General features: G+C 67.9%; 99 protein-coding genes, 1 pseudogene and 2 riboswitches (2 of these 102 cut by a window edge). Of the genes and pseudogenes, 50 read left to right on the plus strand and 50 right to left on the minus strand.

The window, feature by feature from the left end:
* The 17 genes from BM013_RS10940 to BM013_RS11020 all read right to left on the minus strand — a co-directional run.
* A protein-coding gene (locus BM013_RS10940; protein ID WP_093126442.1) for an FAD-dependent oxidoreductase crosses the window boundary here: on the minus strand, positions 1–29 show its 5' end (the start). It extends 1,384 nt beyond the left edge of the window; 29 of the gene's 1,413 nt are visible here — the first part of the coding sequence; its start codon is at positions 27–29; its stop codon lies beyond the left edge, outside the window.
* Positions 26–640: a cysteine hydrolase family protein gene (locus BM013_RS10945; RefSeq protein WP_093126444.1), complete on the minus strand. Its 615-nt coding sequence runs from the start codon at positions 638–640 to the stop codon at positions 26–28. The genes BM013_RS10940 and BM013_RS10945 overlap by 4 nt, the downstream gene beginning before the upstream one ends.
* Positions 637–2,691 (minus strand): hydantoinase/oxoprolinase family protein, encoded by a 2,055-nt coding sequence (locus BM013_RS10950; protein WP_093126447.1) that lies wholly within the window; start codon positions 2,689–2,691, stop codon positions 637–639. The genes BM013_RS10945 and BM013_RS10950 overlap by 4 nt, the downstream gene beginning before the upstream one ends.
* On the minus strand, positions 2,688–4,385 hold the full coding sequence (locus BM013_RS10955; protein WP_093126449.1) for a hydantoinase B/oxoprolinase family protein: 1,698 nt from the start codon (positions 4,383–4,385) through the stop codon (positions 2,688–2,690). Before BM013_RS10955 ends, BM013_RS10950 begins: the two co-directional genes overlap by 4 nt.
* Entirely contained in the window at positions 4,378–4,899 is a 522-nt protein-coding gene (locus BM013_RS10960) for a LeuD/DmdB family oxidoreductase small subunit (protein WP_093126452.1), read from the minus strand. Before BM013_RS10960 ends, BM013_RS10955 begins: the two co-directional genes overlap by 8 nt.
* Positions 4,896–6,194 carry a 3-isopropylmalate dehydratase large subunit gene (locus BM013_RS10965; protein ID WP_177206291.1) on the minus strand — a complete coding sequence of 433 codons (1,299 nt, stop codon included), beginning with the start codon at positions 6,192–6,194 and terminating at the stop codon, positions 4,896–4,898. The genes BM013_RS10960 and BM013_RS10965 overlap by 4 nt, the downstream gene beginning before the upstream one ends.
* Entirely contained in the window at positions 6,191–7,147 is a 957-nt protein-coding gene (locus BM013_RS10970; protein ID WP_093126843.1) for a tripartite tricarboxylate transporter substrate binding protein, read from the minus strand. The genes BM013_RS10965 and BM013_RS10970 overlap by 4 nt, the downstream gene beginning before the upstream one ends.
* Positions 7,148–7,186: 39 nt before the next feature.
* Complete coding sequence (locus BM013_RS10975; RefSeq protein WP_093126455.1) at positions 7,187–7,897, minus strand: ABC transporter ATP-binding protein; 711 nt, start codon at positions 7,895–7,897, stop codon at positions 7,187–7,189.
* Entirely contained in the window at positions 7,894–8,664 is a 771-nt protein-coding gene (locus tag BM013_RS10980; RefSeq protein WP_093126458.1) for an ABC transporter ATP-binding protein, read from the minus strand. The genes BM013_RS10975 and BM013_RS10980 overlap by 4 nt, the downstream gene beginning before the upstream one ends.
* Positions 8,657–9,637 (minus strand): branched-chain amino acid ABC transporter permease, encoded by a 981-nt coding sequence (locus BM013_RS10985; protein ID WP_177225454.1) that lies wholly within the window; start codon positions 9,635–9,637, stop codon positions 8,657–8,659. The genes BM013_RS10980 and BM013_RS10985 overlap by 8 nt, the downstream gene beginning before the upstream one ends.
* Entirely contained in the window at positions 9,634–10,506 is an 873-nt protein-coding gene (locus tag BM013_RS10990; protein ID WP_093126463.1) for a branched-chain amino acid ABC transporter permease, read from the minus strand. Before BM013_RS10990 ends, BM013_RS10985 begins: the two co-directional genes overlap by 4 nt.
* Positions 10,507–10,651: 145 nt before the next feature.
* The gene (locus BM013_RS10995) at positions 10,652–11,854 is read right to left on the minus strand and encodes an ABC transporter substrate-binding protein (RefSeq protein ID WP_093126466.1); all 1,203 of its coding nucleotides are present in this window, start codon (positions 11,852–11,854) and stop codon (positions 10,652–10,654) included.
* A gap of 21 nt (positions 11,855–11,875) precedes the next feature.
* The gene (locus tag BM013_RS11000) at positions 11,876–12,658 is read right to left on the minus strand and encodes a GntR family transcriptional regulator (protein ID WP_093126845.1); all 783 of its coding nucleotides are present in this window, start codon (positions 12,656–12,658) and stop codon (positions 11,876–11,878) included.
* A gap of 53 nt (positions 12,659–12,711) precedes the next feature.
* Positions 12,712–13,566 carry an AraC family transcriptional regulator gene (locus tag BM013_RS11005; protein WP_093126468.1) on the minus strand — a complete coding sequence of 285 codons (855 nt, stop codon included), beginning with the start codon at positions 13,564–13,566 and terminating at the stop codon, positions 12,712–12,714.
* A 21-nt stretch (positions 13,567–13,587) separates the two neighbouring features.
* Entirely contained in the window at positions 13,588–14,436 is an 849-nt protein-coding gene (locus tag BM013_RS11010; protein ID WP_093126471.1) for a fumarylacetoacetate hydrolase family protein, read from the minus strand.
* Positions 14,437–14,463: 27 nt separating this feature from the next.
* Positions 14,464–15,228, minus strand: coding sequence for an SDR family NAD(P)-dependent oxidoreductase (locus BM013_RS11015; protein ID WP_093126473.1), 765 nt, complete (start codon positions 15,226–15,228; stop codon positions 14,464–14,466).
* On the minus strand, positions 15,225–15,959 hold the full coding sequence (locus tag BM013_RS11020; RefSeq protein WP_093126475.1) for an SDR family oxidoreductase: 735 nt from the start codon (positions 15,957–15,959) through the stop codon (positions 15,225–15,227). The genes BM013_RS11015 and BM013_RS11020 overlap by 4 nt, the downstream gene beginning before the upstream one ends.
* Positions 15,960–16,106: 147 nt before the next feature.
* Between BM013_RS11020 and BM013_RS11025 the strand changes: the two genes are divergently transcribed.
* The 4 genes from BM013_RS11025 to BM013_RS11040 all read left to right on the plus strand — a co-directional run bounded on the left by BM013_RS11025 (position 16,107) and on the right by BM013_RS11040 (position 20,488).
* Positions 16,107–16,856 (plus strand): FadR/GntR family transcriptional regulator, encoded by a 750-nt coding sequence (locus BM013_RS11025; RefSeq protein ID WP_093126477.1) that lies wholly within the window; start codon positions 16,107–16,109, stop codon positions 16,854–16,856.
* An 86-nt stretch (positions 16,857–16,942) separates the two neighbouring features.
* Complete coding sequence (locus BM013_RS11030) at positions 16,943–18,469, plus strand: UxaA family hydrolase (RefSeq protein ID WP_093126478.1); 1,527 nt, start codon at positions 16,943–16,945, stop codon at positions 18,467–18,469.
* Positions 18,470–18,490: 21 nt separating this feature from the next.
* Complete coding sequence (locus BM013_RS11035) at positions 18,491–19,423, plus strand: SMP-30/gluconolactonase/LRE family protein (protein ID WP_093126480.1); 933 nt, start codon at positions 18,491–18,493, stop codon at positions 19,421–19,423.
* A gap of 3 nt (positions 19,424–19,426) precedes the next feature.
* A complete protein-coding gene (locus tag BM013_RS11040) occupies positions 19,427–20,488 on the plus strand; it encodes a malate/lactate/ureidoglycolate dehydrogenase (RefSeq protein WP_093126482.1) in 1,062 nt (353 codons plus the stop codon).
* 68 nt (positions 20,489–20,556) lie between these two features.
* Here BM013_RS11040 and BM013_RS11045 read toward each other — a convergent pair whose 3' ends face one another.
* From BM013_RS11045 to BM013_RS11060, 4 genes are all read right to left on the minus strand, one after another.
* On the minus strand, positions 20,557–21,123 hold the full coding sequence (locus BM013_RS11045) for a hypothetical protein (protein WP_093126485.1): 567 nt from the start codon (positions 21,121–21,123) through the stop codon (positions 20,557–20,559).
* A 32-nt stretch (positions 21,124–21,155) separates the two neighbouring features.
* The gene (gene slmA, locus BM013_RS11050) at positions 21,156–21,806 is read right to left on the minus strand and encodes a nucleoid occlusion factor SlmA (protein WP_093126487.1); all 651 of its coding nucleotides are present in this window, start codon (positions 21,804–21,806) and stop codon (positions 21,156–21,158) included.
* A 77-nt stretch (positions 21,807–21,883) separates the two neighbouring features.
* Positions 21,884–22,777: an acetylglutamate kinase gene (gene argB, locus BM013_RS11055; RefSeq protein WP_093126490.1), complete on the minus strand. Its 894-nt coding sequence runs from the start codon at positions 22,775–22,777 to the stop codon at positions 21,884–21,886.
* Positions 22,778–22,835: 58 nt separating this feature from the next.
* Positions 22,836–23,933 (minus strand): glycosyltransferase family 4 protein, encoded by a 1,098-nt coding sequence (locus tag BM013_RS11060; protein ID WP_093126492.1) that lies wholly within the window; start codon positions 23,931–23,933, stop codon positions 22,836–22,838.
* Between the two features lie 45 nt (positions 23,934–23,978).
* Here BM013_RS11060 and BM013_RS11065 point away from each other — a divergent pair, with 45 nt between their 5' ends.
* On the plus strand, positions 23,979–24,743 hold the full coding sequence (locus BM013_RS11065) for a glycosyltransferase family 2 protein (protein WP_093126495.1): 765 nt from the start codon (positions 23,979–23,981) through the stop codon (positions 24,741–24,743).
* Between the two features lie 3 nt (positions 24,744–24,746).
* On the opposite strand, the gene BM013_RS11070 is transcribed toward BM013_RS11065, so the two are convergent.
* Both BM013_RS11070 and BM013_RS11075 read right to left on the minus strand, forming a co-directional pair.
* Positions 24,747–25,733, minus strand: a complete 987-nt coding sequence (locus tag BM013_RS11070; protein ID WP_093126498.1) for a glycosyltransferase family 2 protein — start codon at positions 25,731–25,733, stop codon at positions 24,747–24,749.
* The gene (locus BM013_RS11075) at positions 25,733–27,595 is read right to left on the minus strand and encodes a glycosyltransferase family 2 protein (RefSeq protein ID WP_093126500.1); all 1,863 of its coding nucleotides are present in this window, start codon (positions 27,593–27,595) and stop codon (positions 25,733–25,735) included. Before BM013_RS11075 ends, BM013_RS11070 begins: the two co-directional genes overlap by 1 nt.
* 206 nt (positions 27,596–27,801) lie before the next feature.
* Between BM013_RS11075 and BM013_RS11080 the strand changes: the two genes are divergently transcribed.
* From BM013_RS11080 to BM013_RS11090, 3 genes are read left to right on the plus strand one after another with little or no spacing between them, the layout of a single operon-like run.
* The gene (locus BM013_RS11080) at positions 27,802–29,220 is read left to right on the plus strand and encodes a mannose-1-phosphate guanylyltransferase/mannose-6-phosphate isomerase (protein ID WP_093126503.1); all 1,419 of its coding nucleotides are present in this window, start codon (positions 27,802–27,804) and stop codon (positions 29,218–29,220) included.
* 32 nt (positions 29,221–29,252) lie between these two features.
* Entirely contained in the window at positions 29,253–30,020 is a 768-nt protein-coding gene (locus tag BM013_RS11085; protein WP_256221453.1) for an ABC transporter permease, read from the plus strand.
* Between the two features lie 3 nt (positions 30,021–30,023).
* Entirely contained in the window at positions 30,024–30,728 is a 705-nt protein-coding gene (locus BM013_RS11090; RefSeq protein ID WP_093126508.1) for an ABC transporter ATP-binding protein, read from the plus strand.
* On the opposite strand, the gene BM013_RS11095 is transcribed toward BM013_RS11090, so the two are convergent.
* The 3 genes from BM013_RS11095 to gmd form a co-directional block, all read right to left on the minus strand.
* On the minus strand, positions 30,729–34,700 hold the full coding sequence (locus BM013_RS11095; protein WP_177225455.1) for a glycosyltransferase: 3,972 nt from the start codon (positions 34,698–34,700) through the stop codon (positions 30,729–30,731).
* A 74-nt stretch (positions 34,701–34,774) separates the two neighbouring features.
* Entirely contained in the window at positions 34,775–37,312 is a 2,538-nt protein-coding gene (locus BM013_RS11100) for a glycosyltransferase (RefSeq protein WP_093126513.1), read from the minus strand.
* A 78-nt stretch (positions 37,313–37,390) separates the two neighbouring features.
* Entirely contained in the window at positions 37,391–38,431 is a 1,041-nt protein-coding gene (gene gmd, locus BM013_RS11105; RefSeq protein WP_093126515.1) for a GDP-mannose 4,6-dehydratase, read from the minus strand.
* Positions 38,432–38,815: 384 nt separating this feature from the next.
* Here gmd and BM013_RS11110 point away from each other — a divergent pair, with 384 nt between their 5' ends.
* The 7 genes from BM013_RS11110 to BM013_RS11140 are packed head-to-tail and all read left to right on the plus strand — an operon-like array spanning position 38,816 to position 45,689.
* Positions 38,816–39,814, plus strand: a complete 999-nt coding sequence (locus BM013_RS11110) for an NAD-dependent 4,6-dehydratase LegB (RefSeq protein ID WP_093126517.1) — start codon at positions 38,816–38,818, stop codon at positions 39,812–39,814.
* A gap of 14 nt (positions 39,815–39,828) precedes the next feature.
* The gene (locus BM013_RS11115; protein WP_093126518.1) at positions 39,829–40,542 is read left to right on the plus strand and encodes a nucleotidyltransferase family protein; all 714 of its coding nucleotides are present in this window, start codon (positions 39,829–39,831) and stop codon (positions 40,540–40,542) included.
* A complete protein-coding gene (locus tag BM013_RS11120) occupies positions 40,539–41,393 on the plus strand; it encodes an NAD-dependent epimerase/dehydratase family protein (protein WP_093126520.1) in 855 nt (284 codons plus the stop codon). Before BM013_RS11115 ends, BM013_RS11120 begins: the two co-directional genes overlap by 4 nt.
* Entirely contained in the window at positions 41,390–42,334 is a 945-nt protein-coding gene (locus BM013_RS11125; RefSeq protein ID WP_093126523.1) for a glycosyltransferase family 2 protein, read from the plus strand. The genes BM013_RS11120 and BM013_RS11125 overlap by 4 nt, the downstream gene beginning before the upstream one ends.
* Entirely contained in the window at positions 42,327–43,010 is a 684-nt protein-coding gene (locus BM013_RS11130; RefSeq protein WP_093126525.1) for a class I SAM-dependent methyltransferase, read from the plus strand. The genes BM013_RS11125 and BM013_RS11130 overlap by 8 nt, the downstream gene beginning before the upstream one ends.
* On the plus strand, positions 43,007–43,387 hold the full coding sequence (locus tag BM013_RS11135; RefSeq protein WP_093126527.1) for a GtrA family protein: 381 nt from the start codon (positions 43,007–43,009) through the stop codon (positions 43,385–43,387). Before BM013_RS11130 ends, BM013_RS11135 begins: the two co-directional genes overlap by 4 nt.
* On the plus strand, positions 43,377–45,689 hold the full coding sequence (locus BM013_RS11140) for a glycosyltransferase family protein (RefSeq protein ID WP_093126530.1): 2,313 nt from the start codon (positions 43,377–43,379) through the stop codon (positions 45,687–45,689). Before BM013_RS11135 ends, BM013_RS11140 begins: the two co-directional genes overlap by 11 nt.
* A gap of 15 nt (positions 45,690–45,704) precedes the next feature.
* Here BM013_RS11140 and BM013_RS11145 read toward each other — a convergent pair whose 3' ends face one another.
* On the minus strand, positions 45,705–46,730 hold the full coding sequence (locus BM013_RS11145; protein ID WP_093126533.1) for a class I SAM-dependent methyltransferase: 1,026 nt from the start codon (positions 46,728–46,730) through the stop codon (positions 45,705–45,707).
* 576 nt (positions 46,731–47,306) lie between these two features.
* Here BM013_RS11145 and BM013_RS11150 point away from each other — a divergent pair.
* Positions 47,307–47,918: a class I SAM-dependent methyltransferase gene (locus BM013_RS11150; protein WP_218153649.1), complete on the plus strand. Its 612-nt coding sequence runs from the start codon at positions 47,307–47,309 to the stop codon at positions 47,916–47,918.
* A 50-nt stretch (positions 47,919–47,968) separates the two neighbouring features.
* Here the strand turns inward: BM013_RS11150 and BM013_RS11155 are convergent, their stop codons facing one another.
* From BM013_RS11155 to rfbB, 5 genes are read right to left on the minus strand one after another with little or no spacing between them, the layout of a single operon-like run.
* A complete protein-coding gene (locus BM013_RS11155; protein ID WP_093126535.1) occupies positions 47,969–48,826 on the minus strand; it encodes a class I SAM-dependent methyltransferase in 858 nt (285 codons plus the stop codon).
* 34 nt (positions 48,827–48,860) lie between these two features.
* Positions 48,861–49,409, minus strand: coding sequence for a dTDP-4-dehydrorhamnose 3,5-epimerase (gene rfbC, locus BM013_RS11160; protein WP_093126537.1), 549 nt, complete (start codon positions 49,407–49,409; stop codon positions 48,861–48,863).
* Positions 49,406–50,302: a glucose-1-phosphate thymidylyltransferase RfbA gene (gene rfbA / locus BM013_RS11165; protein WP_093126848.1), complete on the minus strand. Its 897-nt coding sequence runs from the start codon at positions 50,300–50,302 to the stop codon at positions 49,406–49,408. Before rfbA ends, rfbC begins: the two co-directional genes overlap by 4 nt.
* Positions 50,303–50,322: 20 nt before the next feature.
* Complete coding sequence (gene rfbD, locus BM013_RS11170; RefSeq protein ID WP_093126540.1) at positions 50,323–51,213, minus strand: dTDP-4-dehydrorhamnose reductase; 891 nt, start codon at positions 51,211–51,213, stop codon at positions 50,323–50,325.
* Entirely contained in the window at positions 51,210–52,283 is a 1,074-nt protein-coding gene (rfbB, locus tag BM013_RS11175) for a dTDP-glucose 4,6-dehydratase (protein WP_093126542.1), read from the minus strand. The genes rfbD and rfbB overlap by 4 nt, the downstream gene beginning before the upstream one ends.
* A gap of 126 nt (positions 52,284–52,409) precedes the next feature.
* Positions 52,410–52,500, plus strand: a riboswitch (glycine riboswitch).
* Positions 52,501–52,536: 36 nt separating this feature from the next.
* A riboswitch (glycine riboswitch) is annotated at positions 52,537–52,651 on the plus strand.
* Between the two features lie 90 nt (positions 52,652–52,741).
* On the opposite strand from rfbB, the gene BM013_RS11180 reads away from it, so the two are divergent.
* A complete protein-coding gene (locus BM013_RS11180) occupies positions 52,742–54,043 on the plus strand; it encodes a D-amino acid dehydrogenase (RefSeq protein WP_093126545.1) in 1,302 nt (433 codons plus the stop codon).
* A 38-nt stretch (positions 54,044–54,081) separates the two neighbouring features.
* Here BM013_RS11180 and BM013_RS11185 read toward each other — a convergent pair whose 3' ends face one another.
* The 3 genes from BM013_RS11185 to BM013_RS11195 form a co-directional block, all read right to left on the minus strand.
* Positions 54,082–55,362, minus strand: coding sequence for an FIST signal transduction protein (locus tag BM013_RS11185; protein WP_093126851.1), 1,281 nt, complete (start codon positions 55,360–55,362; stop codon positions 54,082–54,084).
* A gap of 45 nt (positions 55,363–55,407) precedes the next feature.
* Entirely contained in the window at positions 55,408–56,175 is a 768-nt protein-coding gene (locus tag BM013_RS11190) for a PhaM family polyhydroxyalkanoate granule multifunctional regulatory protein (RefSeq protein ID WP_093126548.1), read from the minus strand.
* A 70-nt stretch (positions 56,176–56,245) separates the two neighbouring features.
* Entirely contained in the window at positions 56,246–57,691 is a 1,446-nt protein-coding gene (locus BM013_RS11195) for an aminotransferase-like domain-containing protein (RefSeq protein WP_093126551.1), read from the minus strand.
* Between the two features lie 122 nt (positions 57,692–57,813).
* On the opposite strand from BM013_RS11195, the gene BM013_RS11200 reads away from it, so the two are divergent.
* The 11 genes from BM013_RS11200 (at position 57,814) to BM013_RS11250 (ending at position 66,617) form a co-directional block, all read left to right on the plus strand.
* Positions 57,814–58,413 carry a LysE family translocator gene (locus BM013_RS11200; RefSeq protein WP_093126554.1) on the plus strand — a complete coding sequence of 200 codons (600 nt, stop codon included), beginning with the start codon at positions 57,814–57,816 and terminating at the stop codon, positions 58,411–58,413.
* On the plus strand, positions 58,410–59,372 hold the full coding sequence (locus BM013_RS11205; protein ID WP_093126557.1) for a DMT family transporter: 963 nt from the start codon (positions 58,410–58,412) through the stop codon (positions 59,370–59,372). The genes BM013_RS11200 and BM013_RS11205 overlap by 4 nt, the downstream gene beginning before the upstream one ends.
* Positions 59,372–59,854 carry a VOC family protein gene (locus tag BM013_RS11210; RefSeq protein WP_093126559.1) on the plus strand — a complete coding sequence of 161 codons (483 nt, stop codon included), beginning with the start codon at positions 59,372–59,374 and terminating at the stop codon, positions 59,852–59,854. The genes BM013_RS11205 and BM013_RS11210 overlap by 1 nt, the downstream gene beginning before the upstream one ends.
* Before the next feature lie 12 nt (positions 59,855–59,866).
* The gene (locus BM013_RS11215; protein WP_093126562.1) at positions 59,867–61,069 is read left to right on the plus strand and encodes an aminotransferase-like domain-containing protein; all 1,203 of its coding nucleotides are present in this window, start codon (positions 59,867–59,869) and stop codon (positions 61,067–61,069) included.
* 41 nt (positions 61,070–61,110) lie between these two features.
* Entirely contained in the window at positions 61,111–61,758 is a 648-nt protein-coding gene (locus tag BM013_RS11220; protein ID WP_093126565.1) for a LysE family translocator, read from the plus strand.
* A 10-nt stretch (positions 61,759–61,768) separates the two neighbouring features.
* The gene (locus tag BM013_RS11225; protein ID WP_093126568.1) at positions 61,769–62,620 is read left to right on the plus strand and encodes a PhzF family phenazine biosynthesis protein; all 852 of its coding nucleotides are present in this window, start codon (positions 61,769–61,771) and stop codon (positions 62,618–62,620) included.
* 39 nt (positions 62,621–62,659) lie between these two features.
* Positions 62,660–63,301, plus strand: a complete 642-nt coding sequence (locus BM013_RS11230) for a glutathione S-transferase family protein (protein ID WP_093126571.1) — start codon at positions 62,660–62,662, stop codon at positions 63,299–63,301.
* Between the two features lie 5 nt (positions 63,302–63,306).
* Positions 63,307–64,230, plus strand: a complete 924-nt coding sequence (locus BM013_RS11235) for a PhzF family phenazine biosynthesis protein (protein WP_177206287.1) — start codon at positions 63,307–63,309, stop codon at positions 64,228–64,230.
* 61 nt (positions 64,231–64,291) lie between these two features.
* Positions 64,292–64,984, plus strand: coding sequence for a VOC family protein (locus BM013_RS11240; protein WP_093126576.1), 693 nt, complete (start codon positions 64,292–64,294; stop codon positions 64,982–64,984).
* A 2-nt stretch (positions 64,985–64,986) separates the two neighbouring features.
* Positions 64,987–65,619: a LysE family translocator gene (locus BM013_RS11245; protein ID WP_093126579.1), complete on the plus strand. Its 633-nt coding sequence runs from the start codon at positions 64,987–64,989 to the stop codon at positions 65,617–65,619.
* 26 nt (positions 65,620–65,645) lie between these two features.
* The gene (locus BM013_RS11250; RefSeq protein ID WP_093126582.1) at positions 65,646–66,617 is read left to right on the plus strand and encodes a threonine dehydratase; all 972 of its coding nucleotides are present in this window, start codon (positions 65,646–65,648) and stop codon (positions 66,615–66,617) included.
* A 33-nt stretch (positions 66,618–66,650) separates the two neighbouring features.
* Here BM013_RS11250 and BM013_RS11255 read toward each other — a convergent pair whose 3' ends face one another.
* Positions 66,651–67,478, minus strand: coding sequence for a creatininase family protein (locus BM013_RS11255; RefSeq protein ID WP_093126585.1), 828 nt, complete (start codon positions 67,476–67,478; stop codon positions 66,651–66,653).
* A 349-nt stretch (positions 67,479–67,827) separates the two neighbouring features.
* Between BM013_RS11255 and pgaA the strand changes: the two genes are divergently transcribed.
* The 5 genes from pgaA to BM013_RS11280 all read left to right on the plus strand — a co-directional run bounded on the left by pgaA (position 67,828) and on the right by BM013_RS11280 (position 75,307).
* Positions 67,828–70,401, plus strand: coding sequence for a poly-beta-1,6 N-acetyl-D-glucosamine export porin PgaA (gene pgaA, locus BM013_RS11260; protein WP_093126587.1), 2,574 nt, complete (start codon positions 67,828–67,830; stop codon positions 70,399–70,401).
* Positions 70,401–72,557, plus strand: a complete 2,157-nt coding sequence (gene pgaB / locus BM013_RS11265; RefSeq protein WP_093126589.1) for a poly-beta-1,6-N-acetyl-D-glucosamine N-deacetylase PgaB — start codon at positions 70,401–70,403, stop codon at positions 72,555–72,557. The genes pgaA and pgaB overlap by 1 nt, the downstream gene beginning before the upstream one ends.
* Positions 72,554–73,831 (plus strand): poly-beta-1,6-N-acetyl-D-glucosamine synthase, encoded by a 1,278-nt coding sequence (pgaC, locus tag BM013_RS11270; protein WP_093126591.1) that lies wholly within the window; start codon positions 72,554–72,556, stop codon positions 73,829–73,831. Before pgaB ends, pgaC begins: the two co-directional genes overlap by 4 nt.
* Complete coding sequence (gene pgaD / locus BM013_RS11275; protein ID WP_093126593.1) at positions 73,821–74,402, plus strand: poly-beta-1,6-N-acetyl-D-glucosamine biosynthesis protein PgaD; 582 nt, start codon at positions 73,821–73,823, stop codon at positions 74,400–74,402. The genes pgaC and pgaD overlap by 11 nt, the downstream gene beginning before the upstream one ends.
* Positions 74,403–74,509: 107 nt before the next feature.
* A complete protein-coding gene (locus BM013_RS11280; RefSeq protein ID WP_093126596.1) occupies positions 74,510–75,307 on the plus strand; it encodes an SDR family oxidoreductase in 798 nt (265 codons plus the stop codon).
* 436 nt (positions 75,308–75,743) lie between these two features.
* On the opposite strand, the gene BM013_RS11290 is transcribed toward BM013_RS11280, so the two are convergent.
* A complete protein-coding gene (locus tag BM013_RS11290) occupies positions 75,744–76,652 on the minus strand; it encodes a LysR family transcriptional regulator (protein WP_093126599.1) in 909 nt (302 codons plus the stop codon).
* A gap of 108 nt (positions 76,653–76,760) precedes the next feature.
* Here BM013_RS11290 and BM013_RS11295 point away from each other — a divergent pair, with 108 nt between their 5' ends.
* Positions 76,761–77,771 (plus strand): zinc-binding alcohol dehydrogenase family protein, encoded by a 1,011-nt coding sequence (locus tag BM013_RS11295; RefSeq protein WP_093126602.1) that lies wholly within the window; start codon positions 76,761–76,763, stop codon positions 77,769–77,771.
* A gap of 18 nt (positions 77,772–77,789) precedes the next feature.
* Here BM013_RS11295 and BM013_RS11300 read toward each other — a convergent pair whose 3' ends face one another.
* Both BM013_RS11300 and BM013_RS11305 read right to left on the minus strand, forming a co-directional pair.
* Positions 77,790–79,565, minus strand: a complete 1,776-nt coding sequence (locus BM013_RS11300; protein WP_093126605.1) for a chloride channel protein — start codon at positions 79,563–79,565, stop codon at positions 77,790–77,792.
* On the minus strand, positions 79,562–79,987 hold the full coding sequence (locus BM013_RS11305; protein WP_093126608.1) for a MarR family winged helix-turn-helix transcriptional regulator: 426 nt from the start codon (positions 79,985–79,987) through the stop codon (positions 79,562–79,564). The genes BM013_RS11300 and BM013_RS11305 overlap by 4 nt, the downstream gene beginning before the upstream one ends.
* Positions 79,988–80,095: 108 nt before the next feature.
* Between BM013_RS11305 and BM013_RS11310 the strand changes: the two genes are divergently transcribed.
* On the plus strand, positions 80,096–80,650 hold the full coding sequence (locus tag BM013_RS11310; protein ID WP_093126610.1) for a GNAT family N-acetyltransferase: 555 nt from the start codon (positions 80,096–80,098) through the stop codon (positions 80,648–80,650).
* A gap of 15 nt (positions 80,651–80,665) precedes the next feature.
* Here the strand turns inward: BM013_RS11310 and BM013_RS11315 are convergent, their stop codons facing one another.
* Positions 80,666–82,051, minus strand: coding sequence for a PQQ-dependent sugar dehydrogenase (locus tag BM013_RS11315; protein ID WP_218152662.1), 1,386 nt, complete (start codon positions 82,049–82,051; stop codon positions 80,666–80,668).
* Between the two features lie 131 nt (positions 82,052–82,182).
* Between BM013_RS11315 and BM013_RS11320 the strand changes: the two genes are divergently transcribed.
* The 5 genes from BM013_RS11320 (at position 82,183) to BM013_RS11340 (ending at position 88,295) form a co-directional block, all read left to right on the plus strand.
* The gene (locus tag BM013_RS11320) at positions 82,183–82,950 is read left to right on the plus strand and encodes an alanyl-tRNA editing protein (protein WP_093126856.1); all 768 of its coding nucleotides are present in this window, start codon (positions 82,183–82,185) and stop codon (positions 82,948–82,950) included.
* Positions 82,951–83,004: 54 nt separating this feature from the next.
* Positions 83,005–85,245 carry a protein-disulfide reductase DsbD family protein gene (locus BM013_RS11325; RefSeq protein ID WP_177225457.1) on the plus strand — a complete coding sequence of 747 codons (2,241 nt, stop codon included), beginning with the start codon at positions 83,005–83,007 and terminating at the stop codon, positions 85,243–85,245.
* A gap of 94 nt (positions 85,246–85,339) precedes the next feature.
* Complete coding sequence (locus BM013_RS11330; RefSeq protein ID WP_177206283.1) at positions 85,340–86,032, plus strand: thioredoxin family protein; 693 nt, start codon at positions 85,340–85,342, stop codon at positions 86,030–86,032.
* Between the two features lie 175 nt (positions 86,033–86,207).
* Entirely contained in the window at positions 86,208–87,533 is a 1,326-nt protein-coding gene (locus BM013_RS11335; protein WP_093126613.1) for an MFS transporter, read from the plus strand.
* A gap of 207 nt (positions 87,534–87,740) precedes the next feature.
* Complete coding sequence (locus tag BM013_RS11340) at positions 87,741–88,295, plus strand: hypothetical protein (protein ID WP_093126617.1); 555 nt, start codon at positions 87,741–87,743, stop codon at positions 88,293–88,295.
* A gap of 34 nt (positions 88,296–88,329) precedes the next feature.
* On the opposite strand, the gene BM013_RS11345 is transcribed toward BM013_RS11340, so the two are convergent.
* Positions 88,330–89,049, minus strand: a complete 720-nt coding sequence (locus BM013_RS11345) for an SDR family oxidoreductase (RefSeq protein WP_093126620.1) — start codon at positions 89,047–89,049, stop codon at positions 88,330–88,332.
* 74 nt (positions 89,050–89,123) lie between these two features.
* Between BM013_RS11345 and BM013_RS11350 the strand changes: the two genes are divergently transcribed.
* The 4 genes from BM013_RS11350 to BM013_RS11365 all read left to right on the plus strand — a co-directional run bounded on the left by BM013_RS11350 (position 89,124) and on the right by BM013_RS11365 (position 94,845).
* Complete coding sequence (locus BM013_RS11350) at positions 89,124–90,059, plus strand: LysR family transcriptional regulator (RefSeq protein ID WP_093126623.1); 936 nt, start codon at positions 89,124–89,126, stop codon at positions 90,057–90,059.
* A 64-nt stretch (positions 90,060–90,123) separates the two neighbouring features.
* On the plus strand, positions 90,124–91,242 hold the full coding sequence (hemE, locus tag BM013_RS11355) for a uroporphyrinogen decarboxylase (RefSeq protein WP_093126626.1): 1,119 nt from the start codon (positions 90,124–90,126) through the stop codon (positions 91,240–91,242).
* Between the two features lie 473 nt (positions 91,243–91,715).
* Positions 91,716–93,815 (plus strand): replication restart helicase PriA, encoded by a 2,100-nt coding sequence (priA, locus tag BM013_RS11360; RefSeq protein ID WP_256219803.1) that lies wholly within the window; start codon positions 91,716–91,718, stop codon positions 93,813–93,815.
* 49 nt (positions 93,816–93,864) lie between these two features.
* Positions 93,865–94,845 (plus strand): hypothetical protein, encoded by a 981-nt coding sequence (locus BM013_RS11365; protein WP_256221457.1) that lies wholly within the window; start codon positions 93,865–93,867, stop codon positions 94,843–94,845.
* Between the two features lie 41 nt (positions 94,846–94,886).
* Here BM013_RS11365 and BM013_RS11370 read toward each other — a convergent pair whose 3' ends face one another.
* Positions 94,887–95,096 carry a hypothetical protein gene (locus BM013_RS11370; RefSeq protein WP_093126632.1) on the minus strand — a complete coding sequence of 70 codons (210 nt, stop codon included), beginning with the start codon at positions 95,094–95,096 and terminating at the stop codon, positions 94,887–94,889.
* Between the two features lie 284 nt (positions 95,097–95,380).
* On the opposite strand from BM013_RS11370, the gene BM013_RS11380 reads away from it, so the two are divergent.
* Complete coding sequence (locus BM013_RS11380) at positions 95,381–96,127, plus strand: hypothetical protein (RefSeq protein ID WP_256221458.1); 747 nt, start codon at positions 95,381–95,383, stop codon at positions 96,125–96,127.
* On the opposite strand, the gene BM013_RS11385 is transcribed toward BM013_RS11380, so the two are convergent.
* The gene (locus BM013_RS11385) at positions 96,128–97,156 is read right to left on the minus strand and encodes an AEC family transporter (protein ID WP_093126641.1); all 1,029 of its coding nucleotides are present in this window, start codon (positions 97,154–97,156) and stop codon (positions 96,128–96,130) included.
* 165 nt (positions 97,157–97,321) lie between these two features.
* On the opposite strand from BM013_RS11385, the gene BM013_RS11390 reads away from it, so the two are divergent.
* The 5 genes from BM013_RS11390 to BM013_RS11410 are packed head-to-tail and all read left to right on the plus strand — an operon-like array spanning position 97,322 to position 103,413.
* The gene (locus BM013_RS11390; protein ID WP_093126645.1) at positions 97,322–99,427 is read left to right on the plus strand and encodes an ATP-dependent helicase; all 2,106 of its coding nucleotides are present in this window, start codon (positions 97,322–97,324) and stop codon (positions 99,425–99,427) included.
* A complete protein-coding gene (locus BM013_RS11395; protein WP_093126647.1) occupies positions 99,424–99,918 on the plus strand; it encodes a hypothetical protein in 495 nt (164 codons plus the stop codon). Before BM013_RS11390 ends, BM013_RS11395 begins: the two co-directional genes overlap by 4 nt.
* A complete protein-coding gene (locus BM013_RS11400) occupies positions 99,915–101,090 on the plus strand; it encodes a phospholipase A (protein WP_093126649.1) in 1,176 nt (391 codons plus the stop codon). The genes BM013_RS11395 and BM013_RS11400 overlap by 4 nt, the downstream gene beginning before the upstream one ends.
* Positions 101,091–101,122: 32 nt before the next feature.
* The gene (gene nadE / locus BM013_RS11405; RefSeq protein ID WP_093126652.1) at positions 101,123–101,986 is read left to right on the plus strand and encodes an ammonia-dependent NAD(+) synthetase; all 864 of its coding nucleotides are present in this window, start codon (positions 101,123–101,125) and stop codon (positions 101,984–101,986) included.
* A gap of 20 nt (positions 101,987–102,006) precedes the next feature.
* Positions 102,007–103,413: a coniferyl aldehyde dehydrogenase gene (locus tag BM013_RS11410; RefSeq protein ID WP_093126867.1), complete on the plus strand. Its 1,407-nt coding sequence runs from the start codon at positions 102,007–102,009 to the stop codon at positions 103,411–103,413.
* A 34-nt stretch (positions 103,414–103,447) separates the two neighbouring features.
* Here the strand turns inward: BM013_RS11410 and BM013_RS11415 are convergent, their stop codons facing one another.
* From BM013_RS11415 to BM013_RS11445, 7 genes and pseudogenes are all read right to left on the minus strand, one after another.
* Positions 103,448–104,821 carry a sigma-54-dependent transcriptional regulator gene (locus BM013_RS11415; RefSeq protein WP_093126654.1) on the minus strand — a complete coding sequence of 458 codons (1,374 nt, stop codon included), beginning with the start codon at positions 104,819–104,821 and terminating at the stop codon, positions 103,448–103,450.
* 7 nt (positions 104,822–104,828) lie between these two features.
* Positions 104,829–106,721, minus strand: a complete 1,893-nt coding sequence (locus BM013_RS11420; RefSeq protein ID WP_093126657.1) for a sensor histidine kinase — start codon at positions 106,719–106,721, stop codon at positions 104,829–104,831.
* 137 nt (positions 106,722–106,858) lie between these two features.
* Positions 106,859–108,208, minus strand: a complete 1,350-nt coding sequence (locus BM013_RS11425; protein ID WP_093126660.1) for a dicarboxylate/amino acid:cation symporter — start codon at positions 108,206–108,208, stop codon at positions 106,859–106,861.
* A gap of 245 nt (positions 108,209–108,453) precedes the next feature.
* The gene (locus BM013_RS11430) at positions 108,454–109,701 is read right to left on the minus strand and encodes a tetratricopeptide repeat protein (protein WP_093126663.1); all 1,248 of its coding nucleotides are present in this window, start codon (positions 109,699–109,701) and stop codon (positions 108,454–108,456) included.
* A gap of 24 nt (positions 109,702–109,725) precedes the next feature.
* Positions 109,726–110,888 (minus strand): annotated as a pseudogene (locus tag BM013_RS11435) (HlyD family type I secretion periplasmic adaptor subunit).
* Entirely contained in the window at positions 110,875–113,049 is a 2,175-nt protein-coding gene (locus BM013_RS11440; protein WP_256219728.1) for a type I secretion system permease/ATPase, read from the minus strand. The pseudogene BM013_RS11435 and the gene BM013_RS11440 overlap by 14 nt, the downstream one beginning before the upstream one ends.
* Positions 113,046–113,493, minus strand: partial view of a TolC family outer membrane protein gene (locus BM013_RS11445; RefSeq protein WP_256219727.1) — the 3' portion only. 980 nt of this gene lie beyond the right edge of the window; the window shows 448 of its 1,428 coding nt (coding positions 981–1,428); the start codon falls outside the window, past its right edge — the gene reads right to left on this strand; its stop codon occupies positions 113,046–113,048. Before BM013_RS11445 ends, BM013_RS11440 begins: the two co-directional genes overlap by 4 nt.

Below are 113,493 nucleotides of genomic sequence, written 5' to 3' on the forward strand. Positions count from 1 at the left end.
CGCCGGACGGTTCTTGCGGGCGCGCTCATGCCAGCGATGCGATGAAGGGCGCGCAGTCCGTCACCTCGGCCACGTTGCGCATGTCGGCCAGCGAGGTGTTGTGGCGCTCCTCGCCGAAGGCCGCGCAGCCGTCGGCCAGCACCAGCGTGCGGTAGTCGCGCATGTGCGCGTCGCGCACCGTGCTGGCCACGCCGCCGTTGGTGACGATGCCGCACACCGCCACGGTGTCGATGCCCGCGCGGCGCAGCACCCAGTCGAGCTGCGTGTTGAAGAAGGCCGAGTACGCGACCTTGCTGACCGTCACGTCGACCAGGCCCGCGAGCGCATCGACATTCGCCTGGCCCCAGCTGCCGGGCGCGAAGTCGCCCTTGGCCAGGTACGGGCGCAGCGCCTTCAGGTGCGGCGAGACCATCGGCTCGCCCTTCGCGTCGGGCCACAGCGTGAACTGGCTCGCCACCACCAGCCCCCCGCCCGCCTTCAGCGCACGCGCCACGGCGGCCACGCGCCCGGGCAGCAGCAGCGCGGGAGGGTTGGTGTCGCCGCCGCGCGCGTAAGCGCCCTTGGCGTCGAGAAAGTCGTTCTGCAGGTCGATGACGACCAGCGCCGTCTTCGCCGGAACGAGCTTCGTGCCCGCGCTCATGACGGCCTCACCAGCAGGTTGCCATGCGCGTCGACCTCGGCATGGAAGCCGGGTTCGAGCCACACGGTCGTGTCGGCCTGTTCGAGGATGGCCGGCCCGTCGATGCGCGCGGCCACCGGCAGCTCGAGCCGCGCGTAGCGCACCGCGTCGTGCCACCGGCCTTGGTGGAACACGCGCTGCGTGCCCAGCGGCGCGGTGCTGCCCAGGCCTTCGGGCGCCAGCACCTTCAGGTCGAACTTGGGCCGCACGCCGATGCGCGCATAGCGCAGGTTCATCACGCGAATCGCGATGCCGTCGAGCACGCGGCCGAAGGCTGCCGTGTAGGCCGCTTCGAAGGCAGCGCAAATGGAAGCGGCCGTGATCGGCGCCTGGCCCGCATCGGCCAGCACCACCGGCAGCGTGTGCGTCTGGCCGGCGTAGAGCATGTCGAGTGCAACCACTTGACGCACGTCGTCGAAGCGCACGCCCGACGAGTCGAGCCGCTGCTGGCAGCTCGCGGCCAGCGTGTCGATGCGGTGCTGCAGGTCGGCCACATCGAGGTCGGCCAGCGGCCTGTTGATGGTCTGCACCGCGTCGTGGCGCATGTCGGCAATCACGCAGCCCAGCGCCGACGTGACGCCGGGGTAGCGCGGCACGATGCCCGTGGCGACGCCCACCTCGCGCATCATCGCGCACACATGCAGCGCGCCGCCGCCGCCGAAGGGCATGTAGGCGAAGCGGCGCGGGTCGTGCCCGCGCTCGATCGACACCAGGCGGATGGCGCCGGCCATGCGCGCATTGGCCACGGTCAGGATCGCTTCCGCCGCCGCGTGCACCTCGAGGCCCAGCGGGCGCGCGACATGTTCCTCGATGGCCTGGCGCGACTTCTCCGCGTCCAGCGCCGCCAGCAGGCCGCCACCCAGCGGACGGTCCGCCGCGATGCGGCCCAGCAGCACATTGGCATCGGTCACGGTCGGGCGCATGTTGCCGCGGCCGTAGCAGGCCGGCCCGGGCACGCTGCCCGCCGACTCGGGCCCGACCTGCAGCATGCCGCTCGCGTCGACCGACGCGATGGAGCCGCCGCCGGCGCCGATGGTCTCGATCTGGATCATCGGCGAGCGGATCACCATGCCGAACTCGATGGCGGTCTGCGCCGCCAATGCAGCCTCGCCGTTCGCCACCAGCGACACGTCGAAAGACGTGCCGCCCATGTCGCCCGTGATCGCGTTCGGAAAACCCGCCGCGCGCGCAATGGCCGCGCAGGCGATCACGCCGGCCGCCGGGCCCGACAGCGCGGTGCGCACCGGCAGGTCGCTCGCGGTCTGGCGCGACATCACGCCGCCGTTGCTCTGCACCACCAGCAACTCGCCCGCGAAGCCCTGCGCGCGCAGGTCGCTTTCGAGCCGGCCGAGGTAGCTGCCCACCACCGGCTGCAGCGCCGCGTTGAGCGTGGCGGTCGAGCAGCGCTCGAACTCGCGGATCTCGGGCAGCACCTCGCTGGCCGAGGTGACGTGCGGGTTGGGCCACAGCTCGCGCACCGCGGCCACGGCCAGGCGCTCGTTCTCGGGGTTGGCGTAGGTGTTGATGAAGAACACGCACACGGCCTCGCAGCCGGCCTCCAGCAGCGAGCGCGCTTCGGCGCGCACTTGTTCCAGGTCGACCGCCGTGTGCAGCGTGCCGTCGGCCAGCACGCGCTCGTCGACTTCGCGGCGCAGGTCGCGCGGCACCACGGGCTTGAAGCTGCCGCGCAGGCCCCAGGTCTCGGGCCGGTCGCGCCGGCGCATCTCGAGCACGTCGCGAAAACCGCGCGTGGTGATGATGCCGGTGCGCGCCACCTTGCGCTCCAGCAGCGCGTTGGTGCCCACGGTGGTGCCGTGCACGATGGTGGCGATGGCCGCGGCCGAATCGGCCACGCGCGCCACGCCGTTCATGAAGCCGCGCGCTTCCTCGCCGCGCGTGGAAGGCACCTTGACGATGCGCGCGCTGCCGTTGGCTTCGTCGAGCACGAAGAGGTCGGTGAAGGTGCCGCCGACATCGACGCCGACGACAAGGGAGTTACCAGGGGAAGTCATTCGGTTGCTTTCTTCGTCGTATCGGTGCTCACATAGCCCATGGCCGCATCGGCCTCGCGCTTCTCTGGCTGGCGCTCGGCCGCGTTACCCCAGCCGCCGCCGCCGGGCGTTTCCAGGCGCACGCGCTCGCCGCGCGCCAGCGTGATGCCGCGCATCTTGGAGACCATGGGCGGCGTGTGCCACTCGCCCGCGTTCTCGTAGCGGAACACGTTGACCGCGCCCGCGCCGCCGCCCGCGATGCCCTTGGGCGGCGAGGTGCCGCGTTCGCCGAAGACGAACACCTCGGCGTCTTTTTCGAGCAGTTCGATTTCATAGACGGCGCCCAGGCCGCCGCGGTGCTGGCCGTCGCCGCCGGAGTCGGCGCGCAGCGACCATTCGGTGAAGCGCACCGGGTAGGCAGCTTCCAGGATCTCGAGCGGCGGGATCGTCGCGGTCGAGATGGGTGCGTTGCCGTGCGCCAGGCCGTCGCCACCCGAGTGGCCGCCATGGCCGCCGCCGAAGAAGCTGAACATCACCCAGCGCTGGCCTTCGCGGCCCTTGTCGCTGCGGTGGCCCGCGATCGACAACGCGTTGATGGTGCCGTAGGCCTGCGCCACGGCGCGCGTGGGGTCGGCCTGCGCAGCGGCGCTGAAGATCACGTCGATCATGCGCAGGATGGTCTCGGTATAGCCGCCGACCGGTCGCGGACGCTCGCAGCTGATCACCAGCCGGTCGGGAATGACGAAGTCCACCGCGTCGAGCACGCCGGCGTTGGCGGGCACGTCGGGGAACAGGTGCTTGAGCGCAACGTAGCAGGCGGCGATCGCCGTCGAGCGCGAGATGTTGACCGGCCCCGCGCATTGCGGCGAAGTGCGCGAGAAGTCGAGCGTGAGCCGGTCGCCGGCCACCGTCATGTCCAGCGCGATGGTCAGCGGCTCGTTGACGATGCCGTCGTTGTCCAGCACGTCCTCGAAGCTGTAGCGGCCGTCGGGCAGCGAGGCCACGTGCGAGCGCATCAGGCGCAGCGCGCGGCTGCGCAGCTCGCCCAGCGCGGCCAGCACCAGGTCGTCGCCGTATTCGTCGAGCAGGCCGTCGAGCCGCTTCGCGCCGAGCTCCAGCGCCGCGAGCTGGCCGTTCAGGTCGCCCCACAGGCTGTCGGGCAGGCGCGTGTTGGCCTGCAGGATGGCCAGCACGTCGGGGTCGAGCACGCCGCCCTTCACGATGCGCACCGGCGGAATCTGCACCGCCTCCTGCCAGCACTCGGTGGCTGCCGGGTTGTAGTTGCCGGGCACCGCGCCGCCCACGTCGTGCCAGTGCGCGGCCGAGGCCATGTGGCAGTAGAGCTTGCCGTTGCGGAAGAACGGCTTCACCAGCTTGAAGTCGTTGGCGTGCGTGCCGCCGTCGTAGGCGTCGTTGCTGATCCAGATGTCGCCGTCACGCATGCCGCCGCGCGGCGCGGCGGCCTTGGCCGTGGCGCGCACCGCGAAGGCCATGGCGCCCACGAACACCGGCAGGCCCGACTTGCCCTGCACCAGCGTGTCGCCGGTGGTGGCGTCGTACAGGCCGTGGCAGGCGTCGTGCGCCTCGGCAATGATGGGATTGAACGCGCTGCGGTAGAGCGTGGCGTCCATCTCGTCGGCCACCTGCTCGAGGCGGCCGCGCAGCACGGCGAGCGTGACGGGGTCGATGGTTGGGGCGGAAGAAGGGTCAGACATCGGTGGCTTTCTTGGAGGCGGGGCGGCCAGTTCGCTGGCGCAGCTGGTTCAACAGTCCGCCGGCGCGGACCATGTCCATGAGGAATCCGGGCACCGGCTCGCAGGCCAGGCGCCTGCACCCGGGCATGACGATCTCGGGCGCGGTGGTGTCCAGGGCGATCTGGTCGCCTTCGCTCAGTGTTTCGGCCTCGGCGCAGGTCAGCAGCAGCAGGCCCACGTTGAAGGCGTTGCGAAAATACAGGCCGCTGTACGACGGCGCGATCACCGCGCTCACGCCCAGGTGCACCAGCACGGCGGCGGCCTGCTCGCGCGAGGAGCCGATGCCGAAGTTGGGCCCGGCCACGAGCACGTCGCCGCGCGCCACGCCGGCGGCGAAGTCGGGGCGGATGGCCTCGAGGCAGTGCTTGGCGATGATGTCGATGCCGTGCTTCATGGCATGACCCGGCGCGAGCAGGTCGGTGTCGATGTCGGCGCCGAGCCGCCAGACGCGGTGGGTGGCGTGCGTGACGCTCATGCCAGCACCTCGCGCGGATCGGTCACGCGGCCGCGCAATGCCGCGGCCGCCACGGTGTAGGGCGAACCCAGGTACACCTGCGCGCTCGGCGAGCCCATGCGGCCCTTGAAGTTGCGCGCCGTGGTCGAGATGACGGTGATGTCGTCGCCCATCGGGTCGCCGTAGCCGGAGCAGGCGCCGCACGCGGTCGGGAACAGTTCGGCGCCCGCGTCCATCAGCGCCTGCAGCACGCCCTCTTCGCGCGCCTGCTCCTGGTCCTGCAGGCTGGCGGGCGCGACGATCAGGCGGATGCCCGCCGCCACCTTGTGGCCGCGCAGCACCTGCGCCGCGGCGCGCAGGTCGTCGAGCTTGGCGCCGGTGCAGGCGCCGATGTAGGCCACGTCCACCGGCGTGCCGGCGTAGTGGCTCACGCCCAGCGAATTGGCCGGGCTGTGCGGCGCGGCCACGTGCGGCTCGAGCGTGTCGGCGTCGAAGCTGTGGCGCGTGAGCGCGGCGTCCCTGTCGGTGAACCATGCAGAGCTGTCGGCGCGCGGCGCGCCGGCCGCTTCCAGGTAGGCCGCGGTGGTGGCGTCGGGCGCGATGAGCCCGGCCTGCGCGCCGAGTTCGGCGCTCATGTTCGACAGCGTCATGCGCTCCTGCATCGACATCGAGCGCACCGCCGGACCCGCGAACTCCACCGCCTGGTAGCGCCCGCCGTTCATGCCGAAGCGCCCGATCATGTGCAGCATCATGTCCTTGGCGGTCACGCCCGCGGGCAGCTTGCCGTCCCACCACATCTGGATGGTCTCGGGCACGCGCAGCCAGATGTCGCCGGTGACGACCACGCCCAGCATCTCGGTGCTGCCCACGCCGAACATGTAGGCGCCGAACGCGCCGCCGGTGGGCGAATGCGAGTCGCCGCCCACGCACAGCATGCCGGGGCGGATGTGGCCGTGCTGCGGCACCACCACGTGGCAGATGCCCTGGCTGTCGTACACGTGCGGCAGCTGCTGGTCGCGCGCCCAGTCGCGCGCGATGCGCACGATGCGCCGCGAGTCGTCGTCGCGCTCGGGCACGTAGTGGTCCATCACCAGCACGATGCGCGAACGGTCCCAGATCTGCGCGCCCAGTTCCTCGAGCATGGGCTTCAGGCGGCGCGGGCCCGAGGAGTCGTGGAACATGGCGAGGTCGACGCCGCAGGTCACGATCTCGCCCACCGCCACGTGCGCGCGGCCGCTGGCGCGCGCAATGAGCTTCTGCGCCAGCGTCTGTGGCGGCACCCGCGCGGCTGCCGGGTTGGAGGTGTCGGCGGTCATTCGGGCTTGGCTCCGGAGAACTTCACGACCTTGGCCCAGCGCGGGATCTCGCTCTGCACGAACGCGGTGAACTGCTCGGGCGAGTTGCCCACGGGAATCGCGCCTTCGGTGTCCAGGCGCTTCTGCATGTCGGGCTGATGCAGCGCATGGCGCGCCGCTTCGCTGAGCTTGCGCGACACGTCCGCCGGCAGGCGCGCCGGGCCGAACAGGCCGAACCATGCGCTCGACTCGTAGCCGGGCAAGGCCTCGGCGATGGCCGGCACGTCGGGGAACGCGGGCAGCCGCTTGGCCGTGGTGACGCCCAGCGCCTTGAGCTTGCCGGCCTGGATGTGGGCCTTGACGTTGCCCACCGCCGCGAACATCAGCTGCACCTGGCCGGCCAGCAGGTCCTGCACGGCGGGCGAGGTGCCCTTGTAGGGAATGTTCACGATGTCCACGCCCGACTGCATCTTGAAGGCCTCGCCCGCCATGTGCAGCGACGAGCCCACCGCGCCGATGGCGAAGTTGAGCTGGCCCGGTTTGGCCTTGGCGAGCGCGATGAGCTCGCGCACGTCCTTCGCGGGCACCGAGGGATGCGCCACCAGGATCGACGGCGAGGTGGCCACGCAGGTGAGCGCGGTGAAGTCCTTCACCGGGTCGAAGGGCAGCGTGGGGTACAGCGTGGCGTTGATGGCATGGCTGGTGAAGCTCATCAGCAGCGTGTTGCCGTCGGGCGCGGCCTTGGCCACCGCATCGGCGGCGATGTTGCCGCCCGCGCCGGGCTTGTTCTCGACGATGACGGTGCGGCCCAGCGCGGGGCCCATGCTGACGGCCAGCGAGCGCGCCAGCGTGTCGGTCGAGCCGCCGGCCGGCGCGCCGACCAGGATGCGCACGGGGGCGTTGCCGATCTGCGCGCGGGCGGCGGCGGCAAAGGCCAGCGCGGCGGGTGCGATGAGGATGTCGCGGCGATGGATCATGGGGTTTCCTTGTTGTCTCGTTGTTCTTGCGGGGGCTCAGAGCCCCAGGTAGGCGCGCCGCAGTTCGTCGCTGCCCAGCAGCGCGTCGGGCTTGCCCGAGAAGCGCACGCTGCCGTTCTCCAGCACGTAGGCGCGGTCGGCGATCTCCAGAGACTGGCCCACGTTCTGCTCGACCAGCAGCACCGCGAGGCCGCCGTCGCGCAGCTCGCGGATGAGCGTGAACATCTCCTCCACCAGCAGCGGCGAGAGGCCCAGCGACGGCTCGTCGAGGATCAGCAGCACGGGCTCGGCCATGAGCCCGCGCGCGATGGCCAGCATCTGCTGCTCGCCGCCGCTCATGGTGCCGGCGTGCTGCGCCATGCGCTCGCGCAGCCGCGGGAAGATGTGGAACATCTTCTCGACGTTGGCCGCGCGCCGCTCGCGGGCGCGGGTGAAGGAGCCGAGCTCCAGGTTCTCGAGCACGCTCAGGTTGGGGAACACCTTGCGGCCTTCGGGCACCTGGATCAGGCCGGCCTTGACCACGTCGCGGTAGTGCGCGCCGGTCAGGTCCTTGCCGTCGAAGCGCACGCTGCCGCGCCACGTGGGCGTGAGGCCGCAGACCATCTTGTTGAGCGTCGACTTGCCCGCGCCGTTGCTGCCGAGCAGCGCGACCATCTCGCCGGCGTTCACCTGCAGGTCGACGCCGCGCAGCACTTCCACGCGGCCGTAGCCGCCGCGCAGGCCTTGAATGTCCAGCAGTGCGCTCATGCCGAGGCTCCCACGTTGCCGGCCGCGGCCTTGCGCAAGCGCGCCGCCGTGCCGTGGCCCAGGTAGGCCTCGACGACGCGGTCGTCGGAGGTCACCTGCGCCGGGTTGCCCTGTGCAATCAGCTGGCCCTGCGCCAGCACCCACACGTGCTCGGCCAGGTTCATCACGGCCTGCATCACGTGTTCGATCATCAGCACGGTCACGCCGCTGTCGGCGATGCCGCGCACCACCGGCATCATCTCGGCGATCTCCTGCGGGTTGAGGCCTGCGAGCACTTCGTCGAGCAGCAGCAGGCGGGGCCGCGTGGCGAGCGCGCGGGCGAGTTCGAGGCGCTTGCGGCCGGCCACGGTGAGGTCGGAGGCGGGCTTGTCGAGTTGCGGCGCCAGGCCCACGCGCTGCGCCACGGCCTCGGCGCTGGCCAGGGTCTCGGCGCGGTTGCGCACATGCAGGTGCGCGCCCACGGCGATGTTCTCGCGCACGGTCTGCGCGGCGAAGGGCTTCACGATCTGGAAGGTGCGCGTCATGCCAAGCACGGCGTTGCGGTGCGGCTCGCGCCCGGTGATGTCCTGGTCGGCGAAGCGCACCGTGCCGGCATCGGGCTTGAGGAAGCCCGACATCAGCGCGAACAGCGTGGTCTTGCCCGCGCCGTTGGGGCCGATCAGCGCGGTGAGGCTGCCCTCCTTCACGGCCAGGCTCACGTTCTGCACGGCCTTCAGGCCGCCGAAGGAGCGCGAGATGCCGTCGAGTGTCAGAAGAGGCTCAGTCATTCTTGGCTCCCTTCGCGTTCCACAGTTGCCGCACGGAGAGCCCCAGGCCCGCGACGCCGCGCGGCAGGAAGATCACGATGAGCACGAGCACCGTGCCGTAGATGACCATGTTGATGCCCGGCAGCTCGCCGAACAGGTTGCGCGTGAAGTCCGACAGCAGGTGCAGCACCGCCGCGCCCAGCACCGGGCCCCACAGCGTGCCCATGCCGCCCACGATGGCCGCGACCAGCGCCTCCACCGAGGTGACCGAGCCGTAGGCGATGCCCGCGTCGATGTACTGGAACACCTGCACGTAGAACGCACCGGCCGCGCCCATGAAGGCCGCCGACAGGCCGATGGCCGCGAGCTTGACGCGGAACGGGTTCACGCCCACGGCGCGCGCGGCGTCCTCGTTGTCGCGCACGGCCTGCAGGTAGGCGCCGAAGCGGCCGTTGCGCAGCCACCAGGTCACGAGCAGCGCCACCACGACCATCGCCAGCACGACCCACAGGTAGCCGGCGCGCGAGGCGAACTGCATGTTGCCCACCGATTCGCGCAGCGGCACCATCAGGCCCACGCCGCCGCCCGTGAAGGGCACCGAGGTCGCGACGATGCGGAACACCTCCGCGAAGGCCAGCGTGACGAGCGCGAAGTACGAACCCTTGAGGCCGTAGCGGAAGGTGAGCGCGCCGACGAAAAGGCCCACCACCGCGCTGCCGGCGATGGCCAGCGGCAGCGCCACCCAGGCGTTGATGCCGCCCTGCAATTGCGCGATGGCCTGGATGTAGGCGCCGGTGCCGAAGAACAGCGCATGCCCGAAAGAGAACTGCCCGCCGAAGCCGCCGAGGATGTTCCAGGCCTGCGCGATGAGCGTGGCGTACAGCGCCATCATCACGAAGTTGAGCATCACGCCCGACTGGGTCATGAACGGCACGCAGCCGATGGCGACCGCGAAGAGCGCAATGCCCGCAAGTTGCTTCATGCCCGCGTTCATGCTTTCGCTCCGAACATGCCCTGCGGGCGGAACAGCACGACGCCGATGAAGATCGCGAAGATGCCCAACTGGCCGAGCGACTCGCCCAGGTACAGGCCGCCGATCGACTCCACCACCCCGATCAGGAAGCCGCCGATGAGTGCGCCCACGAAGCTGCCCATGCCGCCCAGCACCACGATGGTGAAGGCCACCAGCACGAAGCCGCCGCCCACCTGCGGGTTGACGTAGTACGCGGGCAGCAGGAAGCAGGCCGCCGCGCCCAGGCACGCCAGGCCGATGCCGAAGCTCATGGCGTACACATGGTCCACGTCGATGCCCATGAGCTTGGCGCCCTCCTTCTCCTTGGCCACCGCGCGGATGGCGCGGCCCAGGTCGGTGCGGCCCATGATCCAGAACAGCACGCCCGACACCACCAGCGCACCGGCGAAGGCAACGAGCTTGGGCACCGCGATCATGGCCGGGCCGATGGCCACGGTGCTCAGCGAGTAGGCGGTGTCGATGCTGCGCGTGTCCGACTTGAAGAACAGCAGCGCCAGGTTCTCCATGACGATGGCGATGCCCAGCGTGGCCAGCAGGATGTTCTCGTCCTTGCCGTGGCCGGCCTTGTTGATGACGATGCGCTGCAGCGCGTAGCCGAGCGCGAACATGCCGACGATGGCGATGGGCAGCGCCAGGTACGGGTCGATGCCGAAGCGTTCCTTGAGGAAGTACACGGCGTACAGCGCCAGCATCAGGCTGGCGCCGTGGGCGAAGTTGATGATGTGCAGCACGCCGTAGATCAGCGTGAGGCCCACGGCGATCAGCGCGTACACGGCGCCTGTCGTCAGGCCGTTGAGCACCGACGGAAAGAGGATGTTGATGTCTGGCATGGGCTGGCGGGTGCTGGGCTGCTTGTCTCTTCGTGCATGTTCTTCAGGGGCGTGCGACTCCACCGGACTCCGGGCAGGCTCGGAATCCGTCGAAGCGCTTCATGGGTGTTGCCTTGTTGCGGCCTGGCGGCTTGGTGGCCCGGCTTCAGGCCTTGAGCGGGAAGACCGGGTCGACCTCGCGGTAGTCGCGCGGAATGATCACCTTGATGTCGTTCTTCACCACCTGCGTCATGAGCGGCTGCGCGCCCTCGTTCTGGCCGTTGACGAACCTGGTGGGGCCGTACGGCATGATGTGATTGGAGAAGGTGCTCTTCTCCAGCGCGTCGATGATGGCGGCACGCTCGGTGGACTTGGCGCGCTCGATGGCATCGGCCAGCAGCCACATCGAGGTGTAGGTCATGAAGACCTCGTAGCTGAAGAACTGGCCCTTGGCCTCCACGCGCTTGCGCAGTTCCTGCGAGCGCTTGTCCTTCGGGTTGAACCAGTGGTTGCAGTCGATGATGCCGTTGGCCGCGTCCGGAAATTCCTTCACGAACTTGTAGCTCGACGCGGCGCCGCCCAGCACCGAGAAGATGGCCTTGGGCACCACCTTCTGCTGCTGCATGGTGCGCACCAGCAGCGCGTACTCGTTGTAGTAGTTGGCGGGAATCACGATGTCGGGGTTGACCGACTTCATGCGCAGCACGATGTTGTTGAAGTCACGCGTGGGGTTGGCGTGCTTCACCACCTCTTTCACGTCGAAGCCGTAGCCCGGCAGCTCGCGCGAGAGCAGCTGCGCGGTGCCGGCGCCGAAGAGCGACTCCTCGTGGATGATCATCACGGTCTTGGCGGGGCTGCCCGCGGCCTTGTTGAGCACCAGCAGGTTGGCCATGGCCACCTCGGTCGACTTCTTGTAGCCGGGGCCGAAGCGGAAGGTGTTCTTCAGGCCGCGCTCGACGATCTGGTCGGCCACGCCCACGTCGACCACGTGCGGCAGGTTGTACTTGGCCGCGGCCTGCGTGGTGGCCAGGCAGATGGCCGAGGCGAACGCGCCCACGATGGCCGACACGCCGGCCTCGTTCATCTTCTCGACCTCGGCCGCGCCGGCCTGCGGCTGCGATTGCGCGTCGCCCAGCAGGGCCTCGAGCTTCGCGCCGCCCAGCGACTTGATGCCGCCGGCCGCGTTGATGTCCTCGATGGCCATCAGCGCGCCGAGGCGGCATTGCTGGCCCGAGTAGGCCAGGGCCCCGGTGACCGGGTGCAGCACGCCGACCTTGACGGTCTTGGGCTGTGCGCCGGCCACGAGCGGGAAGGCGACGGCGGTGGCCAGGGCGGCGGACTGCGACACGAAACGGCGGCGGTTCTGCATGGGGCTTTCCTTTTTTTCTCTTCAGTTGAACTGGGCTGACACGTCTTTGCTGACCCACACCTTGGCGTCGATGCTGCCCACGCGGGAGAGCTGCATTTCGTAGGTGTAGCGGTCGGGGCGGTAGAAGCCGTGCAGCCACTGCACGGGCCGCTCGTCTTCGTCGTAGATCAGGCGGCGCACCGCGAGCAGGGCCGAGCCGACGGACACGTCCAGGTGCTGTGCAAGCACGTTGTCGGCCAGCCGCGCGGAGATGGTCTGGTGCGCGCGCCCCACCTTGACGCCCGACTCCTCGAGCAGCACCAGGATGGGCTTCTTCGACAGCTCGCGGCGGCCGAAGCGGCGCGCGATGGTGTCGGGCACGTAGGTGGTGATGTGCGAGAGCGGGCCTTCCTTGGTGGAACGCACGCGCACGGCCTTCTGCACCGCATCGCCGAGCTTGAGCTCCAGCGCCTCGGCCACCTGGGTGGAGGCGGTGATGGTCGCCACCTCGATCACCTTGACCGAGGTGTGCAGGCCCATGGTGACCAGGTTCTCGAGCAGGCCGCGCAGGTTGGCGCGTTCCATGCTTTTGGTGCCGGGGCCCTCGCCGCTCACGGGCGGCGGCAGTGCGCGCGTGCGGCGGCCGGGGTTGCGCTCGATCAGGCCTTCGGACGCCAGCTGTTCCAGCGCGCGCCGCACGGTGACGCGCGCCACGCTGAACTGCGCCATCAGCGCGAGTTCGCCGGGCAGTCCTTCCGCGAAACGGCCTTCGTGCAGTTGCTCACGCAGCACCAGATAGATCTGGTGGTATTTCGGCAAAGGCATTTGCGACATGCCTTCGATGGTTTTGCAGTTTCAATGTTCTGTCAATGGGACATTTAAAACCGCGGGCGCATGCCGCGCTGCCAGGCACCGGGTGTAAACCCGAAGTGGCGCGCGAAGATGCGCGTCATGTGGCTCTGGTCGGCGAAGCCGCTGGCGGCGGCCGCATCGGCGAGGCCGGCGCCGCGGCGGATCAGCGCGCGGGCGCGTTCGGCGCGCTGCAGCAGCAGCCACGCGTGGGGCGGCACGCCGTAGGCTTTCTCGAAGCGGCGCAGCGCCTGGTACTTGCTGAGGCCGGCCATGGCGGCGAGCTCGTCGAGCGTGGGCGCATCGAGCAGGTCGTCGGCCATGCGCTCGCGCAGCCGGCGCACGTCGCCACCGATCTCGCGCACCGGCGCTGCGGTCGAATGGCCTTCGAGCAGCAGGCCGCAGACCTCGGCCAGGGATTCTTCGCAGGCGAGCGCTTCGGCCCTTGCGGCTTCTCGCGAGGTGGCGGACACGGTGGCATGCCATGCGTCGAGGCGGGCGAACAACTCGCGCAGCGCGTGGCACAAGCGCGCGTCCCGCAGCACGGGACGCGTGAACTCGACGCTGTCGCCCGCCGTGCCGCCGCGCATGCTCGCCAGCACGGCCACGTCGAAATACACCATGCGCCAACGCCGCGACGGGCCACCCAGCGGGCGGCCGTCGTGCACTTCTGCAGGGTTGGTGGTGATCAGGTCACCCGCATAGGCATCGACCTTGCCCCGGCCGCTGGCCGAGCTTTGCGCGCCGTGCTCGAGCAGGCCGACGCCGTAGGTCGCATGCCAGTGCCGGCCGTAGTGGCGGGCACTGTCGATCGCGGTGCCGTGCACGCCCTCCCAGGGCGTGCCGAACACGTGCGATCGATGGTCGTCCGGCGGCGCTTTCATCCGCCGGATGATCGCAGAGGATCAGAGCTTGAAGGGAACCACTTCCTGGCGTTGCTCGCCCAGGCCTTCGATGCCCAGCGTCATGACATCGCCCTTCTTCAGGAACAGCGGCGGCTTCATGCCCATGCCCACGCCCGGCGGGGTGCCGGTGGTGATGACGTCACCGGGCATCAGCGTCATGAACTGACTCACGTAGCTCACGATCTTGGCCACGCTGAAGATCATGGTCTTGGTGCTGCCGGTCTGCACGCGCTGGCCGTTCAGGTCGAGCCACATCGCGAGCTTCTGCGGGTTTTCGATCTCGTCGCGCGTCACCAGCCAGGGGCCCAGCGGGCCGAAGGTGTCGCAGCCCTTGCCCTTGTCCCAGGTGCCGCCGCGCTCGATCTGGTACTCGCGCTCGCTGATGTCGTTGATGGTGCAGTAGCCGGCCACGTAGTCGAGCGCGCTCTTTTGCGACACGTAGCGTGCGCGCGTGCCGATGACCACGCCCAGCTCGACCTCCCAGTCGGACTTGACCGAACCCTTGGGCAGCATCACCGGGTCGTTCGGGCCCTGGATGCAGCTGTTGGCCTTCATGAAGACCACGGGTTCCTTGGGCACCGGCAGGCCGGACTCGGCCGCGTGGTCCGCGTAGTTCAGGCCGATGGCGATGAACTTGCCGACGTTGGCCACCGGGCTGCCCAGGCGCGGCTTGCCCTTGACCAGCGGCAGCTTGTCGAGCTTGGTCTTGCGCAGCTTGGCGATGGCGGCGTCGCCCAGCTGGTCGGGACCGATGTCCTTGACGATGGCGCTCAGGTCGCGCAGCTTGCCGTCGTTGTCGATGAGGCCGGGCTTTTCCTTGCCGGGGTTGCCGTAGCGGACGAGTTTCATGCTTTCCTTTCAGTGCATTGAATTGGTTTAGTACGTGGAGCGACCGCCGGAGAGGTCGAAGACCGCACCGGTAGAGAACGAACAATCTTCGGTGCAGAGCCAGCCCACCATGGCGGCCACCTCTTCCACCGTGCCGAAGCGGCCCATGGGAATCTTCGAGAGCATGAAGGCGATGTGATCGGGCGTCATCTGGTCGAAGATGGCCGTCTTCACCGCCGCGGGCGTCACGCAGTTCACGCGGATGCCGGTGTCGGCCAGCTCCTTGCCCAGCGATTTGGTGAGGCCGATGACGGCCGCCTTGCTCGCGCTGTAGGCGCTGGCGTTGGGGTTGCCCTCTTTCCCCGCGACCGAGGCGATGTTGACGATGCGGCCGTACCCGCCATGCCCGCGGTCGCCCTGCTTGCGCATCTGCGCCACCACCTCGCGGCAGCACAGGAACACGCCGTTGATGTTGACGTCCATCACCTGGCGCCAGTCGTCCACCGGGTAGTCCCACAGTTTGGTGTTGGGGCCGGTGATGCCGGCGCTGTTGACCAGCGCGTCGATGCGCGGTGCATGCGCCAGCGTGGCGGCCACCGCCTCGGCAACCGAGGGCTGCTGCGACACATCGACCTTCAGCGCGAAGGCCTTGTCGCCCAGCGACTGCGCGGCCTTGACGGCCGCTTCCTCGTCGCGGTCCCACAGCGTGACGCTGCCGCCCGAGGCCACGAGCCGCTGCGCAATGCCGAAGCCCAGCCCCGTGGCGCCACCGGTGACGACCGCATGGCGCCCACTGAAGTCGAGCTGGTTCATATGGTGATGCCGCCGTCGACCGTGAAGGCCTGGCCGGTGGCGAAGACCGATTCGTCGCTGGCCAGGAACACCACCACCGGCGCGATCTCCTCGGCCTGCGCGAGCCGGCCCATGGGCTGGCGCGCGATGAAGGCCTGGCGCGCGGCGTCGGGGTCGGCGTTGGCGTTGATGCGGTCGCCCAGCGAGGGCGTGTCGACGGTGCCGGGGCACACCGCGTTGCAGCGGATGCCGCGGGCCACGTAGTCGGCCGCCACGCTCTTCGTGAGGCCGAGCACGGCCGCCTTGGTGGTGCCGTAGACGAAGCGGTTGGGCAGGCCCTTCATGCTGGAGCACACGCTCGCCATGTTGATGATGCTGCCGCGCCCGGCCGCCAGCATGCCGGGCAGCACGGCCTGGATGGTCCACATCTGCGCGCGCACGTTGAGGCTGAAGGCGAACAGCAGGTCGTCGTCGCTGGCCTGCTCGATGGTGCCGTTGTGCACCACGCCCGCGCAGTTGAAAAGAATGTCGAGCGCGGGCAGTTGGGCCACCAGCGCGCCGATGGCGGCCTTGTCGAGCACGTCGAGCTTGAGCGCGGTGACGTTGGGCATGCCGTCGTAGCGCGCGAGCAGCTTCTCGTTGACGTCGGTGGCCCACACATGCGCGCCCTCGGCGGCCATGGCGAGCACGCTGGCGTGGCCGATGCCCTGCCCTGCGGCGGTGACCAGTGCGGTCTTTCCCTTCAATCTCATCGGGGGTCTCCTCGGAATTCCTCGGGTTAGGCCCGATGGTGGCGCGGGCGGTGTGTCGTATTCTGAATTGGCCTTACCACTTGTCCAATTCAGGACAACCCTTAAGCCTGCGCACTCCTCGCAACCGCCAGCCGCCCTTTTTCAGCCGTGCCGATCCAGACCCTCGAACCCCAGCGCCTCTACCGCCAGATTGCCGAGCAGCTGCGCGTGCTCATCGGCAAGGGCGAGTTCGCGGTGGGCGCGCGCATTCCCGCCGAGCGCGACCTGGCCAAGCAGCTGGGCGTGAGCCGGCCGTCGGTGCGCGAGGCGCTGATCGCGCTGGAGGTCGAGGGCTGGGTGGAGATCCGCACCGGCTCGGGCGTGTACGTGCTCGACCGCTCGCACCGCACCGCACCGCCCGTAACACCCGCAACATCCGCGACGTCCGCGACATCCGCCAACGGGGCGGGCGCCGAATGGGGTCCGCTGGAGATCATTCGCGCGCGCCGGCTGGTCGAAGGCGAGACCGCCGCCACCGCCGCGCAGCACGGCAAGCGCAAGGACGTGGACGCCATGCGCCGCGCGATCCGCATGATGCGCGAGCACGCCGCGCGCAACGAGGTGCCGCACGAAGGCGACCGCGCCTTCCACCTGGCCGTCGTCAACGCCTGCGACAACGTGGTGCTGACCGAGACGGTGCAGGGCTTCTGGGAATCGCGGCAAGGGCCGATCTTCGCGCGGATGATCGATTACTTCGAGACCATGGACTCGTGGCAGGCCGCCATCGGCGAGCACGAAGCCATCCTCGACGCCATTGCCGCGCGCGACCCGGCGGCGGCGCGCGACGCCATGCACCAGCACATGGACAAGTTCCACCAGAGATTCAGCGCAAGCTGGCGCCGCACCAAGGCGGCTTGAAAAAGCCGCGCGCCCATTCGCTTCACATGCACACAAGTCAGCCTCAAAGCCAGCCTCATAGCCAGCCTCACAGCCAGCCAATCACCATGACGCCCTACATCCGACTCCACCCCGCCGACGACGTCGTCATCGCGCGCTCGCAACTGCTCGGCGGCACCGTCGTCGAGGACGTGGCCGTGCGCGGACTGATCCCGCCAGGCCACAAGATCGCGATGCGCGCCATCGCGCAGGGCGAGCCGGTGCGCCGCTACAACCAGATCATCGGCTTCGCGAGCAAGCCCATCGCCGCGGGCGAGCACGTGCACACGCAGAACCTGAACATGGGCCCGGACAAGGGCGACTTCGAGCGCGACTACGCCTTCGGCGCCGACGTGAAGCCCGCGCCCGCCAAGCGCGAGGCCACCTTCATGGGCATCCGGCGCGCCGACGGCCGCGTGGCCACGCGCAACTACATCGGCGTGCTGACCAGCGTGAACTGCTCGGCCACCGCCGCGCGCGCCATTGCCGACCACTTCTCGCGCAAGACCAACCCGCAGGCGCTGGCCGACTACCCGAACGTCGACGGCATCGTGGCGCTCACGCACGGCACGGGCTGCGGCATGGACACCGAGGGCATGGGCATGCAGATCCTGGAGCGCACGCTCACGGGCTATGCCACGCACCCGAACTTCGCGGGCGTGCTGGTGGTGGGCCTGGGCTGCGAGGCCAACCAGATCAACGCCTGGCTCGCGACCGGCCACCTGGCCGAGGGCGAGAACTTCCGCACCTTCAACATCCAGGACACGGGCGGCACGCGCAAGACGGTGGACAAGGGCGTGGCGCTCATCAACGAGATGCTGCCGCGCGCCAACGCGGTGAAGCGCGAGCCCTGCAGCGCGGCGCACATCACCATCGGGCTGCAGTGCGGCGGCTCCGACGGCTACTCGGGCATCAGCGCCAATCCGGCACTGGGCGCGGCGGTCGACCTGCTGGTGGCGCACGGGGGCACGGCGATCCTGAGCGAAACGCCCGAGGTGTACGGCGCGGAGCACCTGCTGACGCGCCGCGCGGTGAAGCGCGAGGTGGGCCAGAAGCTGGTGGACCGCATCAAGTGGTGGGAGCATTACACCGAGATCAACCAGGGCGAGATGAACAACAACCCCTCGCCGGGCAACAAGGCGGGCGGCCTCACCACCATCCTTGAAAAGTCGTTGGGTGCGGTGGCCAAGGGCGGCACCAGCAACCTGGAGGCGGTGTACGAATACGCGGAGCCCGTCACCGCGCACGGCTTCGTCTACATGGACACGCCGGGCTACGACCCGGTGAGCGCCACGGGCCAGGTGGCCGGCGGCGCCAACCTGATCTGCTTCACCACGGGGCGCGGCTCGGCCTACGGCTGCGCGCCCTCGCCCTCGCTCAAGCTCGCGACCAACTCGGCGCTGTGGCAGCGGCAGGAAGAAGACATGGACATCAACTGCGGCGAGATCGTGGACGGCACGGCGTCGATCCAGGAGATGGGCCAGCGCATCTTCGAGCTGGTGCTGGCCACGGCGTCGGGCGCGCATTCGAAGAGCGAGCAGCACGGCTACGGCCAGAACGAGTTCGTGCCCTGGCAGGTCGGCGCGGTGATGTAACCCCAACCCTCAAGGACCCGCATGAGCTCCCTCCCCTTCGGTTTCCTGGAAGGCACCGGCTTCGAGCACCTGGACCCGCGCTTCAAGCGCTGCATTCCCGGTCCCGAGCGCGTGCAGCGCCTGTGGACCGGCGCGCGCTGGTGCGAGGGCCCGGCGTGGTTCGGCGCGCACCGCACGCTGGTGTGGTCGGACATTCCGAACAACCGCATGCTGCGCTACGACGAGGTGAACGGCACGGTCGGCGTGTTCCGCGAGCCGGCCGACAACACCAACGGCCACACGGTCGACCGCGAGGGCCGGCTCGTGAGCTGCGAGCACCTCACGCGCCGCGTGACGCGCACCGGGCACGACGGCACGGTCACCGTGCTGGCCTCGCACTGGCAGGGCAAGCGGCTGAACTCGCCGAACGACGTGGTGGTGCACTCGAACGGCGACGTGTGGTTCACCGACCCGAGCTACGGCATCCTGTCGGACTACGAAGGCCTGTGCGCCGACAGCGAGATCGGCGCCTGCCATGTCTACCGCGTCGATGCCGAGAGCGGCGAGGTCGTGCGCATGGCCGACGACTTCGTGAAGCCCAACGGGCTGGCGTTCTCGCCCGACGAGTCGCTGCTGTACATCGCCGACACCGGCGCGAGCCATGCGGCGGACGGGCCGCGGCACATCCGCAGGTTCAAGGTGGGCGCCGACGGCCGCAGCCTGAGCGGCGGCGAGGTGTTCGCCGAATGCACCAACGGGTTGTTCGACGGTTTCCGGCTCGACACCGAAGGCCGCATCTGGACCAGCGCCGCCGACGGCGTGCACGCCTACCACCCCGACGGCACGCTGCTGGGCAAGATCCTGGTGCCGGAGCGCGTGGCCAACGTGTGCTTCGGCGGGCCGAAGCGCAACCGTCTTTTCATCTGTGCGACGTCGTCGCTCTATGCCATCACCTTGAACGCGAAGGGAGTCTGATCCATGTCCAGAACACTGCCGGCCGACAGCCTGCAAACCAATGTCGCCCGCATCCTCGAAGCCGCGGGCAGCACGCCCGCCGAGGCGCAGCAGGTCGCGGCCAACCTCGTGCTGGCCAACCTCAGCGGCCACGATTCGCACGGCGTGGGCATGCTGCCGCGCTACATCGACGCCGTGGCCGAAGGCGGCCTGAAACCCAACGCCGCCGTGCGCGTGAACCTCGACATCGGCACGCTGATGGGCCTGGACGGCCAGCACGGCTACGGGCAGATCGTGGGCGTGCAGGCCATGGAGCTCGGCATTGCGCGCGCCAAGCAGCACGGCAGCTGCATCTTCACGCTCTCGCATGCGCACCACCTGGGACGCATCGGCCACTTCGCGGAAATGGCGACGGCGCAGGGGCTGGTGGCGATGCACTTCGTCAACGTGCTGTCGCGGCCGGTGGTCGCGCCCTGGGGCGGCGGCGACGGGCGCTTCGGCACCAACCCGTGCTGCATCGGCATCCCGCTGGCGGGCGCCGAGCCCTTCGTGCTCGACTACGCCACCAGCCGCGTGGCGCAGGGAAAGATGCGCGTGGCGCACAACAAGGGCGAGCGCGTGCCCGACGGCTACCTGATCGACGAGAACGGCGCCCCCACCAACGACCCGGGCGTGGTGGTGGTGCCCCAGGGCAACGGCCTCTTCGGCGCGCTCATGACCTTCGGCGAGCACAAGGGCTACGGCATGGCGGTGGCGTGCGAGCTGCTGGGCGGCGCGCTGACCGGCGGCGGCACCTGGCACCGGCCGGCGGACACGGCGCGCACCGTGCTCAACGGCATGCTGACCGTGCTGATCGACCCCGAGCGGCTGGGCACGCAGAAATCGTTCGACGAAGAAGCCCGGGAGTTCGTCGACTGGCTGCGCCAGAGCCCGCCCGGACAGGGCTTCGACGGCGTGCAGCTGGCGGGCGAGCCGGAGCGCAAGGCGCGCGCGGCACGGCGCATGGACGGGATCTGGGTGGACGACGCGACGTGGGGGGAGATTGTTGCGGCGGGGGGCAAGGTGGGGGTGCAGGTCACCGCCTGACCGGACGGACCCGCCGTACCTCAGCGCACCTCAGCGCACCACTGCGGTGGGCCGAACTGCCGGCCCGCTCAGGGCTGGCAGCGGCCGATGACCTTGCGGATGCCGTCGATGAACCGGTCCGCGTTCGCCCTGCCCGCGGGGTTGGACTTGAGGTAGCTGATGCGCAGCTTCACGAAGTTGTTGCGCACCACCGTCAGGTAGGTGTACGACGCCAGCTGGGCGCCGTCGAGCTCCATGTCGTAGCCCTTCCAGATGAACTGCGGGCCGCAACCGGCGAGGCTCGTGGTCTGGTCGGGCGTCGGCGGGACGCTGACCTTGCTCGCAAGGCCCGGCGCTTCCATCTGCTTCACCTCACCGATCACCTGCGCGAAATGCTTGCGCACGATGGCCGAATCGGTGCCTTCGGGAATGCTGCTCAGGCCACCCGTGTACACATACACGGTGCCCTGAACCGGGCCGGCGTGCAGGTAGCCGGTGGCGGCGCCCAGCGCCTTCTGCGAGAACGTCTCGCGGCGCTTGAACTGGAACCCGCCCACCTCGTCTGGAAAGGTCACGCCGATCGCATCTTCATAGGCAGCGGCCGACGCGAAGGGCGACAGGCACAGCAGTGCCAGGAGCAGGATCAGCGGGCGCACGAAGGTCCGACAGGGGTTTATGAGGAGTCGCCTCAGACGATCAGCGCGATCGTGGCCTCGAGGTGCTCCGACGGCGCGCGCCGGAAGCCCGAGCGCGCAAAGCGCTGCAGCTGTCCCACCACGAAGGCCGTGAGCGCCGCGGCGCGCACCTGGGCGTCGACGCTGGGGGTGGCCGAGCCTTCGGCGGCGGCGGCACCGCGCAGCACCTGGCGCAGGGTGGCTTCGATCTTGTCGAAGAACTGGTTCATGCGCTGTTGGAGACGCTCGTTCTCGTAGACCAGCGCGTCGCCCACCATGACGCGGGTCATGCCGGGATTGCGCTCCGCGAACTGGACCAGCAGCGTGAGGATCCTGGCGGCCTGCTGGGCGCCGGTGGTGCCCTCGCGCTCGAGGATCTGGTTGACCAGCGTGAAGACGCTCTGCTCGATGAAATCGATCAGGCCCTCGAACATCTGGGCCTTGCTGGCGAAGTGGCGGTACAGGGCCGCCTCGCTCACCTCGAGCCGGGCGGCCAGGGCCGCCGTGGTCACCCGCTCGGCGCCGGGCTGTTCGAGCATGGCGGCCAGCGCCTGCAGGATCTGCACGCGCCGCTCACCCGGCTTCGGGCGCTTTCGCACCGGGGGGGTGAGCGTGTCCGCGGGGGTCTCTACGCCGGAAGCACTGGTCGTCTCTTCGTTCTGCATGGGAGCGCGTGCAAAGATGTAATCAATTGATTCTCGCACAGGGCAGTGAGCGCGCGCCTCCTACCTGACCACGCTGGTCAGCGAGCCCGGATCATCGTCCCGTAAGCCTGGTCGGTCAGGATCTCGAGCAGCATCGCGTGCGGCACCCGGCCGTCGATGATGTGCACCGCGTTGACGCCGCTCTTGGCCGCGTCCAGCGCGCCTTCGATCTTGGGCAGCATGCCGCCCGAGATGGTGCCGTCGGCGAACAGCTCGTCGATCTCGCGCGCGCTCAGGTCGGTGAGCAGGTTGCCGTTCTTGTCGAGCACGCCGGGCGTGTTGGTCAGCAGCATGAGCTTCTCGGCCTTGAGCACGGTCGCGAGCTTGCCGGCCACCACGTCGGCGTTGATGTTGTAGCTCTCGTTGTCCTCGCCGAAGCCGATGGGGCTGACCACGGGAATGAAGGCGTCGTCCTGCAGCGCCTTGACCACGCTGGGGTCGATGGACACGATGTCGCCGACCTGGCCTACGTCGTGCTGCAGGTTGGGGTCTGCGCGGTCGGCCAGCTTGAGCTTCTGCGCGCGAATGAGGCCGCCGTCGCGCCCCGTGAGGCCCACGGCCTTGCCGCCGGCCTGGTTGATCAGGCCCACGATGTCCTGCTGCACCTCGCCGGCCAGCACCCATTCGACGACTTCCATGGTCTCGGCGTCGGTCACGCGCATGCCCTGGATGAAGCTGCCCTTCTTGCCCAGGCGGTTCAGCGCGGCCTCGATCTGCGGGCCGCCGCCGTGCACCACCACCGGGTTCATGCCGACCAGCTTCAGCAGCACCACGTCTTCGGCGAAGTCGGCTTGCAGGGCCGGGTCGGTCATGGCGTTGCCGCCGTACTTGATGACGATGGTCTTGCCGTGGAACTTGCGGATGTACGGCAGCGCCTGGGCCAGGATCTCGGCCTTGTCGCGCGGAGGAATGTTGAGGACGGGGTCGGTCATGGGCGGTCAGGCTCCAAAGCGGTGAACGGAAAGGCGAAATTCTCGCAAAGATGCGCGGTCAGGGGCGCAGCCAGCGCGGGACCTTGAAGCGCACGATCATCAGGTAGGCGCCCACGTAGGTCGTGACGAACAGAAGACAGAAGAACATCAGCACGATGGTGTTGTTCCAGAACAGCACGGCCGGCACCACCGACAGCGCCGCGAACATCCACAGGTAGGGCGAGGTGCGGTTGTTGCGCGCCAGCAGCTGGCGGGCCTCGTCGTCGGCCAGCGCCACGCGCACGATGCGCCGGAAGATCAGTTGGTGAAAATGCAGCGCGTCGGCCGTGCCGGGCGACTGCCCGCGCGCCAGCTTGCGGTAGATGGAGAACAGCGTCTCCCACACCGGGTAGATCAGCAGCAGCATCGGGAACCAGGGCGAGACCACGCGGTGGCGCTGCACCAGCGTGACCACGGCCACCGCGATCACCATGCCCCACACGTAGGCGCCGCCGTCGCCGGCGAAGATCTTGCCGCGCGGGTAGTTCCACACCAGGAAACCGAAGGTGGCGCCGACCAGGCAGACCATCATGGCCGCCAGTTGCCGGTCGCCCACCTGCAGCGCCACATGCGAGATGGCCAGGCAGACCAGCACCGCGACCGTGCCCGCCAGGCCGTTGTAGCCGTCGATGATGTTGAAGGCGTGCGGCAGGCCGCCGATGGCCAGCGCAGCGAACAGCACGGTGGCGAAAGGAATCGCCACCAGCCAGCCGTCGACCATCTCGAAGCCGGTGCGCGACACGCCCAGCCCCAGCAGCCAGCACACCAGCAGCGCCGAGCCGATGGTCAGGCCGAGGCGGTAGCGCACCTTCACGCGCTGCGTGACGTCTTCGACGATGCCGCCCAGCACGGCCGGTGCGATGCACAGCAGCGTCAGCATGGAGGTCGTCACGGGCCAGGAGACGTTGAACGGGTCGGTGCCGGTGATGCCGGCGGCCAGCCAGGCCACCCCCATGCCCAGCAGGATGCCCGCACCGCCCAGGCGTGGCACGTGGCCCTTGTGGAAGCGTTGAGGCATGTCTGCGCCGTAGACACGGGCATGCCTGCGCGCGCGGCGCATGAACACCTGGACCGAGAAGGCGGCGACGAAGAAACTGATGACGATCAGAGCAATCATGTGTGGGGGTTCGGGAACCCTAGAATTCCCGAGCGAAATTAGACCATGCCCACGCCTGCCTCCTCCCCCTCCCTTCCGTTTGCCCCGATCACCATTTCAATCGTGAGCCACGGCCAGCTCGCGCTGGTGCTGCCGCTGCTCGAGCAGCTGGACCGGCACAGCCGCGCCGTCACCGCCAAGGTCGTGCTGACGCTGAACATTCCGGAGCCCGACCTGCTCACGGGCCGGACCTGGGGCTTCGAGGTGGAGCGGATCGAGAACGCGAGCCCCAAGGGCTTCGGCGCCAATCACAACCAGGCCTTCGAACGTTGCGGCACGCCGTGGTTCCTGGTGCTGAACCCGGACATCCGCTTCGACAGCGACGTGCTGACGCCGCTGCTCGCGCAGGCCGCCGCCGACGCCGGGCTGCTGACGCCGCGCATCCTGGAGCCCGGCAAGGCCGAGCCGGAGCCGCACCGGGCGCTGCTCACGCCGCTCGAGATCGTCGGACGAAAGAAGCCCGGCTACGTGCGCCCGCGGGTGCCGGCGTGGATTCCGGGGCTGTTCATGCTGTTTCGCAGCGAGGCCTACCGGCAGGTCGGCGGCTTCGACGAGCGCTTCTTCATGTACGGGGAAGATTTCGACATCTGCGCGCGCACCGGGCTCGCGGGCTGGAGGCTGCAGGTCGGCGAGGACCTGGTCGCCCGGCACGACGCGCAGCGCGAGAGCCACCGCAGCAGGAAGTACCTGTACTGGCACGTGACCAGCCTGCTGAAGGTGTGGCTCTCAGGGTCGTTCTGGCGCTATCGGCGCCGCTACCAGCGCCTTTGAACACTAGCCGCGCTCGAGCAGGTCCTGCGCGATGGCGTGCCCGCCGCGGCCGAAGCGCGCATAGCGGCCGCGCGCCGCCTCGAGCAGGATCGGCAGCAACCGCAGCGGACGCGCCGCCGGGAGTTCCGCGCGGAACCTCTGGTGCGCGACCTTGGCGCGCTGCGCCTCGAGGTAACGGCCAGGCACCCGATCGCCGCCGAGTTGCTGCAGGCGCTGCAGCAGCGCCTCGGCCCGGCGCAGCCGCGCCACGTGCTTGTCGCCGCGCTCGGCAAAGGCCTTGGCGACCTTCTCGGACAGGCTGAGCCGCCGCGCGCCGATCTGGTTGCTGGCGTGCTGGCGGTAGTCGATGGTCGGCTCGGGCAGCACGTCCATGCGCCCGATGGCCGCGGCCACCGCGGCCAGCCACTCGTCGTGCACCCACTCGGGCGCGAACGGCAGCGCCGTGTCGAGCAGCGATCTGCGAAACACCGTGGTGGCCCCCGTCACGAGGTTGCGGCGCAGCAGGACGCCGAAGGCCTCGCCCTGCCCGATGGCCGAGAGTTCGGCGGGCTGCACTTCCAGCGCGTGGAAGAGCGTGGAACCCAGGGGCTTCAGGTCACCGTCGACCAGGCGTGCGTCGGTGTGCAGCAGCAGCAACTCGGGGCGCGCCTCGAACTGCGCCACCATGCGCGCGAGCCGGCCGGGGTGCCAGACGTCGTCCTGGTCGCACAGGGCGATGAGCTCATGGCGGCAGGCCCGCACGGCCTGCTCGAAATTGCGCGTGACGCCCAGTGGCGGCAGGTTGCTGAACACTCGCAATTCGATCCGGTCCGCCATGCCGCATTGCGCAAGGGTGTCGCGCACGACGGCCAGGGTGTCGTCGGTGGAGCCGTCGTCGGACAGCACGATCTCGCGCGGCAAGGGCGTCTGCGCGCAGATGCTGCGGACCTGCTCGGGGAGGTAGCGCGCGCCGTTGCGGGTGCACAGGGCGACGGAAACGTCGAGGGTCATCAGACAGGCGGCAGGCGCGGGGGCCAGGCGTAGCTGAAGTCCTCGCGGGCGAGCATGAGGTTGGGGCTGTAGGCGGGGTCGTTCTGGAGGAGGTTGCCCCAGCGCTGGTGCATGTAGGCGGACTCTTCCTGGAACTGCGCCTGCCTTTTCGGCGACATGTTCTTGGAGCGCGTTGCGGACTCGTAGTGAAAGAGCTCCGCGTAGGGCGTCCAGACATTGCGCAAGCCCGCTTCGCGCAGCCGGAGGCAGAAGTCGATGTCGTTGAAGGACTCCTTCAGGTGTACTTCATCGAGCCCCTCCACCGCCAGGTAATGGCGCTTCTGGATCACCAGGCAGGCGGCCGTGACAGCGGAGAACGACTGGATCAATGCGGCGCGGCCGCCGTAGCCCTCTCGCCCGACCGGCATGCCGCGGTGCGCATGCGCCGCGATGCCACCGATGCCCAGGATCACGCCCGCGTGCTGGAGCGTCTTGTTCGGGTACCAGAGCCGCGCGCCCACCGCGCCCACGCCCGGCTGCACGGCCAGGCTCACCATTTCGCTGAGCCAGTCCGGGGTAATGACTTCAATGTCGTTGTTGACCAGTGCCAGGATCTCGCCATTGGCCGAGGGAACCGCACCGTTGTTCAGCGCTGAATAATTGAAATCACGATCGTCGCGCAGCACGCGGACGTTCGGCTTCTGGACTGCAATTTGCTTGAACCACGCCAGCGTCGCCGGATCGTCGGAGCCGTTGTCGACGATGATGATTTCGTAGTTCGAATAAGTGGTCTTGGCCAGGATCGAATCGACGCACTGGCGCGTGAGCTGCAGCGCATTGCGCGTGGGGATGATGATCGATACCAGAGGTAAAACCTCGGGCAGCGCGTAACGCACGCGGTAGCCGAAGTCGAGGTGCTCGGCCGTGGCACGCACACCCGTGCGCTGAAAGTGCTCGTTCAACGCGCGCTCGCCTGCAATGGCCGCGTAGGGCTTGGCATTCATCGAGCGCGCCGTGCTGTCGACATGAACGCGCCAGTGGTACAGCACGCGCGGAATGTGATGTACCTGCGAGGGATCGATGCGTTCAATGCAGCGCAACACAAGATCCCAGTCCTGCGAGCCTTCCATGCCCACCCTAAAGCCGCCGACCGACCGCATCAGCTCGGTCGACAGCACACCCAGGTGGCTGAACATGTTCTGCGAGCGGAAGAGATCGACGTTCCAATCGGGCTTGAAGTACGGTCCGAACCGGAAGCCGGTTTCATCGGCCTTGTCTTCGTCCGAATAGATCAGCTTCGCGTCGGGGTTCTTGGCGATGCAGTCCGCCACCCAGAACAACGCGTCGGCGGGCAGCAGGTCGTCGTGGTCCATGAGTGCGACCCAAGGGCCCGACACCAGTTCCAGCGCACTGTTGGACGCCGCGGAGATGTGCCCGTTCTTCGGGCGGAAGACGACCTTGATGCGGGTGTCGCTCTCGCTGTACGACTTGAGGATCGCGCGCACCTCGGCCGACGGCGACGCATCGTCCGCAATGCAGAGCTCCCAGTTCGGGTATATCTGCGCGCGGACCGACTCGATGGCCTCGCGCAGCCAACCGGGGTTGGGGTTGTACGTGGGCATGACGACCGAGATCAGCGGCACGTCTTTCATGCCGGACACGCGTTGCGCGATCTTTTCGCGAATCTCCGGAGTCAACGTGTCGTAGCGGCGCACCCAGGTCGAATAGTTGTTGTAGCCGCCAATACGGCGCCCCATTTCCCAACGGATGCCCGGCCAGCCCGACTTCTTGAACATCCGCCACGCCCGCTGGACACGCCCGGTCAGTCCGGGACCTCGCGCGAAGGAGGCCAAAGCAAGGAGAAACCGATAGACAGCGTGCATAGATTGCAGACCCGCAAGACGGGCAGAACGAAACTTTTGAGGCGGGGAAACGAACAGACAGCGGCAATGCGTGGACATGGCGCCCGGGCGATTATCTTCGCACCCGTCATGAACCGGCCCGCGGGATGCCGCCAGCCAAAGATGCGGCACCGGTCCGGTGCAGGGGCTGCCCGTAAAATTGCCCGGTTAACAAGCAAAGGAAAACAATGAGGTTGCTCTCAGTGGTGCTCTCGGGAGGCGCCGGCTCCAGGCTGTGGCCTGCTTCGCGCCAGGCTTTTCCCAAGCCATTCATGAAGATCGGCGACTCCACGTTGCTCCAGCAAGCGATCGAACGCGGTCAAGCCTGCGGCACGGGCGACCTGATGGTCGTGACGAACAAGGATCATCTGTTCCTGACCCGCGAGGTTCTCCAGCAGATGTCCGATCCACCGGTCACCTCGCTCCTGCTTGAACCCAAGGGCCGCAATACCGGCCCCGCCATCGCCCTGGCTGCGCTGCAGTGCGCACGTGAGTTCAGCGGCGACACGGTGATGCTGGTTCTTTCGGCGGACCATCTCGTGCCGGACGTGCATGCGTTCGTGGCCAGCGCAAGTGAAGCGTTCCGCCTGGCTCAGAACGGCAACCTCGTGGTATTCGGCGTGAGCCCGACCAGTCCTGACACAGGATTCGGCTACATCGAAGTCGAACATGTCTCGCGCGAGAGCCAGGGCGTCAAGCGCTTCGTCGAGAAGCCCGACCTCGAAACCGCCCAGAGCTATCTTGCAACAGGTCGTTACTACTGGAACAGCGGCATGTTCGCCTTCACCGCGGACGCCATCATTGCGGCGCTCGAAGCGCATGCGCCGGAAGTCATCCGGGCTGCAAGGGCCGCACTGACTACTTCCAAGGCTGCCGGAGACTGCGTCAATTTCGACTTGCATACCTTCGGCCTGCAACCGGACATCAGCATCGACTATGCGGTGATGGAGCGTGCGTCCAACGTCCATGTGGTGCCAGCCAAGTTCAGCTGGAGCGATGTGGGCTCATGGCCCGCCGTGTCCAACGCGCTGATTCCAGACGCCAGCGGCAACACGCTGCCCGAAGATGTGGTGGCGATCGACACGACTGGCACGCACGTGCAGGTCGAGAGTTTCGGTCCCAAAGTGGTCGCCACCGTCGGCGTGCACGACCTGGTCATCGTCGACACACCGGACGCACTGCTGGTGCTTCACAAGGACAGCGCGCAGAAGGTGAAGCAAGTGGTCAACGCGCTCAAGGCTCGAAAGCACGATACGGTTCATCAGCCCACGCTGGTTCACCGCCCCTGGGGCACGTACACTTCGCTGAAGCAGGGAGAAGGCTACAAGGTCAAGCGCATCACGGTCAGGCCCGGCGAAGCGCTCTCCCTGCAGTACCACCACGAACGTGCCGAGCACTGGGTGGTGGTACAGGGCCAAGGCATGGTGCAGATCGGGGAGGTCGAATACGAGACGTTCCCCGGACAGTACCGCTACATTCCTTTGAAAGAAAAGCACCGTCTCACCAATACGGGCGAAGAAGAGCTCGTGCTCATCGAAGTCCAGTGCGGCGGCTATCTCGGCGAGGACGATATCGTTCGCCTCGCGGACACTTACGGGCGTACATGAGCCAAGTCCATTCCAACCTACATCGAAGCGCCTTGTCCGACTGGTGGCAAGGCACGCGCCGCACAGACATCTGGCTGACCCTCGCATGGTTCGACATCGTGCTGCGCTATCGGCGCTCGATGCTCGGGCCCCTGTGGCTCACCCTGAGCATGGGCGTGATGATCGCCGGCATGGGGCCGTTGTACAGCTCGCTGTTCGGCACAGAACTCTCGCGGTTCTTTCCGCACCTGGCGCTTGGCATCATCTTCTGGGCGCTCTTCTCCAGCATCGTGACCGATGCGTGCAACGCGTTCGTGGGATCGTCCAACTACCTGAAGCAGGGCTACTTTCCCATCAGCCTGTTCGTCTGGCGCAGCCTGGCACGCAACCTGATCCAGTTCGCCCACCAGATCGTGCTCTACATCCCGGTCGCGATCTGGGCCGGCATATCGCTGTCGTGGTCCGCGCTGCTCATCCTGCCGGCCCTGGTCGTCCTGGTCATCAACGCGCATGCACTCGGGTTGTTGCTGGGCCTGATCTGCACGCGCTACCGCGACGTCACGCAAATCGTGACCAGCGTGATGCAGATGCTGATGTTCCTGACCCCCGTGTTCTGGCTGCCCGAGAGCCTTCCGGGTCGTGCCAAGTACGTCCTCTGGAACCCGTTCGCGCAGATGCTCGACCTGCTTCGCACGCCGCTGATGGGTGGCGTCGCACACGTGCACAGCTGGATCGGCATCCTGGTCTGGACCGTGTTGTGCCTGGTGATCGCCACCTTCCTGTTCTCGAAGTACCGCCGCCGCGTCGTTTACTGGCTCTGATCCATGGCTTCCATTTCACTCAAAAACGTCGCTGTCAATTTTCCGATCTACGGTGCCGGGGCTTCCTCGCTCAAGAAGACGCTGGCGGCATCCGTCACCGGCGGACGCTTCGGCAAGGAAACCGGCGTGACGGTCGTACAGGCGCTCAGCGGCATCAACCTCGAACTGAAAAGCGGGGACCGTCTCGGGCTGATAGGACACAACGGGGCGGGCAAGTCGACGTTGCTGCGCACGCTCGCGGGCGTCTACGAGCCGTCATCGGGCGAGTTCATGCGACAGGGAACGGTTGCCAGCCTGATCGACCCGTCGCTGGGCATCGAGATGGATGCCACCGGCATCGAAAACATCATGCTGCGCGGACTTGTGATGGGCATGAGCAAGAAAGACCTCGACCGCCTGACGCCGGAGATCTGCGAATTCAGCGGGCTGGGCGAGTACGTCAACATGCCGGTGCGCACTTACTCGACCGGCATGATGATGCGCCTGGCTTTCTCGATTTCGACCAGCGTCGAAGCCGACATCCTGCTCATGGACGAATGGCTGTCGGTGGGCGACGCGGAGTTCACGGAGAAGGCCGAACAACGCATGCGCGATGTGGTCTCCAAATCGGGCATTCTGGTGCTGGCCTCGCACTCCCCCGAGCTGATCGCCAAGGAGTGCAACCGCGTGATCCATCTCGAACACGGACGGATCGTCGAAGTTTCCTGATCAGGCGCGTGCGTCGCGCTTGCTGCGCCGCGTCGCTTGAATCTCGGCGAGCCGCTGCGCAACCCTCGCGCCTGCGGCTTCAAGCGACAGCGCAGCCTCCGCGCTGGCCTTGGCCTTCGCGCCCAGTTCGGCAGCCCAGATCTGGTCGTCGAACACGCGGCGCATCAGTTCGGCCGCATGCGATTCCGAGGGCTGCGCCCATTCGAAATTCGCCTCGTAGGGCGGGATCGCCTTGCCCAGCTTCACGATCTCGTAGCGCACTGGCAGGCTGTTGCTTTCGTCCATGAAGTCGACATTGCCGGAGAAGTCGGTGGCAATGACCGGCTTGCCCATCAGCATGGCTTCCGCCATCGTCAGGCCCAGGCCTTCGCTGCGATGCAGCGATACATAGGCGTCGCAAACATCCATCAACGCCAGCACATCGCCGGGACTGTAGACCTCGTTGATGATCTTCACGTTTCCGGCCTTGGCTGCCGCGTCCTTCAGTGCCTGGAACTGCTCCGGGTGACGTTCCGCGAACGAAGTCTTGAGCACCAATTGCACGGGTTCGCCTGGCTTGAAGGCGCTGGCAAAGGCGCGAATCAAGCCCAGCGGGTTCTTGCGCTCCATCACGCTCATCATGTGGAACGTGAACAAGAAGGTGTACGGCGTTGTCTCGAGCCCGAAATAGGTTCGTGCGCGCCGCTCGAACGGGCCGAGCTTCACGCCCGGGAAGAGCGTGTGCACAGGCTTGGAAATCTTGGCACGAAGGCCGCGTGCCACAAATTCCGTGGCGGCCCAGACCTCGTCGACTTCCTCGGTATGCGCGAGCCAGGAATCCGGAATGACGTCGAACTCCCAATACCAGTACCCGATGCGATAAGTGCGTGGTGAACGCTCGAAAAGATCGCTGCGGCTATAGACCTTGTCGAAGAACGGCTCCGGTTGCACGTGGATCAGCGTGGTTTCGAAATCTTCGAACCCCTGAAAGTCCGCATGCAGCGGGTCGTCCTTGCGATCGGTCTTCAGGTCGCGCAGCGACGTTTGCACGCCCGCGCCCTGCACGCCCTCGACCAGTGCCTCAATCGAGACCCGCAGACCGGAGGGGTAGGCGAAATGGCCGATCACGTTCAATCCTGGCGCAATCAACTCGGCCGTGACCTGCGCCACGTCGAGCGCAGCACACCATTCGACAACATCCGGCGGTTGCGCCGCGGCCGGCGTCGCCAGCCACTCGACCAACGCAGTTGCGTGGCTCTGGTCGTCCAGCGCACGGGGATGAAGCAAGCGCCAGTCTTCGCGCGCCCAATAGGCCGCACGGATCTGGCGCGCAGGAGTGATGTCCACGGGCCAGCAGGCCGGATCGATCCACCCGTCCTTCACGCGGTATGTCGCTGCCAGCCAACTTGCGAACGCGCGGCGGCCGAAGACCGTGAGCCCGTCCGGGTAGAGCGCCTGCCACGCCGGTGAGAAAGCATATGCCCGCACCAGTTCGGCAGCCGGCTGTTCAGACGCTTCATGGAAGAGCCACCAGATCTCTTCGAGCCTCAGGTTCGCAAGGTAGCGCCCCTCGCGCATGAACCACCCGAACAGCGCGTGTTGCCCCATCGGCAGCAGACCGTGCGGCAGCCTGTTCTTGGTGTCCTCATCGAACAGGTACGCCTGCCGCGCTCGCGCTCCCAGACGCTCACCGAGGCATTGAGCCACCCATGCCCTTGCACCGCCAGACAGCCCCAGCGCGGCGCCACCTTCACCTGCGATCCAAAGACCGAAACGCCCTTGCGCACCATCTGACAACGCGGTGGGAAAACGCCGTGCAATGTCCGGACAAGTGCGCAGCAGGTCCAGGCACCAACGCGCCGCGGACCACACATCGGTCACGCCATGTGCCGCTTGCGGCAACCACAGCACATCTTCGCGCGGCAGGCCCGCTGCCTCGAGGCTCGTACGCTCCACCAGGAGATCCAGCGTCGAGGACGGCAACATCATCGAGCCGAGCGCCCGCGTATCGATCAGCAGGCTTTCGCGTGGTGAGCGCGCGTCTCCGACGCGCAGCGAGGGAATCGGCTGGTTCGCATCCAGTTCGGGATGCAGATAGGGATCTTCGTCGATGCCCAGGAGGCGAACGTCGTCGGCAAAGCGTTGAAGGTCTGCGGTCGGGTTGACAGCCCCCCGCGTTGCGCCCTCATGGTGCAGCAGCCGAGCATGCGGGGCATAGGCCGTTCGATATCCCGCACGCCAGACCCGAAGGCACAGCGCAACGTCGCTGAAGGCGACGGCATAAGCCTCGTCAAATCCACCTGCGCGTTCGAAGGCTTCGCGTACCACCATCTGGCATGCGCCCATCACGGCCATCCAGTTGCGCGGATGGTCCGCCGAGCCGAAGATGCCCCAGGCATCGTCGAGATCGGAGTAATACATGAGCCCGCAGAGCGTCACGCCCACGCCGACACCGCCGTGCTGCAGTTCGCCGCCTGGGTAGCGCAGCTGGGTACCGACCACACCCACGCCCGGCCGCTGAGCGAATCGCACCAATTCCTGCAACCAGTCCGCTGCGACGATTTCAACGTCGTTGTTGAGGAACAGCAGCAAGTCGCCGCGCGCGAATCCGGCGCCGAAATTGCAAGCTGCCGAGTAGTTGAATTTCTTGCCGAAGTGAACGATCGACACTTCCGCAACGGCACGAAGCTGCTCGTAATACGCCAGAGTCGCTTCTTCGACGGACCCGGTATCTACAAGAATGATTTCCTTGTTCGCGTAGTCGGTGCCTTGCAGCAGTCCGTCCAGGCACACCTGCAGCAAGTCGGCCTTGTCCTTGGTAGGAATGACGATCGATACCAGCGGTGGTGCCTGCAGCGTCCAGACGGCACGTTGCGTACCGTCGGACTGCGTTTCGACGTTTGCGGCAATGCCAGCTCGCGCCCAGTGGCTCTGCAAGGCCTTCCGATGATCGGCTGCCGCATCAGAGCCAGGTACGGGCCGATCGGACTCGCCGTCGCCGCCCCTGTGGCACAGCACCTTGGGAATGCGTGTGACGATGCCGGCCTGCTCGCTTGCTCGAAGGTTGAGATCCCATTCAACGCCCGCGCCCATGGTGGCATCGATGCCCCCGACCCGGACCACCAACTCACGCCGCAACAGCGTCAGGCGACCGAAATAGTTGAAGGCATAGAGCAGGTCCGGCGACCAGCCGGGCTTGAAATACGGGTTCTCACGCAAGCCCTCCAGAGAAAGCTGGTCTTCATCACCGTAGAGGATGTCGCTGCGCGGCGCCCGCCGAAGCGAGTGAGCCAGTTCGTTCAATGCCCCGGCGGCCAGCATGTCGCCGGCGTCCAACAATGCAATGAGGTCGCCGCTGGCCGACGCGAGGCACGCGGACAAGCCAAGCGGGCGCGAGCCGTTCGGCACGGGCACGCGGGCAATGCGTTCGTCTTTCGACAGGCCGTCAAGCACCGCTTGAATGCCAGTTGGCGCGTCGGCTGGAACAGCCACCAGGACGTTCCAATGCCCGACGGACTGCGAACACAAGGACTTCAGCGTCTGCTGCAATTTCTCCGGACTCGCGCCTGCCGCCAGAAGAAACGAAACGTGCTGCCCGGCGACACGATCGCGCAACGGAGGCGAGCGGACCTCGTTGGTGGCAATCCACAAGCCATAAGCGTCCGAAGTGTCCGTGGTGCCACGCAGCACGACCTCCTTCGGCGGGCGGAATCGCATGGCCCGAAGCCGCGCAGGCATGCGCCATGGCGTCATCGCCCACCATGCAGCCTTGGCAACGCGCCGCAGGTTGGCGCGCACCTGCGGCGACACGGTGGAGGCGGCCTTGCGCAGCGGTGCCGTGACGCGCCAGGACATGGATGCGCGCATCGCGCGCTCGCGGTCCAGTGCAGCTTCCGCGCGCTGGTTGGCCGCTTCGAGCAGGATTTCGAATGCGGATGTATTGCTGTCTTCCGCAACTGCCGGCTTGCCTGTGCCCGGCACTGCATCGGTCATGGAGCGATCCATATCGGACCTGTTGTTATTCATGGAACTCACCGTGGCCGCTCAAGAGGAGAATTTGGAGACGCTCAGAGTGAGGTCTCTCGCTCGAAATCTCCGTTCTCCACCATGATTCGCTCGACGGCTCGGCGACAGTGCAACTCCTGCCGAGCCAGCCAGGTGGTATCGGCCACTTCCATCGCACGCAAACAGATCTTCGAAGTCGCGATGCGCGAGTAGTTTTCCTCGACGTAGGACAGCCCGGCTTCACGCATGGCATTCCACGCGGCCTCGTCACGATACAAGCGCAACACCTCGACCGCGAACTGCTGCGGGTCGTCCGTGATGGCCAGATGATCCTCGCCGAGATTCGCAATGCCTTCCGCAGCGATGGCCGTGGCCACACTGGGCACGCCGTGCGCCAACGAGGTGACGAGCTTGCCCTTGATGCCCGCGCCGTAACGCAGAGGTGCCACGAACACACGAGCAGCCTGAAAGTACGGTGCCAGTTCTTCCACAAAGCCAGTGACGACGATGCGGTCCGAGGCCAAGGCCAAGACTTCGGGCGGAGGCTTGTTGCCGACAACGAGCAACTTGGCTTCGGCGGGCAGTTCCTTCTCCAACGCTGGCCAGATCGAATTGACGAAATAGAGCACCGAGTCGATGTTGGGCACGTGCGGGAAATTGCCCAGGAACATGATGTCCGAACGACCGGAGAAGCCCGCTGTATTTCGGTACACGTCGGCGATCCATGGCAGCACCACCATGTTGCCGAGCGGCGCTGGCAACGACTGCTGGATCACGTCGCGCTCGATTTCGGTGTGAACGAACGAAGCATCCGCCTGGACGAACATTTCGAGTTCCAACTTCTTTGTGAGCTTGGCGGAGAAGAGGGCTTCCGGCGTGTTCGATGTCTCGGCGGCACGCGTCTCGCGCAGGAAATGCAGGTCAACGTTCGCGAACAGGATGCGCGTGCTTGGCGCTTTCTTGCGCACCTGCGCATAGATCGGATGCGCCACGTTGTAGCGGTATAGCAGCGCGTAGTCGAACTGATTGTCGAAATCGAGCAAGGTGTTCACGTCGTTGACATAGGGCGTGTAGTAGCAGCAGACGCCTCGGCGTTGCAAGGCACCCGTGTATTTTTTCGACCAATGCGGAGAATGCGACGGGAAGAAGCTTTCGCCAAAACCGCACTCTCGGTATGCGCTCATCACTTCATCCGTGACGATGGAGCCCGAGTCCTGGTCCGGCGTGGGCGTCAGCGCGTCCACGACCAGGATGTTCCGGCGAACGCGCCAACTGGCTGCGCGCATCGAACTGGTCCCGGGCTGTGGGTGCGACTTGAGTTCAACGCTGAAGCGCTTCGCGAATTTCTCCAGATTCGTCACCTGGTAGGCCTTGATGCCCTTCGTGGTGTCGCGTCCGTGGGTAATGCCTTCGTAATGAATGGCGCGCGAGGTTGGCACGAACCACACCTCGTACCCGACACGGCGCAAGCGAAACGCCAGGTCGGCGTCCTCGCAGTAGGCAGGTTTGTACTCGGGGTCGAAACCGCCGAGCTCGTTCCAAACCGTCTTGCGCAACGCGATCGATGCGCCTGAAATGAAATCGGCCTGGCGTGCAAAGCAGTATTGCGGCAGGTTCGAATCCTGGTTCCGGCCATAGTTGTGAGCGGAGCCGTCGCGCCAGAAGATGCCGCCGGCCTCCTGCAGCGTGCCATCGTCGTTGAAGAGCTTGGAACCGACCATGCCGGCTTTGGGGAACAGCGCGAAGGCGTCCACCAACTCATCGAGCCAACCTTCGACCACGCGGGTGTCGCTGTTCAACAGAATGACGAACTCGCCATTCGCCTTCTGAACCGCGGAGTTGCAGCACTCGAGAAATCCGCCGTTCTCAGCGCGCCGCTCATAGCGAATCCATGGGATGACTTTCAGTGCATCCACACGCGACGCCGCAGGCGAGGCATCATCGGCCACGATGATCTCGACCGAGTGCTTCGAATGCAACTTTGCAAGCGAATCCAGGCAGTTGAGCACGAAGTGCGTTTGCCCGTAAACCGGAATGATGATCGAGACCTTCGGCGATGCCGTCGTGATCTGCAACGACGGCTTCTTGGCGGCCATTGCCTTGGCGGCGGCCTCCACCGTGTCACCCGCTTCGCGCTGCGCAAAATCGAAGCCGACTCCCGCAAAGTAGGCCTTGCCTGCGATCAACTCATACTGGACCACGTCATCCGGCAAGGGAAAAGCGCGCCCACCGTTGGACCAGAGGGCTTCCGCGCGAAGCGTCCGAGGCAAGGCGCGGCCTTCCGCACGACCGAAGCGCACCCAGTGAACGAGAGGGTTCAGTCCGGCTTCGCGCAGATCCGGGTTCTCTGCCATGTAAGCCCGCATCGAGAAGCCGGGCGAAGGCTCAAAGCCGTGTTTCCACCCCTGCACCAGATAGTGCTTGAGCGGCTCCTTGCCGCTGATCGCCACAACGGGGTATTCATTGAGATAGAACTCGGCATCGAAGAGCCCCCCCTCCTGTATCGCGCGAATGTCTGCTGCGGTGTGCCGTGCACTGATGCCGAGAACGCGCATCGCCTTTTTGGAAAGGCGCATGGCCTGCTTGAATTCGTTGATCAAATCTTCTCCACCGGGGGAGTCCTGCGGCGCCTGCTGGCCTCGACAAGAACTCGACAAGACATCATTGGCACCAAACCGTCAGAACGAGTAGCCCTGCTTGTTGCGGCGGAGATCTGCCTCGACCATCATCGCGCACAGTTCCTCCAGCGTGGTCTTGGGCTCCCAGCCGAGCTTTTCCTTGGCACGCGCCGGATTGCCGATCAGCAGTTCGACTTCGGCAGGCCGATAGAACTTGGGATTCACCCGCACCAATGTCTTGCCAGTGGCGACATCGATGCCCACTTCGGTGTGTTCTTCACCCTCGAAGCGAAGCTCGTAACCCGCGGCCTTGAACGCCATGTCAACGAAACTCCGTACCGTCTCGGTGCGGTTCGTCGCAAGGATGAATGTGTCGGCCTCATCGGCCTGCAGCATGCGCCACATACCTTCGACATATTCCTGGGCAAAGCCCCAATCGCGCTTGGCTCCCAAATTGCCGAGTTCAAGCACATCGAGCTTGCCAAGCTTGATCTTGGCCACTGCATCGGTGATCTTGCGTGTAACGAACTCGCGTCCGCGCAGCGGGCTTTCGTGGTTGAACAAGATGCCGCTGGCGCCAAAGATGTCGTAGCTCTCGCGATAGTTGATCGTCATCCAATGCGCGAACAGCTTGGCGACGCCGTAAGGACTGCGTGGATAGAACGGCGTGTCTTCGACCTGGGGAATCGCTTGCACCTTGCCGAACATTTCGGAGGTCGATGCTTGATAGAAGCGAATGCTGCGGTCGGTCAGCCGAATTGCCTCCAGCAGGTGCAGTGCGCCCATGCCGGTGATCTGGGCCGTCGCGTCGGGCTGGTTGAAACTCACGCCGACAAAGCTCTGGGCTGCGAGGTTGTAGACCTCGTCCGGCTTGGACTCCTTTATCAAGGTCAGCGAACTACCGAGATCGGTCAGGTCGTGCTCAACCAGCTTGAGATCGGGATGATCCTGAATACCGAGCTCTTCCATGCGCCAGAAATTGACCGAGCTGGTACGTCTAAAAGTCCCATGAACGACGTACCCCTTGCTCAGGAGCAGTTGAGCAAGGTATGCGCCGTCTTGGCCCGTAATACCGGTGACTACTGCATGTTTTTTCTTCATTTGACGCTGGATGATCTCGTGGATGCGGTATGCCGCGAACTCTGCGATTGTGCCGCAAGCCGCATGCCATCTCGACTGGCGCCTCCGGCGCGCTACGACTCGGAAACTCGACGTGCTACAGATGGGAAAATTGCCGCATCAGGATTTTCCTCTCGATACACTTCCGCTCATTCGAACCCGGTGATGTCGAAGGCTGGCGAGTGTGACAGGCTGCACTAGAATGCCCCGTTCCGCCAGCCTTGGCGATCGTTGCGCGCCACACCAATTCAAATTCGGGCGACGCCTTGTCTGTTCAGACGAACACAAACATCTGTTTGGCCCGTTCCCCGACTGAGGCATGGGCTAGCAAGGCACGCAAACAAATTAACTTGTTAAACATAGATCATGCAGCTCAAAGGCAAGAAAGTTTTGGTGACCGGCGCTGATGGATTCATCGGCAGTCATCTGGTCGAGGCACTGATCGCACAAGGCTGCGACGTTCGCGCCTTTGTCTATTACAACTCCTTCAGCAGCTGGGGTTGGCTCGACACCCTTCCACAGGAACTGATTCGGAATCTCGACGTTTTCTCCGGTGACATTCGCGATCCCAATGGCGTATTCGAGGCCATGAAAGGTTGCGACGTTGTTTTCCATCTCGCTGCGCTGATTGCAATTCCGTTTTCCTACCACTCGCCTGACTCGTACGTCGATACGAACATCAAGGGCACGCTGAACGTCTTGCAAGCCGCCAAACGACTTGGCATCGAACGCTGCCTGGTGACGTCGACGTCTGAAGTCTATGGCACCGCTCAGTACGCGCCGATTGACGAGAAGCATCCATTCCAAGGCCAATCGCCATACAGCGCGACCAAGATTGGAGCCGACCGGCTGGCTGAATCTTTTCACAAGTCATTCGAGACTCCTGTCGTCATCGTCCGGCCGTTCAATACCTACGGTCCTCGCCAATCGGCGAGGGCTGTTATCCCGACGATCATTACTCAACTCATGCTAGGTGAAAAGGAGTTGCGCCTGGGAAGCCTTGCGCCCACACGCGACTTCAATTTCGTGAAGGACACCGCGCAAGGCTTCATTGCATTGGCAGAGTCGGACGAAACTGTTGGCAAGGAAATCAACATCGCCACGGGCAAGGAATATTCGATCGGCCGAGTGGCTGAAATTCTGGTCTCCGAGCTCAATCCTGACGCACGCATCGTGACGGATGACCAACGCCTTCGCCCGGATGCATCCGAAGTTCTGCGACTGATGGGCGACAACACGCTGATCAAATCCCTGACATCGTGGAAACCCGAATTCGACTTGGCCGACGGCCTGCGCGAAACCATCGAATGGTTCAAGCAGCCGGAAAATCTCTCGCGCTACAAAGCGTGGCTCTATAACGTTTGAGAGGAAATTCGAGCATGCGCGCAGTGATTCTGGCCGGCGGCAAAGGCACCCGGCTCCGCCCCTATACCACGCTGATTCCGAAGCCGCTCGTTCCGCTGGGCGGCAAGTACTCGATTCTCGAAATCATCATCATGCAGCTGGCCAAGGCCGGCTTTACCGAGATCACGCTGGCGGTCAATCATCTGTCGCAATTGATCATGGCGTATTTCGGCGACGGCTCACGCCTGGGTGTAAAGCTGAATTATTCGCTGGAAGAGGGCGAGCTCAGCACCATTGGTCCGCTCACCCTGATTTCCGATCTTCCGGAGAACTTTCTGGTGATGAACGGCGACATTCTGTGCGACCTCGACTACCGTAAATTCTTCGAGGCTCACGTCGCCTCGCGAGATATGGTTTCCGTGTCGTCGTACCGCCGCCAAGTGCGCATCGATTTCGGCGTGCTGGGTTCCGGCGTTGACGGCGGCCTCACCGAATTTCGCGAAAAGCCCACCTATGATTTCGACGTGAGCATGGGCATTTACTGCATCAATCGCTCCGTGATCGAGGAACTGCCCAAAGGCCAGCCCTATGGCTTCGACAATCTCATGATCGATGGCCTTGCAAACAAGCGACGCATTGCCATTCGGCCTTTCAATGGCTATTGGCTCGACATCGGCCGACCTGACGATTACCAATACGCCGACGACAATTTCGCTGAGCTGGCAACCAAGCTCGGCATCGGCCCTTGAAAACAGCACTGATCACCGGCTCGACAGGCGCACTGGCGAGCGCCGTCATTGCCCGGTTGCGGCAGACGCAGGCATTTCGCGTCGTCGAAACGAGCCGGCAAGCCGACGCGCACCGACTCGATATTCGCGACGACAAACGCGTCGAAGCCATGCTGGCGGAAATTCGTCCTGATATCGTTTTTCATCTGGCCGCGACCTTTTCCGGCAACTACGACGAGGCCTATGCGGTCAATGTCGACGCGACGCGGCGACTGCTGGACCTGGTGGAACACTCGCACCCGCAGACGCGCGTTCTGCTTGTCGGCTCAGCGGCGGAATACGGTGCGGTCGAGCCTGGGGACAACCCGATCCGGGAAGACCACGTCTTGAACCCTCAGTCCATCTATGGGTTGAGCAAATCCTGGCAAACGCAGCTGGCCTCGTTTTATGCGCTGCGTGGCGTGAGTGTGGTCGTCGCGCGGCTCTTCAACCTCGAGGCACCGGGTCTTTCCGAAAGACTCTTCATCGGCCGGGTCCAGAAGCAGATCGAGGAAGTCCGCAAAGGCCAACGCTCGTCGTTCGAATTCGGTCCGCTGAACGCAACGCGCGACTATGTCGACGCCGATGAGGCCGCACGGCAAATGCTGGCCATTGCCATCGGCGGAACGTCGGGACAGATCTACAACGTGGGCAGCGGCAAGCCGATCGTGATGCGCGAATTGTTGCAACGATTGCTGGCCGCTCAGAGCATGTCCACCATTGCAGTGCAGGAAGCTCCAGCGTTGACCAATCGCGCCGGCTATGACGTTCCGGTCATCTATGCAGACATGTGCAAAACGTTGAGCCTGCTGGGGGAGAGCATCCAAAAGTGACGAAGATCAAGTTGACGGTGGTCACCCCTGTCTTCAATGAAGAACATGTGATCGCTCATTTTCACGAGCGCACGAGGGGCGTGCTCGACTCCATTCCGGACATCGAGTGGCGCATTCTCTATGTTGTCGACCAGTGCACGGACAACACGGTGGAGGTGCTGCGCTCAGTGGTCGCTGCAAACACGGGCGCCAGCGTCCTTGTGCTGTCCTCGCGTTTCGGACATCAGATGTCGCTGCTCGCCGGCATTGAGCACGCGCTCGATGCCGACGCGATTGTCATGATGGACAGCGACCTGCAGCACCCACCCGAACTTATTCCCACCCTGCTCGAAGAATTCAGGCGCGGCACCGACGTGGTCTATACCCTGCGTCGCGACACGGAGGACGTGGGCTTCCTGCGCAAGCAGGCGGGCAATCTTTTCTACAAATTGCTGGGCACCATTTCGCAGGTGCCCATCAATCCCAATGCGGCCGATTTTCGGCTCATCTCACGGCGCGTCGCCCGCACGCTGTCAACTGGATTTCAGGAACGCAGCATGTTCCTTCGCGGCCTGTTTTCGTGGATCGGCTTCAAGCAAGCTGGCATCGAATTCGTGGCCGAAAAGCGCTTTGCGGGCCAGTCGAAATACTCGCTGGCACGCATGGTCCAACTCGCCATGGCGGGCATCCTGTCGTTCAGCACCAAGCCGCTGCAGCTCAGCATCTTCGTGGGTGGGCTGTTTGCATTGCTGGCCTTCGTGCTGATCGTGCTCTCGGTCGCCAAGTACTTTTTCGTGCAGTCCATCCCCAATGGATGGACGACGATGGTGGTGCTGCTTTTGCTGTTCAGCGGCATCCAGCTCATCGTGCTGGGCATCATGGGCGCCTATGTCGGCGGGATCTATGAAGAGGTCAAGGGCAGACCAAGGTACATCGTCGACGAGGAGATAACACATGAGTAACAAGGTCGATTTCGATGACTACACCGACAACTACAACGAGTTGTTGAGAGAAAGCACCGGCTTCTTTTCGGCCAGCGAGGAATACTTCGCGCGCTACAAGATTCAGCTGGTGCAGAAGCTGGTCAAACGATCACCCAAGCGCATCCTGGAATACGGCTGCGGCATCGGCCGCAACATTCCCTTCCTGCACGCCGCTTTCCCCGATGCGCATATCGAAGGCTCCGATATTTCGGCGGCCAGTCTGGACATCGCGCGGCGCGACAACCCTGGTATCGAATTCTTCCTGGAAGAAGACCAGGTCGAAGCAGGCGAGCCGGTCGACCTGATCTTCGTGGCAGGCGTGTTTCATCACATTCCGCCGAGCCAGCGAACTGAAGTGGCGCGCAAGTTGTTTCAACGCCTCGCGCCAGGTGGAGAGCTTTACGTCTTCGAACACAATCCATACAACCCGGTCACGCGCCGCATCGTCGACAACTGCCCCTATGACGAAGATGCGGTGCTGCTCAAGCCCTCCGAACTCAAATCATTGTTCAAGGGCGCTTCGCTGAAAGTGGAAGGCGCAGCCTATTGCCTGTTCATTCCACCGAAGCTCTCGGCACTGGCCTGGATGGAAAACGGCTTGGGCTGGCTACCGCTGGGTGGGCAATATTGGGTGCGGGGACTCCGGCCGGCATGAGCCAGTTCCTGAGGTTTCTGGCCGTCGGCGTCTTCAACACCGCCTTCGGCTACTGCATCATTTTTGCGTGCATGTATCTCGCTGGGCTCTCTGCAGAGGTCAGCAATGTCATCGGCTATGCGGTTGGCCTCGTCACGTCCTATCTGCTCAACCGCAACTTCACCTTCCGCAGCAAACAACGCCACCACGGCGAGATTGCGCGTTTCGTGGTGGTGTTCGCCATCGCTTATGGGGCCAACTTCATTGCACTCATCGTGCTGATCCGTTACCTGAACGTGCATGAAGGTCTGAGCCAGATACTGGCCGGGGTGGTTTACGTCGCAGCGTCGTATGCGATGAACAAGTTCTATGTCTTCAAGAATGTCGATGCGGCCTGAGAGCAAGTGGCGCAACGCGGGCGCAGTGGGGCTGGCGCTCCTGGCGCTCTGGGCGATATTCCTGCGCAATGCGTTCGACCCGAATCGCTCGTTCTCACTGCTGATGGACAACGAGTTCTTCATCGGCACAGTGCTCTCGTCGATGTCGCACTCGCTGTCGCACGGCGAATGGCCGCTGCGCATGGAGACCGTGCTAGGCGGACTGCCGCTGTACAACTTTCCGCAGCTTTCGCCTTTCTATCCGTTCTACTTCACAGCATTGCCGCTGTTCGATGGGCCGCAACAAGTGGTTCATTCGATGCATTGGCTGACGCTGATGCACCTGTTGATCCTCGAGATCAACACCTATGTATTCCTGCGCGTCATCGGCACATCGCGCATTTCTGCGCTCATGGGCTCGGCCCTGTTCGCATTCGGCGCCAACAGCCTGACCTACGCGGCCTGGCTGAATATCACGGCCCCCTATGCCTGGTTCCCGCTCTACCTCGCGGGCCTTGTCGGCATCTTCGAACATCCGGGCCGCCGACGCTATTTCGCCATGGCGCTGGCCGGCATCGTGCTGCTCGCGCTGGCATCGCCAGCGCAACCGCTGATTCACGCCGTGATCGTATCCGGGGTGTTCGTGCTGGCGTACTGGGCGAGCCATGGACTGTCTGGCGGCTGGGTACACACTAGGTACCCGCTGGCGCAGATCACCGGCGTAGGCATCGTCGCGCTGTTGATCGTCGCGCCGGTGATCCTGCCTGCAGCGCTGGAATTCAAGCACATGATCCGCTGGATCGGCCCGTTTCCTCCGGTGACGGGCAACGGCCACATCCCGTTTGAGGCCTTCCAGGTCGACCAACTGTCCATCGCGGCGCTGACCGGTGTGCTGTTCATGGCGCCAGGCGCAGCAGTCGGCCACCCCTTCGTGGGCGTGATCGTGCTGTCGTTGGCATGCATGGCGGCCGCGTCGCGCGGGCGCTTGTGGATCAAAGGCGCGCTGTTCTTCATAGCGCTCTACGCCATCGCCTCGTCGACCGGCATCAATCTGGGCCTGGCCTACATCAATCATCTGATTCCGATCCTCAACAAGATCCGCGAGCCGAGCCGCTTCCTGATCCTGTTCCAATTCGCGGTCACCGCCCTGGCAGCACTGGGCCTTGACGAATTGAGGCAAGCCGTGACATCGCGCCGCACCGATGGAACGCGACGCCCCCGCTACCTGCTCGTGCTATCGATTGCTGCAGTGGCCAGCATCATCCTGTTGGTGCTGTCGATCGGGCGCATCGCCTCGCTGCCATGGACGTTGGCGTCCGTGCTGGTGCTGGTCGCATTGATTGCGCTCACAGCCGCGTTGGGCCGGCGGGCGGGCACGCGAGCCGGCGTGTCTGTCGCCCTGATCTGGAGCGTCGCCGCCCTCTTTTTCCTGGGTGCACAGATCCTCTGGACGCCGACGTCGACGACTGCCAGCAAATACAACACGGATGGCGGTCGCGAGCTTGATCGCGTGCTCGACAGGCTGCTCGTGCTCGACCCGGCACACGACTGGCGCGTGATCTTCGACGGCAAGATCGACAAGCAGATGGCCTCGATGCTGGCGTCGTACAAGGGCATCCGCACGCTCAACGCCTACTTCAATCCCGCGCCGAAACAGCAGTTCGATGAGCTCTATTACCATGGGCCGCGCACCCCAAACTATTTCCAGTCGTTAGGCGCGAAGTACCTCGTATGCGACAAATGCGCGCCCGAGGCGCTGCAGGGCTACGAGCACAAGGAGGACATCGCCGGCCTGCAGCTCTACGAAGCCACGACCGCTGCGCTGCCGCACGCATACGCGGCCACTGCGCTCGATGGCATCTTCGATTCGCTGGGAGATTTCACCGCGAAGATCGCAGCCGCCGATCTGACGAGCGCGCCGTTGTTCGCCGAAAAGAACATCCCCGAGCTTCCCCGACGGACAGGCGATGTGCCGGTCGCGCGTTGCGATGTCAAGGAAGACATCCCCCGCCGCGTCAATCGCATCCGCGTCACGCTGAGCTGCCCGACGACTTCGATGTTGGTGCTCAACGAGTTCTTCGACGAATCATGGAGAGGCTCGATCGACAAGGGCCGCACTTTGCTGCTGCGCGTGAACGGCAGCCAGATGGGCATCCTCGTGCCGCCGGGAACGCACACGGTCGAACTTCGCTTCCGGCCAGTCACGTTCATGTGGACGCTGCCACTGTCGGGATGCGGCTTGCTCGCAGTGGTGATGTGCCTCATTGCAGGTCGCAAGCGGCGCGCCCGTCTGCGCGCGACTGCTGCGAAAGTCACAGCCTGAGCCCAGGCCGCGGCGTCAGCCGCCCTTCCGCCTGCGTGACAACCAGCGCAGCGGCGCCATAAGGCGCCATGAACGCGAGTTCATGATCTGGTCGACCACTCGCTGAGTTTGCGCAGCCAGTTCAGCCAGTTCTGCCGTCTTCGCCTCCAGCCGTAAACGCGCGTTGCGCTCCACTGTATTTTCGGCAAGCAGCGATTCAGCCCAAGCTGTGCGCTCCTCGAACTCCTTGTTGAGGGTCAGGTGGCGCGCCTGCAGTTCGGAATGCTCTTGATGCAGGCCAGAGGCCCACTGCCTCACATCGTGCTGCTCGGAATAGAGATCGCTCTCGGCATCCAGGAACAAGTTGGGCGCAAGTGCTGGCAGCAGTTCCTCGTTGGCCGCACAAACGGCCACGAAATACATCTCGCGGTCCATGGCCTTGGTTCGGGCCTTGAGTTCATTGCCAGTCAGCAGCAAGGCCTCGTACACCGTGGCTGTCTGGCCGAGGGGCAACAAGGCGGACGCTGTGATGAAACGCTGGGCGAAATGACGGCGAGCTGGAAAGTAGCGGCCCAGCAACTCATCGAATTCGTCGAAGTACAGCTCCTTGACGTGAAACTCGTTCACGTAGTTTCGGTCGTCCGAATAGACTTTCTTGTTGGGCGAGGAAATGACCAGGATGCCGGAAGGGGCCAGCACGCGCCGCAATTCGCGCATCATTTCCTCTTGCTCCGCCAGATGTTCGATCGTCTCGAAAGACACCACCACGTCGACACTGCCGCTCTCGAGCGGAACGGACGTGGCGCTGCCTTGCAGGAATTGCAGGTTGGCGCGCGATGCGTAACGTTGCTTTGCGTGGCTGACTGCCTCGTCCGAAATGTCCACGCCGGTCACAGAGCCGGCAGTGTCGGCCAACAATGCCGAACCGTATCCTTCACCGCAGGCGATGTCCAGAACCCTGAGCCCCTTGCACAGCGACTGAACCCATCCATACCGATGCATGTGCTCGTAACGGATTTCGCCCTTTTCCGTAGGAATGAATCGTTCGCCGGTGAAATCCATGCTGGAGCAGCCTCGTATCTTGACCAAAATTTGACTGGCCGCAGAGGTCGCTTTCACAACGAAATTCGCCAGCCGCAAGTGAGCGCACTTTATGCAAAAGCGGCGCTCACGTAGTTTACGACGGCGATGCAGCCATTCCGCGCAGGAACAGCGAAACGCCGGCTTGAAGCTCTTCTACTTTGAGCGTTGGAAAGCCTTGGTCAAGCCCCGCCCCGTTGACTCCCTGCGCACCAACAGCGCCAGCACTCAGTGCGCCCCAAGCTGAAGCAGCATGCCGCTTGCGAGATGTCTTGCGAAACAGATTCGATTGTCCCAGTTCACGAGCCGAGGAGCGCCAGGCTGGCCTTGCGTCAGTGGAGGTGTGCAACTGCTCGTGCGTGCAGAAACTGCCGACTTGGCCGATCGACTCCCCCTGATTGAAGCGCGCTTGGCCTCGTCCGACGAATGCGCCATGTCGTCACCTGCACATTTCGTCTTTTCCAACCATCATGACCAACTGGATTCATCGATGATTTACAGCGTATGTGGCGGCCGCAAATTTGCCGGAAAAATCCTCTGGCCAGGCTTGATTGATGAATGGCAACTGTCCCCTGCGGAGGCGGATTACGTCGATCGTCAACAGGGCAGCAACGCGCCGCTTGTGGCTCGAATCTTCGTTCCACCGTACTTGCGGATGCGATCCTCTCGTGCGTGGGCCTGCGCGGCACCTTGCGCGAGGCGGCCCGGATGCCGAATAGCAGCCCGCTGCGAATACTTGAACTGAACGAAGCAGACACTCTCACCTCGACGCTTCAACAATTTGCAGGCTACGCGTTCGGCAAGTATCCGGAAGTCGATATGCACGCGATGCCTTGTCCCGACAACAGCTTTGATATCGTAATTCACTCGGACACTTTGAAACACGTTCTCAACCCGGTTCACGGACTCGAGGAATGCATGCGAATCCTGAAGCCCGGCGGCGCACTTTGCTTTACCGCTCCCATCATTGTTGGTCGAATGACGCGTGATCGATCTGGTCTGCAAAAGAGCTTCCATGGCGATCCGTCGACGGCGACTGGCGACCTGGTTGTGCAGACGGAGTTTGGGGCGGGCGCCTGGACATTCATCATGCAAGCGGGCTTTCGAAGGGTCACCACGCACGCATCGGCGTACCCTGCGGCTGCAGCATTTTCTGTATTCAAGATCTAACTGCTGCAACTCTTCAGGGCGTACCGCATGGCGCTGTGGTTCGCTGGTGCCTATTGATCTATCGGCTTGCGCGCGTCAAACACCAGTGACCACGGCCCCACAACCCCTTCGTTCGGCGCAAAGATATTCCAACCTTTGACGTCAAAGCCCAATTCGCGCAGCCGGCCGAACATGGCCAAACCGAAGATGGTCCATACGAGCACACCTTCGTTCGGGCGGACAGGGTCACCGTGGAAGGCCTTTTCTTCGAGGTAGACGATGTCGCCGTCGACCAGCTTCGCGCGGATCTGGTCCTCCTGCATGCTCGGACCGAAAGGCACTGTGAAGATATGACGACCGCCACGCTTAAGCACACGCAGGATTTCCAGGTGTGCAGCGTAAGGGTCCGGCATGTGCTCCATGACGTCGCTGGAAAGCACGAGATCAATCGAGTTGTCCTCGAACGAAAGATGCCGCAGGTCTTCATGGCGCCGACCATCGACCATCTGGCCGGGTTCGTACTCGTCACCGAAGTACTCCGAACACAGGTAACCTGGCGTTTGCAATAACTGCAAGTGCAGAGAAGCGGTAGTCTCCGTGTTGTAGATGACGAATCCTTCGGGGAAACGCAACGGCCCCGCCTTCGGAAGGCCGCATTGCTTTCGAATGGCATGAGCCATCTGACGCTGCCGATTGAAAGACTGGCAATTCGAACAACGGCCTGACTCACGCGGGTTATCGGTGAATTCGTCGAATTTCGCGCGTTTCCCGCAAACCGGGCAGATGCCCGAAAGTGCGCTTTCGCCAGTCAAAGGGGCGAGGTCGAAAGTCCATTGCCGACGTGCCGGACGCAATCCGACGGGAATCGACCGATGCGAAGGGTCCGCCAAGGGACGAAATGCATCGACAGCTTTCTGAATGAAGCGCATCGAGCCATCCTAGCCCCATCGCGCTTCATTTCATTCAATCAAATACGTCTGCGGAGGCCAGTGCGGAAGCTACGGCGTCTTTTGCCGACAATTGAGGGGCAACCCCAATAGACGGCCAATCGATCGCCAAAGATGCGTCATTCCACAGAATGGCCCGTTCATGGGCGGGCGCATAGTAGTCGGAAGTTTTATAGAGAAACTCCGCGGTATCGCTGATCACGAAAAATCCGTGCGCAAAACCTTCAGGCACCCACAACTGCCTGTGATTTTCCTCGCTCAATTCCACGCCGACCCACTTACCGAAAGTGGGCGAAGACCTGCGGATATCAACCGCCACATCGAATACTGCCCCATGCACAACCCGCACCAATTTGCCTTGTGGCTGCTGGATTTGGTAGTGCAAACCCCGCAGCACGCCCTTCGCCGAGCGCGAATGGTTGTCCTGCACGAATTCGACATGCTTCCCCACGGCTTCGTCGAAGGCCTTCTGGTTGAAGCTCTCGAAAAAGAAACCGCGCGCGTCTCCGAACACCTTGGGCTCGATGACGAGCACATCTGGAATTGCTGTCGGTGTGACCTTCATGAGCGCACCTCATCGCTCAAAAGGTGCTTGAGGTATTTACCGTAGCCACTTTTTTCGAGCGGCGCGGCCAGCTTTTCAAGCTGTTCGCTGGTGATGAATCCATTGCGCCACGAAATCTCTTCGGGGCAGGCGATCTTCAAACCCTGGCGATGTTCCAGCGTCGCGATGAACTGGCCGGCTTCCAGCAGGCTGTCGTGCGTGCCGGTATCGAGCCACGCATAGCCGCGCTGCATGATCTGCACGTTCAACTGATTCAAGTCCAGGTACGCTTGATTGACTGCGGTGATCTCGAGTTCGCCGCGCTCGCTCGGCTTCACTGCCTTCGCAATGTCCACCACCTGGTTGTCGTAGAAGTAGAGCCCCGTCACCGCATAGTTGCTCTTCGGCTTCAACGGCTTTTCTTCGATGCTGCTGGCCTTGCCCTTCGCATCGAACGCGACCACACCATAGCGCTCGGGGTCCTGCACGTGGTACGCAAACACGGTAGCGCCCGACTGCTTGGTATCGGCTGCCGAGAGCAGATTCACGAGGTCATGGCCGTAGAAGATGTTGTCGCCCAGCACCAGCGCGCTGGGCGAATTGCCCACGAACTCGTCGCCGATGATGAACGCTTGCGCCAGCCCGTCCGGACTCGGCTGCACCGCGTACTGCAGGTTGATGCCCCACTGGCTGCCGTCACCCAGCAACTGCTGGAATCGGGGCGTGTCCTGTGGCGTGCTGATGATCAGGATGTCGCGCATGCCGCCGAGCATCAGCGTGCTCAGGGGGTAATAGATCATCGGCTTGTCGTAAACCGGCAGGAGCTGCTTGCTCATTGCCAGTGTGGCCGGATGCAGCCGCGTGCCCGAACCACCGGCCAGGATGATGCCCTTGCGTTGCGTTGTCTTGGTCATGTTTTTCTTCTCGTGAGAGTTCACAGGGTCTCGCGCAGCATGCGCGCGACGCCTTCCTGCCACGGCGGCAGGCGCAGGCCGAAAGTGGTCTGCAATTTGGTGGTGTCCAGGCGCGAGTTGTGCGGGCGCTTCGCCGGCGTGGGGAACGCGCTGGTCGGCACCGGTTCGACGGCCTGCGGCCCGGCCCTGAGCTCGACACCCGCCTGCTGCGCCATCTCGAGCACGAAGCGCGCATAGCCGTACCAGGTGGTCTCGCCGCCGGCGATCGCGTGATACAGACCCGCCTTGGAAGGGTCCTGCAACGTCGCGCGAATGGCATGCGCCGTCACGTCGGCCAGTAGCTCCGCTCCGGTCGGCGCGCCGAACTGGTCGTCGATGACGGTCAGCTTGTCGCGCTCCTTGGCGATCCGCAGCATGGTCTTGGCGAAGTTGCCGCCGCGCGCCGCGTACACCCAGCTCGTACGAAAGATCAGGTGCTTCGCGCAGTTCTGCGCCACCAGTTGTTCGCCTTCGAGCTTGGTCTGGCCGTACACGCTGAGCGGACCCGTCGCGTCGTCTTCCTTCCAGGGCTTGCTGCCGCTGCCGTCGAAGACGTAGTCGGTCGAGTAATGCACCATCAGCGCACCGATCTGCTGGGCCGCTTCGGCCACGACGCCGGGCGACGTGGCGTTGAGCTTGCGCGCGAACTCGGGCTCGCTCTCGGCCTTGTCGACGGCCGTGTGCGCAGCGGCGTTCACGATGACGTCGGGGCGCACCTTCAGCACCGTGTCGGCCAGCTGCTCGGGGCGGCTGAAGTCGGCGCGGAAATCCGTGCTGTCGAAATCGAGCGCAACCAGTTCGCCGAGCGGCGCCAGGCTGCGCTGCAATTCCCAGCCGACCTGTCCGCCCTTGCCCAGCAGCAGCAGCTTCATGTGGCGGCCTTTGCGTCGTCGTATTGCTTCTCGACCCATTCGCGGTAGGCGCCGCTCTGCACGTTGCTCACCCACTCGCTGTTCGCCAGGTACCACTCGACGGTCTTGCGGATGCCGGTGTCGAAGGTTTCAGCGGGCTTCCAGCCGAGTTCGCGCTCGAGCTTGCGCGCGTCGATGGCGTAGCGGCGGTCATGGCCCGGGCGGTCCGTGACGTAGGCGATCTGCTCCTTGTACGGCTTGCCGTCGGCGCGGGGGCGCAGCTCGTCGAGCAGCGCACACACGGTGTTGACGATCTCGATGTTGGGCTTCTCGTTCCAGCCGCCCACGTTGTAGGTCTCGCCCAGCCTGCCCGCTTCGAGCACGCGGCGAACGGCGCTGCAGTGGTCTTTCACATAGAGCCAGTCGCGCACCTGCATGCCGTCACCGTACACGGGCAGGTTCTTGCCGGCCAGCGCGTTGACGATCATCAGCGGGATCAGCTTCTCGGGGAAGTGGAACGGGCCGTAGTTGTTCGAGCAGTTCGTGGTCAGCACGGGCAGGCCGTAGGTGTGGTGCCAGGCGCGCACGAGGTGGTCGCTGGCGGCCTTGCTGGCCGAGTACGGGCTGTTGGGCTCGTACTTGTGTTCTTCGGTGAAGGCGGGGTCGGTCTTCGAGAGCGAGCCGTAGACCTCGTCGGTCGACACGTGCAGGAAGCGGAAGGCGGTCTTCTCGTCGGCCGGCAGCGCGCTCCAGAAGCCGCGCACGGATTCGAGCAGGCGGAAGGTGCCGAGCACGTTGGTCTGCACGAAATCCTCGGGGCCGTGGATCGAGCGATCGACGTGCGATTCCGCGGCGAAGTTCACGACGGCGCGCGGCTTGTGCTCGGCCAGCAGGCGGTCGATCAGTGCGCTGTCGCCGATGTCGCCCTGCACGAAGATGTGCTTCGGGTTGCCCTTGAGCGACGCGAGGGTCTCGAGGTTGCCCGCGTAGGTCAGTTTGTCGAGGTTCACGACCGGCTCGTCGCTGTTCGCGATCCAGTCGAGTACGAAATTGGCGCCAATGAAGCCGGCGCCGCCGGTAACCAGGATCATGGGGTCCCTTTTATGTTGTGAAAACTCGCCCTGCGGCAAATCACGAATGATCAACCGGCCATTATCCCATCGGCCCGGCGCCCAAAAACCGGCGGGTTGGCAGCCACGCAGCCCCCGCCTACAATCGCGCCCACTGCAGGAGAGCGGGCCACCCCGGTGGCCCTACCGAAGGCGCAAACTCCCATAAACGCTCAGGTCGGCCCGACGAAGTCCCGATGGAGGATTTCGGCAAGGGGTCAGTACTGCATCAACTGAAACGCCGTCTGGAGAGCCGCCACGCCATTTCATGGCCGTGACGCACCGAAGGAGCAAACCCGCTGCGGGCGCAGCGGGTGAATCTCTCAGGTACCGAGGACAGGGGGAGCGGCAACTTGGACACGGCCGTCCGGTTGCCTGCTATTGATTCAATAGCACACCACGCCCGTCGTTCAAGCGCTGCAACCTCAAAGGTACTTGAAATGCGCGTGATCGTTCTTGGCGCCGGCCTGCTCGGCGTGACCTCGGCTTACTACCTCCAGCAACTCGGCCACGACGTGACCGTGATCGACCGGCAGGCCACCCCCGCCGCCGAAACCAGCTTCGCCAACGGCGGGCAGATCTCGGTCAGCCATGCCGAACCCTGGGCCAACCCCAGCGCACCGCTCAAGGTGCTGCAATGGCTGGGCAAGGAGGACGCCCCGCTGCTCTTCCGTATCCGCGCCGACATGCGCCAGTGGCTCTGGGGCCTGCAGTTCCTGCGCGAATGCACCCCGGCGCGCACCCGCCACAACATCGAGCAGATCGTTCGTTTGGGTACATACAGCCGCGACATGTTGCAGCAATTGCGTCGCGACACCCATCTGGCCTACGACCAGCGCACCCAGGGCATCCTGCACTTCTATACGACGCAGAAGGAATTCGACGGCGCCCTTGCCCCCGCCGAGCAGATGCGCGCCCTGGGCTGCGAGCGCCAGGTCATCTCGGCCGACGAGGCCGTGAAGATCGAGCCCGCCCTCGCCCACATCCGCCCGAAGCTGGCCGGCGCCACCTTCACGGCCGAAGACGAATCCGGCGACGCCAACCGCTTCGCGCGCGAACTCTGCAAGCTCGCGGCGGCGGCCGGCGTGAAGTTCCTGATGAGCCACACCATCACCGCGCTGCGCGAAGCCGGCGGCAAGATCGACCACGTCGAAGCCACCGACAACGAAGGCCGCTTCCAGCGCATCCGCGGCGACGCGTTCGTGATGGCGATGGGCTCGCTGAGCCCGCTGCTCGCGGCGCCGCTGGGCATCCGGCTGCCGATCTACCCGGCCAAGGGCTATTCGGTGACGCTGCCCGTGAAAGACGCCTCCAAGGCCCACCAGGTCTCGCTGACCGACGACGAGTTCAAGCTGGTGTTCTCGCGCTACACGTCCGAGTCCGGCGACCGCCTGCGCATCGCCGGCACGGCCGAGCTCAACGGCTACGACCGCGACCTGAACCAGGTGCGCTGCGAAGCCATCGTGCGCCGCGTCGAAGCGCTGTTCCCCGGCGCCGGCGACACCACGCAGGCCCAGTTCTGGACCGGCCTGCGCCCCGCCACGCCGAGCAACGTGCCGCTGATCGGCAAGACGAAGCTGCAGAACCTGTTCCTCAACACCGGCCACGGCACGCTCGGCTGGACCCACGCCTGCGGCTCGGGCAAGTCGATCGCGCGCATCGTGAGCGGGCTGGCGCCCGAGGTCGATTTCGCGTTCACCGGCATGCCGGCACCGCAGCCGCGCGTGCTGCAGCCGGCCTGACCGCCTGATGGCTTGGTGACCGGACTGCGGCGTTCGCTTCAGTCGTTGCTGGTGAACACCGTCAGCACCCCGGTATAGCCATACAGGTGGTGCCGGGCGATTTCACCCGCGGCAAAGAAGCCGACCAACGGCACATCGCCCAGCGCGTGCCGCACGATCTGCAGCTCGGCGCCCGGCGCGCCGAAGTGCGGTCCGCCGCGGCCGGAGCAGCTCACGTACACCGCGCCGGCAATGCGCCGCGCCGGGTGCGGCGCCGCCTCGGCCTCGCCGGCGGCCACGGCGCGCGCGGTGGCCAGCGTCTGTTCTTCGGGCTCCAGCTCTTCACGGATTTCCGCGCAGATGCGCATCAGGTCGGCCCGGGCGGCCTGCGCGTTGCGGCGGCAGAAGGTCAGCCGCATGCCGGCCTCGGCGGTGTCGGCAATGGCGATGCCGCGCCGCGTGGGGTCCAGGCCGATGATGTGGCGCACCAGCACGTCGGCCCCCAGGTCGCCGGTGCGGCGGATGCCGTCGCTGCCCGCGTCGGCCAGACCGACCAGCGTGTTGCGCACGGCGTCGATGGCTTCCTGCGGCCGCTCGAGCGACACCTGCAGGTCGGCCAGCAGCACGTCGAGCGCCGGTTCGCCGTCGAGCCTGAGCAGCAGGTTGCCGTCGGCCTCGGTGATCTCGCGCTGGCGCCCCGCCCCCGAGCGCAGCGGCTGGCAGCCCTGCGTGACGCGCGACACCAGCCGCACGCCCTCGCCGAACACCACGCCCGACAAGCCGCCCGAGAACACGCCGCCCGCCGCGCCGTGGCCGCGGATGTTGCCGTTGCCGCCGATCGCGAACTGCAGCGCGCTGCCGCGGCCCGAGGTCAGGCCGCCGAACAGGTAGCCAGTGTCGGTGCGCCCGGCCATCTCGCCGATCAGCTCGGCCAGGTCGGGCGTTGCGGGGTCGGCGTGGACCAGCGCGGTGTGCGCCTCGAAGCCGCTCATTTCCGAGTTGCCCAGCGGCGCCACGCCCGAGAACACGCGGTACTGGTCGCTGGGCAGCGCGCACAGCATCAGGCTGATGCCGGGCTCGTCGAAATACTCGGCGTTGTTGGCCGACACGCCGATGCCGACGGTGCCCGACCAGTCGGTGACCTCGGGCAGCTCGGCGCTCAGGTGGTCGAGGATGTCCTGCGCGTCGCTCGCATAGTGGTCGGTGATGTAGAGCAGCCCGAGCGTCGGCGACGACGCGTAGTCGGGCAGTGCCATCTGCGCACGCAACTGGGCCAGCACGAGGCCGGCCGCCATGCGCCATTGCGGATGGGTGGCATGGCCGGTGGGAAACAACTTCATGATGCGTGCCAACCCGTTCTCTTCGGAAAATATGTGTGTATGACGTCAGCGCCGGCCGGAGGTTCGCTTGCGGGCGGCGGTCGCGGTCTTCTTCTTGGCGGCCGGCGTGGCGGCCGCCTTCTTAGCGGCGGTCCTGGCTGCGGTCTTGGCTGGCGCGGCCTTCTTCGCCGCGGCGGGCCTGCCCATCGCCTGGCCGACCACGTCGGCCAGCGGCTGCGCCATGGCGGGCACCTTCAGCTGGGCCGCGTCCTGCAGCGCCGAACTGGCGATCTGCTGGAACTGCTCGGTGAGCGAGCCCCACCATTGCATCGGGTCGACCACGCCGGCGCCGCCGGCCTTGGCACCGGCCGACGCCCTGGCGCGCGGCTTCTTCGGCGCGGGCGTTTCCTCTTCGGGCGCCTCGTCCTCGACCTCTTCGAATTCCTCGACCTCTTCGACCTCCTCGGGCTCCGGCGCGGCGGGCGCCGGCGCCATCGCGCTCGCCTGCTTGGTGAACGCGCTGGCGATGTCTTCCATGCGCACGTTCATGCCGCGCAGTGTCGACAAGGTCATCTTCTGCACCTCGAGCGCCTGGATCGTCGCCTTCAGCGCATGGCCGTTCTGCTCGAGCCAGTACTGCACGGTCTTGAGTTCCTGGATGCGCTTGTCGACTTCTTCCACGCTCAGCGTGGGCGCCACCCAGCTCGCCAGGCTGGGAATGCCGGGCACCGAGCCGGTGCCGGCGCCTGCGGCGGCACCGCCGGCAAGGTTCTTCAGGAAGTCGAATCCGGGAACGAATTGGCTGAAGTCGAAGGGCTTGCTGGTGTTGCTCATGCGGCAGGTCTCCGGGGTGGGTTTTCTTGTGTTGCCAGCTTACTCCAAGGCCCCGGGGTTTTCGCGGCCGTCAGAGCTCGCCGCGCACCTTGCTGAAGACTTTCCAGAAGGTCGCGTCCTGCGAGGTCGCGAAGTTGATCCGCATCATCGTGCTGGGCGGGCGGCGCGCATGGAACAGCGAGCCCGGCGCCAGCAGGTAGCCCTGGTCGAGCATGCGCTGCGTGAGCGCGTCGGTGTCCACGCCGGTGTCGACCCAGCCGAACAGCCCCGCCGGCTCCGACGCGAAGGTGCAGCCGTGCGCGATGGCCAGCTTCACCGAGCGCCCGCGCGCGCCGTCGAGCCGGATGCGCACGCGCTCCGAATGCCGGCGCAGCTGCCCCTGGTCGATGCACCACGACAAGGCCCGCTCGAACAGCGTGGGCGAGGTCAGCGTGGCCAGCAGCTTGGTTTCGAGCAGCCGCTCCTTCAGCGCGGGCGCCGCGGCCAGGAAGCCGATGCGCCAGTTGGGCGCGATGATCTTCGCGAAGCCGCTCACGTAGATGGTGCGCTGCAGCCCGTCGAGCGCGCTCAGCCGCGTGGCGTGCTCGGGCGCGAGGTGGCTGTAGGTGTCGTCCTCGACGATGTGGAAGTCGTGCGCGTTGGCCAGCTGGAGCACGCGGTGCGCGCTACCCGGCGTGAGGCTGTAGCCGGTCGGATTGTGCAGCACGCTCACGCTCACGAACAGCTTCGGCTGGTGCAGCGCGCAGTACTGCGCCATCACCTCCAGGTCGGGCCCGTCGGCGCGCCGCGGCACCGGCAGGATGCGCATGCCCAGCGCTTCCAGCCGCGCAAACTCCAGCGCCCAGCCCGGCTCCTCGACCATCACCGGGTCGCCCGCGCGCAGCAGCGTGCGGCTCACGATGTCCAGCGCATGCGTGGCGCCGATGGTGGTCACGATCTGGTCGGGCGAGGCCGGCACGTTGATGCCCACCAGCTTCTGCGACAGGCTGCGCCGCAGGCTCATGTCGCCCGACGGCTCGCCGTACTGCAGCGACAGCTCCTGCAGCGCGGCCGTGCTGGTCATGCGGCGCACGGCCGTGGGCATGAAGGTCGACGCCATCCAGTCCGGCGGGAACACGCCCATGCCGGGCTGCGGCTTGTCGCTCGGGCGGTGGAACATGCTGCGGATCAGCGAGCTGGCGTCGGCCGGCACGCGCGAGGCCATCATCTGCACGGCCATCGCCGCCGGCATGCCGCTCACGCCGCCGGGGTCGGCGCCGTTGTTCGAACGGCCCTCCTGTATCGGCGCCGAGTCCCGCACATAGAAGCCGCGCTGCCGCCGCGCCTCGACCAGCCCCTGCGCCAGCAACTGGTCGTAGGCCGCCACCACGGTGTACGGGCTCACGCCCTGCTGCCGCGCGCACTCGCGCACCGAGGGCAGGCGGGCGCCGGGCGGCAGCAGCCGCGTGCGGATGCGTTCGGCAAGACGGTCGGCCAATTGCCCGGTGAGCGACTGGGTGGAGGTGCGTGTCAGCATGCGTTCAAGTGCTCCGGAAAAGCCTTGTGGGCTCTGTGCCGCAGGATTGACCAATACAGATTCCGTGATTGTTCGACTATCTGTACTGGCACTGTAATGGTCGCAAGTTTAGAGTGTGTGTCATGAACTGGCAAGAATTCACCGCGCTGCTGGTGCTGGCCACGGCGATGAGCTTCTCGCCCGGACCCAACACCACGCTCTCGACCGCCCTGGCGGCCAACGGCGGCCTGCCGCGCGCGATGCGCTTCGTGCTCGCCGTGCCCATCGGCTGGACCTTGCTGCTGGCGCTGAGCGCCGCCGGCATCGGCGCGCTGGTGGTCGCGGTGCCCGCGCTGCGGGTGGCCATCAAGGCGCTGGGCATCGGCTACCTGCTGTGGCTCGCCTACAAGCTCAGCGGCAGCGGCACCCTCGGCAAGGCCGACGGCGCGAGCCTGTCGGTCGGCTTCGGCCAGGGCGTGATGCTGCAGTTCGTGAACATCAAGGCCTGGCTGCTGGCGCTCACGCTGGTGGCGGGCTGGATCGCCGGCCAGCCTGACGCGCTCGGCCGCTTCGCCATCGTCGCGCCGGTGATGCTGGTCTACGCCTTCGCCAGCAACTTCGCCTATGCGCTGGTCGGCGCGCTGCTGCGCGACTGGCTCACCAAGGGCGCGCGGCTGCTGTGGTTCAACCGCGCCATGGGCCTGGTGCTGGTGCTCACCGCGTGGTGGATGGTGAGCGTATGAAGCTCGACATCAAGGACGAGACGCTGGGCATGTGGCTCGGCGTGGTCGGGGTGGCCATGTTCGCCATCACGCTGCCCATGACGCGCCTGGCCACCGGCTCGCAGGAGGCGCCCCAGCTCTCGCCGTGGTTCGTGACGCTCGGGCGCGCGGCGCTGGCGGGCGTGCTGTCGGCCATCTTCCTGCTGGTGACGCGTTCGCCGCGGCCGGCGCCGCACCAGTGGAAGTCGCTGGGCGTGGCGGTGCTGGGCAACTGCATCGGCTTTCCGCTGCTGCTGGCCTATGCGCTGCGCGTGGTCACGGCCAGCCACGCGGCGGTGGTGACGGCGCTGCTGCCGCTGGTCACGGCCGCCGTCGCGGCCTGGGTGCTGCACCAGCGCGCGCGGCTGGGCTTCTGGCTGTGCGCCGTCGCGGGCAGCTTGCTGGTGGTGGTGTTCTCGGTGCTGCGCGCGAGCCAGACCGGGCATGGCTTCGGCTTCGAGTGGGCCGACCTGCTGCTGGTGGGCGCGGTGATCGCGGCCTCGTTCGGCTACATCTACGGCGCGCAGGTCACGCCGTCGCTGGGCGCCGAGCGCGTGATCTGCTGGGTCTGCGTGATGGCGCTGCCGTTCACGCTGCCGGCCACGCTGGCGCTGTGGCCGACGCAGCCGGTGGCCACCTCGTCGTGGCTGGGCTTCGTGTACGTGGGCATGTTCTCGATGTGGATCGGCTTCTTCGCCTGGTACCGCGGCCTGGCCCTGGGCGGCGCGCTGCGCGTGAGCCAGACGCAGCTGCTGCAGCCCTTCCTGTCGATCCTGGCGTCGATCCCGATCCTGGGCGAGCCGCTGGACCTGGTGACGCTGGGCTTCGCCATTGCCGTGGTGGCCACGGTGGTGATCGGCAAGCGCCTGTCGCAGCCGGCGGCCAACAGCGCCTCCCCTGCCTCCTCAAGCGCAGGCACCGCCGCGCCCAGGAGAGGCTGATGTTCAGCCACGTCACCGTCGGCAGCACCGACCTGCCGCGCGCCGCCGCCTTCTGCGACGCCTTCTGCGACACCTCCTGCGACGCCGTGCCGGCGCCGCTGGGCCTGGCGCGCCGCCCCGTCGTGCCCGACGCCGGCCCCGAGGCCGCCTGCCGGACCGCGCCAGGGCACGCGCTCCCGCGCTTCCATGTGCACAACCCGCTGGACGGTGAACCCGCCAGCGCCGGCAACGGCAGCATGGTCGCGTTCGACGCGGCCTCGCCCGTTGCCGTAGCCGCCGCCCACGAGGCGGCCCTGCGCCACGGCGGCCTCGACGAAGGCGCGCCGGGCCCCCGCCCACGCTACGGCCAGGGCTATTACGGCGCCTGCCTGCGCGACCCGGACAGCAACAAAATCCAGGTTGTGTACCGTGGCGGCCTCCAAGCGGACCGGCCTTCGCGATCCGCCTGTACGCTCCTACCCGACTCTCACCTCACCGCCTGAAAGAAGACCCTCATGAACTGGACACTCGCCGCCCGCGCCGCAAAGATGAACCCCTCGGTGCTGCGTGAAATCCTCAAGGTCACCGAGCGCCCCGGCATCATCAGCCTGGCCGGCGGCCTGCCCTCGCCCAAGACCTTCCCGATCCAGGCCTTCGCCGACGCCTGCGCCGAAGTGCTGCACACCGACGGCCAGGCCGCCCTGCAATACGCCGCCAGCGAAGGCTACGCGCCGCTGCGCCAGGCCGTGGCCGACATGCTGCCGTGGAACGTCGACCCCTCGCAGGTGCTCATCACCACCGGCTCGCAGCAAGGCCTCGACCTGGTGGCCAAGGTGCTGATCGACCCGGGCAGCAAGGTGCTGGTGGAGACCCCCACCTACCTGGGCGCGCTGCAGGCCTTCGGCCCGATGGAGCCGCACCCCGTGGGCGTGGCCAGCGACGACGACGGCGTGGTGGTCGAGGACCTCGTGGCCAAGGCCAAGGACGCACGCTTCGTGTACCTGCTGCCCAACTTCCAGAACCCCACCGGCCGTACCATGACCGAGGAGCGCCGCGCCGCCGTGTCGGCCGCCGCTGCCGCCGCGAACCTGCCGATCGTCGAGGACAACCCCTACGGCGAGCTCTGGTTCGACGAAGCCCCGCCGCTGCCGCTGGCCGCGCGCAACCCCGAAGGCGTGATCTACCTGGGCTCGTTCTCCAAGGTGCTGGCCCCCGGCCTGCGCCTGGGCTTCCTGGTGGCGCCCAAGTCGATCTACCCGAAGCTGCTGCAGGCCAAGCAGGCCGTCGACCTGCACACGCCCATCTTCACGCAGCGCATGGTGTCGTCGGTCATGAAGGACGGCTTCCTGGACCGCCACGTGCCCACCATCCGCGCGCTCTACAAGAGCCAGCGCGACGCCATGATCGCCGCGCTCCAGCGCGAGATGAAGGGCCTGGATGTGAAGTTCAACGCGCCCAAGGGCGGCATGTTCCTGTGGGCGCGCCTGCCCGAGGGCGTGGACACCGTCACGCTGCTGCCCAAGGCGGTGGAGCGCAACGTGGCCTTCGTGCCCGGCGCGCCGTTCTACGCCGGCGAAGGCGACCCACGCACGCTGCGCCTGTCGTTCGTGACGGCCAGCGTCGAGCAGATCGACATCGCCATCGCCGCGCTCGCGCAGACGCTGCGCGAGGAGCTGGTGCTGCTGGGCGACAAGCAGCTGGCTGCCGCGCAGATCTGAGTTCGACCACAGCGAATCACGCCCCACGCCAGGAGCCTTCCTTGATCGGCCTCGCCACACTTTCGCTCTTCCTGCTCGCGGTGCTGGCGCTGTTCCTGTCGCCGGGCCCGAACATGGCGTTCGTGCTGTCGCACGGCGTGGCCCACGGCCCGCGCGGCGGCTTTGCGGCGGCGCTGGGCATCTCGGCGGCCGACCTGGTGCACACGCTGTTCGCGGCCACCGGCGTCACCGCGCTGGTGGCGGCCTGGCCGCCGTCGTTCGACCTGCTGCGCTATGCGGGCGCGCTGTACCTGGTGTGGCTCGCGGTGCAGGCCTTGCGCCATGGCGGCGGGCTTCGCGCGGGTGCGCAGGCCAGGCCGGCCGGCTTCGGGCGCATCGTGCGCATGGCGCTGCTGAACAACCTGGTCAACCCGAAGGCGCTGCTGTTCTTCATGGTGTTCCTGCCGCAGTTCGTCGACCCCTCGCGCGGCAGCGTGCCGCTGCAGCTGGTGCAGCTCGGCGTGGTGCTGTCGATGGCCGCGCTGGCGTTCAACACATTGCTGGGCGCGTGCAGCGGGCAGGTCGGCCGCTGGCTGCACGAGCGCCCCGGCGCGGCGCGCTTCCAGAGCGGCCTGCTGGCCGCCGTGATGCTGGGGCTGGCCGTGCGCCTGCTCTTTCTCGACCGACCCTCTCCCAGCTCTCCCCGCTGAAAAGGCGCCCATGAACGTTCTGAAGATCGCAGCCTTCTCCCATGGCGAGACGGGCGGCAACCCCGCCGGCGTCGTCATCGCGGACGCACTGCCCACGGTGGCGCAGATGCAGGCCACCGCCACGGAAGTCGGCTTTTCCGAATCCGTGTTTGCCACGCGCATCAAAGACGACGGTGGCGACGCCAGCGGCTGGCGCGTGCGCTACTTCTCGCCGCAGTCCGAAGTGCCGTTCTGCGGCCACGCGACGATCGCGCTGGGCGCCGCGCTCGCAATGCAGCACGGCGACGGCGTGTTCCCGCTGACCATCAACCACGCGCAGATCACGGTCGAGGGCCGGCGCGACGGCGGCGTGATCACGGCGGCACTGCAGTCGCCGCCCACGCGCAGCGCCGCGGCCACGCCCGAAATGACCGCCGCCGCCATGGGCCTGTTCGCGCTGACCCCCGACGACCTCGACCCGCGCATTCCCCTCGCGCTGATCCACGGCGGCGCCGACCACGTGGTGCTGGCGCTGAAAAGCCGCGCCAGGCTGGCCGCCATGGCCTACGACTTCGAGGCCGGCCGCAAGCTCATGACCGGTGCCGGGCTCGCCACCATGGTCCTCGTGCATGCCGAGACCCCCCGGCTGTTCCACACGCGCAACCCCTTCGCGTCCGGCGGTGTCTACGAAGACCCCGCGACCGGCGCCGCCACGGCGGCACTGGCCGGCTACCTGCGCGACCTCGCGTGGCCGCACGGCGGCGCCATCGACGTGGTGCAGGGTGAAGACATGGGCATGCTGTCGAAGCTGCATGCCGACATTTCGCCCACGGCCGGCAGCTCCATCCGCGTGTCGGGCACCGCGCGCGTCATGGCGGCGTAAGTCGACGCAACGAATCCATAAAGAAAAGGAAAACTGTCCATGCTCAACATCTGGGGCCGCATCAGCTCGATCAACGTCCGCAAGGTGGTGTGGTGCGCGCAGGAGCTCGGGCTCGACTTCCAGCGCACCGAGGCCGGCGGCAAGTTCGGCGTGGTGCAGACGCCCGAATACCTTGCGCTGAACCCGAACGCCATGGTGCCCGCCATCGACGACGGCGAAGGCGCCGAGCGGGTCGTGCTGTGGGAGTCGAACGTGATCGTGCGCTACCTCTGCGCCAGGCACTCGCACGGCAACTTCTACCCGAGCGAGCTGCCCGCGCGCTTCGACGCCGAGCGCTGGATGGACTGGCAGCAGACCTCGCTCAACCGCGCGAGCCGCGACGCCTTCGTCCAGTGGGTGCGCACGCCGCCGGCGGAGCGCCAGTTCGCGCTCATCGACGCCTCGGTGCGCGAGAGCGAGGCGCTGTTCGCCATGCTCGACGCGCACCTCGCCAAGCACGCCTACATCGGCGGCGACCGCTTCACCATGGCCGACATCCCGATCGGCTGCGAAGCGCACCGCTGGTTCGGCCTGCCCGGCGCCGAATACCGCCGGCCGAACTGGCCGAACCTCGAGCGCTGGTATTCGGAACTGCTGTCCCGCCCGGGCACGCGCGGCGTGCTCGACCTTTCCCTCGAATGATCCCGATGAAATCCCGCCCCTTCAAGCAAGTCGACGTCTTCACCGCCACCGCCTACTACGGCAACCCGCTCGCGGTGGTGATCGACGGCCAGGACCTCGACGACGCCGCCATGCAGCGCTTCGCGCAGTGGACCAACCTGTCCGAGACCACCTTCCTGCTGCCGCCGACCGACCCGGGCGCCGACTACCGCGTGCGCATCTTCACGCCCGGCGGCGAGCTGCCCTTTGCCGGCCATCCGACCATCGGCAGCTGCCATGCGTGGCTGCAGGCCGGCGGCAAGCCCAAGGCCGCGGGCCAGGTGGTGCAGCAGTGCGGCGCCGGCCTGGTGCCGCTGCGGCGCGAGGGCAGCCGCCTGGCCTTCGCCGCGCCGCCTCTCAAGCGCAGCGCCCCCAGCCCCGCGCTGCTGGCCAAGGTGGCCGGCGCGCTGGGCCTGAAGGCGCAGCAGGTCATTGCGGCGCAGGTGCTGGACAACGGCCCGGTCTGGTTCGGCCTGCTGCTGAACGACGCCGACGCCGTGCTCGCGCTGCAGCCCGACCACCGCGCGCTGAAGGAGCTCGGCGTGAAGGCCGGCGTGGCGGGCGTGCCCGCGGCGCACGACACCTCGCTGCTCATCGGCCGCTCGAACCGCGAGGCGCGCGCCTTCGGCAACCGCCCCGCCACGCCCAACGACGACGGCGCGAAGATCGACCTCGAGGTGCGCGCCTTCGCCGAACCCATCGGCGTGCAGGAAGACCCCGTCACCGGCAGCCTGAACGCGAGCCTGGCCGAATGGCTGATCGCCGACGGCCACATGCCCGAGCGCTACCTCGCCGCGCAGGGCCAGTGCCTGGGCCGCGCGGGCCGCGTGTACATCGAGCGCGACGCCGAAGGACGGATCTGGGTCGGCGGCGACGCCGTGACCTGCGTCGACGGCCACGTCACGCTGTAGGCCACAAACCAAGCCCACCAGCCCGCCAGCCCGCCAGCCACCACAAGGAAACCACCGCACCATGCACGCGCAGCTCGACCACCTCGTGATTGCCGCGGCCTCGCTCGACGAGGGCGTGGCGTGGTGCGAAGCCACCCTCGGCGTCGCGCCGGGGCCGGGCGGCGCGCACCCGCTGATGGGCACGCACAACCGGCTGCTGAACATCGCGAGCGACGCCTTTCCGGCGGCCTACCTCGAGATCATCGCCATCGAGCCCGGCAAGCGGCCGTCGCGCCCCAGGACACACCGCTGGTTCGACCTCGACGACGCCGCCTTGCAGGCCGCGCTCGCGCAGCGCGGCCCGCGGCTGATCCACTTCGTGGCCCGCGTGCCCGACGCGCAGGCGGCCACCCACGCCCTGGCGCACGAGGAGCACGCCCACATCGACCGCGGCCACCTGGTCGCCGCCTCGCGCGACACGCCGGCCGGCCGGCTCGAGTGGCAGATCACGCTGCGCGACGACGGCCAGCGCCTCTTCTACGGCGCGCTGCCCACGCTGATCCAGTGGGGACCCGTGCACCCCACCGACGCCATGCCCAAGTCGGGCCTGGCGATGCGCGCGCTGCGTGCCGCGCACCCGCGCGCCCCGGCGCTGGCGGCCGCGCTGTCGGCCATCGGCATGAGCGGCATGCCGGTCGATGCCGGCCCGCCCAACCTCGTGGCCGTGCTCGACACGCCGCGCGGCCCCGTCACGCTCGAATCCAAAGGACTCTGACCATGCTGAGCCTCACCGAAATCGCCTGGTTCGCCCTGGCCTCTCTGCTGCTGGCGCTCACGCCGGGGCCGAACATGATCTATTGCGTCTCGCGCACGCTGATCCAGGGCCGGCGCGCCGGGCTCATCTCGCTGGGCGGCGTGCTGATGGCGTTCCTGGTGCACCTGTTCGCGGCGGCGCTCGGCCTCACCGCGCTGCTGCTGGCCGTGCCGCTGGCGTTCGACGCGATCCGCATGGCCGGCGCGGCCTACCTGCTGTGGCTCGCGTGGCAGGCGGTCAAGCCCGGCGGCAATGCGCCCTTCGAGGCGCGCGCGCTGCCGGCCGATCCGCCGGGCAAGCTGTTTCGCATGGGCTTTCTCACCAACCTGCTGAACCCGAAGGTGGCGATGTTCTACCTCTCGTTCTTTCCGCAGTTCATCCACCCCGAGCGCGGCTCGGTGCTGCTGCAGAGCATGCAGCTGGGCATCGCCCAGATGACGACCAGTGCCGCGGTCAACACGGTGATGATCCTCGGCGCCGCGAGCATCACGGCCGTGCTGTCGCAAAGCGCCGGCTGGCTGCGCGCGCAGCGCTACATCATGGGCAGCGTGCTGGCCGCGCTGGCCGTGCGCGTCGCGCTGACCGAACGCAAGTAAGCGCAAGGAAGGACAAGGGCCATCCGATGAAGTTCACCCGCCAAGAGATCGAAGCCGCGCAGCGCACCGTGCACGCGGCCATGCCCTCCACGCCGCAGTACGCCTGGCCGCTGCTGTCGCAGCGCCTGGGCGCCACCGTGTGGGCCAAGCACGAGAACCACACGCCGGCCGGCGCCTTCAAGATCCGCGGCGGCCTCACCTACTTCGAGACACTGGCGCGCGAGCATCCCGAGGTGCGCCACGCCATCAGCGCCACGCGCGGCAACCACGGCCAGTCGGTCGGCTTCGCCACGCGGCGCCATGGGCTGGCGGCCACCATCGTGGTGCCGCACGGCAACTCGACCGAGAAGAACGCCGCCATGCGCGCGCTGGGCGTCACGCTGGTCGAGCACGGCGACGACTTCCAGGCGGCCTCCGAACACGCGGCGCTGCTGGCCGAGCGCGACGGCCTGCACCGCGTGCCCTCGTTCCACCGCGAGCTGGTGCGCGGCGTGTCGACGGCGTACGTGGAGTTCTTCGAGGCGCTGTCGGGCACGCCGCCCGACGTGCTGTTCGTGCCCATCGGCCTGGGCTCCGGCTTCGCCGCGGCGGCCGCGGCGCGCGCGCATTGCGGCGTGTCGACCCGGCTCATCGGCGTGGTGTCGGCGCATGCCACGGCGTACCGCGATTCGTTCCTTGCCGGCAAGCCGGTCGAGTCGCCCGTCAGCACCCGGCTGGCCGACGGCATGGCGTGCCGCACGCCGGTGCCCGAGTCGGTCGAGGTGATCCGGCGCGAGGCCGACGACGTGGTCATGGTCACCGACGACGAGATCGCGCAGGCCATGCGCATCCTGTTCAGCGACACGCACAACGTGGCCGAGGGCGCGGGCGCCGCGGCGCTGGCGGCCGCGCTTCAGCAGCAGGAACGCTGGCGCGGCAAGACGGTGGGCATCAGCGTGAGCGGGGGCAATGTCGACTCCGACATGTTCGCGGGCGTGCTGGGAAGCAAGCCTTCCTGAATTCGGAGCCGAATTCGCAGACGAATTCGCGGATCAGGGCAGCGGCGCCGTATTCGCGGTGCTCAGCGGCAACCTCGACACTTCCGCCAGCAGCAAGGCCAGCTGCTGCGCAGCCGCATCCACCACCGCGCGCCCGTTCTCCGCCGTGGCCGCGGCCGCGTTGCCTGCGGCCCCGTGCGCGTTGTAGTCCTCCATCGCCCAGCCGAGCTTGGCGCTCTTGCCGTTGCCCAGGATCGCGTAGTCCACGGAGCGCTGCTGCGAGGTCGAGCTGAAATCCTTCGCCTCGCCCATGCGCACCAGCTGCGGCGTGAGGGCCAGCATCATCGAGGTCTCGATCTCGCCCGCGTGCACGCCGAAGCGGTGTTCCTGCGCGCTGAACCGCGCGCCCGCGTCGCCCAGCGGCAGGTTGAACCAGCTCACGCTGTAGACGATGAGCCCGTGCGCCGCGCGCAGCTCGCGCGCCACGATGTCCATGGCACCCACGTGACCGCCGTGCGCGTTGAACAGCACCAGCTTCTTCACGCCGGCGCGCGCCACGCCGGCGCCGATTTCGTTCCACATGCGGATCAGCGTCTCGGCCGACAGCGTGAGCGTGCCCGCGAAACGCGCGTGCTCGGGGCTCAGGCCGATCTGCTGGGTCGGCAAAAACAGCACCGGGAGGCCGGCCGGCAGCAGCGGCAGCGACGCGGCCACGATGCCGTCGGCCAGCACGGTGTCCACGCCCAGCGGCAGGTGCGGGCCGTGCTGCTCGGTCGCGCCCAGCGGCAGCACCGCCACGGTTGCCGCCGCGTCGAGCGACGCGAAATCGCGTGTGGTGAGCTGGGACCAGAAGCGGGGCAAGGGGGCCGTTGGAGCGTTCATCGCGCGATCTTAGTGGGCCGAACGAGGTCCGGCACGGCAGCGGTTGTTTGGCGAATGGGCCCCACGGCGGCATCAAAACCGCGCACCTGTTCACACATACGCATGAATCTTGGCACTTTGGTTTGCCATTGTTAACACTTCTGCCTAGAGTCGCCAAACTCAATTTTCAGAGCCTCATGTCCAGCCCCATGGAACGGAGGCTCGGCTTGCACGGGTGTTGTCACGCGCCCGGCGCAAGTGCGCGGTCAAAGGGAGCAGTGTGTTCATCCAGAAGAAAAAAGCTGGAGGCACGGTCACGGCCGGGCGCAGATCGGCGCTCGCCTGTCCGTTGCCTCGTCGCCCCGCCGGCATGGCCTGGGGATGGGCGCCGATCGTCTGCGTGCTGGCCTTCGGCACGTCGACAGCCTTGGCGCAGCCGTCGGTGCCTGGGGTCGATGCAGTCGATGCGGCCAGCCAGGCCGCCGCGGCCGGCTACGACGCCCAGCGCCACGATGCACTGATCGCCGCGCGCCGCGAAGGCCGTGTCACGCCCGCGCAGGCGCTGCAGCAGTTGAAGGACTGGCTCGCGGCACCGGCCGGCGCCCACCCACTCGACGAGCGCGCGCGCCGCCGCGTGGCCTCCGACGCCATTGCCATGGCAGCGGCCGACGGCCAGTTCGCCGAGGCCGTGGCGCTGGCCCGCCGGTTTCCGCCGGCCGGCCTGAACGACTACGCCCTGGGCCCGCTCGCCCTCGCCGCGCGCCGCACGCACGACCTGGGCTTGCAGGGCGAGGCCGTCAAGCTCTGGCGCGCACGGCAACCCGCCGCGCGCGAGCCGCGCTTTCACGAGGCCTACTGGCGGCTCGACAGCGGCGACGTCGCAAGCGCCAAGGCGCTGTACGGCGCACTCGCCTCCACGCCCGTGCAACAGACCGACGACCGCGTGGCGCTGCTCGAACTGCGCGCCGCCGTCGCGCGCGCCGGGCAAGACACGCTGCAGGCGCTCGCCGCCTACACCGAGGCCGGCGCGCTGCGGCCCGATCGCCGCGACCTGCGCCGCGAGGCCGACTTCTTGCTCTCGAGCGCCGGCGCTGCGTCCAGCGCCTTCACCGACGCCGAAGCGGCCGAGCGCGCGAACCCCGGCAGCTTCTCGCCGCTGGCGCTGTCCACGCTGCAGCAGGAAGCGCTGGCGCAGCAGCTGCGCTGGGCCGTGCAGGAGCGCGACCAGCGCCTCGGCGCGCAGCGCGTGGTGGCGCTCGACCGCGTGCTGGACGGTCAACAGGCCGCGCTGGCCCGCGCCGACGCGGCGGCATTGAAAGCGCCGTCTTCCGACGCGGATGCCGGCGCATGGCGCGCGCTGCGCGTGCGGCTGCTCTCCGACCGGCTGCTGGCGCTGGTCGAACGCGGCCGCCCCGCCGACGCCGTGGCGCTCTACGAGGCGATGCACGCCGCCGGCACCGAACTGCCGCCCCACGCGCTGGGCGCCGCCGCGCGCGCCTTCGCGCAGCAGCGCCGCTCGGCCGAGGCCGTGCCGCTGTACGAAGCCGCCATCGCCAAGGGCGGCGCCGACCTGCCGATGCCCGACCCGCTCTACTTCGGCCTGGTCTACGCCTACCAGGACATCGGCCGCTTCGAGGACGCCGAGGCGCTGCTGCAGCGGCTGGAAAGCAGCACGCCCGCGCTGCTGCGCCTCACGCCCGAAGCCGGCCGCCCCAACGAGCAGTACAGCGACGTGAGCGGCCTGCGCGGCCTGACGCAGCTCTACACCGACCGGCCCGCGCTCGCGCAGCGCACGTTCGCCGTACTCACGCGCGAGGCGCCGCTGAACGCCGGCTATGCCACCGGCGCGGCCCTCACCGAACGCCTGCGCGAGCACCCCGAGGCCGCGCTCGCGCGCTACGAGGCGCAGGCGGCCGACGAGCCGTACGACATCGGCGCGCGCACCGGCCATGTCGAGGCGCTGCTCGACGCCGGTGAGTTCGGCGAAGCCCGCCGCCGCGCCGAAGCACTCGACGCCGATGCGCCCGACGCGGTCGCGGTGCGCGACATGCAGCGCCGCCGGCGCGCCCTCGTCGGCGCGCGGCTCGACGTCGACGCCGAGGCATCGTCCGGCGGCGCGGCCATTGCCGGGCGCGAGTGGCGCGTCGACAGCCGGCTGAGCTCCGGCCTCATCGACGACCAGTGGCGCGTGTTCTACGACCAGTCGCTGGGCCGCGGCAACACCGACATCGGCAACGCCGGCTGGGCCCGCGGCGGCCTCGGCCTGGGCTGGCAGCGCGGGCGCTGGCTGGCCGAAGGCGCGCTGCAGCACGCCAACGCCGGCCCCTACCGCAACAGCGTGGCCGCCCGCGTGGACTACCGCGCCGGCGACGCCTGGCGGCTGTCGGCCAGCTACGACGGCGACAGCAAGGAGCTGCCGTGGAAGGCGCGCGTGGCCGGCATCGGCGCGCACGAGGCCGGCGCGAGCGTGGGCTACGTGGTGAACGAGTCGCGCCGCTTCGACCTGAAATGGCAGCGGCTGGACTTCAGCGACGGCAACCTGCGCAACGGGCTCGGGCTCGGCTGGCGCGAGCGCTGGGTGAGCGGGCCGCGCTTCCAGCTGGAAACGCAGCTCGCCGCCGACACCGGGCGCGGCCGCGCCATCGACGTGCCCTACTTCAACCCGTCGAGCGACACCAGCGTGCAGCTCGGCGTGCGCGCGCAATGGCTCAACTGGAAGCGCGACGACCGCCAGTTCTTCCAGGCCGTCGAGCTCAGCGGCGGCAGCTACCGGCAGGCCGGCTTCGGCAGCGGCCCGCTGTGGAGCCTGCGCTACGAGCACCGCTGGAACCTGGGGCCGAAGCTCACGCTGCGCTACGGCCTGAGCATTTCCAGCCACCCCTACGACGGCGTGAGCGAACGACAGCGCGGCGTCTTCCTGAACCTCTCGACGCCCCTGCCGTGATGCGACCGACGACGAACCCCCTTGCCCTGCTGCGTACGGCCCTGTTGCGTACGGCCAGGCTGCGCGCAGCCCTGTTGCGTGCCGCCCTCCCCGGCTTGCTGCTCGGGCTGTCCCTTGCGGCCGGCGCGCAGCCGCTGCCGCCGGCCGACCCCGACGACGGCACCAGCTTTCGCGTGCTGTCCTTCCACGACGTGCGCACCCAGGTGCGCGCCAGCTTCGTGGACTCGCCCGACGAGACCGCCGTCGACGAGCGCACCTTCGCCGAGGTGTTCGCGTGGCTGCAGCACAGCGGCTACCACCCGGTGAGCCTGCAGCAGATCGTCGACGCGCGCGCCGGCGGCACGCCGCTGCCGCCGCGGCCCGTGCTGCTGACCTTCGACGACGGCTACCGCAGCGCCTACACCAAGGTGTTCCCGCTGCTCAAGCGCTACAACTACCCGGCGCTGATGGCGCTGGTGACCAGCTGGCTCGAAGTGCCCGAGTCGCCGCCGGGCCAGCTGGTGCACTGGGGCGACAAGCCCGCGCCGCGCGAGAACTTCCTGATGTGGCGCGAGGCCGCCGAGATGGCGCGCTCGGGCCTCGTGGAGTTCGCGAGCCACACCGACGCGATGCACACCGGCATCCTCGCCAACCCGCAGGGCAACCTGCTGCCCGCGGCGGCCACGCACCGCTACGACCCGGCCACCGGCCGCTACGAGAGCGACGCCGCCTACGCGCAGCGCGTCGAGGCCGACCTGCGCCGCAGCCGCGAACTCATCGAGAAGCGCACCGGCGCCAGGGTGCGCGCCACCGTGTGGCCCTACGGCGCCTACAACACGGCCGCGCTCGAGGCCTCCGCGCGCGCGGGCATGCCCATCACCTTCACGCTGGACGACGGTTCGAACACGGCCGCGGTGCCGCTCTCGCGCATCCGCCGCGCGCTGGCGGCCTACGACAACGAGGCGCCCGAGTACGCGCGGCTGCTGCGCAGCCCGGTGGGCGGCGAGGTGCGCGCGGTCAACCGCGTGATGCACGTCGACCTCGACTACGTGTACGACCCCGACCCGGCGCAGCAGGAGCGCAACCTCTCGATGCTGATCGACCGCGTGGCCGCCGTGCGCCCGCGCGCGGTGTTCCTGCAGGCCTATGCCGACCCCGACGGCGACGGCGTGGCCGACGCGCTGTACTTTCCCAACCGCCACCTGCCGATGCGCGCCGACCTGTTCGGCCGCGCGGCCTGGCAGCTGCGCAGCCGCGCCGGCGTGAAGGTCTACGCATGGATGCCGGTCACGGCCTTCCGCCTGCCGGCCGCGAACCCGCTGGCCACGCACACCGTCGTGGCGCAGGGCGGCGCCATGCCGCCCGGGCGCTACCACCGCCTCACGCCCTTCGACCCCGCGGTGCGCGCGCTGGTCGGCGACATCTACGAAGACCTCGGCCGCCACGCCTTCTTCGAGGGCCTGCTGTTCCACGACGACGCGACGCTGGCCGACGACGAGGACGCGAGCCCCGCCGCACGGGCCGTCTATGCGCAATGGGGCCTGCCGCCCGACGTGGCCGCGATCCGCGCCGACCCGGGGCTGACGGCGCGCTGGACCACCGCCAAGACGCGCTACCTGATCGCCTTCACGCAGGAACTCGCCGCGCGCGTGGGCGCCTGGCGGCCCGCGCTGGAAACGGCGCGCAACCTCTACGCGCGGCCGCTGCTGGAGCCGCAGGCCGAGCAGTGGTTCGCGCAGAACTACGAGGCCTCGCTCGCCGCCTACGACTACGTCGCGCTGATGGCCATGCCGCGCATGGAAGGCGAGGCCCGCAGCGCGAGCGACAGCGACGCCTGGCTGGGCCGGCTGGCGCGCCGCGTGGCCGGCACGCCGCGCGGCCTGGACGGCACGGTGTTCGAGCTGCAGGCGCGCGACTGGCACACCGGCAAGCCCGTGCCCGACACGGAGCTCACGCGCCAGTGGACGCTGCTGCAGCGCGCCGGCGTGCGGCACCTGGGCTACTACCCCGACGACTTCCTGCACGACCAGCCTTCGCTGGACACCGTGCGCCGCGCGATCTCGGTGCGCTCGCTGCTGCCGCGCGCGCTGCGTGCGTCCGCCGCCGCGGCGATTCCGGCACAGCCTGTGCCGCCCGTGCCACCCGTGCCACCGGCGCAAGGAGAACGGTCGCCATGACCTCCAGCCAGTTCCTCGCGCACACGCTGCCCACGCTGCTGTTCGGCTTCGTCTTCTACTACCCCTTCTTCATGGCCTACGTGTGGATGGCCGGCGGCCTCTCGCATGCGTGGGTGTTCGAGCGCAAGCGCGATGTCGAGGTGAACCCGCTCGCGCTGCTGCCCTCGCAGCCGCTGGTGACGGTGGTGGTGCCCTGCTTCAACGAGGCGCCGCACCTGCGCGAGGTGATCGAGCAGCTGATGCGCACGCGCTACCCGCACTACGAAGTCATTGCCGTGAACGACGGCAGCACCGACGGCACCGGCGAGCTGCTCGACGAGATGACCCGGGAATACAAGCGCCTGCGCGTGATCCACAACGCCAGCAACCAGGGCAAGGCGGTCGGCCTGAACACCGCCTGCCAGCTCGCGCGCGGCGAGTACATCCTGGGCATCGACGGCGACGCGCTGATCGACGAGGACGCCATCGCCTGGATGCTGCAGCCCATGCTGGCGTCCGAGCGCATCGGCGCGGTCACGGGCAACCCGCGCATCCGCACGCGCACCACGCTACTCGGTCGCATGCAGGTGGGCGAGTTCTCGTCCATCATCGGCCTCATCAAGCGCTCGCAGCAGCTGGTGGGCACGCTGTTCACGGTGTCGGGCGTGATTGCCATGTTCCGCCGCCGCGCGGTGCTCGACGTGGGCTTCTGGAGCCCCGACGTGCTCACCGAGGACATCGACATGAGCTGGAAGCTCCAGCTCGGCGGCTGGCAGCTGCGCTTCGAGCCGCGCGCGCTGTGCTGGATCCTGATGCCCGAGACCTTGCGCGGCCTGTGGAAGCAGCGCCAGCGCTGGGCCATCGGCGGCATCCAGACCATGCTGCGCTACACCGGCCGCATATTGCGCCCGCGCAACTGGCGCATGTGGCTCATCTACGTGGAGTACATGACCAGCGTGGTGTGGGCCTATGCCATGGCCGTGGTGCTGGCGGTGAGCCTGGCGCGCCCCTTCCTGCCGCCGGACTCGTCGTGGCACTCGGCGCTGCTGCCGCACTGGCAGGGCACGCTGCTGGCCATGACCTGCATCCTGCAGATGCTGCTGAGCCTGTGGATCGACCGCCGCTACGACCGCGACCTGATGCGCTATTTCGCCGGAACGATCTGGTACCCGATCGCTTTCTGGACCATCACGATGGCGACCACCGTCATCGCCCTTCCCAAGGCCCTGATACGCCGGCGCGGCAAGCGCGCGGTGTGGACGAGCCCCGACCGAGGAGTTTCCGATGCCCCCTGAGAACCACGCGCACAGCCGCTTCCCCGACGCAGGCAACGAGACCCCGCCGCCGAGCCGCCGGCGCTCGTGGGGCCAGCCCGCGGTGGACGAGCCCATCATCGACGCCGCGCGCATCTCGCTGCGCGCCTTCGGCAACGGCCGCTCGCCGCAGCGCACGCTGGCCATGTACCTGTGGCTGCGCGTGCTGCGCCCGGCCATCACCATCGCGATCTGGTTCTGCGCGGTCTGGTACGCCTGGCCCTACGCGCTGGGCGCGCGCTCGCAGCCCGAGGTGCTGCACCTGCTGGGCCTGTACGCGGTGGTGATCGGCGTGATCCTGGTGTCGATGCTGGCGATGGCGCCGTGGCGGCGCCGCCAGCACCAGCGCGAGGCGCCGCCCGAGCAGGAGCAGTCGTCGCTGTTCGCGCTGGCCTCGTACATCGAGGTGCCGCCGGCGCGCCTGTCGACCTGGCAGCGCACGCGCCAGCTGCTGGTGCACCACGACAACAACGGCCACCTGCGCGACGCCACCGACACCGCGCCCGGCACGCTGGAACCCGAGCCGCTGCAGCGCGCCGCCGCGCGGCGCTGACCGGGCCGCATCTCTGGAGCGGCGGCGCACAGCCGCGTCCGTGCAGGGGTTTCACGGCGGTGCTTCAATCGCCGCCTCAGCTCATTCATCACGGCAAGGACTCTTTCATGGACCTCCAGCTCCAGGACCAGCACGTTCTCATCACCGGCGGCAGCAAGGGCATCGGCCTGGCCTGCGCGCTGGGCTTCCTGCGCGAAGGCGCGCGCGTGAGCCTCGTCTCGCGCGACCTCGCCAACCTGCAGCAGGGCCGCAAGACCCTGGCCGAATCGTTCGCGCAGGCCGAGGGCCGCGTGTCGGTCCATGCGGCCGACCTCAAGGACCCGGCCAGCGCCGTGGCCGCGCTCGACGCCGCCGAGCAGGCCTTCGGCCCCGTCGACGTGCTCGTCAACTCGGCCGGCGCCGCGCGCCGCACCACGCCCGCCGAGCTGACCGCCGCCTCCTGGCACGAGGCGATGGACGCCAAGTACTTCACCTACATCCACATGCTCCACCCCGTGGTCCAGCGCATGGGCGAGCGCGGCCGCGGCGCCATCGTCAACGTGATCGGCAAGGGCGGCAAGGTGGCCAGCCCCGTCCACATGGCCGGCGGCGCGGCCAACGCGGCGCTGATGCTCGTGAGCGCCGGCATGGCCGCCGCCTATGCGGCCAAGGGCGTGCGCGTGAATGCCGTGAACCCCGGCCTCACGCTGACCGAGCGCTTGCAGGAAGGCATGAAGGCCGACGCCAAGCTGGCCGGCATCGGCACCGACGAAGCCTTGAAGCGCGCCACCGCCGGCCTGCCGCTCGGGCGCATCGCCACGCCCGAAGAGATCGCCAACATGGTGGTGTTCCTGGCGTCGGCGAAGGCGAGTTATGTGACCGGGGCGATCGTGGCGATGGATGGGGCGGTGACGCCGATGATTTGAGGCGGTGAGCAGAGGGGCGGCGGGGCTGGCGACGCAGTGGCGGTTTCGAAGGCCGATGCCCTCACCCCAGCCCTCTCCGAGAGGGAGAGGGAGTAAATCCGAGGCCGAGCGAAGCATCGGGATGAAAGCAGAGAAGCCGAGCGAAGCGATGGCCCGGGTGGTTCCCCCTCTCCTCTGGCCGCGCCGACGAGCGGAGCGTTTCGCGGATCAGGGCTCGCAGCTGTTCGAGCGCAACGCGGTGGAGCGAGTTCTGCGAGACCCCGCGAAACGTGAGCACCGCAGGTTGCCCGCAGCGAAGCGGAGGGGCGCGGAGGGACGCGGAGGGACGCGGGCAGTGGGGTCGCCTTTTCTTTGCCTACTTTCCTTTGGCGAAGCAAAAGAAAGCAGGTCGCCTGCCGGGGCGAGTCCCGGCCAGCAGCCTCAGCTACTCAACTACTCAAGCCTCGGCAGTCAAACCCTCGAACTTCACCGCCAGAAAGTCGACGAACGCCCTGACCCGAGCCGGCACAAACCGCCCGCTTGGCAACAGCGCATGCAACGGATAGGGCTCCGTCTCCCACTCAGGCAACAGCCGCACAAGCCGCCCCTGCCGAACATCCTCGCGCACGTCGAGCGCCGACTTCAGCGAGATCCCGTACCCCGCCACGGTCCATTCCCGCGCCAGCGAGGCATCGTCCACGCTGCGGTTCCCGTTCACCCGCACCTCGCTCCACTGCCCATTCAGCCCAAAGCGCCACACCCGATGCCGCCGCCCCGACCGATTGAAAGTCAGGCAGTTGTGCTGCACCAGGTCCTGCGGCACCCTCGGCGCCCCATGGCGGCGCAAGTAATCAGGCGATGCCGTCAGCACCGGATTCGTCATCGCAACCGGCCGCGCCACCAGCCGCGAATCGGCCAGCGCGCCATAGCGCAGCGCCACGTCCACCTCGTCGCGCATCACGTCCAGCGGCCGGTCGCCCACCGACAGCGACAGCTGCACCCCCGCATGCAGGGCCAGAAATTCGTCGAACCAGGGCAGCAGCGTGCTGCGCGTGAGGTCCGACGGCGAGGCCACGCGCAGCGTGCCCACCAGCCCGCCCCGGTCCGCCGTGACCTGCGACTCGCCCTCGTCCAGCAGCTCGAAGGCCCGCACCGCGTAGTCGAGCAGCGTCTGTCCCTGCGGCGTGAGCCGCATCGCCCGCGTCGAGCGCTCGAACAGCCGCGCGCCCAGCTGCGCCTCCACCCGCTTCAGCGTGGCACTGGCCGCCGCCGGCGTGATGCCCAGCGCATGCGCGGCCGCGGTCAGCGTGCCGCCGCGCGCGGTGTGCACCAGCACCCGCAGATCGGAGACATTTTCAATCTTCATTTGAAAGTGTTGATGTTTCAGCCCGTCTTATCAAACCAGCCTTGCGATCCTACATTCGAGGCATCGTCATTGAAAGCAGCGCCCCGAAGCGCCTGAAAGGTCCCCGCCATGAAAGCCGTCGGCTACTACCAGCCCCTCCCCATCGACAACCCCGAATCGCTGCAGGACATCGAGCTGCCCGCCCCCGTGGCCGGCGCGCGCGACCTGCTGGTGCGCGTGAAGGCGGTGTCGGTCAACCCGGTGGACACCAAGGTCCGCAAGAACGCCGCGCCCGAGGCCGGCCAGGCCAAGGTGCTGGGCTGGGACGCCGTGGGCACGGTCGAGGCCATCGGCAGCGGCGTGAAGAACTTCCAGGTCGGCGACCGCGTGTACTACGCCGGCTCGATCATCCGCCCCGGCGCCAACGCCGAGCTGCACGCGGTCGACGAGCGCATTGCCGCCCTCGCGCCCAAGAGCCTGGACGACGCGCAGGCCGCCGCGCTGCCGCTGACCACCATCACCGCGTACGAGCTGCTGTTCGACCGCCTGCGGGTGCCCAAGGGCGGCGGCGAAGGCCAGACGCTGCTGATCACCGGCGGCGCGGGCGGTGTGGGCTCCATCCTGATCCAGCTCGCGCGCCAGCTCACCAGGTTGCGCGTCGTCGCCACCGCCTCGCGCGCCGAAACGCGCGAGTGGTGCCTGGCGCTGGGCGCGCACACGGTCATCGACCACTCCAGGCCGCTCGCGGCCGAGCTCAAGGCCGCCGGCATCGGCGAGGTCGACATGGTCGCCAGCCTCACGCAGACCGAGCAGCACTGCGCGCAGATCATCGAAAGCCTGAAGCCCCAGGGCCAGCTCGCGGTGATCGACGACATGAAGCTGCTCGACGCCATGCCGCTGAAGACCAAGAGCCTGTCGCTGCACTGGGAAATGATGTTCGCGCGCTCGCGCTTCGAGACGCCCGACATGGCCGAGCAGGGCGCGCTGCTGGCCGAGGTGGCGGCGCTGGTGGACGCGGGCCGCATCCGCACCACGGCCAACGCGAGCTTCGGCACCATCAACGCGGCCAACCTTCGGCGCGCGCATGCGCTCATCGAGAGCGGCAAGGCGCAGGGCAAGGTGGTGCTGGCGGGCTTCTAGCCCTTCAGCCGTGGGCGCCTAGGTGGACTGCCACGGCAGTCCGCGCATGCGCTCGCGCTTTTCCTCTTCGTCGAAATGCGCGAGCGACGGCTTGATGAGGTCGCTGCGCGCCACGATGCCGACCAGCGCGAGCGTGTGCGCATCCTTCACCACCGGCAGCCGTTCGAGCCGGTGGCGCGCCAGCCGCGTGGCCACGGCGCGGCAGTTGTCGCCCGGCAGCGCGTAGTACAGCGGCGCGTCGGCGCAGGCGTCGCCCACGGTCGCGATCGGGTCGCTGGTGCCCCGCGCGGCCAGCATCGCGCGGTCGACCACGCCGATCACCGCGCCGTTGCGCAGCACCGGGAACGCGCGGTGCGCCTGGCCTTCGCCGAAGCACTCGAACAGCGCCCTGGCCACGGGCATGGCGGCGTCGATGCTGCGCACCTCGCGCGTCATCACTTCTTCGACCGAATGCCGCTCCAGCGGGTCGATGCCGTATTCGCGGTAGATGTGGTACCCGCGGCGCGCGATCTTCTCGGTGAGGATCGAGCGGCGCATGGTCAGCACCGTGAAGCCGTAGGCCACGGCCGAGGTGGTCAGCAGCGGCAGCAGCGCGTTGCTGTCGTGCGTGAGCCCGAAGGCGAAGATGGTGGCGGTGAGCGGCGCGCGCATCACGCCGCCCAGCGTGGCCGCCATGCAGACCAGCGGCCACAGCATCGGGTCGTTGCCCGGCAGCACGTGCGAGAGCACCACGCCCAGGCCCGCGCCCATCATCAGCAGCGGCGCCAGCACGCCGCCCGAGGTGCCCGAGCCCAGCGAGATGACCCAGATGACGGCCTTGACCGCCAGCAGCGCGAGCACCACGCCCAGCGCCAGGTGGTTGTGCAGCAGGTCGCCGATGACGTCGTAGCCCACGCCCAGCGCGCGCGGCTGCAAGTAGCCGCCGATGCCGACCGCGAGGCCGCCGATGGCCGGCCACCACATCCAGTGCAGCGGCAGCTTGCCGAACCAGTCCTCGACCTTGTAGAGCGAGATCGACAGCGACGCCGACAGCGCGCCGCACAGCACGCCGGCGATCACGCACGACAGCATGGCGAGCGGGCCGGGCACGGCCGTCTGCAGCGGGAACAGCGGGCCCGGGTCCATCAGCAGCGGCCGCGCGAAGCCCGCCACCGCGCAGGCCACGGCCACCGGCAGCAGGCTGCGCGGGCGCAGCTCGAACAGCAGCAGCTCGACGGCCAGCAGCACCGCGGCCACCGGCGTGCCGAACACCGCCGTCATGCCGGCCGTGGCACCCGCCACCAGCAGCGCCTTGCGCTCGGCCGCGGTGAGGTGGAAGTGCTGCGCGATCAGCGAGCCGATGGCGCCGCCGGTCATGATGATCGGCCCCTCGGCGCCGAACGGCCCGCCGCTGCCGATGACGATGCCCGAGGACAGCGGCTTGAGCAGCGCGACCTTCGGCGACATCTTGCTCTTGCCGAACAGGATCGCCTCGATGGCTTCGGGAATGCCGTGGCCGCGGATCTTGTCGGAGCCGTAGCGCGCCACCAGCCCGACGATGAGCCCGCCGATCACCGGCACCACGATCACCCATGCGCCCAGCGTGTGCTCCGCGGGCGAGCGGTCGGCCAGCGAGAAGGTCTGGAAGAAGAACAGGTTGGTGAAGAAGCGGATCAGGTCGAGCAGCACGCGCGCGGCCACCGTGCTGATGGCGCCGATGACGGCGGCCATGACGGCGATGCGCATGAGGCGCGCGTTGAGCGCGAAGTCGCCGCGAGGCGCGTGACCCGGATGAGAGTTGGCTTTGGAGCTCATGGGGATTCCGGAAGATCGATCTGCGGCACGTCGAACACGCCCTTGAGCGAGCGCAACTCCGCGCGGTGGAGTTCGGCCAGCCGCAGCAGCAGCTTCTCGCCGTTGGCGAGCAGGTGCACCTCGACCTGGCGGCGGTCGGTTTCGCTGGGCCGGCGCTGCACGAGGTCCAGCGCCTCGCAGCGCGTGACCAGCGCCACCGCGCCGTGCGGCTGCAGCTGCAGGCGCTCGGCGATCTCGCCGACCGAGGCCCAGTCGCGCCCCGGCACGCCCTTGATGTGCAACAGCACCAGGTACTGCTGCGGTGTGAGGCCTTCGGCCTGCGCGGCGCGCTCGGAGAAGCGCTCGAAGCGGCGCATCTGGTAGCGGAACTGGGAGAGCGCCTCGAAGTCTTTCTTCGCGAGCTTGCGGGGTGTGGAGGCCATGGAACGTCGCCGGGAGGGAGCGTGTGGAAGGAGCGTGTGGAAGGAGCGTGGGAACGGCGGCAAATATATCACGTCATGACATAAATGCGTTGCGCCAGAATCGGTGGCATGACGACCTCACCGATCGAATTCGACACCGCGCGCCTGCGGCTGCGCCCCTGGCGCGAGAGCGACCTCGCGCCCTTCTTCACGCTCGCCTGCGACCCGCAGGTGATGGAGTTCCTGCTGCCGCTGCCCACGCGCGCCGACAGCGACGCCATGGTCGCGCGCTTCCAGGCGCGCTTTGCCGAGAACGGCTGGGGCTTCTGGGCCGTGGAGCACAAGGCCTGCGGTGCCTTCATGGGTTTCACCGGGCTGAACGCGCCGGCCGCCACGCTGCCGTTTTCACCGTGCGTGGAAATCGGCTGGCGCTTCGCGCGCCAGTGGTGGGGCCAGGGCTTCGCGAGCGAGGCGGCGCGCGGCGCGCTTCAGGTGGGCTTCGAGCAGCTCGGGCTGGACGAGGTCGTGGCGTTCACGGCGTGGAACAACACGCGCTCGAGCGCGGTGATGGAACGCATCGGCATGAAGGAAGACGTGGCCGGCGCCTTCGACCATCCGCTGGTGCCCGAGGGGCACGCGCTGCGCCGGCACAAGCTGTACCGCATCGCGCGCCCGCCGCGCTGAGAACAGGCCTCTTGCCTACCTGGCCTTCGACACCCGCCACACGGCGTTGCCCACGTCGTCGGCCACGATCAGCGCGCCGCTCTTGTCGAGCGCCACGCCCACCGGGCGGCCCTGCGCCTTCTCGTCGGCGGTGAGGAAGCCGGTCAGCACATCGACCGGCGGGCCGCTGGGCTTGCCGCCGATGAAGGGCACGAACACCACCTTGTAGCCCGACTTGGGCTTGCGGTTCCACGAGCCGTGCTCGCCGATGAACACGCCGCTGGCGAACTGCTCGGGCATGCCGCCCGCGCGCGAGAAGGCCATGCCCAGCGGCGCGACGTGCGAGCCCAGCGCGTAGTCGGGCGCGATGGCCTTGGCCGTCATCGCGGGGTTCTGCGGCGTCACGCGCGCGTCGACGATGCCGCCGTAGTAGCTCCACGGCCAGCCGTAGAAGGCGCCTTCCTTCACCGAGGTGAGGTAGTCGGGCACCAGGTCGCTGCCGATCTCGTCGCGCTCGTTCACCACGGTCCACAGGGCCTTGGTGTCGGGGTCCCAGCCCATGCCGTTGGGGTTGCGCAGGCCGCTCGCGAACAGGCGCTTCTCGCCCGTCTTCGTGTCGACCTCCCAGATGGCGGCGCGGCCCTCTTCGGCCGCGAGGCCGTTCTCGCCGATGTTGCTGTTGGAGCCGACCGTCACGTAGAGCTTGCTGCCGTCCTCGTTGGCGATGACGTTCTTGGTCCAGTGGTGGTTGATGCCCGCGGGCAACTGCGTCACCAGCGTCGGGTTGGCGCTGATCGAGGTCTGGCCCTCGGTGTAGGGCACCTTCACCAGCGCGTCGGCGTTGGCGATGAAGAGCTCGTTGCCCACCAGCGCCATGCCGTAGGGCGACATCAGGTTGGTCATGAAGACCTGCTTCACCTCGGCCAGCCCGTCGCCGTTGGCGTCGCGCAGCAGCGTGATGCGGTTGGCGCTGGGCACGCCGGCGCCGGCGCGGCCCATGACCTTGCCCATGACCCAGTTGCGCACCTTGGCAACCAGGCCGTCGCCGCCGTCGGTGGCGCTGCCGCCGGGCTTGGGCGGCTTGTTGCTCTCGGCCACCAGGATGTCGCCGTTGGGCAGCGTGTAGACCCAGCGCGGGTGCTCGAGGCCGCGCGCCAGCGCCGTCACCTGCAGGCCTTCGGCCGGGGTGGGCGTGGCGGTGTCGGTCCAGCCGATGGCGGGGGCCACGTTGACGGTGGGAATCAGGGTCTTGTTCGGGTCGGCCAGTTGCGGGCGCGGGCCGGTGGTGGCTTCGGGCGACAGCTTGGCGGCCTCGCCGCAGCCCGCCACCAGCAGCGCGACGGCCAGGGCCGAGGCGCCGGCCTTCCATGCGGATGCCGGTGAGGGGGCCGTGCGGGTGGGTGCTTGCTGCGGTGCTTTCATGCGTGGTCCTTGCGCGGCCGGTTGCCGCATACCGGCCGGATGATCCATGGCGCCCCGGCGCGGGGTTGTCGGTCGTGGGCGCTTTCTGGCGTGGGCGCACCCCATTCGCGCATCGCCGCTACCATCGCCGCATGACCGACGACCTGTTCCGCGCCGACGCCTACCTGCGCACCTGCGAAGCCCGCATCGTGCGCATCGACGATGCCGGCATCGTGCTCGACCGCACCGTGTTCTACCCGCTGGGCGGCGGACAGGCCGGAGACAGCGGCGTGCTGGCCCTGGCCGACGGCCGCGAGCTGGTCATTGCCGACACGCGCAAGGCCAAGGACCCAGAAGGCCAGCCGACGAACGAATTCGTGCACGTGCCCGCACCGGAGCAGGCCGACCTGCTGGCCGCGCTGAAGCCCGGCGACACCGTGACCGCCCGCCTTGACTGGGAGCGCCGCCACCGGCTCATGCGCTTCCACACCGCTTCCCACCTGCTGTGCCACCTGGTCCCGGTGCCGGTGAACGGCTGCTCCATCACCCCCGAATACGCGCGCATCGACTTCCACATGACCGACCCGCTCGACAAGGACGTGCTGACGGCCGGCCTCGCCCGGCTGGTCGAGGCGGCCCATCCGCTGACCGTGGGTGCCATCACCGACGAGGAGCTCGACGCCAACCCCGGCCTCGTCAAGAGCATGAGCGTGCAGCCGCCGCGCGGCCTGGGCACGGTGCGCACCATCCGCATCGGCGACGAAGCCGGCGCGCAGATCGACTTCCAGCCCTGCGGCGGCACGCATGTTGCAAACACCTCGGAAATCGGGGCGGTGGTGGTCACCAAGATCGAGAAGAAGAGCGCCAACAGCCGGCGCGTGGTGCTCGGTTGGGCACCGGTGGCCAGCGCCGCCGCCTGAAACATTCCGGAACATCCTGGAACTTCGCCCCTCTCGAATGCTCCGACTGACGGCATGATCTTTTCGCGCATCCATTTCGCTACGCTTCTGATAGCAACCGCGGCAGCCAGCATGCCGGCTGCCGCGCAATCGGCTTCCCCCGTGGCGCCGAAGGCGGGGGCCGTGGTCACCACGCCCCATGTGCGCGCCGAACTGATCGCGCACGCGCCCGACGGCGTGACGCCCGGCGCCCCGGTGTGGGTCGGCCTGCAGATCACGCACCAGCCCGAGTGGCACACCTATTGGAAGAACGCCGGCGACTCGGGCCTGCCCACCGAAATGACGTGGACGCTGCCCGCCGGCGTGTCGACCGGCGAGATCGCCTGGCCGGTGCCCGAGAAGATCGCGGTCGGCAACCTCGCCAACTACGGCTACGAGAACACCGTGCTGCTGCCGGTGCCGCTGGAGGTGTCCACGCTGTACAAGCCGCCGGTCACCATGGGCACAACGCCGGCCATGGACATCCGGCTCAAGGCCTCCTGGCTGGTCTGCCGCAAGGAGTGCATTCCGGAAGAAGGCACGTTCTCGCTGTCGCTGCCGCTGCAGGGCTCCACCGCGCTGCACAAGGCCGATTTCGACACCGCCGCCGCCGCGCAACCCCAGCCGCTGGCCAAGCCCGGCACCGTGCAGGTCGAGGGCCACAACCTCAAGGTGCGCCTCGAAGGCCTGCCCGCCGCCGTGCAGGGCAAGACGCTGGGCTTCTTCCCCGAGACCCCCGAGGTGATCCGCACCGCGGCCGTCTCCGGCAAGGACTGGACCCAATCCTGGGACGACGGCGTGTGGACCGCCTCGATCCCGCTGGCCGACCAGCGCAGCGAGAGCCCCACGACGATGCCTGTGGTGGTGGCGCTCGCCGAAGCCGACCGGCAGGCCGGCCAGCCAGTCGCCTGGCGCGCCGAGGCGCCGGTGTCGGGCACCTGGTCCTCCGCGGCGCCGCGCGCCGAGGTGTCGCCGGCGCTGCAGGCGGCGCTGACCGCCAACGCGGCCAGTGCCACAAGCGCCGCGGCGTCATCGACCGAACTGCCCGCGCCCTCCTCCACCACCTTCCTGGCCGCCCTTTTCGGCGCCCTGCTCGGCGGCCTGCTGCTCAACCTGATGCCCTGCGTGTTCCCGATCCTCGCGATCAAGGTGCTGGGCTTCGCGCGGCAGGCCGGCAACGACAGCGCGCACCGCAAGGCGGGCCTGGCCTACACCGGCGGCGTGATGCTGTCGTTCCTTGCGCTGGGCGGCGCCATGCTGGCGCTGCGCGCGGCCGGCGCCGGGCTGGGCTGGGGCTTCCAGCTGCAGTCGCCCGGCGTGGTGGCGGCCCTGGCGGCGCTGTTCACGCTGATCGGCCTGAACCTGGTGGGCGTGTTCGAGTTCGGCCGCGCCGCGCCGTCGTCGGTGTGCAGCGCGCAGGCCAAGCATCCGCTGGCCAACGACTTCCTCTCGGGCGTGCTGGCCGTGGTCATCGCATCGCCCTGCACCGCGCCTTTCATGGGCGTGTCGCTGGGCTTCGCCATCGGCCTGCCGGCCGCGCAGGCGCTGCTGCTGTTCGCCGCGCTGGGCTTCGGGCTGGCGCTGCCTTACCTGGTGGCCGGCTTCGTGCCCGCCATCGCGCGGCTGCTGCCCAAGCCGGGCCCGTGGATGCACACGCTGCGCCGCCTGCTCGCGTTCCCGATGTTCGCCACCGTGGCGTGGCTGGTGTGGGTGCTGGGCCAGCAAAGCGGCATCGACGGCGCGGGCACGCTGCTGGCGCTGCTGGTGTGCCTGGCCGCCATCGTCTGGGCGCTCACGCTGAGCGGGCGCACGCGGGTGGTGATTGCCGGCCTGCTGATCGCCTTCACCGCCGTGCTGACTGCCGCCATCGGGCGCAATGTGTTGCAAGTCGTCGAGCCCGCGCAGCTGGCTTCGGCTGCGGCAAAGGGCGCCGCCGGCCAGCGCTGGCAGCCATGGTCGGCCGATCGCGTCGCCGCGCTGTCGGACGCCGGGCAGCCCGTGTTCATCGACTTCACCGCGGCCTGGTGTGTCACATGCCAGTACAACAAGAAGAGCACGCTGTCCGACGCGCAGGTGCTGGCCGACTTCGACGCCAAGAAGGTCGCCATGCTGCGCGCCGACTGGACCCGCCGCGACCCGGCCATCACCGCCGCGCTGACGGCGCTGGGCCGCAGCGGCGTGCCGGTGTACGTGCTGCAGGCGCCGGGCAAGCCGCCGGTCGTGCTGACCGAGATCCTGGGCAAGGACGAAGTCCGCGCCGCGCTCGCCGCGCTTTGACCACCTGCGTGACATGGGTTGTCACAAGCACTTGAAGAAACCGTTCTAAGCTGCAGTTGTTGTTTGGAATTTTTCTTTGGAGTTCAAGCTGGCCATGTCTCTTTCGCCAACCGCCGACTCGCGTTCCCTGCGTGCCGCGCGCCATGCCCGCGCCGCCCTGAGCCGGGCCTCCCGCCGTGCCGTCGTTGCCGCCGCAGTGGCGCTGGGCGCCACCTTCCTGATGGGCACCAATGCCGCTGCCGCCCCCACGGTGGGCCAGCAGGCGCCCGACTTCGTGGCCGTCGACACCACCGGCGCCAAGCACAAGCTGTCCGATTTCGCGGGCAAGTTCGTGGTGCTCGAGTGGACCAACCCCGGCTGCCCCTTCGTGCGCAAGCACTACGGCAGCGGCAACATGCCCGCCACCCAGAAGGCCGCCACCGACAAGGGCGTGGTGTGGCTGGCCATCAACTCCACCGAGCGCGCCGCCACCGACTACCTGAAGGCCGACGCGCTCGACGCGTGGATGAAGTCGCACAAGGGTGCGCCCACCGCGGTGCTGATGGACGAGGACGGCGTGATCGGCCAGGTCTACGGCGCGCGCACCACGCCGCACATCTTCATCATCGACCCCAAGGGCACGCTGGTGTACGCGGGCGGCATCGACAGCATCGCGTCGGCGCGGGCGGACGACATCAAGACCGCCACCAACTACGTGAACCAGGCGCTGGGCGAGGCCTTCGGCGGCAAGCCGATATCGACGGCCAGCACGCGGCCGTACGGTTGCTCGATCAAATACAAGACCTGAGCGCGGCGAGACGCACGCCTCGCCAAGCATGACAGGCGGGCGTGAACGATGGGCGTGACACGCGGGCATGACAGGCGCGGCGCGGCAGTGACAGCTACCTGACCACCACGGTCAGGCCACGGTCGGGAAGCCCGCCCTACCCTTGGCGACCACAAACGCCACAGGGGACAACACCATGAGCACAGCGCAGCAACGCGCGCCCGGCCACGCCGCCTCGGGCACCGCTTCCTCCTCGAAAGTCGCCACCGTCCTGCGCGTGACCGGCGGCAACTTCATGGAGATGTTCGACTTCTTCCTGTTCGGCTTCTACGCCACGCAGATCTCGAAGGCGTTCTTCCCCGCGGGCAACGAGTTCGCCTCGCTCATGCTCACCTTCATGACCTTCGGCGCGGGCTTCCTGATGCGCCCGCTGGGCGCGATCTTCCTGGGCGCGTACGTCGACCGCGTCGGCCGCCGCAAGGGCCTGATCGTCACGCTCGCGCTGATGGCCGTCGGCACGCTGCTCATCGCCTGCGTGCCGTCGTACGCCACCATCGGCCTGGCCGCGCCGCTGCTGGTGCTCATCGGCCGGCTGCTGCAGGGTTTTTCGGCCGGCGTGGAGCTGGGCGGCGTGTCGGTCTACCTGTCGGAGATGGCCACGCCGGGCCACAAGGGCTTCTACGTGAGCTGGCAGTCGGCCAGCCAGCAGGTGGCCATCGTCGTGGCGGCCGCGCTCGGCTACTGGCTCAACGTGACCTTCACCTCGCAGGAGATCGGCGACTTCTACTGGCGCGTGCCCTTCTTCGTGGGCTGCCTGATCGTGCCGGTGCTGTTCATCATCCGCCGCTCGCTGCAGGAGACCGAGGAGTTCATGGCGCGCAAGCACCGCCCCGACGCGCGCGAGATCTTCCAGTCGATGGTGGCCAACTGGGGCCTGGTGGTGGCCGGGATGATGCTGGTGTCGATGACCACCGTGTCGTTCTACCTGATCACCGTCTACACGCCCACCTTCGGCAAGGCCGTGCTGCACCTGAGCACCACCGACGCACTGGTCGTCACCCTGTGCGTGGCCGTCTCCAACTTCATCTGGCTGCCGATCATGGGCGCCCTGTCGGACCGCGTGGGCCGCAAGCCGCTGCTGATCGTGTTCACCGTGCTGACCATCCTCACCGCGTACCCGTCGCTCAAGTGGCTGGTGGGCGCGCCGAGCTTCACGCGCATGCTCGAGGTGGAGCTGTGGCTGTCGTTCCTCTACGCGAGCTACAACGGCGCGATGGTGGTGGCGCTGACCGAGGTGATGCCGGTGAACGTGCGCACCGCCGGCTTCTCGCTGGCGTACAGCCTGGCGACCGCGCTGTTCGGCGGCTTCACGCCGGCGATTGCCACGGGGCTGATCGAGATGACCGGCGACAAGGGCGCGCCGGGGTTGTGGATGACGGCGGCGGCCATCTGCGGGCTGGTGGCGACGCTGGTGCTGTACCGACGCAATGCGAGAGCGCCCACGGTGGGCGTGCCGGCTTGAGCGTTCTGGCTTGAGCCTGCGGGGCATGCCGATGGAGGCATGCCGCTTTTCACGCTCGCGGACGATGGGCGTGAAGGCTTCGGGCAGGGTGACTATTGTTAGCAGTGTGAGCCTGGCAGGCCCTCGCAAACTGCCGCGACCTCCTCTCCTGTCAAGGAAGTCGTCGATGTCGCGCATGTTGGATCCGGCTGAACGATGAGTTCGAGGATGTCCGCACTGGCGTTGCTCCTCCTGCTGCAATTTCAGCCCGCCGCGGCTGACGAAGTGGCAACGCACTGCGCCGGGCGTCCCTCGATCTCCGGCACCGACCTGCTTCTGGCCTCGTGCCGCACCAAGGGCGGAATGGCGATCGAGCGGAATCTTGGCCCGAAGCCATCCTCGCCTTACGCCACGGCACTGGATCAACGCGAACTGGTTGTTGCGCACGGGAGCGCCCCTGCCGACGCCAAGGCCGCAACGGCCGACGATGCAGACCCGCACGCAGCACGTGCGCCATCGCGCTTGCTCGCACCTCCGTTGGAAGACCAGATCTCGCGGCGCACCTCGGCAGGCACCGCCCGCAGATATGGGCACTGGCGTGTTTCGACCTTGCGAGTCGAATACGGCGTGCAGGACGCCTCGCCCGGCTTCTTTCTGTCTTGTGCGACCGCCACCAGGACTTCGGAGAAGAGGACTGCGGCGAAGGCCGCAACCATCGTCGCGGAGTGCTTTGCGCCGCAGGAGCACCCGCGCTTCTACAAGACACTGGACTCGACGCGATGACGATTGGATCCGCGCAAGGCGCCGATCGGAGCCGCTACACCAGCCGCAACCCGCCATCGCATTCGATCACCGTCCCGGTCGTGTAGCCGTTCTCGATCAGGAACTGGATCGCATGCGCCACGTCCTGCGGCTGCCCCACGCGGCCGACGGGCAGGGTCTCGACCTGCTGGCGGAACAGGTCGTCCTTCATTGCGGCGGGCACTCGGTTCCACCAGGGTGTGTCGACCAGGCCCGGTGACACAGCATTCACTCGGCTCGGCTTCAACTCGCGCGCCAGGCTGCCCACCATCGCCTCGAGCGCACCGTTGATCGCAGCCAGCCCCGCCGTGCCAGGCAACGCATTGCGCGCCGAAATCGCCGTCACGAAGGTCAGGCTACCGCCTTTGCGCAGCACCTTTGCGCCGGCCTGCGCCGCTTCGAGCTGCGGCCAGAACTTGGCTTCGAAGCCGCGGCGCAGCGAGCCCAGGTCGAGCTGCGCGAACTCGCCGGCCCCCTCGCCGCCGCTGAGCGTGAGCACCAGGTGATCGACCGGCCCGGTCTGCGCGAAAAAGGCGTCGAGCGCGCCCCGGTCGCAGGCATCGAAGGCCGCGCCGCTCACGCAGGCGCCCATGCCGCCGATCGCCTCCTGCAGCTTGCCGTTGTCGCGCCCGGTCGCAATCACCCTCGCACCGCTTGCCGCAAGCCGCCGCACGGTCTCGAGCCCCACGCCGGAAGAGCCGCCGATCACCACCACCGTCTGTTGTTCCGAAGCCATGTCGATTCCTTTGAATGCCTGAGAGAGCCTTCAGGTTAGGAAAGCGAGGCCTATCATCCAAATCGTTTGAAACCATGCATCACATCAACGAAAGTGATTTCAGGCGGCTTGACCTGAACCTGCTGCTGGTGTTCCACGCGCTGCTGCACGAACGCAGCGTCACACGCGCGGCGCAGCGCCTGTTCATCGGCCAGCCCGCGCTGAGCGGCGCGCTCAAGCGCCTGCGCGCGGCCCTGGGCGACGAGCTGTTCGTGCGCACCTCGCACGGCATGACGCCCACGCCGCGGGCGCTCGAACTCGCGCGCGTCATCGAGCCGCTGCTGCTGTCGCTGCAGCAGGCGCTGCACGCCACGCCGGCGTTCGACCCGGCCAGGGCCGAGCGCGTGTTCCGCATCGGCCTGAGCGACGCGCTCGAGGTGGCCCTGATGCCGCGGCTCATGCAGCGGCTGTCGGCGCAGGCCCCAGGCGTGCGGCTGGTGGCGCGCGCGGCCGACCGCACCGATGCGCCCGCGATGCTCGACGCGGCCGAGATCGAGCTGGCCGCCGGCGTGTTCATCGACTGCGCCGCCTGGCACCGGCGGCGCGCGCTGTTCGACTGGCACTTCGTGTGCGTCTACAACCCCGCACTCGTGAAGGCGCGCGGCCCGCGGCTCACGCTCGACGAATACCTGGGCCACCCGCACCTGCTGACCTCGTTCAGCGCCGGACTGAGCGGCCTGGTCGACGAATTGCTCCGCGAAAAGGGATTGGCGCGCCAGGTCGTTTTCTCGAGCCGCAACTTCGCGACCAGCCCGTTCATCGTGCGGCAGATGCCCGCCATCACCACCGTGCCCACGTTCGCCGCCGACACCTGGCGCGACGCACTCGGGCTCGCGGTGAGCCCGCTGCCGTTCGACTCGCCGGGCTACGCGGTGTCGCTGCTGTGGGCGGCGGCGCACGACGGTGACCCGGGGCTGCAGTGGCTGGTCGGGTTGATGACCGAGGTCTTCAGCGAAAAATCCGCAGCCTGAGCCGTCTCCCCGAACGCTGCGTCCAGACACAGCCCCCGGGACACACCCCTGCGACAATCGCCCGATGCCCTTCGCCCCCCTGAAAAACGACACGTTCCTGCGAGCCTGCTGGCGCCAGGCCACCGACCACACGCCCGTCTGGCTGATGCGCCAGGCCGGCCGCTACCTCCCTGAATACGTGGCCACGCGCGCCAAGGCCGGCAGCTTCATGGGGCTGGCGACCAACACCGACTACGCCACCGAGGTCACGCTGCAACCGCTCGCACGCTACCCGCTGGACGCGGCGATCCTGTTCTCCGACATCCTCACGGTGCCCGACGCCATGGGCCTGGGCCTGTCGTTCGAGGCCGGCGAAGGCCCGCGTTTCGCGCGCCCGGTGCGCGACGAGGCGGCCGTGGCGGCGCTGGAGATTCCTGACATGCAGAAACTGCGCTACGTGTTCGACGCGGTGGCGTCGATCCGCAAGGCGCTGGACGGCCGAGTGCCGCTGATCGGCTTCTCGGGCAGCCCGTGGACGCTGGCCTGCTACATGGTCGAAGGCGCGGGCTCCAGCGACTACCGGCTGGTGAAGAGCATGCTGTACGGCCGCCCCGACCTGATGCACCGCATCCTCGCGGTGAACGCCGACTCGGTGGCCGCGTACCTCAACGCCCAGATCGACGCGGGCGCGCAGGCCGTGATGATCTTCGACAGCTGGGGCGGCGTGCTGGCCGACGGCGCGTTCCAGGAATTCAGCCTCGCCTACACGGCCCGCGTGCTGGCCGGCCTGAAGCGCACCGGCGCCGACGGCCAGCCGGTGCCGCGCATCGTGTTCACCAAGGGCGGCGGCCTCTGGCTCGACGCCATGCGCGCGCTCGACTGCGAAGTGCTCGGCGTCGACTGGACCTTGAACCTGGCATCGGCGCGCAAGCAGGTCGCCGAAGGCACGGACGGCGGGGTCAAGGCGCTGCAGGGCAACATCGATCCGAACGTGCTGTTCGCGCCGCCCGCGCAGATCGAGGCCGAGGTGGCCAAGGTGCTGCAGGCCTTCGGCGCACCGCACACCGACCGCACGACCGCCGGGCCGACCCACATCTTCAACCTGGGCCACGGCATCAGCCAGTTCACGCCGCCGGACCACGTGTCGGCGCTGGTGCAGGCGGTGCACGACCGTTCGCGAAGCATGCGCGCCGCGCGCGGTTGAGACTGTCACACCAAGGTGCCTCGGGGCACCGGAGGAACGCCCGGCGCAGGCCGCCGGGGAGGCCCCGAAAATCGGTCCCGGGCGGTTTGTCAAGTGCAAAAACGGTATACGGGTCCCGACTTATGCACAAAACCCGTGCTGCACTGCGCAAGATTGCGGGGGCTGCCACCTCTTCCGCTCTCAAACCAATAGCACCGCCAAGTTGTTGATTTATATAGGATTTGAATTTTGCTTTTTTTCCGGGCATTCCAGCCAGAGCCTTGATTTGCAAGGCTTCGCGGCGCGCGGCGCCGTCTTGTCAACAAAGTTATCCACAGAAACTCTGGATGGCTTCCAAAGCACTGAAAAATCAACGACTTAAGTAGCGTTGCTCAAAGTCGCATTAACAAACCTTGCCAAGAAGGACACCCATCTCCACCCCCGGCCTCCCTCTCGACGACGCCGCCCAGCCGACGAACGGTCAGCCGCCGGCCCTGCCGTGGCGGCTCGACATCGCGGTGCAGACCCCCGCGCACGCCGCCTTGGGCGACCTGCTGAGCTACGCCGGCGCCGAGCCGATGCCGCCCGGCACGCTGGTGCGCGTGCCGCTGGGCAAGCGCGAGGTGCTGGGCGTGGTGTGGAACGAGCCGGTGTCGCTGGAAGGCACCGAGCCCGACATGGCGCTCAAGCCCGTGGGCGCCGCGCTGGACGCGCTCGACCCGCTGGGCGAGGCCTGGCGCGACCTGGTGGCCTTTGCCGCGCGCTACTACCAGCGCTCGATCGGCGAGATCGCGCTGGCCGCGCTGCCGCCGCAGTTGCGCGACCTGACGACCACGCAGCTGGCGCGCCGGCTCAAGCGCAAGACCACGGCGGGGCCGGTGGCCGAGACCGCCGAGTCGTCGAATTTGATAGCACTGAGCGCAGAGCAGACGGCCGCGTTGGCCCGTATCGAGGCCGAAACCGGCACCTTCCTGCTGGTCGGCAGCACGGGCAGCGGCAAGACCGAGGTCTACCTGCGCTGCGTGGCCGGCCTGCTGGCGCGCGACGCAAACGCCCAGGCGCTGGTGATGGTGCCCGAGATCAACCTCACGCCCCAACTCGAAGCCCGCTTCAAGGCCCGCTTCGGCGACGAGGCGGTGGTGTCGCTGCACAGCGGCATGACCAACCCGCAGCGGCTGGCGAGCTGGCTGGCCGCGCACAGCGGCGCGGCGCGCATCGTGCTGGGCACGCGCATGGCGGTGTTCGCGTCGATTCCGGGGCTGAAGCTGGTGGTGGTCGACGAGGAGCACGACCCCAGCTACAAGCAGCAGGAAGGCGCCCGCTATTCCGCGCGCGACCTCGCCGTGTGGCGCGGCCAGCGCGAAAAGGCCAAGGTGATCCTGGGCTCGGCCACGCCCTCGCTCGAAAGCTGGCACCAGAGCCGCCCCGCCGAGGGCGACGACCCGGGCGGGCGCTATGTGCGCCTGGCCATGCCTTCGCGCATCGGCGCGGGCGCGCTGCCGGCCGTGCGGCTGGTCGACATGAACCTGCAGCCGCCGAAGACAGTGATCTCGGGCGCGCTGCTCGACGCCATCGGCCAGCGCATCGCGCGCGGCGAGCAGAGCATGATCTTCCTGAACCGGCGCGGCTATGCGCCGGTGCTGGCCTGCGGCGACTGCGGCTGGAAGAGCGAATGCCCGCACTGCAGCGCCTTCCGGGTGTTCCACAAGATCGACCGCACGCTGCGCTGCCACCACTGCGGCTTCACCGAACGCGTGCCGCGCGCGTGCCCGGCCTGCGGCAACCCCGACATCGCGCCCGTGGGCCGCGGCACCGAGCGGCTCGAGGAGCACCTGGCCGAACTGTTCGCCGCGGTGAAGCACGCGGACGGCAGCGCGGTGCGCATCGCCCGCATCGACGCCGACAGCACCAAAAAACAAGGCGCGCTCGAATCGCAGCTCGCGGCGGTGCACGCGGGCGAGGTCGACGTGCTGGTCGGCACGCAGATGATCGCCAAGGGCCACGACTTCCGCCGCATCACGCTGGTGGCCGCGGTGAACCCCGACGGCGCGCTGTTCTCCAGCGACTTCCGTGCGCCCGAACGCCTGTTCAGCCTGCTGATGCAGTCGGCCGGCCGCGCGGGCCGCGACGCCGCCTACCTGGCGGCGCAGGGCGCCAAGGCCGAGATGTGGATCCAGACGCACCACGCGCAGCACCCGCTGTTCACGGCGCTGCGCAAGCACGACTACGCCGCCTTCGCGCAGCAGCAGCTCGACGAGCGCCGCGCCGCCGCCATGCCGCCCTTCGCGTTCCAGGCGCTGCTGCGCGCCGACGCGCGCGAGCAGTCGGTGGCGCAGGCCTTCCTGAACACCGCCGCCGACCAGGCCGAGGCGTTGCCGGGCGCCGACCTGGTCACGCGCTACCCGGCCGTGCCGCTCACGATCCAGCGCGTGGCCAACGTGGAGCGCGCGCAGATGCTCATCGAAAGCCCCTCGCGCGCCGCGCTGCAGCGGCTGCTGGCGGGCTGGCAGCCGCTGCTGCACGACCTGCGGCGCACGCCCGAGGGCAAGGGCGTGATCCGCTGGCTGGTCGACGTCGATCCGCACAGCATCTGAGCGGGTTGTCCTGCAAGGGCGCGCAGGGTGCGCGCCCAGCCTGCGGGCGATGGATACACACGACATTTCGATTCCGGCCACGCGCGCGGGCACCTGCGCGGGCACCTGCGCGGACACCTGCGCGGCCCGGTGCTTCGGGCTCAGTCTCTGCCTCGGGCTGATGTGGCTGGCGGCGGCCCTGGCGTTCACGCCGCGCAGCGCCATGGCGCAACCCGCCACCGCTACCGCCGCCACCGCCACCGACGGCGCGGCCGCGCTGCGCACCAAGCTGCAATCGCTCGCGCCGCAACTGGCGCGCAATGCCTTCAAGCGGCCGCTCACCATCGAATCGAACGAAGCATCCGACCGCTTGAGCGGCGATGTCTACGCGCTGGTCGGCCATCCGTTCGAGCGCGTGAACAGCGCGCTGCGCGAGCCGGCCGCGTGGTGCCAGGTGCTGATGCTGCACCTCAACATCAAGCACTGCGCCGTGAAAAGCGGCGGCGCGGGGCTGGCCGTGGCGGCCGGCCGCAAGTTCGACCAGCCGCTGTCGGACGCGCAGAAGCTCGACTTCGCCTACAGCGTGCGCAAGGCCGACGCGGACTACCTGCACGTGCGGCTGAGCGCGGCCAGCGGGCCGCTGTCCACGCGCGACTACGACATCGAGCTGGAGGCCGCGCCCGCGGACAACGGCAAGACCGCGCTGCACATGAGCTACGCCTATGCCTACGGCACCGCCGCGCGGCTCGCGATGAAGGGCTACCTGGCCACGCTGGGCAGCGACAAGGTGGGGTTCACGCGCCTGGGCCAGGCCGACGGTGGCGGGTTCATCGGAGGCGTGCGCGGCGTGGTCGAGCGCAACACCATGCGCTACTACCTGGCGATCGACAGCTACCTGGATGCGCCCGCGCCGGGCCAGCTCGAACAGCGCCTGGGCGAGTGGTTCGACGCCACCGAACAGTACGCGCAACAGCTGCACGAACTGGAGCGCACCGACTACATGGCCATGAAGCGCCACGAGTTCCAGCGCCTGCAGCAGCCCGCGTCCTGAGCGGGCTGCGCAGTCCGGTCACCGACCGACAGACCGCGGTTTCAGTGGTAGCCCGTGGGCTCCTTGCCCATGTCGACATAGCGCAGCTCGTTGTGCCTTCGCCGCGCGATGCTCGCCGGCCAGGCGAACACGACGAGGCTCAGCGCGGCGAGCGCTATCGCGGTGGCGGTGCCGAACTTGCCGACATGCCACAACCACCCGACTGCTGCGAGCCAGGACAACCACAGAAGGATGCGAACCAGAATTGCCATCGCGCGCCCCTATTCACACCTTTGACTTGGGGACACTGTAGCAGCGGTTCTGCAAACACAAGCATTCACCTGATGGCATAGCGGCCTCTATGCCTTACGGCCTGCCCGGACTACCCGAAAATTTGTGAAAAAACAGTTGACGCATCTCCTGGCGCTGCACAAGCTGTAACGGCGCGAACTCGCCGCGGGTTTCGCGTTCGAAGTATGTTCCGCTCATCTCCCGTGGGGTTCCCTTGGGGTGCCGCGGGGCCAGGTCCTCAAAGGTCGCCATGAAACCGCCGTCCATGTCTGGTTGGGTTCTGTCCGTCGCGTCGCTCGCCGGCGCCGGCACGTGCATTGCGGGCCTTGCTCTTTCCTTCTCGCAGCCGGCCCGCGCGGCCGAACTGGGCCTGCAGGGCAGCCGGCTCGTGGTGTCGGGCATGCTCGACGGCACCGCCATCAAGGAATTCACCGACCAGCTCGCCAGCGGCACCGTGCACACCGTGGTCTTCGAGGACTCGTCCGGCGGCACCGCCGAAGCGGCGGGCGCCTATGCCGACGCCATCCGCGCGAGCGGCGTGCAGACCGAGGTGCGGGGCCAGTGCATGGCGGCCTGCGCCTATGCCTTCCTCGCGGGCAAGACGCACCGCTTCGGCTACGGCGGGCAGGTCAACGGCATCCTGCTGCCTGTGGCGGTGCGGCCCACGGCGGCCGAACTCGCGGTGCGCTGGCGCGGCGACGAAACCCACAAGACGCTGGCCGACTTCACGCCCTCGGCCACGTCCGCCACGCCTGTCTCGTCGGTTTCATCGGTCTCGTCCGTTGCATCCGCCACCCCTGCCGCCATGGCCAAGCCGATCGAGGCCGGCGCCCCGGCGTCGCCCAAGGACAACTGGCAACCGGAGCACGGCGTGCTCTTCACCGCCAGCCCGACGCTGTTCGGCCGCGTCTACAACACCTACTACTGCGACGGCACGCAGGGCCGCGACTTCTCCAAGTGCGAGCGCCTGCCGGACGCCGACCCGTACAAGCTGGGCGTGCTGACCCCCTGATCAGTTCAGCAGGCCCACGGCCAGCGGGAAGCTGAAGAACGCCACCACCGTCGTCCACAGGATGATGCGGGCGATGCGCCCGTTGTCCGCGCCGAAGCGCTCGGCCAGCATCGACACGTTGCTGGCGCTCGGCAGCGCCGCCACCAGCACGATCGCCACCAGCGCCGCATGCGACAGCGGCAGCCCCAGCGCCATGGCGCCGAGCCCCAGGCCCCACACCATCAGCGGGTGCACCAGCAGCTTCACGGCCACCACCGGCAGCACGTCGGCCCACGGCGCCTTGGGCGCGGCCTTCAGCCCGGTGCCCATGGCCTGTGCCACCGCCTCGCTGGCGCCATGCTCGCGCGCCACCAGCGCCGAACGCGCCAGCACCGCGCCGATGGTGAACAGCGCCACCGGCGAGGCCGCGTCGGCCAGCATAGCGACCGTGCGCTCGAGCGGGCCGGGCAGCTTCCAGCGCGCGGCCGACAGCAGCACGCCCAGCAGGATCGACCACGGCATCGGGTTGACCAGGATGCCGCGCAGCGCCTTGCGCGCCGCCAGCGTGGCGCCCTGGCGGCCTGCACCCGCCGGGCCCAGCGCGCCGTCCAGCCGCGACAGCGCAATGCACAGCGACGAGGTCACGACCAGGTCGAAGGCGATCGTGATGATCATCGGCCCCGCCGCCTGCGCCCCGAGGATGGCCACCAGCAGCGGCACGCCCATGAAGCCGGTGTTGGGAAACGCCGCCACCAGCGCGCCGAAGGCCGCGTCGTTCCAGCCGATGCGCGCATTGCGCGTGAACATCACCACGCCTGCCACCACCGCCAGCGCGCAGACGCCCCAGACCAGTGCGACGCTGCCGTCCAGCAGCTGGCCGATGGGCGTGCCCGCGCCGAAGCGCAGCAGCATGCACGGCAGCGCAAAATACAGCACGAAGGTGTTGAGACCGGGAATCGCGTCCAGCGGCAGGATGCGCGCGCGGGCGGCGGCGTACCCTGCGGCGATCAACGCGAAGAAAGGGAAAGTAACAAGGAATACAGGCAGCACCCGCCAATTGTCATGCCTGCCAGAGGGGTCTCGCAGCGGCTGCAGCAGCCGTACAGAGGGGCGGACGGCCTACAGCCCCGGGAAGGGCGGTCCCCGTATCATTGCGCGCTTTCACGCTTTTCCCGTCCGCGGCTCCGCCGGGCGGCTTCCGGTTCCCCATCCCCCATGTCTCACGGTCTCAATCTCGCGCAGCAAGAAGCTGTCAACTACATGCACGGTCCCTGCCTGGTGCTTGCAGGCGCAGGCTCCGGCAAGACGCGGGTGATCACTCACAAGATCGGCCGGCTGATCCAGGCCGGCCTCGAGCCGCAGCGCATCGCGGCCATCACCTTCACCAACAAGGCCGCCGCGGAAATGCGCGAGCGCGCCAAGGACCTCATCGGCAAGGACGCGCGCAAGGTCGTGGTCTGCACCTTCCACGCGCTGGGCGTGCGCATGATGCGCGAGGACGGCGCGGTGCTTGGCCTGAAGAAGGCCTTCAGCATCCTGGACTCCGACGACGTCACCAAGATCCTCAAGGACGCCGGCGGCACCACCGACGCGGCCACCGCCCGCATCTGGCAGTGGACCATCAGCAAGTGGAAGAACATGGGCCTGAACGCGGCGCAGGCCGAGGCCCAGGCCGCCGACGACAACGAGCGCATCACCGCCAAGATCATGGGCCGCTACGAAGAGCGCCTGCAGGCCTACCAGAGCGTCGACTTCGACGACCTGATCGGCATGCCGCTGAAGCTGCTCTACGAATTCCCCGAGGTGCGCGCCAAGTGGCAGGCCGCGCTGGGCCACATCCTGGTGGACGAATACCAGGACACCAACGCCACCCAGTACGACGTGCTGAAGGCCCTGGCCGGCGAGAAGGGCCAGTTCACCGCGGTGGGCGACGACGACCAGTCGATCTACGGCTGGCGCGGCGCCACGCTGGACAACCTGCGCAAGCTGCCGGTCGACTACCCGGCGCTGAAGGTCATCAAGCTGGAGCAGAACTACCGCTCCACCAGCGCCATCCTGCGCGCGGCCAACAACGTGATCGGCCCCAACCCCAAGCTGTTTCCCAAGACGCTGTTCTCCGAACTCGGCGAAGGCGAGCCGGTGCGCATCGTGGACGCCGACAGCGAGCTGCACGAGGCCGAGCGCGCGGTGGCGCGCATCGTCAGCATCCGCGCGGGCGACTCGCTCACGCAGGGCAAGCAGTACAAGGAGTTCCGCGACTTCGCCATCCTGTACCGCGCCAACCACCAGGCGCGCGTGTTCGAGCAGGCGCTGCGCAAGGCGCAGATTCCGTACAAGGTCTCGGGCGGCCAGAGCTTCTTCGACCGCGCCGAAATCAAGGACCTGTGCGGGTGGTTCCGCCTGTGGGTCAACAACGACGACGACCCCGCGTTCCTGCGCGCCATCACCACGCCCAAGCGCGGCATCGGCCACACCACGCTGGCCAGCCTGGGCACCTTCGCGAGCCAGTACAAGCTGAGCCTGTTCGAGGCGCTGTTCAGCCCCTCGCTGCCCAGCGTGATGCCCAAGCGCACGCTCGAGGGCATCCACGAGTTCGGCCGCTACATCAACGACCTCGAATACCGCGCGCGCCGCACCATGGGCGCCGAAGACTCGCGCACCTTCATGCTCGACTGGCTGAAGGAGATCGACTACGAGAAGCATCTGTACGACGGCGAAGACAGCGAAGCCGCCGCGGCCTCGCGCTGGACCAACGTGCTGGAGTTCGTCGACTGGATGTCGCAGCGCGCCGGCGGCACGCTGGACGACACCTCGGGCGCCGACAGCAACATCGAGACCGAGCGCAAGAGCCTGCTCGAGGTGGCGCAGACCATCTCGCTGCTGTCCACCATCAGCGAGCGCGAGCAGGATCAGGACGTGGTCACGCTGTCGACCCTGCACGCCTCCAAGGGCCTGGAGTGGCCGCACGTGATGCTGATCGGCGTGAGCGAGGGCCTCCTGCCCTTCAAGCTCGACGACGACAACGGCCGCCAGCAGGTGGTGAGCGACGAGACCCAGCAGCGCCTGCAGGAAGAGCGCCGCCTGATGTACGTGGGCATCACCCGCGCCCAGCGCAGCCTGGCCGTGAGCTGGACCAAGAAGCGCAAGCAGGGCCGCGAGATGGTGCCCTGCATTCCGAGCCGCTTCATCGCCGAGATGGGCCTGAACAAGGAAACCATCAAGGAAGACCCGCGCGAAAAACTCAAGGCGCTGCGCGCCGAGTTCGCGCGCAAGGCCCAGGACAGCGCGGCCAAGGCGGCCGCCGCCGCGGCGGCGCCATGACGGCGACGCGCACCACGCTCAGCGCCGCGCTGCTGGCCGGCGCGGCCCTGCTGACCGGCTGCGCAGGCATCGGGAGCAACGGCCGCAGTGCCGACTGCCCCACCGACGCCACCGACGCACGCGACCTGCCCGCGCAGGCGCTCTACGGCCGCTGGGAGGCGCGCTTCGACGGCCTGCCCGCCGTGGCCGCCGTGCAACTGGGCAAGCACCCCGACTACGAAGGCGTGCGCGGCACCATCTCGCGCAACGCATCCAACGCCGCCCGGCCCACCGTGGCGCAACTCGCGGGCGACGTCGACGACGAAGGCGCCCTGTCCATCGACGAATCGCTCGACGGGCGCGCCATCAGCGGCGTCTGGTCGGGCAAGCTCCAGGCCGGTTCGTGCGGCCGCGAGTTCAGGGGCACGTGGCGCAACGCCGCCGACGAGAGCGTTCATCCGTTCGTGCTCAGCAAGACGGTCGTTCCGGCCGCACCGCAAGGAAAGCAATGAAGACCCCACGATCCCCTCGTTTCAGATTCAGTGCGCTCGCGGCGGTGGCTGCCTGCCTGGGCGGCGCGGCCGGCGCGCACGCGCAGGCCGTCGACAAGCCAGCCAGCCCGCTGGCCGACGCGCAGCTCACCTGGCAGCAGTGCAGTGCGCTGGGCGCCAACAACGAAGCGCGCCTGGCCTGCTTCGACCGCTGGGCACAACAGCAGACGCTGCCGCCGGTGTCGGTGCCCGTGGCGCCGCCCGTGCTCGCGAGCACCCAGGCGCCGCCGGTGGACGCCTCGATCCCGGCCACGCGCGTGGTCTCGGTGGCCACCACCGAAGGCTGCCGCGACCGCCAGTACTCCACGCTCTCGCGCTTCTGGGAACTGGAGAATGCCACCGACTGCGGCACCTTCGGCTTTCGCGGCTACCGGCCGCTGAACGTGTCGGTCTCGGCCGCCACCAAGCGGCCCGAGACGCCGACCTCGCCCTCGGCCGACCACACCGCCGACCCGGTGGCCTACCAGGCCAACGAGATGCGCATCGGCCTGTCGGTGCGCACCAAGCTCGCGCAGGGCCTGCTCACGCAGAACGACCCGGCCAAGAAAGACTCGCTGTGGTTCGCCTACAGCCAGCAGTCGACCTGGCAGCTGTTCAACGGCGCCATCTCGCGGCCCTTCCGCACCACCGACCACGAACCCGAGCTGATGTACGTCTATCCGACCGACTTCAAGCTGCCCGGCGGCTGGCGCTGGCGCTACGCGGGCCTGGGCATCGTGCACCAGTCGAACGGCCAGACGCTGCCGCTGTCGCGCAGCTGGAACCGCGTGTACCTGATGGGCGGCGCCGAGCTCGACGACCGCTTCACCATCACCGGGCGCATCTGGAAGCGCATTTCCGAGAACGCCGCGAAGGACGACAACCCCGACATCGCCGACTACATCGGCCGCGCCGAAGTCACGGGCCGCTGGAACTTCAACCGCGACAACCAGTTCGGCATCACGGTGCGCAACAACCTGCGCGACAGCGGCCGCGGCTCGATCCGCCTCGAGTGGCTCAAGGCCATCGGCGACCCGACCAAGAGCAACCTGCGCTTCCACACGCAGCTGTTCTCGGGCTACGGCGACACGCTGGTGGACTACAACCGCAAGCGCACGGTGCTGAGCATCGGCCTGAGCCTCGTCGACTTCTGACCCTCTTCATTCCTCACACGCCGTTCCACACCATGAGCGAAGACCTCACCCCTGCCGACGCCACGCAACGTGAAATCATCGCGGCCCTGCATGTCGCGCCCGTCTTCGATGCCGCGAAGGAACTGGCGCGCCGTGTCGACTTTCTCGCCGGCTACCTGAAGCAGACCGGCCTGAAGACGCTGGTGCTCGGCATCAGCGGCGGTGTCGATTCGCTGACCGCCGGCTGCCTCGCGCAGCGCGCCGTCGAGAAGCTGCGCGCCGCAGGCCACGAAGCCACCTTCATCGCCATGCGCCTGCCCTACGGCGTGCAGAAGGACGAAGCCGAGGCGCAGGCCTCGCTCGCGGTGATGAAGCCCGACCGCACCGTCACCGTCGACATCCGCCCCGCGGCCGACGGCATGCTGGCCGCGCTGAAGGCCGGCGACCTGAAGTTCCGCGACGCGGCGCACGAAGACTTCGTGCTCGGCAACATCAAGGCGCGCGAGCGCATGGTGGCGCAGTTCGCGGTGGCCGGCGCGCACGACGGCATCGTCATCGGCACCGACCACGCGGCCGAGGCACTGATGGGTTTCTTCACCAAGTTCGGCGACGGCGCGGCCGACATCACGCCGCTCACAGGCCTCAACAAGCGCCGCGTGCGCGCGGTGGCGCAGCTGCTGGGCGCGCCCGACGCGCTGGTCTACAAGGTGCCCACGGCCGACCTCGAGTCGCTGGTGCCGGGCAAGCCCGACGAAGACGCCTTCGGCGTCACCTACGAGCAGATCGACGACTTCCTCGAAGGCAAGCCGGTGTCGGCCAGGGCGCGCGAGATCATTCTCTCGACCCACCGCAAGAGCGCGCACAAGCGCGCGCTGCCGGTCGAGCCCGCGCCCCCTGCATCTGCCTCGGCGAGCTGAAGCCGATGACGCACGAAGCCATGACGCAACACCACATGCGCCAGGGCTTCGATGCCCTGCGCGCCGCGAGCCTGCGCAGCCCCACGCCGCCCTGGCCTGAACGCGCCGACCGCCTGAAGCGGCTGCGCGCGCTGATGCTGGACCACCGCGCGGAAATTGCCGCGGCCATCAGCGCCGACTTCCACAACCGCGCCGTGCAGGAAACCGAGCTCGCTGAGCTGTTCCCCTCGGTCGAGGGCATCGACCACGCGCTGCGCCACGGCAAGCGCTGGATGCGCGTGAAGCGCCGCGCCACCGGCCTGTGGTTCAGGCCCGCGTCGTCGCGCCTCATGCCGCAGCCGCTGGGCGTGGTCGGCATCGTGGTGCCGTGGAACTACCCGCTGTACCTCGCGGTGGGACCGATGACCGCGGCGCTGGCCGCGGGCAACCGCGTGATGGTGAAGCAGTCGGAATACACGCCGCGCTTCGCCGAGCTGTTCGCCGCGCTGGTGCGCAAGAGCTTCGCGCCCGACGAGATCCTCGTGGTCAACGGCGACGCCGAGGCCGCGCGCGCGTTCTCCGCCCTGCCCTTCGACCACCTGCTGTTCACCGGCTCCACCGCCGTCGGCCACCACGTGATGCGCGCCGCCAGCGAGAACCTCACGCCGGTGACGCTGGAGCTCGGCGGCAAGTCGCCCGCGATCGTCGGGCCCGGCGCCAACTTCGACAAGGCCGTCGAGCGCATCCTCGTGGGCAAGACGCTCAACGCGGGCCAGACCTGCATCGCGCCCGACTACGTGCTGCTGCCCGAAGGCCAGCAGCAGCGCTTCGCCGACGCGGCGCGGCGCGTGTTCGCGGCCATGTACCCGTCGATGGCGGGCAACGCCGACTACACCAGCATCGTGAGCGCGCGCCACTTCGCGCGGCTGCAGGAGCTCGAGGCCACGGCCGTGCAGCAGGGCGCCACCGCGCAGCCGCTGTGCGCCACGGCGCCCGACGCCGCCACGCGCTGCTTTCCGCCGGTGCTGCTGACCGGCGTGCACGACGGCATGCGCGTGATGCAGGAAGAGATCTTCGGCCCGCTGCTGCCGGTGCTCACGTACAAGGGCATCGACATCGGCGAAGCCATTGCCTATGTCAACGCGCGGCCGCGCCCGCTGGCGCTCTACCTGTTCGAGAAAGACCGCGCCACCATCGAGCGCGTGATGCACGGCACGGTGGCCGGCGGCGTGTCGATCAACGAGACGCTGATGCACGTCGCGCAGGACGACCTGCCCTTCGGCGGCGTCGGCGCGAGCGGCATGGGCTCGTACCACGGCGAGTACGGCTTCCAGACCTTCTCGAAGCTCAAGCCGATCTTTCACCAGTCGGCGTTCAACGGCGTGGGCCTGTTCCGCCCGCCCTACGGCAAGACCTTCGCGCGGATGATGAAGCTGCTGCTGCGCTGAGCACCAGCCGAGGCCAGCGCCCAGGTCGGCTGGCCTACTTGAACTCGTCCACCGCCACGCCCAGCTTGCGCACCTTGTCGTGCAGCGTCTGGCGCGCGATGCCCAGCGCGGCCGCCGTGGCCGGCTGGTCGCCGCGCTGGCGGCGCAGCTCCTCGACGATCACCGCGCGCTCGAACGACTCGACCTGCTGCGGCAGCCCGCGCGGCAGCGCCGGCACGCCTTCCGCACTGCCGCCACCACCGCCACGTGCCAGCGTGAGCCGCTCGCCGAGCAGCCCCAGCACGAAGCGGTCGGCCACGTTGCGCAGCTCGCGCACGTTGCCGGGCCAGGCGTAGGCCATGAGGTCGGCCAGCTGCGCGTGGCTCAAGAGCGGCGCGGGCCGCTCGTAGCGGCGCGCGGCCTCCAGCGTGAAGTGCTCGAACAGCAGCGGAATGTCCTCGCGCCGCTCGCGCAGCGGCGGCAGCTCGATGAAGGCCACACCCAGGCGGTAGTACAGGTCGGCCCTGAACTTCTGCCGGTCGCTCATTTCCTTCAGGTCGTCCTTGCTGGCGGCCACCACGCGGCAGTCGAAGGGAATGGTCTTGTTGGAGCCGATGCGCTCGATGCTGCGCTCCTGCAGCGCGCGCAGCAGCTTGATCTGCACCGCCATCGGCATGCTCTCGATCTCGTCGAGGAACAGCGTGCCGCCGCTGGCGTATTCGAACTTGCCCACGCGCGCGCGGTTGGCGCCGGTGAAGGCGCCGGCCTCGTGGCCGAACAGCTCGCTCTCGGCCAGCGCCTCGGGCAGGCCGCCGCAGTTCAGCGGCACGAAGTGCTGGCGCCGGCGCGCGCTGTGCTCGTGCAGGCAGCGCGCCACCAGCTCCTTGCCGGTGCCGGTCTCGCCGTAGACCAGCACGTCGGCCGAGGTCTCGGCCAGCGTCTTCACGGTCTGGCGCACCTGCTGCATCTGCGCCGAACGGCCGATCAGCACCGACTGGATGCCTTGCCAGTTCTCCAGCGCGTCGCGCAGCGCGCGCACCTGCAGCGTGAGCTGGCGGCGCTCGATGGCATGGCGCACGATGGCCACCAGCCGCTCGGAGCTGAAGGGTTTCTCGATGAAGTCGTAGGCGCCTTCGCGCATGGCCTGCACGGCCATCGCGATGTGGCCGTGGCCGGTGACCAGGATCACGGGCAGCTCGGGGTCGGCCTGCTTCAGCTCGGGCAGCCACTCGGTGCCGCTCATGCCGGGCAGGCGCACGTCGCTGATCACGATGGCGGGCACGCCGAAGCCGATGTGCGCACGCGCGCGTTCGACGCTGGGAAAGGACTCGACCTCGAAACCGGCCAGGGTCAGCACCTGGGTGGTGCTGACGCGGACGTCTTCGTCGTCCTCGACCAGCATCACCCGGATGGCGGGGGCTTCGCTCACGGGGGGATCACTCCTGTTGTGCAATGGAAAGGGGGGAATCTGGGGAAACAGAAACGGCGCAAGGGACAGGCGGGTTGTGTATCACGGCAATGGCGGCGGGCAGGTCGATCACGAAGCATGCCCCGCCGGTCTCCAGGTTGGCCGCGCGCAGCGTGCCGTCCATGGCCCGCACCAATTGTGCCGAGATGACGAGGCCCAGGCCCAGCCCCGACCCCGCGGGCTTGCGGGTCACGAAGGGCTCGAACAGGCGCGGCAGGATGTCGGGGTGGATGCCGGGGCCGGTGTCGGTCACGCTCAGCAGCACGCGGCCGTCGGCATCGGCCGCCGGGCCGCCCTTGTGCCGCGCCTCCAGCCGCAGCGTGCGCAGCGGCGCGTCCTGCATGGCGTCGATGGCGTTGCGCATCAGGTTGGCCAGCACGCTGCCCAGCGCGGCCTCCTCGGCCATGACGCTCAGCGTGGCGGGCTGCACGTCGACCTGGACGGTGACGCGCACCTTCTTCGAGGCGTCGGCCACGATCACCTGCGCGTCGGCAATGGCCTGCGACAGCAGCAGCGGCGCCAGCGGCAGCTCGCTCTTGTGCGCGAAGGTCTTGAGCTGCGAGGTCAGGCGCGCCAGCCGGTCGACCATGTTTCGGATGCGCTCGAGGTTGCCGCGCACATCGTCCAGCCGGTTCCTGTCGAGCAGGATGCCGGCGCTCTCCGACAGCGTGCGCATGGCCGTGAGCGGCTGGTTGAGTTCGTGCACCACGCCGGCCGACATCTGGCCCAGCGCGGCCATCTTGCCCGCGTGCACCAGCTCGCCCTGCGCGGCGCGCAGCTGCGCGGTGCGCGCCACCACGGTCGACTCGAGCGTGTCGTGCGCGGCCTGCAGCGCGGCCTGGTCGGCCAGCTTCTGGCGCACCGCGCGGCGGCGCTGCCACAGCGCGACGGCCACCAGCAGCAGCACCGTCATTGCGAGCGTGGCGGTGATGGCCGTGTTGCGCGCGGCCACGCGCACCGGCGCCAGGTCGTCGAGCACCATCAGCTGCCAGGGCGCGCCGCGCAGCGTGCGGGCGGTGGCGAGCTGGTCGCGGCCGTCCAGCGAGATCACCTGCACGTCGCGGTCGAGCGATTCCTTCTGCGTCCACTGCAGCGGCTGCAGGCTGGCCTCGCCATAGGGGCGCGAGCGCAGCACCTCGGCGCGCTGCGCGGCATCGAGCGGCAGCAGCGGCCTGAACTTCAGGTCTTCCCGCGTGGCCAATATCACCACGCCGCGCTGGTCGATCAGCGCCACGTCGCCCGGCAGCTTGCGCCAGGCGCGCTCGGCCTCCTCCAGGTTCACCTTGACCGCCACCACGCCGCGCTGCGGCTGGCCGCGCCGCAGCGCATACGACAGGTAGTAGCCCGGCCGCTTGCTGGTGATGCCCACGCCGTAGAAGCGGCCGCGGCCCTGGCCCAGCGCGTCGATCACGTAGGGGCGGAACGACAGGTCCTGGCCCAGCGTGGTGCCGGGCTTGTCCCAGTCGGAGGCGGCCAGCGAGGTGCCGCCGCCGTCCAGCACGTAGAGCATCTCGGAGCCCGCCGTGGCATTGACGCCGTCGAGGTAGCGGTTGACCGCGTCGCGCAGCTGCATGTCGGAGGGCGTGCCGAGCAGCGCCGGCACGATGGGCGTCATCTCCAGCAGCGCGGGCAGGTAGTCGAAGCGGGCCAGGTCGGCGTCCAGGCCGGTGGCGAGCATGTCCAGCCGGTGCTCGGCCGCCTCGCGCAGTCGCGCCAGGCCGGCCTGCATGGCGAGCTGGTAGCCGGCAAAGGCGGCCACCGCCACCAGCGCCAGTGCGCCCAGCCAGCGGGGCAGGCCGCGCCAGCCCCGCGGGGGGTCGGCGGGTACATCGATGCGGCGAACCGGCTCCCTTGGAATCATGAGAGCGTTATTGCACAAGGCCGGGCCGCCCGCATCAGTGGCAGCCCGATGACCCCGGGGAGGGCCGCGCCCTCCTCTTCTTTTCTGGCCGGGCCCGGTCCGTGAGGGCCCGGGCCGCTATGCGTTCAGGTGTGCGTTCAGGCCTGCTTCGGCATCCGCACTTCGGTGGCGTCGAGCACGCGCTCGGGCTCGTCGGCTTCCGCCGCGCTCTCCTGGTTCAGGTGCTGGTGCATGCGCACGGTGTCGAGGTCGCCGGTCCACTTGGCCACCACGATCGTGGCCACGCCGTTGCCGATCAGGTTGGTCAGCGCGCGCGCTTCCGACATGAAGCGGTCGATGCCCAGGATCAGCGCCAGCCCCGCCACCGGCACGTGGCCCACCGCCGACAGCGTGGCCGCCAGCACGATGAAGCCGCTGCCCGTGACGCCCGCGGCGCCCTTCGAGGTGAGCAGCAGCACGGCCAGCAGCGTGAGCTGCTGCGTGAGGGTCATGTCGGTGTTGGTCGCCTGCGCGATGAACACCGCCGCCATCGTCAGGTAGATCGAGGTGCCGTCGAGGTTGAACGAGTAGCCCGTGGGCACCACCAGGCCGACCACCGACTTCTTCGCGCCCAGGTTCTCCAGCTTGGCCATCAAGCGCGGCAGCACCGACTCGCTGGACGAGGTGCCCAGCACGATCAGCAGCTCTTCCTTGATGTACTTGATGAACTTCCAGATGCTGAAGCCGTGGAACCTCGCGATGCCTCCCAGCACCACGAAGATGAACAGCAGGCAGGTGGCGTAGAACGTGGCCATCAGCTGGCCCAGCTGCAGCAGCGAGCTCACGCCGTACTTGCCGATGGTGAAGGCCATGGCGCCGAAGGCACCGATGGGCGCCAGCTTCATGATGTAGCCGACGATCACGAAGAGCACGTGCGAGCCCTTCTCGATCACGTCGAACACCAGCGTGCCGCGCCCGCCGAAGCGGTGCAGCGCGAAGCCGAACATCACCGCGATCAGCAGCACCTGCAGGATCTCGCCCTTGGCGAAGGCGTCGACCAGGGTGTTGGGAATGATGTTGAGCACGAAGTCGGTGGTGCTCTGCATCTTGCCGGGGCCGGTGTAGGCCGCGATGCCCTTGGTGTCGAGCTGCGTCACGTCGACGTTCATGCCGGCGCCGGGCCGCACGACGTTGATGATCACGAGGCCCACCACCAGCGCGATGCTGCTGACGATCTCGAAGTACAAGAGCGCCAGGCCGCCGGTCTTCCCGACCTTCTTCATGTCTTCCATGCCGGCGATGCCCACCACCACCGTGCAGAAGATGATCGGCGCGATGATCATCTTGATCAGCTTGATGAAGCCGTCGCCCAGCGGCTTCATCGAGGCGCCGGTGTCGGGGTAGAAGTGCCCGAGCAGCACGCCCAGCACGATGGCCGTGATGACCTGCAGGTACAGGGACTTGTAGAAGGGCTTGGGTGTGTTCGGTTGTTCCGCGGGGGTGCTCATGGTGTGTCTCCAGTCTCGTGGCCGGGCTCGCAACGGGAGGCACGGCCGGCCGGATCACTCAGCAATCGACATGCCACGGCCGGCATGGGCCGCAGGCGGTGCTAAGTCGTTGATTTCATTGGGTGCGGTGGCGCGGCGCTGCAGCCGGCCTGCCGATGGTCCGGATGGCGCGGGCGGTGTCCGTCCGATCCGCCGGACCGATGCCCTCGGGAAAACCCTCGGGCCCTCGCGAGACGGGGTTCGGCTCAGCGCGTGACGACCTTCCACCGCCCCGCCGCCAGCTCGGCCGCATAGGGCGCGGGAATACCGGCGATGAAGCCGTTGCCGGACACGACGGCGTCGTAGGCGCACACCGCCTGCCCCGCCGCGTCGTACAGCGTCCACGTGACCGGCTGGCCGTCGGGCGCGGCGTGCGCCACGTGCATCGACGGCGCGCCGATGTTCGCGCCCACGTGCGCGTAGCGCGGCTCCACCGCCATCGGCGCGTGCGCGGGAAAGGGCAGGCTGCCGGGCAGGTCGAACCAGGCGTCGTGCATGAGCAGGCTGTGCTGCGCCACCCGCCAGACGCGGTGCCGCAGGAAGTGCTGGTCGGCATAGCGCGCCGAGAACGGCCGGCCCTCCAGGTACGCGCGCATGTCGCCCGCCAGGTCGCGGAACATGCCCGTGCACGCGCCCCACAGGCCGGCCAGCATCAGCTCGGAATGCGTGGGGTAGTCGCGCATGGCGTGGAACCAGCGGTCCGACGCGCACCACGCGCGCACGGCCGCCTGGTCGCGCGTGGACAGCAGGGCGTCGGCGTCGCGCAACTGCACGCGGTCGAGCGCGCGGTCGTCGAGCGCGAGAAAGCGCCACATCGTGCCGGGCAGGTCGTGGCCCTCGGCATGGCGCATGTCGATGACCGACGCGCCCTCCCCCGACAACCGCTGCCGCACGGCCTCGGGCACGGAATCGTCGAGGTAGAAGCGGCAGGTCCATTCCGGAAACAGCGCGCGCCCCGCGCGCGCATTGAGCACCGCCATCTCGCAGTAGCGCGGGTCGCGCCCGAAGAGGCTGAAGGCGATGGCATTGCGCTCGCGCGCCGCGGGGTCGAAGGGCTTCAGCACCGGCGCGGTGTGCGTGGCGGCCGGGGTCTCGCGCTCGGCCTCCTGCAGCTTCAGCCGCAGCGACGCGGTGCCGTGGTCGCGCACCTCGTCGCGCCGGCCCAGCTGTCCCGCCGCTTCCGCCAGGCCGTCGTAGGTGTTCGCTGTCTTCAGGTGCTGCACGGCGCGGCGGTAGGTGTCGTAGGCCTGCTGCGGCTGGCCCAGGCGCATCTGGCACAGCGCCATGTCGGCCAGCGGCTGCGGGCTGTGCGTGGCGTGCCAGGCCTGCGTGGCGAACTTCAGCGCCTGCGTGAAGTCGCCCTGCGCGAAAGCGGCACGGAAGCGCTCGCCCATCAGGTTCAGCGCCTGCTGCGTGACGGCGGGCGCGCGCCGGGGAATGGACGGCCTCTTCATGGCATCCCGCTCCTGTCGATGGGCCTACCGCTCGCGCAAGGCCTCGCGCGCCTTGTTCAGCGGCTTCAGCAGGTAGTCGAGCACGGTCTTGCGGCCGGTGTGGATGTCGACCGTGGCGATCATGCCGGGCACGATCGGAAAGCTCTCGCCGCGCTTGTTCTTCAGGTGGTCCGCGTCGGTGCGGATGTACACGCGGTAGTAGTACACGTCGCGCTTCACGTCGTCCTGGATGGTGTCGGGCGAGATGATCGTCACCTTGCCCGGCAGCCCGCCGAAGATCGAATAGTCGTACGCCGTCACCTTCACCGTCGCGTCCTGCCCGGGGTGGATGTAGGCCACGTCGCGCGGCGAGATGCGCGCCTCCACCAGCAGCTTCTCGTCGAGCGGCACGATCTCCATGAGCTTGCCGCCGGGCGGCAGCACGCCGCCCACCGTGGTCACGGCGATGTCCTTCACGATGCCGCGCACCGGCGAGGCGAAGGTCAGCCGCGTGAGCGAGTCGGAGCGCCCGCGCGTCACCGAGCGCTGCGCCTCGATCTCGGCATTGGCCCTGGCCAGGTCCTCGCGCGCCTTCACGTAGTACTGGCTCTTCAGGTCGGCCGCCTTGGTCTCGGCCTCGTTGATCTGGCGCTTCAGCCGCAGCACCTCCACGTCGCTCGCGGCACCGCGCGACACCAGCGGCTCGGTCAGCGCGAGTTCGCGGCGCATGAGCACCAGCGCCTGCGTCACGCCCGCCAGGCTGCTGCCAAGCTGCTCGCGCCGCGACTGGTACAGCGCCGTCTCGCCGCGCACGAGCTCGGGTTCCTCGCGCACCTCGGGCGGGAACACCAGCGGCGTGCCGCCGACCTCGGCCGTGAGCCGCGCCGCCATGGCCAGCGCGGCGCGCACGCGCGAGGCGCTTTCCTGCACGGTCGATTCGGTCTTGGTGCGTCGAGCTGCGCCAGCACCTGCGCGGCCTCCACGATGTCGCCCTCGCGCACCTTCAGGTCGACCAGGATGCCGCCCTCGAGCGACTGGATGGTCTGCTCGCGCGACGACGGCACCACCTTGCCGGTGCCGGTGGACACCTCGTCGAGCTGGAAGAACCAGGCCCAGGCGAGCAGCACGGCAAGCAACGCGCCCACGATCCACACCACCAGCGAGGCGCGCGGCAGCGGCGGTTCCACGGACGCGTCAGGCATGGCCATTCGAGAGCTTCCCCAGTATCTGGTCCTTCGCGCCGTCCATCACGATGCGCCCGCCGTCGAGCACCACGATGCGGTCCACCCACTGCAGCACCGGCATGCGGTGCGTGGCCACCACCAGCGTGCGCGGCGCGGCCCAGGCGGCCACCGCCTCGATCACCTGGCGCTCGGTCACCTCGTCGAAGTGCGCGGTGGGCTCGTCGAGCAGCACGATCGAGGGCTGGCGGATCAGCGTGCGCGCCAGCAGCAGCGCCTGGCGCTGCCCGCCCGACAGGCCCAGCCCGCCTTCGTGAATCAGCTCGTCCAGCCCCTCGGCGCGCGAATGCACGAAGGGCAAGGCGCCGGCCATGGCAACGGCCTCCAGCACCTGCGCGTCGGTGGCCAGCGGCATGCCCAGCGTGACGTTCTCGCGCACCGAGCCGTGGAAGAGCCGCGCGTTCTGCGTGAGCAGCCCCATGTCGCGGCGCAGGTCGGACGGGTCGATCAGCCCGATGTCGAGCGCGTCGAGCGACACGTGGCCGCGCTGCGGCGCGTGCAGCCCGGCCATGAGCTGCAGCAGCGTCGACTTGCCCGCGCCCATGCGCCCGAGCAGCGCGACCTTCTCGCCGGCGCGGATGCGCAGCTGCGGCACCGCGAGCGCCGGGCTGCGGTCGTCCTTGCCGTAGCGGAACTCGACGCCCGCCAGCTCGTAGTTGCCGTGCAGCGCGCTCACGTGCACGCGCCGCGCGCTCTCGGGCTGGTCGACCGGGCGCTGCATGAGCTGGTCGAGCCCGGCGCGCGCCACCTTGGCCTGCTGCCAGCGCGCGAACACGCCCGACAGCTGCGCCAGCGGCGCGATCATGCGCGACGCCAGGATCGACGCACCCACCAGCGTGCCGGTCGTCATGTCGCCCTTGATCACCAGGAAGCAGCCCGCCAGCAGCACCACCGCGTAGACGATGCTCTGCACCTCCTGCGTCCACGTCATGAGCAGGCCGGTGATGAAGCGCTGGCGCATGCCGATGCTGGCCGACACGTCGTTGGCGTGGTTCCACTGGTTCTGGAAGCGCGGCTCGGCGCGCATGAGCTTGATGTCCTCGATGCCTTCCACCGCCTCCACCAGCAGCGCGTTGCGCAGCGCCGACTCGCGCATGCCCTCGTTGGCCAGCCGCGCGAGCGGCCGCTGCACCAGCAGGCCCGGAATCACCAGCAGCGGCACCGCCGCCAGCGCCACCAGCGCCAGCGGCCCGGCCACCAGCCACAGCACCACCAGGAAGAGCAGGAAGAACGGCAGGTCGGCCACCGCGCCGATGGTGGTGGAGGTGAGCAGCTCGCGCACCTGCTCCACCTCGCGCACCTGCGCGATGAAGGAGCCGGTGGAGCGCGAGCGCGCGTCGGCGCGCACGCGCAGCGCATGGCCGAACACCAGGTCGGACACCTTCAGGTCGGCGCGCTTGCCGATCAGGTCGGAGATGTGCGTGCGCGACACGCGCAGCATCAGCTCGAACACGATCGCGATCATCACGCCGCCGAACAGCACCCACAGCGTGGACTCCGACTGCGCGGGCACCACGCGGTCGTAGATCTGCATCGAGAAGACCATGCTCGACAGCGCCAGCACGTTGGCGAAGACCGAGGCCAGCACGATGTCGCCGTAGCGGCGCCAGTCGCGCAGCGCGATGGCGCGGAACCAGTCGGCGCGGTAGGGCTTGATGTAGTCGTCCACCCGCGCGTCGGGCACCGCGGTGTGGGGCCGCAGGATGGCCACGCGCCTGGCGCGGCGGCGCAGCTCGGCGGCCGCCAGCGGCGTCTCCAGGCCCTGGTCGCCGCCGAGCAGCACGCCGAGCCGGCCATGGCCGTCGGCCGCGCGCACCACGCCGACCTGCCCGTCTTCGAGCGCCACCACCAGCGGCAGCCGCCACGGGTCGAGCAGCGCGTCGTCGAACTCGGCCCAGCGCAGCGCCAGGCCCAGCTGGCGCGCCATGTGGTCGAGCAGCGTGTCCAGCGGCGCGTCGTGCTCCCAGGCCATGGCGACGCGCACGCCCTCCTCCGAGGCGCCGATGCCGTAGTGGCGCGCGACGTAGACCATGGCGGCGAGCCAGCGGGCGTGCTCGCTGGTTGCATCGCGGGACGTCTCGAGGCTGTCATCGAGCCTCGGCTCGACCGGTTGGCGCATGTCGTTCATGGCAGCAGCTCCATGCCTTGCACGGTGGTGTTGTCCAGCCCGTAGAAGGCGCGGGCCTGGCCGGTCGCGCCGATGTAGCCGACGCGGCTGGCCCACAGGTCGTGCAGCACGGCCTCCTGCTCGGCCGCGGCCTGGTAGATCTCCTGCTCGGCGTTCAGCAGGTCGAGGATGGAGCGCGTGCCCAGCGTGTACTGCTCGCGGTAGAGGTTGCGCGCCTCCACGATGCTGCGGCGCCGGTCGGCCAGCACGCCCAGCCGCGCCTGCGCGCCGATGACCTGCTCGCGGAAGTTGCGCGCCTGGTCGCCGGCGTTCAGCCGCGCGGTCTCGATGCGCAGGCGCGCGGCGTCCTCGGCCGCGGTGGCGGCGCGCACCTGCGCGTCGAGCGCGCCGCCCTGGTAGATCACGCTCGACAGGTTGAACATCACCGTGTGGTACGTGCCGTTG

Origin of the sequence: Variovorax sp. OK605 (genome assembly GCF_900115445.1) — a bacterium.
Lineage (GTDB): Bacteria > Pseudomonadota > Gammaproteobacteria > Burkholderiales > Burkholderiaceae_C > Variovorax.

What these genes read in the sequence shown, in the direction of transcription:
- BM013_RS10945 (WP_093126444.1), bottom strand. Translation starts at nt 640, where the DNA reads ATGAGCGCGGGCACGAAGCTCGTTCCGGCGAAGACGGCGCTGGTCGTC.
- BM013_RS10950 (WP_093126447.1), bottom strand. Translation starts at nt 2,691, where the DNA reads ATGACTTCCCCTGGTAACTCCCTTGTCGTCGGCGTCGATGTCGGCGGC.
- BM013_RS10955 (WP_093126449.1), bottom strand. Translation starts at nt 4,385, where the DNA reads ATGTCTGACCCTTCTTCCGCCCCAACCATCGACCCCGTCACGCTCGCC.
- BM013_RS10960 (WP_093126452.1), bottom strand. Translation starts at nt 4,899, where the DNA reads ATGAGCGTCACGCACGCCACCCACCGCGTCTGGCGGCTCGGCGCCGAC.
- BM013_RS10965 (WP_177206291.1), bottom strand. Translation starts at nt 6,194, where the DNA reads ATGACCGCCGACACCTCCAACCCGGCAGCCGCGCGGGTGCCGCCACAG.
- BM013_RS10975 (WP_093126455.1), bottom strand. Translation starts at nt 7,897, where the DNA reads ATGAGCGCACTGCTGGACATTCAAGGCCTGCGCGGCGGCTACGGCCGC.
- BM013_RS10980 (WP_093126458.1), bottom strand. Translation starts at nt 8,664, where the DNA reads ATGACTGAGCCTCTTCTGACACTCGACGGCATCTCGCGCTCCTTCGGC.
- BM013_RS10985 (WP_177225454.1), bottom strand. Translation starts at nt 9,637, where the DNA reads ATGAACGCGGGCATGAAGCAACTTGCGGGCATTGCGCTCTTCGCGGTC.
- BM013_RS10990 (WP_093126463.1), bottom strand. Translation starts at nt 10,506, where the DNA reads ATGCCAGACATCAACATCCTCTTTCCGTCGGTGCTCAACGGCCTGACG.
- BM013_RS10995 (WP_093126466.1), bottom strand. Translation starts at nt 11,854, where the DNA reads ATGCAGAACCGCCGCCGTTTCGTGTCGCAGTCCGCCGCCCTGGCCACC.
- BM013_RS11000 (WP_093126845.1), bottom strand. Translation starts at nt 12,658, where the DNA reads ATGCCTTTGCCGAAATACCACCAGATCTATCTGGTGCTGCGTGAGCAA.
- BM013_RS11005 (WP_093126468.1), bottom strand. Translation starts at nt 13,566, where the DNA reads ATGAAAGCGCCGCCGGACGACCATCGATCGCACGTGTTCGGCACGCCC.
- BM013_RS11010 (WP_093126471.1), bottom strand. Translation starts at nt 14,436, where the DNA reads ATGAAACTCGTCCGCTACGGCAACCCCGGCAAGGAAAAGCCCGGCCTC.
- BM013_RS11015 (WP_093126473.1), bottom strand. Translation starts at nt 15,228, where the DNA reads ATGAACCAGCTCGACTTCAGTGGGCGCCATGCGGTCGTCACCGGTGGC.
- BM013_RS11020 (WP_093126475.1), bottom strand. Translation starts at nt 15,959, where the DNA reads ATGAGATTGAAGGGAAAGACCGCACTGGTCACCGCCGCAGGGCAGGGC.
- BM013_RS11030 (WP_093126478.1), top strand. Translation starts at nt 16,943, where the DNA reads ATGACGCCCTACATCCGACTCCACCCCGCCGACGACGTCGTCATCGCG.
- BM013_RS11035 (WP_093126480.1), top strand. Translation starts at nt 18,491, where the DNA reads ATGAGCTCCCTCCCCTTCGGTTTCCTGGAAGGCACCGGCTTCGAGCAC.
- BM013_RS11040 (WP_093126482.1), top strand. Translation starts at nt 19,427, where the DNA reads ATGTCCAGAACACTGCCGGCCGACAGCCTGCAAACCAATGTCGCCCGC.
- slmA (WP_093126487.1), bottom strand. Translation starts at nt 21,806, where the DNA reads ATGCAGAACGAAGAGACGACCAGTGCTTCCGGCGTAGAGACCCCCGCG.
- argB (WP_093126490.1), bottom strand. Translation starts at nt 22,777, where the DNA reads ATGACCGACCCCGTCCTCAACATTCCTCCGCGCGACAAGGCCGAGATC.
- BM013_RS11060 (WP_093126492.1), bottom strand. Translation starts at nt 23,933, where the DNA reads ATGATTGCTCTGATCGTCATCAGTTTCTTCGTCGCCGCCTTCTCGGTC.
- BM013_RS11065 (WP_093126495.1), top strand. Translation starts at nt 23,979, where the DNA reads ATGCCCACGCCTGCCTCCTCCCCCTCCCTTCCGTTTGCCCCGATCACC.
- BM013_RS11070 (WP_093126498.1), bottom strand. Translation starts at nt 25,733, where the DNA reads ATGACCCTCGACGTTTCCGTCGCCCTGTGCACCCGCAACGGCGCGCGC.
- BM013_RS11075 (WP_093126500.1), bottom strand. Translation starts at nt 27,595, where the DNA reads ATGCACGCTGTCTATCGGTTTCTCCTTGCTTTGGCCTCCTTCGCGCGA.
- BM013_RS11080 (WP_093126503.1), top strand. Translation starts at nt 27,802, where the DNA reads ATGAGGTTGCTCTCAGTGGTGCTCTCGGGAGGCGCCGGCTCCAGGCTG.
- BM013_RS11090 (WP_093126508.1), top strand. Translation starts at nt 30,024, where the DNA reads ATGGCTTCCATTTCACTCAAAAACGTCGCTGTCAATTTTCCGATCTAC.
- BM013_RS11095 (WP_177225455.1), bottom strand. Translation starts at nt 34,700, where the DNA reads ATGACCGATGCAGTGCCGGGCACAGGCAAGCCGGCAGTTGCGGAAGAC.
- gmd (WP_093126515.1), bottom strand. Translation starts at nt 38,431, where the DNA reads ATGAAGAAAAAACATGCAGTAGTCACCGGTATTACGGGCCAAGACGGC.
- BM013_RS11110 (WP_093126517.1), top strand. Translation starts at nt 38,816, where the DNA reads ATGCAGCTCAAAGGCAAGAAAGTTTTGGTGACCGGCGCTGATGGATTC.
- BM013_RS11115 (WP_093126518.1), top strand. Translation starts at nt 39,829, where the DNA reads ATGCGCGCAGTGATTCTGGCCGGCGGCAAAGGCACCCGGCTCCGCCCC.
- BM013_RS11130 (WP_093126525.1), top strand. Translation starts at nt 42,327, where the DNA reads ATGAGTAACAAGGTCGATTTCGATGACTACACCGACAACTACAACGAG.
- BM013_RS11135 (WP_093126527.1), top strand. Translation starts at nt 43,007, where the DNA reads ATGAGCCAGTTCCTGAGGTTTCTGGCCGTCGGCGTCTTCAACACCGCC.
- BM013_RS11140 (WP_093126530.1), top strand. Translation starts at nt 43,377, where the DNA reads ATGCGGCCTGAGAGCAAGTGGCGCAACGCGGGCGCAGTGGGGCTGGCG.
- BM013_RS11145 (WP_093126533.1), bottom strand. Translation starts at nt 46,730, where the DNA reads ATGGATTTCACCGGCGAACGATTCATTCCTACGGAAAAGGGCGAAATC.
- BM013_RS11150 (WP_218153649.1), top strand. Translation starts at nt 47,307, where the DNA reads ATGGCAACTGTCCCCTGCGGAGGCGGATTACGTCGATCGTCAACAGGG.
- BM013_RS11155 (WP_093126535.1), bottom strand. Translation starts at nt 48,826, where the DNA reads ATGCGCTTCATTCAGAAAGCTGTCGATGCATTTCGTCCCTTGGCGGAC.
- rfbC (WP_093126537.1), bottom strand. Translation starts at nt 49,409, where the DNA reads ATGAAGGTCACACCGACAGCAATTCCAGATGTGCTCGTCATCGAGCCC.
- rfbA (WP_093126848.1), bottom strand. Translation starts at nt 50,302, where the DNA reads ATGACCAAGACAACGCAACGCAAGGGCATCATCCTGGCCGGTGGTTCG.
- rfbD (WP_093126540.1), bottom strand. Translation starts at nt 51,213, where the DNA reads ATGAAGCTGCTGCTGCTGGGCAAGGGCGGACAGGTCGGCTGGGAATTG.
- rfbB (WP_093126542.1), bottom strand. Translation starts at nt 52,283, where the DNA reads ATGATCCTGGTTACCGGCGGCGCCGGCTTCATTGGCGCCAATTTCGTA.
- BM013_RS11180 (WP_093126545.1), top strand. Translation starts at nt 52,742, where the DNA reads ATGCGCGTGATCGTTCTTGGCGCCGGCCTGCTCGGCGTGACCTCGGCT.
- BM013_RS11185 (WP_093126851.1), bottom strand. Translation starts at nt 55,362, where the DNA reads ATGAAGTTGTTTCCCACCGGCCATGCCACCCATCCGCAATGGCGCATG.
- BM013_RS11190 (WP_093126548.1), bottom strand. Translation starts at nt 56,175, where the DNA reads ATGAGCAACACCAGCAAGCCCTTCGACTTCAGCCAATTCGTTCCCGGA.
- BM013_RS11195 (WP_093126551.1), bottom strand. Translation starts at nt 57,691, where the DNA reads ATGCTGACACGCACCTCCACCCAGTCGCTCACCGGGCAATTGGCCGAC.
- BM013_RS11200 (WP_093126554.1), top strand. Translation starts at nt 57,814, where the DNA reads ATGAACTGGCAAGAATTCACCGCGCTGCTGGTGCTGGCCACGGCGATG.
- BM013_RS11205 (WP_093126557.1), top strand. Translation starts at nt 58,410, where the DNA reads ATGAAGCTCGACATCAAGGACGAGACGCTGGGCATGTGGCTCGGCGTG.
- BM013_RS11210 (WP_093126559.1), top strand. Translation starts at nt 59,372, where the DNA reads ATGTTCAGCCACGTCACCGTCGGCAGCACCGACCTGCCGCGCGCCGCC.
- BM013_RS11215 (WP_093126562.1), top strand. Translation starts at nt 59,867, where the DNA reads ATGAACTGGACACTCGCCGCCCGCGCCGCAAAGATGAACCCCTCGGTG.
- BM013_RS11225 (WP_093126568.1), top strand. Translation starts at nt 61,769, where the DNA reads ATGAACGTTCTGAAGATCGCAGCCTTCTCCCATGGCGAGACGGGCGGC.
- BM013_RS11230 (WP_093126571.1), top strand. Translation starts at nt 62,660, where the DNA reads ATGCTCAACATCTGGGGCCGCATCAGCTCGATCAACGTCCGCAAGGTG.
- BM013_RS11235 (WP_177206287.1), top strand. Translation starts at nt 63,307, where the DNA reads ATGAAATCCCGCCCCTTCAAGCAAGTCGACGTCTTCACCGCCACCGCC.
- BM013_RS11240 (WP_093126576.1), top strand. Translation starts at nt 64,292, where the DNA reads ATGCACGCGCAGCTCGACCACCTCGTGATTGCCGCGGCCTCGCTCGAC.
- BM013_RS11245 (WP_093126579.1), top strand. Translation starts at nt 64,987, where the DNA reads ATGCTGAGCCTCACCGAAATCGCCTGGTTCGCCCTGGCCTCTCTGCTG.
- BM013_RS11250 (WP_093126582.1), top strand. Translation starts at nt 65,646, where the DNA reads ATGAAGTTCACCCGCCAAGAGATCGAAGCCGCGCAGCGCACCGTGCAC.
- BM013_RS11255 (WP_093126585.1), bottom strand. Translation starts at nt 67,478, where the DNA reads ATGAACGCTCCAACGGCCCCCTTGCCCCGCTTCTGGTCCCAGCTCACC.
- pgaA (WP_093126587.1), top strand. Translation starts at nt 67,828, where the DNA reads ATGGCCTGGGGATGGGCGCCGATCGTCTGCGTGCTGGCCTTCGGCACG.
- pgaB (WP_093126589.1), top strand. Translation starts at nt 70,401, where the DNA reads ATGCGACCGACGACGAACCCCCTTGCCCTGCTGCGTACGGCCCTGTTG.
- pgaC (WP_093126591.1), top strand. Translation starts at nt 72,554, where the DNA reads ATGACCTCCAGCCAGTTCCTCGCGCACACGCTGCCCACGCTGCTGTTC.
- pgaD (WP_093126593.1), top strand. Translation starts at nt 73,821, where the DNA reads ATGCCCCCTGAGAACCACGCGCACAGCCGCTTCCCCGACGCAGGCAAC.
- BM013_RS11280 (WP_093126596.1), top strand. Translation starts at nt 74,510, where the DNA reads ATGGACCTCCAGCTCCAGGACCAGCACGTTCTCATCACCGGCGGCAGC.
- BM013_RS11290 (WP_093126599.1), bottom strand. Translation starts at nt 76,652, where the DNA reads ATGAAGATTGAAAATGTCTCCGATCTGCGGGTGCTGGTGCACACCGCG.
- BM013_RS11295 (WP_093126602.1), top strand. Translation starts at nt 76,761, where the DNA reads ATGAAAGCCGTCGGCTACTACCAGCCCCTCCCCATCGACAACCCCGAA.
- BM013_RS11300 (WP_093126605.1), bottom strand. Translation starts at nt 79,565, where the DNA reads ATGAGCTCCAAAGCCAACTCTCATCCGGGTCACGCGCCTCGCGGCGAC.
- BM013_RS11305 (WP_093126608.1), bottom strand. Translation starts at nt 79,987, where the DNA reads ATGGCCTCCACACCCCGCAAGCTCGCGAAGAAAGACTTCGAGGCGCTC.
- BM013_RS11310 (WP_093126610.1), top strand. Translation starts at nt 80,096, where the DNA reads ATGACGACCTCACCGATCGAATTCGACACCGCGCGCCTGCGGCTGCGC.
- BM013_RS11315 (WP_218152662.1), bottom strand. Translation starts at nt 82,051, where the DNA reads ATGAAAGCACCGCAGCAAGCACCCACCCGCACGGCCCCCTCACCGGCA.
- BM013_RS11320 (WP_093126856.1), top strand. Translation starts at nt 82,183, where the DNA reads ATGACCGACGACCTGTTCCGCGCCGACGCCTACCTGCGCACCTGCGAA.
- BM013_RS11325 (WP_177225457.1), top strand. Translation starts at nt 83,005, where the DNA reads ATGATCTTTTCGCGCATCCATTTCGCTACGCTTCTGATAGCAACCGCG.
- BM013_RS11330 (WP_177206283.1), top strand. Translation starts at nt 85,340, where the DNA reads ATGTCTCTTTCGCCAACCGCCGACTCGCGTTCCCTGCGTGCCGCGCGC.
- BM013_RS11335 (WP_093126613.1), top strand. Translation starts at nt 86,208, where the DNA reads ATGAGCACAGCGCAGCAACGCGCGCCCGGCCACGCCGCCTCGGGCACC.
- BM013_RS11340 (WP_093126617.1), top strand. Translation starts at nt 87,741, where the DNA reads ATGTCCGCACTGGCGTTGCTCCTCCTGCTGCAATTTCAGCCCGCCGCG.
- BM013_RS11345 (WP_093126620.1), bottom strand. Translation starts at nt 89,049, where the DNA reads ATGGCTTCGGAACAACAGACGGTGGTGGTGATCGGCGGCTCTTCCGGC.
- BM013_RS11350 (WP_093126623.1), top strand. Translation starts at nt 89,124, where the DNA reads ATGCATCACATCAACGAAAGTGATTTCAGGCGGCTTGACCTGAACCTG.
- hemE (WP_093126626.1), top strand. Translation starts at nt 90,124, where the DNA reads ATGCCCTTCGCCCCCCTGAAAAACGACACGTTCCTGCGAGCCTGCTGG.
- BM013_RS11365 (WP_256221457.1), top strand. Translation starts at nt 93,865, where the DNA reads ATGGATACACACGACATTTCGATTCCGGCCACGCGCGCGGGCACCTGC.
- BM013_RS11370 (WP_093126632.1), bottom strand. Translation starts at nt 95,096, where the DNA reads ATGGCAATTCTGGTTCGCATCCTTCTGTGGTTGTCCTGGCTCGCAGCA.
- BM013_RS11380 (WP_256221458.1), top strand. Translation starts at nt 95,381, where the DNA reads ATGTCTGGTTGGGTTCTGTCCGTCGCGTCGCTCGCCGGCGCCGGCACG.
- BM013_RS11390 (WP_093126645.1), top strand. Translation starts at nt 97,322, where the DNA reads ATGTCTCACGGTCTCAATCTCGCGCAGCAAGAAGCTGTCAACTACATG.
- BM013_RS11395 (WP_093126647.1), top strand. Translation starts at nt 99,424, where the DNA reads ATGACGGCGACGCGCACCACGCTCAGCGCCGCGCTGCTGGCCGGCGCG.
- BM013_RS11400 (WP_093126649.1), top strand. Translation starts at nt 99,915, where the DNA reads ATGAAGACCCCACGATCCCCTCGTTTCAGATTCAGTGCGCTCGCGGCG.
- nadE (WP_093126652.1), top strand. Translation starts at nt 101,123, where the DNA reads ATGAGCGAAGACCTCACCCCTGCCGACGCCACGCAACGTGAAATCATC.
- BM013_RS11410 (WP_093126867.1), top strand. Translation starts at nt 102,007, where the DNA reads ATGACGCAACACCACATGCGCCAGGGCTTCGATGCCCTGCGCGCCGCG.
- BM013_RS11420 (WP_093126657.1), bottom strand. Translation starts at nt 106,721, where the DNA reads ATGATTCCAAGGGAGCCGGTTCGCCGCATCGATGTACCCGCCGACCCC.
- BM013_RS11425 (WP_093126660.1), bottom strand. Translation starts at nt 108,208, where the DNA reads ATGAGCACCCCCGCGGAACAACCGAACACACCCAAGCCCTTCTACAAG.
- BM013_RS11430 (WP_093126663.1), bottom strand. Translation starts at nt 109,701, where the DNA reads ATGAAGAGGCCGTCCATTCCCCGGCGCGCGCCCGCCGTCACGCAGCAG.
- BM013_RS11440 (WP_256219728.1), bottom strand. Translation starts at nt 113,049, where the DNA reads ATGAACGACATGCGCCAACCGGTCGAGCCGAGGCTCGATGACAGCCTC.